This is a genomic window from Streptosporangium sp. NPDC002721, assembly GCF_042888905.1.
In the GTDB taxonomy this organism is placed as follows: domain Bacteria; phylum Actinomycetota; class Actinomycetes; order Streptosporangiales; family Streptosporangiaceae; genus Streptosporangium.
Genome location: NZ_JBIAQI010000004.1, coordinates 20104 through 135446, shown reverse-complemented (window position 1 = coordinate 135446; position 115343 = coordinate 20104). Strand labels below are relative to the sequence as shown.

The window sequence follows — 115343 nt, the reverse complement described above, 5'->3', positions numbered from 1 at the left end:
CCCAGCGCATGTCCTCGCGGGAGATGTTCCGGTAGTAGCGGGTGGCGTCGACCGCCATGTCCTCCAGCTCGGCGAGCGCCTCGACGCCCGCGAAGCCGCCGCCGATCACGACGAAGGTCAGGGCGCGCCTGCGCAGCGTCTCGTCCTCGTCGCTCTCGGCCCGGTCGAGGAGTTCGAGCACCCGGTTGCGCAGCGCGATCGCCTCGCCGACCGTCTTGAAACCGATCGCGGAGTCGGCCAGGCCGGGGATGGGGAGCGTACGGGAGATCGATCCGGCGGCCATGACCACGATGTCGTAGTCGATCTCGTGCGGCGTGCCGACGTTGGGGGCGAAGGTGACGGTCTTGGCCGCGTGGTTGACCTTGGAGACCTTGCCGTTGAGGATCGTCGCCTTCGAGAGCACGCGGCGGAGCGGGACGACCACGTGCCGGGGCGAGAGGTTCCCCGCGGCGGCCTCGGGGAGGAACGGCTGGTAGGTCATGTGGGATTCGGGGGTCAGGACGGTGATGCGCACGCTTCCTTCGCGGAGTTCCCTGCGGAGGGTGTGCTGCAGGCGCAGCACGGTGTAGAGGCCGACGTAGCCTCCACCGACGACCACGATGTGCTTGGAGTTGCGGTTCACTTCGACGCCATCCTTAAGTTTCATAGCTTGTGAAACCTTTCACAAGCATACGCTCCGGCCTCCGATCGCGCCAGCCGCCCATCTGGCAATCCGGCCATATTTTCCGCTATCGGTTAGAAACACCCGTTCTTCTCGGCAGAATTCCTGCCGATCTTCTCTTTGTGATCGAGTTCACAAGGCCCGGAGCGCGTTCGCCCTGGTGAAGAGGTCGTCGAGCATCGGGGCGGTCACCCGGCCGGTGAAGGTGTTCTGCTGGCTGGGGTGGTAGCAGCCCAGAAGATGCGCGGAACTTCCCCCGGGAGAGGTGATCTCCACCTCGGCGCCGTGCCCGAAGGTCGGCCGCGGCCGTGGCAGGGCGTATCCGGCGTCCCTCAGCGCGGGCCAGATCGCCTGCCAGGCGAAGCCTCCCAGCGCGACGACCACCCGTACGTCCGCCGAGACCAGCGCGACCTCGCGGGACAGCCAGGGGAAGCAGGCGGACCGCTCGGCGGGCTCGGGCTTGTTGGCGGGGGGAGCGCACCGGACCGCCGCCACCATCCGCGCGCCGACGAGCCGCTGGCCGTCCCCCGCGCGCAGGCTGGTCTCCTGTACGGCCAGGCCCGTCCGGTACAGCGAGGCGAAGAGCCAGTCGCCGCTGCGGTCGCCGGTGAAGATCCGCCCGGTCCTGTTGCCGCCGTGCGCCGCCGGTGCCAGCCCGACGATGAGGATCTCGGGCCGCTCGTCGCCCCACCCGGCGATGGGACGGCCCCAGTAGGTCTCCCCGGCGAACGCCCGCCTCTTGACCGTCGCCACCTCCTCACGCCACTCCACCAGGCGCGGGCAGGCCCGGCAGACCGACTGCGCGGCCGTGAGCTCCGCGAGGGTGTGGCTCTCCCCCGCGAGTTTCCGCACCTCGGCGGGGTCGTGGGCGACGGGGGTGTCGGGCCGGGCGGGGTCGTCGGGCCATCCGGATCCGGGAGGAACGTGGGTCATCCCTCGATGGTGCCCGACGCGGGAGACCGCGAGGTCCATGTCCCGCCGCCCGGCCCTTGGTCCGTACGGTCCGCGGAGGCGGGCTCTGGGAGATAGGCCTCGGAGGAGGCTCGGGACGCGGGCTCCGGGAGGCGGGCCGCGGAGGGGCGGGCCTCGGGACGCGCGGGCGCTGGGAGGCGGGCCGCGGACGCGCGGACGCTCCGGGCGCGGGAGCCGTCCGTGGGCGCGGGAGCCGTTCAGTGGGAGCCGTTCAGTGGGAGCCGTCCGTGGGCGCGGGAACGCGAAAGGCGGCGCCCGCTGGGTGCGGGCGCCGCCTTTCCCACTCGGGACGCGGCCCGGCGTCAGCCGCCGGGCGCGCTACCTCGACCTACCGGGTCATCAGACGCCGGAGGTGACGGTCGGGGTGGGAGTGGGAGGAGCCGGGGTCGGGGTCGGGGTCGAGTCGACCTTGCAGACGACCTTGGCCACCACGGTGCCGGTGGTCGGGCCACCCGCGATGTCGATCGCGCGCTTGGACTCACCGGAGACCGAGGTGGTCCAGCTGTCGATCACGACCTGACGCTCCGGGCCATGACCGCTGAAGTGGGCGTACTTCCAGTCGCCCGCCACACCGTCGCGGATCCAGCGGTACTTCACGGTGGTGCGACCACTCGCGCTGATCGTGCCGCTGAACGTACGGGTCGCCGGGCAGGTGCCCTCGTAGGCCGCGGGGCTGTCGACGGAGGCCCAGACCTTCGGCGACGTGTCCTCACACCGGATCTTGAAGTAGGCGCGGTTGGAGGAGGCCTCCACCGGGCCGACGATCTCCAGCGAGGCCCAGCCCCTGAAGTCGTCACGGGGCTTGATCACGTGGAAGACCCTGCGCGAGCCGTCGACGCGGACGGCGTCGCGGTCGACGACGCGGCCGTTGACGACCCACTGGTAGCGCACCCAGCGGACGCCGGAGGCGTGGATGCGGCCGACCAGGACAGCCTTGCAGTTGCCCTCGTCAACCCACACCTGAGCACCGACTCGGGGGGTGATGACCTCGTGCTTGTCCTCACCGGAGCCACAGGAGACCGAGAAGTAGCCCTTCGAGGACTTCACGCCGCGCGGGGCCAGGACCTGGACGGCCTGCCAGCCCTTGACGTTGCCCTTGAAGGTCGCCTTCTCCTTGACGGTGAAGCTCTTGACGCCCTTGCCGCGGAAGGTGAAGGACTTCACCTTGCTCTTGGAGCCGTCTCCACGCAGCCACCGGTAGGCGACCGTGGTCTTGCCCTTGACGGCCTTCACCTTGATCTTCGAGGAGAAGGTCACGTTGACGGGGCACTCACCCGCGTACTTCGCGGGGGATGCCTTGGGGGTTCCGGCAGAGACGGCCGGCCTCGGCTTGGCGGCGGCCGAGGCCACCTTGCCCGCCTGGGTCGACCCGCTGGCCGCCGCCGCGGGCGTGGCCAGCATGCCTACTGCCATGGTCGCCAGCATGGCCGCGCTGGCTCCTGCTGCGGCTAGCTTTCTGGCTAGTCCGGACTTCATGAGGGGATGCTCCGTTCGTATGGGAAGCAAAATCGCTCAGGAGACGGTTGCCGCCCCGACAACAGCTGTGCCGGGCCCCACGGCAAAGCCTCACTAAAGCTTCTTTACCTAACCATAAACGGGAAGCTTTCCTCAATACTCCCTAAACAGGCGAATTGTCTAGGTCTTGTTATGAGTCGGCGACGGACCACGCGATGCCGTCGAGGATGTCGTGCTCACTGGCGACCACGTCGCCGAAACCGTACCGGGTAACAATCCGGTCCAGGATGAGAGCGCCGGCCCCGATCACGTCGACCCTGCCGGGATGCATGAGAGGAATCGCCGCCCGCCGTTCAACGGTCATTCCAAGCAAGCGCTCGGCGATGTCATGCACCTGACCTGCGGTAATTCGCGAGTGGTGAATTTTCTTCGGGTCGTATTCCGGCAGCTCGAGCGCCATTCCGGCGACGGTGGTGACGGATCCGGCGAGCCCGACCATCGTCAGCGCCCGCTCCACGGGCACCTCGGCCGCGACCCGGTCGAGCGCGTCGTCGATGTCGGCGGTCATCGCCTCGATCGCCCCGGCCGACGGGGGGTCGCCCGCGCCGCGCAGGTGGCGCTCGGTCAGCCGGACGCACCCGATGTCGACCGACAGCGCGGCCTCCACGTGCGCCGAGCCCAGCACGAACTCGGTCGAACCGCCGCCGATGTCGACCACGAGGTAAGGGGGGCGGGTGCCGTCGGGGGCGGGCAGGCCCGTCTCGTGCGAGAACCGCACCAGATCCCGGGTGGCCCCGGCGAACGACAGCTCCGCCTCCTCCGCACCGGTGATCACTTCGGGCTCCACCCCGAAGATGTCGCGTACGCCGTCCACGAAGTCCTGCCGGTTGGCGGCGTCTCTCGTCGCGCTGGTGGCGACCACGCGGACCGAGGAGGCCCCGTGCTCCTCGATGAGCCCGGCGTAGCCGCGCATGGCGGCGAACGTGCGCTCCAGGGCCTCGGGCGCCAGCCTGCCGGTCTCGTCGACCCCCTGCCCCAACCGGACGATCTCCATCCGGCGCTCCAGGTCGATCAGCCTGTCCCTGCCGATGTCGGCGACGAGCAGGCGGACGGAGTTGGTGCCACAGTCGATCGCGGCGACGCGGATCACTCGGTCTCCTTCTTGGTCGATGCCGCGGTCGATGCCACGGGCGGGGCACACGGTGCTACGTCGTGGGCGGCGCACGGCCCGGCGGACCACCAGTCGCCGAGCGCGTCGAGGGCCTCGCGGCCGAAGGGGTTGCTCCCGGGGACGGCCAGCTCGTGCCCGACCAGGGCGTGCAGGCACTTCACCCGGGTGGGCATGCCCCCGGTGCTCTGCATGTCGCGGGGCAGCGGCTCCAGGCCGTCCTCGGCGGCGGCCCTGTCGCGACGCGCCACGTAGTCCTCGTGGGCGGCCAGGTACGCGTTGGCCAGCTCAGGATCGTCGGCGAGCCTGGCCTGCATGTCCCGCATTAGCCCCGAGGTCTCCAGCGTGCCGATGGCCGAGGCGGCCCTGGGGCAGGTGAGGTAGAACAGGGTCGGGAAGGGCGATCCGTCGGGCAGCCTCGGGGCGGTCTCGACGACGTCGGGAAGCCCGCACGGGCAGCGGTGCGCCACCGCCCGCAGTCCGCGCGGCGTCCGGCCGAGCTGTCGCTCCACCGCCGCCACGTCGCGATCGTCAACCATTCGTGACACCCCCTGAAAGACGACACCCAGGGTATCGGCGTCACCCGGTGGCCTTGCCCGCCTTCTGCCCCCTGCCGCTGTCGACGGCCTTGACCGAGTCCCAGAGCGTCTCGTACCACGGCGGCCTGGCGACGGCCTTGCGTTCACCGGCCGTGCCCTTGCCCGGCGAGGGGGAGCCTCCCATGACGACGTAGCACTTCTGCCCGGGGTCGCAGTAGAAGAGGCGCTCCCTGCCCTGCCGCTTGATGAAGCCGGGGTCGAGCTGCTGCTTGGCGCGGTCGTCCAGGGCCTTGATCGAGGCGATCATCCTGGCCTTCTCCTGCTCCAGCTGGGCGATCTGGCGGCGCTGGGCGACGTACTCCCTGATGGGGTAGGCGAGGCTCATGGCGATCGCGCACACCACGATCGCGAGCACCGCGGCCCGTCCCGTCAGCTGTGGCCGTGCCGCCATGCGCCCTCCTCCGTCTCCGTGCTCTCGTCGGCCCTCGTGACGTGGTCCACCGTGCCCGGCGCGGCGGACGCGACACCGGCGAGGGCCGATCTTCCCGCGTCGATCCGGGGTCGGTCCCGATCTCCGGGCCCGATCTCCGGTGCCGGTCTCCGCTGTCGCTCCCCGGTGCCGGCCTCCGCGCGCCGGTCCCCGTACGCCGGTCCCCTCGACGGGGATCGGGCCGGTGGGATCGGCGCTCGTCCGCGGTGCGGCCCGCGCCCGGAGCGGGCGCGGGCCGCCAGACGAAACTACCGCCGGAAGCGCGGGAAGGCGGCGCGACCCGCGTAACGGGCCGCGTCGTCCAGAAGCTCCTCGATGCGGAGCAACTGGTTGTACTTGGCCACCCGGTCGGAGCGGGCCGGGGCGCCGGTCTTGATCTGGCCGCAGTTGGTGGCCACGGCGAGGTCGGCGATCGTGGTGTCCTCGGTCTCGCCGGAACGGTGGCTCATCATGCAGCGGTACCCGCTGCGGTGGGCCAGGTCCACGGCGTCGAGGGTCTCGGTCAGGGTGCCGATCTGGTTGACCTTGACCAGCAGCGCGTTGGCGGTGCCCTCGGCGATGCCGCGGCCCAGGCGCTCGGGGTTCGTCACGAACAGGTCGTCGCCGACCAGCTGGACCTTGTCGCCCAGGGCGCGGGTGATGGCGTTCCAGCCCTCCCAGTCGCTCTCGTCCAGCGGGTCCTCGATGGAGACCAGCGGGTAGTTGGCGACCAGGTCCTCGTAGAAGGCGATCAGCTCGGCGGCGGACAGGCCCTTGCCGTCGATGGTGTAGACGCCGTCCGAGTGGAACTCGGAGGCGGCCACGTCGAGGGCGAGCCCGATGTCCTCTCCCGCGACGTATCCGGCCTTCTCGATGGCGACCAGGATCAGGTCGAGCGCGTCGCGGTTGGAGGGCAGGCTCGGCGCGAAGCCGCCCTCGTCGCCGAGGCCGGTGGCGTAGCCCTTCTCCTTCAGGACGGACTTGAGGGCGTGGTAGACCTCGGTGCCCATCCGCACGGCCTCGCGGAACGTCTCCGCCCCGATCGGGGCGATCATGAACTCCTGGATGTCGACGTTGCTGTCGGCGTGCGCGCCGCCGTTCAGGATGTTCATCATCGGCACCGGCAGCACGTGCGCGTTCGGCCCGCCGAGGTAGCGGAAGAGCGGCAGCTCGGCGCTCTCCGCGGCGGCCTTGGCCACGGCGAGCGAGACGCCCAGGATCGCGTTGGCGCCCAGGCGGGCCTTGTTGGGCGTGTTGTCCAGGTCGATCATGACCTGGTCGATGCTGCGCTGCTCGGCGGCGTCGAACCCGAGGATCTCGTCGGCGATCTCGTCGGTCACGCCGAGAACGGCCTTCTCGACACCCTTGCCGCCGTAGCGCTCGTCGCCGTCACGCAGCTCGACGGCCTCGAACTGGCCGGTGGACGCGCCGCTGGGGACCGCGGCACGCCCCTGGCTGCCGTCGTCCAGGAGGATGTCGACCTCAACCGTCGGGTTGCCCCGGGAGTCAAGGATCTCTCGGGCGGTAACGCCCTCGATGGAAGCCACGAAGCGCTCCTAAAGTCGCAGGACAGTTTGCCTCAGAAGCCTACCGAGACCTACTTACCGGTACGGCGGCAGGGACGCTTCCGGACGATGTTCTTGAAAGGGCCGGAAGGTGGCCGGGAGGTGGCCGTTGGATGGCCCGGACGCGCGTCGCTCCGGGCCGGGAGACCGACGGTCCCGGCACGGGGTCGCCGGGATCCCCGCGGCCCGGCTCGGAGCCCCCTGGAGCGGCCTCGGAGCCTCCCGGAGCGGCCTCAGGGCTGCTGGAGCGGCCTCAGGGCTGCTGGGCGCGGATCCGGTCGCGGTAGGCGCGGGCCACCGCGCGCAGCTCGGCCTCCGGGTCGAGCCCGGCCTCCCCCGCCTGCCGTACGAGCTCGAAGAGCCTCGCCCCCAGACCGTCGGCGGGGATCCCCTCGGGGAGGGTCGCGGGGGCTCCGGCGCGCTCGGCACGGCGCAGGAGCTGCGCGGCGAGCGAGAGAGCGGGCTGGCCCATCGGGACGCCGTCGACGGCCGAGCCCGGGTCGCCGCCGTTCTTGGCCGCCCGCTCGGCGGCCTTGATCGTCTCCCAGTTGGCGCTGACCTCGCCCGCGCCCTCCACCCGGGTGTCGGCGAAGACGTGCGGGTGGCGGCGGACGAGCTTGGCGACGATCCCCTCGGCCACGTCGTCGACGTCGAACCCGTCGGGCGCGTCGCCCGCGACCCGAGCGTGGAAGACCACCTGCAGGAGCAGGTCGCCCAGCTCCTCGCGCAACGCGGCGCGGTCGCCCTCCTCGATGGTCTCCAGCACCTCGTAGGCCTCCTCGATGAGGTACGGGGCGAGGGACTCGTGGGTCTGGCGGGCGTCCCAGGGGCACTCGACCCGGAGGCGGTCCATCACCGAGACCAGGTCGAGCAGCCGCGCGCCCGGCAGGTCGTACGAGCCCGGCACGACCTCGATCACCGGCGGGTCGTCGAGCGCCACGGCGGCGTGGCCGATGGAGCGCATCAGCGCCTCGTCGGCCTCCAGCCACACGACGGTCGCCGCCACGGCCTCACGGACCAGCGCGGCCGGGTCCGGGACGACCACCTGGACGTCGACCCCGGCCTCCGCCAGGTAGGGCAGGTGCGGGTGGTCGGCGGACCCGGTGCGTACCGGGCCCTCCTCCAGGACCCGCCACGCGTGGCGGGTGAGCAGCCCCGGGGCGACCCGGGGCGAGGTGGTGACGACGATCAGCGGCATGCCCGGAGGCTACTGCTGCGGCGGTGCGGGCGGCGCGTCGGCCGGGCCGGGAGCGGCGGGGGCGCCGAACCGGCCGGCGTCGACGAAGACGCTCGGCTGCTGCTCGCTCCGCTGCGTGTTCGGGGTGCCGTAGCGGGGGTTCCAGGTGATCGGCACGGCCTGCAGGTCCTTGATCGCCTGCTCCTGGCCGCGCTGGACGGCGGCCTCGTCCGTGCCGCCGCCGTACTTGGCGATGAGCTTGCTGAACAGCAGCTGTGCCCGGACGAAGGAACGCATCTGCGAGGGCGCCACGGCGTTCTGGAGCAGCTGCTGCTCCAGCTTCTGCTGGCCGCCCTGACCGGCGACCAGCTGGTCGATCTCGCCCTCGGTGATCGTGATGCCCTTGCTCTCCGCGACCTTCGCGAACTGCTTGGCGTTGGCCAGCTGGAAGAGCACCAGCTGCGGGACGCTGTCCTGGAACTTCAGGTCCGCGGGGGTGACATTGGCCTTGGCCAGCGCCGCCTCGTACTCGCGCACGTTCCTGTCCAGCTCACCGGAGCTGATGCGCTCCCCGCCCACGACGGCGGCGGCGCCGGCCTGGTTCGGAGTGCAGGCGGTCAGCGCGACACCGGCGGCGGCGACCGCCAGGATGACGCGGATTCGAGTCGACTTCACATGCGTTCCCTTCACGACAAACGCCGCTTACTCTACCCGCACCGTTTCGAGGAACATCGCCTCGACGAGATCACCGCACCACTTGAGCAGATCCAGGTCGCGCAGCGGCTGGCCGCCGAGGGGCCTGGTCTTGGGAACCGGCACCAGCAACGTACCGGCCGCCTGCTTCAGCAGCGCCTTCGGGTAAAGCCTTTGCAACCTGACCTGCTGGGAGTCCTTCAGGTCCACCGGCGCGAACTTGATGTTCTGCCCCTGCAGGGTGACGTCGGTGAGCCCGGCGCGGCGGGCGCGGATGCGGAAGCGCGCGACCTCCAGCAGGTTCTCCACCTGCTGGGGCGGCCGTCCGTAGCGGTCCACGAGCTCGTCGCGCACCGCGCCGATGTCGGAGTCGGAGCCGATCGCGGCGATCCGCTTGTACGCCTCCAGCCGCAGCCGCTCGGAGGTGACGTAGTCGTGCGGGATGTGGGCGTTGATCGGCAGCTCGACCTTGACGTCGGGCCGCTCGTCCTCCTGATAGGTGCCCGCCAGCTTGGCCTTCTGCTCCTGGACGGCCTCGGCCATCATCCGCACGTAGAGGTCGAAGCCGACGCCCGCGATGAAGCCCGACTGCTCTGCGCCCAGGATGTTGCCCGCGCCGCGGATCTCCAGGTCCTTCATCGCGACGTACATGCCCGCGCCCATCTCGGTGTGCTGGGAGATGGTGGCCAGGCGCTCGTGGGCGGTCTCGGTGAGCGGCTTCTCCGGCGGGTACAGGAAGTAGGCGTAGCCGCGCTCGCGGCCCCGGCCGACCCGGCCGCGCAGCTGGTGGAGCTGCGACAGGCCGTAGTTGTCGGCCCGGTCGACGATCAGGGTGTTGGCGTTGGGCACGTCCAGGCCGGACTCGACGATCGTGGTGCAGACGAGCACGTCGAAGTCGCGCTCCCAGAAGCCCACCATGATCTTCTCCAGCTGGTGCTCCTGCATCTGGCCGTGCGCGACGGCGATCCTGGCCTCGGGCACGAGCTCGCGCAGCATGGCCGAGACCTTGTTGATGCTCGCCACCCGGTTGTGGACGAAGAAGACCTGGCCGTCGCGCATCAGCTCGCGGCGGATCGCGGCGCCGATCTGCTTCTCGTCGTACGGGCCGACGAAGGTGAGGATCGGGTGCCGCTCCTCCGGCGGGGTGAGGATCGTGGACATCTCCCTGATGCCGGTGAGGCCCATCTCCAGGGTCCGGGGGATCGGGGTCGCCGACATGGCCAGCACGTCGACCTGGGTGCGCAGGTGCTTCATGGCCTCCTTGTGCTCGACGCCGAACCGCTGCTCCTCGTCGATGATGATCAGGCCGAGCTGCTTGAACCTGACCTCGGGCGAGAACAGCCGGTGCGTGCCGATCACGACGTCGACCGAGCCCTCCCGCAGGCCCTCCATGGTCGCCTTGACCTCGCCGTCGCTCTGGAACCGCGACAGCGGCCTCACGTTCAGCGGGAACCCGGAGAACCGCTCGGCGAAGGTCGACATGTGCTGCTGCACCAGCAGCGTGGTCGGCACCAGGACGGCCACCTGCTTGCCGTCCTGCACCGCCTTGAACGCCGCCCGCACCGCGATCTCCGTCTTGCCGTAGCCGACGTCGCCGCAGATCAGCCGGTCCATCGGGATCGGGCGCTCCATGTCGCGCTTGACCTCGTCGATGGCCTCCAGCTGGTCGCCCGTCTCGGCGTACGGGAAGGCGTCCTCCATCTCCCGCTGCCAGGGGCTGTCGGGGGCGAAGGCGTGTCCGGGCGAGGCCATCCTGGCGGAGTACAGGCGGATCAGCTCTCCGGCGATCTCCTTGACCGCCTTCTTGGCCTTGGTCTTGGCCTTGGCCCAGTCGGCGCCGCCCATCCGGTTGAGCGTGGGCGACTCGCCGCCGACGTAGCGGGTGACCTCGTCGAGCTGGTCGGTCGGCACGTAGAGCCGGTCGCCCTTGGCGTACTCGATCACCAGGTACTCGCGGGTGGCGCCCTGCACGGTCCGCTGCACCATCTCGACGTAGCGGCCCACGCCGTGCTGCTCGTGCACGACGTGGTCGCCGACCTTGAGCTGGAGCGGGTCGACCATGTTGCGGCGCCGGGAGGGCAGCCGCCGCATGTCCTTGGTCGAGGCCTTCTGGCCGACCAGGTCGAGGTGGGTGAGCACGGCCAGCGCCGGGGTCACGAACCCGTGCTCGACCAGGCCCGTGGTGACGTGGACGACCTTCCTGTCGGGCACGGTCTCCAGGCCCGGCTCCAGGCGCGCGGGCAGGTCGACGCCCTTGAGCAGCTCGACCATGCGCTCGGCGGGGCCGTGGCCCTCGCTCAGCAGGACGACGACCCGGTCGGAGTCGAGCCAGCCCTTGATGTCGGCCAGCGCCCGCTGGGTGTCGCCCCGGTAGGACTCCACCTCGCGCGCCCTCAGCGCCTGCCCGCCGCCCGGGGCGTGGCCCGGATCGGCGTCGTCGGTGTCGGCGCCGAAGGGCGCGAGCGACCACCAGGGCTGGCCGAGCCGCCGCGCGTGGTCGCGGACCTCCTCCAGGTCGCGGAACGCCGCCGCGCCCAGGTCGATCGGCGCGTCGCCGCCGGACGCCGCGTTGATCCAGGACGCCTCCAGGAACTCCTGGCTGGTGCGCACCAGCTCGTCGGCGCGCCCCCGGATGCGCTCCGGGTCGCACACGAAGATCGCCGACTGTCCCGGAAGGTGGTCGATGAGCAGGTCCATCTCCCCGGCGAGCACCGGCGCGAACGCCTCCATGCCCTCCATCGGCACGCCCTCTGCCAGCTGCTCCAGGATCTCGGCCAGCGAGGGGTGCGCCTCGGCGAGCTCCCTCGCCCGCTCCCTGACGTCGGCGGTCAGCAGCAGCTCCCGGCAGGGGGCGGCGAACAGGCCGTCCTCGGCGACCTCCAGCGAACGCTGGTCGGCGACCTTGAACCAGCGGATCTCCTCGACGGTGTCGCCCCAGAACTCCAGCCGGAGGGGGTGCTCCTCCGTGGGCGGGAAGACGTCCAGCAGGCCACCCCTGACCGCGACCTCTCCGCGCTTCTCCACCATGTCGACCCGGTGGTAGCCGTTCTCCACGAGGTTGTGGACGACGGCGTCGAGATCGGCGTCGTCCCCGGCGCGCAGCCGCACCGGCCGCAGGTCGCCCAGCCCCTGGACGATCGGCTGGAGCAGCGCCCTGATCGGCGCGACGACCACGTGCAGCGGCCCCGCCGAGTGGTCGCCCGCGACCGGGTGCGCCAGCCTGCGCAGCACCGCCAGCCGCTGCCCCACGGTGTCGCTGCGCGGCGACAGGCGCTCGTGCGGGAGCGTCTCCCAGGCGGGGAAGACCGCGACGGTGCTCTCGTCCAGGAGGCTGGTGAGGGCCGCGGCGAGATCCTCGGCCTCGCGCCCGGTGGCGGTCACCGCGAGAACGGTCCTGGCCGCCCCCTTGGCGCCCTCCCTGACCAGCGCGGCCACCGTGAAGGGGCGCAGCGCCGGCGGCGCGACCAGCGACACGTCGGAGGAGTCGCCCCCGCGCACGTCCTGAAGAAGGGAAGCCAGCTCAGGCTCCCCGGCGACAAGGTCCAGAAGTCCGGAAAGACTCATAAGATTCGCCCTCAGCCCCACGACGGCAACACGACAACCCCGGGCCGGGAAGACACGGGGGGTACCTGCTCAAGGCTACTTGCCCGGGCGCCCGCTCTCGCAAAGAGTGGTAAATGCACGGCGAATCGTGCTGAGTTAACTACTCTCGGTTACATGTCAGAGGTGAGGTCGGTCGTCGATCGAGACGACTTGTTGAGTCAGCGGATCAGGGAGCAGTGGAGCAGCCAGCTCGGCCGGCGGCTCGACATCCTGATCGCCGGGTGCGGATGGCCCGAGCCGCTCGATCTGGCGCAGACGGAGTCCAGGGTCATCGGGATCGACGAGGACCTGCCCGTGTTGCGCACGAGCACGTCCGCCCGCAAGGACCTGGACTCCTGGTCGCTGGGCGACCTGCGCTCGGTGCCGGTGCCCCCGCGGGCGTTCGACATCGTCTACGTGTCGTTCCTGCTGGAGCGGATCGAGCACGCCGAGCTGGTGCTCGACCGGCTGCTGACCGGCCTGCGCCCCGGCGGGCTGCTGCTGGTCAGGATGCGCGACCGGGCCTCGGCGTACGGGGCGTGCGACCGGCTGGCGCCCACGCGGCTGCGGCGGGCGATGTGGCGCAGGTTCGCGCCCGCGGGGACCGTGGGCCCGCTGCCCGCCGTCTACGAGCAGGTCGCCTCGCGCGAGGGGATGCACTCCTTCTGCCTGGTACGCGGGCTGATGGTGACCGAGGACGTCTCCGCCAGGAGCGGGCCCGCGCTCCGCGGACCTCTCGGTAAGCTTGCCCGCGCCGCCTGCTCGGTGGTGGAGGCCCTCTCCAGGGGAAGCCGGCCCGCGTCCCACGACGAGATAACCATGGTGATCCGCAAGCCCCAGAGCCACTTCGCCCGGTTGATCTGAGATCCACCGGACCGGGGCGCCCTGGGTTCACCGGACCGCCGGATCCCCGGCTCGGCGGATTCCCGGCTCGGTGGATCTCCGGGTCGGTGGATCTCCGGACCCGCGGATCCTCGGACGCGCGGATTCCCGGACCGGTGGATTCCCGGCTCGGCGGATTCCCGGACCGGTGGATTCCCGGCTCGGCGGACAGGGGCGCCCATCGTGAGCGGGCGGGACAGGAAAGTCCGACGATCACGATGGTGGAGCAGATGACGGCGCCTTTCGAGTGGACCCCCGACGCCCGCGAGCTGGCCGACCTCGAGCTGCTGCTCTCCGGCGCCTTCAGACCGCTGGCGGGCTTCCTGAGCTTGGCGGACGCGCACTCCGTGGACGAGCGCGGCACGCTCGCCGACGGCACGCCGTGGCCCGCGCCGGTCACCCTCACCCTGCCGGACGACCACCCGGCCTCCCCCGGCGACCGGATCACCCTGCGTGACCCCGAGGGCGCGGCGCTGGCCGTGCTGACCGTCACCGGGCGCGAGGACGGCTTCGTCGCCGGTCCCGTCGAGCCCCTGGACTCCCCCGAGCACGGGCCGTTCGCCCGGCTCCGCCTCACCCCGGCGCGGGTCCGCGAGGCGCTGGACGGGCGCGAGTCGGTCCTGGCCGTCACCATGCGCGGGCCGCTGGGCGACCTCGGTGAGATCGTGGCGACCGCCCAGGAGCTGGAGGCGTCGATCCTGCTGCTCCCCCTGGCGTACGGCGAGGGCGGGCCCGCGGTGGTCCGCGCCGCGCTCAAGGCCCGCGACGGGCTGCCCGAGGACACGCTCGTGGCGGTGGTGCCGCTGGCGCCCAGGGAGCCCGCCATCGACCTGGAGCTGCGCGAGCGCGTGGCCGAGGCCTACGGCGCGACCGAGCACCTGGCGGGTCCCGAGCCCGTGACGCTCCCGGGTCCCCCGCACCGGCGGGGGCTGGTGGTCTTCTTCACCGGCCTGTCCGGCTCCGGCAAGTCGACCGTCGCCCGGGGACTGCGCGACGCGCTGCTGGAGCGCGGCAGCCGCACGGTGACCTACCTCGACGGCGACGTGGTACGCCACCTGCTCTCGGCGGGGCTGACCTTCTCCAAGGAGGACCGCGACCTCAACATCCGCCGCATCGGCTTCGTCGCCGCCGAGGCCGCCAGGCACGGCGGGCTCGCGATCTGCGCGCCCATCGCGCCCTACGCCGCCACCCGCGAGGAGGTACGGGAGATGGTCGAGGCCGTCGGCGCCGACTTCCTGCTGGTCCACGTGTCCACCCCCCTGGAGGAGTGCGAGCGCCGCGACCGCAAGGGGCTCTACGCCAAGGCCCGCGCGGGGCTCATCCCCGGGTTCACCGGCATCTCCGACCCGTACGAGGAGCCGGACGACGCCGACCTGGAGATCGACACCACCGGCATCAGCGTGGACCGGGCGGTGCACCAGGTGCTCGACCCGTTGATCCAGGGCGGCTGGATCCGGTGACCCGAACCTGACGGCCTGGATGACCAGCGGGAGCCAGGCGGCGCGGACCGCGGCGTTCGGGTACGGGTCAGCCGGCGGGGACGGAGGCTCCGACGCGGAGATCGGCCGACTGACCCGCGATGTCGAAGCGGGGTTCAGCCGGCGGGGACGGTGGCGTCGAGGCGGGTGTCGCGGGCGAGCTCGCCGAAGGCCCTCCGGCCGCCGGGCGTGGTGTCGAACCGGGTGTCACCCCGTGGGGCGCGCGGCGAGTCGAAGTAGACCAGGGCCTTGATCTGCGGATACTCGCCGAGCTCCTGGCGTACCGAGGTGAAGAACGACTCCTTGAACCCGAGCCTGTCGTGACGCTCGAAGACGCCCCACTCGGCGAGCATGACGGGTTTGTCCGGGAAGCGTTCCCGCATCCACCGGTAGAACCCGGGCCACCGGGGGAACTCGGGACGGGTCTTGTTGACCAGCCCGTCGAAGCTGTGGACCCGGTGGTCGACGTAGGGGTCCATCGCCACCCAGTCGACCACGTCGTCACCGGGATAGAGCTTCTCGAACCAGGGTTCCGACGCCCAGTTGGGCGCGCCCATGTAGGTCATCACCGTGACCGCGTTGGTCACGCCCCCGTGCCGCAGGCGTGTCACCACGTGCCGGAACATGGCGGCGTAGTCGGCCGCCGTCATCCCCCTGCCGCGGGTCTCCCGCACGTCGTTCTCCGGCTCGTGGTGGACGGTGAGGAAGAACCTCTCGGGGAAGGTCCTCACGATGTGGGCGGCCAGCCGGTCGATCCGCGCGTCCAGCGCCCCGCGGGAGATCTGCTCCCAGGTGTGGTCGAAGGACGGCTTCCAGTTGACCAGCAGCAGCCTGCGGCCGTCCGGGTCGCGGGCGATGGCGCGCTCGGCGGGGGTCGGGAAGAGCTCGTCGCCCCGGTGGTAGACGTGCATGATGTCGGCCGTCCGGCCCATGCGCCTCTCCGCCCGTTCCAGGGCCCGTCCGGGGGGCCTCCCCGTGAAGATCTCCGGCGCGATGCCCCACCAGGCGCCACAGGAGGGGACGAGCTTGTCGCTGACCTCGCAGGCCGCCCCGGACGGCTCCGGCACCCTGGTGATTCCCGGCACTCCTGACACTTCCGGCATTCCCGGCGCGTCTGCGGCATCCGGGGCGTCCGGCGCCTTCTCCGCACCCGCGGCGTTCGAGGTCCGACCGCCCCCGCTCAGCCCCGCGACCCCCAGTACGAGGATGCCCAGCACCAGCGCCAGGACGAGGCAGGAACCGGCGATTCTTATTACGCGCGGAACTACGTCTAAAGCGGCATTTGTCCGATGCACCGGTTCCTCACAGATGTCGCATGTACACATTCACGGACGGCCCTCGACCGTCACGGGGAAACACCTTCCCATCGCCCGGACGTGCCTCGCCCCCGACTTTGCCTGCCCATGCCGTAGCCCCGGAGCGGACGACGGGAAATATCGGATAAATAGTCGTTATCTCCCCGTGATTTGCGGGAGCGGCCCGAAGAAAATCTTGTGTATCGGTTCGGGAAATGGAAACCCGACCTATAGTTCCAAGGGTTCCCAGCGTCTGTTCGCCGGAGAGGCACCCGCACCCATGAGCCCGTCACCGGACGCCCCCGTCCGCCGCGGAGGCGAGGACCTGGCGGACTACGTGTCGCTTCTCCGCCGGCGGTGGCCCATCGTCCTCTCCCTGTTCCTCGCCGGAACCGGTTGCGGCCTCACCCTGCTGTGGCTCACCCCGCCCTCCTACACCGCCTCCGGGCAGGTCCTGGTGACCGCGACCGGCTCCCAGGAGCAGACCAACCAGGTCACCAGCCGCCAGCGCGAACCGCTCAACCTCGACACCGAGGCCCAGGTGGCCCGCTCCGCCGTGGTCGCCGCGAAGGCCCGCCGGCTGTTCGGCGGTCTTCCCTGCGCCGCGGAGGTCTCGGTGCCGCCCAACACCTCGGTCCTGGAGATCTCCTGCGACGCCGCCGACCCGAGGGCCGCGGCCTCGGGCGCGAACGCCTACGCCCTCGCCTACCTGGCCCAGCGCCGCGAGTCCTCCACCGAGACGCTCACGGCCCAGCTCAAGATCGTGCTGCTCAAGCTGAGACAGGCCAACGCGGGTCTCACCAAGGTCGCCACCGAGCTCCCCGGCCTCGGCAGGGGGACCACCGAGCGGGCCCTCGCCCTCCAGCGGCAGAACGTCCTCTCCCGCCAGGTCCACAGCCTCACCGCCCGATACGACGCCCTCAAGACCGTCGCCGTCACCCCCGGCTCCGTGATCAGCCAGGCGACGGCACCGGCCGGCCCCACCACCCCCCGCCCGCCCCTCTACCTGGGCAGCGGCCTGATGGCGGGGCTGCTCTGCGGCGTCGGGGTCGCCTGGCTCCGCGACCGCCTCGACACCGCCCTGCGGACCCCCGCCGACGTCGGGCGCCTGACCGGCCTCGACACCGTCAACGGCGGGGAGGGGCACGACCTGGCGGGCGCGGTGCTCGTGGTCGCCATCCCCGGCACCTCCTCGCGCGAGGTGAGGGACGCCGTACGAGCCCTGAACGACCGTGGGGTCCCCGTGGTCGGCGCGTTCGTCGTCGGCGACGAGGCTCCTCCGCTTCCCGCGCCCTCCGTTCCTTCTGTTTCCTCCTCACGGGTTCCGAGCGCCGCGCAGGCGCCGCGACCTGCCCGTGCCTCGCAGGCCCCCGGCGTCCCGCAGGCTTCCCACGCCTCGCAGGTTCCGTACGGCTCGCGGGCGCCGCAGGTCTCGCCCGCGCCGCTGTCCGATGGGGCGCGAGACCGCGAGAGCCTTCCGAGGAGGGGCGGGCGGCCTCTCGCCGGCCTGGCGAACGGCACGGTGAGCAGCACGGCGAGCCGCATGACGGGCGACCCGGCGAGCGGCATGACCGGCGACCCGTCCGCCCCCGAGCCGCCCGGCGAGGGCCCGCAGGGGCCCGCCCGGCCGGGAACGCGCGGGACGATCGGACCGGCCGGAGCGACCGGAGCGACCGGAGCGAGCGGGACCGGCGGCGCCGGGTCACGCGGGGTGTACGCACCGGCCGGAGCGCCCGAGGCTCCGCTCTCCTCCCACGCGTACGGGAACGTTCCATCCAACCGGCAGGCGGCGGTCGGGCGGAGGGGGCGCAGGTCGTGAGAGGTCCGCGCCCGGCCGCCTGGCCGATCGCCGCGCTCCTGGTGGGATACCCGGTCTGGTGGGCGCTCGGCTTCGGGGGCCTGTCGGTGATCGTGCTGGCCCCGGCGATGGCGCTGGTCCTGTGGCGGAGGCGGCCGATCAGGGCGCCGCGCGGCTTCGGGCTCTGGCTGCTGCTCCTGGCGGGCTACGTGATCAGCGCGCTCATGCTCGGCGAGATGCCCCCCGGCACCTATGGCGAGTTCGGCGCCGGGCGCCTGGTCGGCTACCTGATGCGCCTGTGCCTCTACGTCTCACTGTTGATCATGGTGCTCTATCTGGGCAACCTGACCGAGGAGGAGCTGCCGCAGCTCACCCTGGTGCGCATGCTCGGCGCGCTGTTCGTCACGACCGTCGCGGGCGGCCTGCTGGGCGTGTTCGCCCCGCGCGCCGAGTTCACCTCGCCGGTCGAGATGGTCCTCCCCGGCTGGATCAGCGGCAACTCCTTCGTCCACAACCTGATCCACCCCACCGCCGCCCAGATGCAGAAGGTCCTCGGCCACGCCTCGCCGCGCCCCGAGGCGCCGTTCGAGTGGGCCAACGCCTGGGGTGGCAACCTCTCGGTGCTGCTCGTCTGGTTCGTGGTCGGCTGGTGGGTGTACGGCGGGCCGCGCAGGCGCCTGGCCGTGATCCCGCTGGTCGCGCTCGCCGCGATCCCCGTCGTCTACTCGCTCAACCGCGGCCTGTGGATCGGGCTCGGCGTCGCCGCCGCGTACGTCCTGCTCCGCCTGGGCACCCGGGCCCGCGTCGCGGCCTGCGCGGCCCTGGCGGCGGGGGCGCTGGCGTTCGCCCTCAGCCCGCTGCAGGCGATGGTGGCCCAGCGGCTCGACCGCCCGCACAGCAACGACATCCGCGCCTTCACCGTCTCCGCGACCATCGCCGCCGCGGGCACCGCGCCGCTCATCGGGTACGGCAACACCCGCAACGCCACGGGCAACCACCGGACGATCACCACCGGCAAGAGCGACTGGTGCCCCACCTGCGGCCACCCGCCGCTGGGCGGTGACGGCCAGCTCTGGCACCTGATGATCACGCAGGGGTTCACCGGGGCCGCGCTCTACGTGGCGTTCTTCGCCGGGGCCGTCCGCCGCCACTGGCGTGACCGGAGCCCGATCGGCCTGGCGGGGGTCCTCGTGATGATCCTCACCCTCCTCTACATGTTCGTCTACGACGGGCTGGTCACCCCGCTCAGCCTGTACCTCGTCTCGTTCGCGCTGCTCTGGAGGAACTCGATGCCGAGCACGGCCGCATGAACGACGCCCGCGCCCGCCTGCGCTACCTGGACCAGACCCTCGACCTGCTGTTCCCCGGCCCCGGCGACCCGAGCCCGTACACCCTGCTCCCGCACCGCCTGCTCCCCCGCAGGCTGGTCCCCCGCGCGTGGTGGCACCCCGGCGGGAGGGTCACCGTGCCGTCGGGCCGGGACGGCATCGAGAGCCACCTGAGCGAGGTGTTCGGCACCCCCGTCCGCGTCACGTTGCGCGTGCGGCCCGCCCGGCGGGCCAACCGCAAGCCGATCCTGGAGGCGCGCGCCGCCGACGGGCCGATCGCCTTCGTGAAGATCGGCGACACCGACCTGACCCGGGAGCTCGTCGCCCACGAGGCGCGGACGCTCGGCCTGCTCGCCGGTGTACCGCTGAAGACCGTCGTCCCGCCCGCCGTGCTGCACCACGGATCGTGGCGCGGCCTGTCCGTGCTGGCGCTGACCCCGCTTCCGGTACGGCGGGGGCGGATACCCGGCGACGTCCTCACCGACGCGATCGCCGAGATCGCCCGCATCCCCGGGGACCGCGTCCCGGGCCACGTCCCGGGCCACGTCCCGGAGCGCGCCCCGCTCGGCGAGCCCGCCGGGGGAGCCCCGGACCCGAGGGCCCCGCTCACCGGAGGCACGGCTCCGGCGGCCTCGATTCCCGGAGACACGGCTCCGGCAGGCCGGCTTTCCGGAGACACGGCTCCGGCGGGTTCGCCTCCCGGAGGCATGACTCCGGCGGGCCCGCCTTCCAGAAACACCGCTCCGGCCGGTTCGCCTTTCGGAGACACGAGGCCGGGCCCCGGGGAGCCGGAGCCGTCCTCCGGGCAGGGGTTCTCCTGGCCCGGGTTCTCCTGGCACGGTGATCTGACGCCGTGGAACATCTCGCGCGGCCCCGACGGGCGGCTGCTGGTCTGGGACTGGGAGCGGTTCGGCACCGGGGTGCCGCTGGGCTTCGACGCCGTCCACCACTTCTTCCAGCGGGCCCTGCGCCGCGACGCCCCGGCCGTCGCGGCCAGGGCCTGCGTGGCGCGGGCCCTGCGGATCCTCGCCCCGTTCGGGCTGTCGGCCGCCGAGGCCCGGCTGACCGCGCTCCGCTACCTGATCGCCCTCGCCGACCGCCACGCGGCCGACGGCCACGCGCCCCTCGGCCCGCCGGAGCTCTGGCTCACCCCCCTCGCCGACTCCCAGGAGGCCCTCCTGTGAAGCCCGCGCTGAAGCGTTCGGCCCACGCGGCGTCGGAGGTCGTAGGCCGCCTCACCTCGGGAAGCCGGGTGCTGCCCTCCTTCCTCATCATCGGGGCGCAGCGCTGCGGCACCACCTCCCTGTACCGCGTCCTGTCCCAGCACCCGCTCATCCTGAAACCCGTCCTGCGCAAGGGCGTGCACTACTTCGACACGGCGTACGACCGCGGCCTGTCCTGGTACCGGGCGCACTTCCCGCTGCGCGTGTCGGCCTCCCGGCCGGCCCGCAGGTACGGCTACCGCCCCCAGGCGTTCGAGTCGTCGCCCTACTACCTGTTCCACCCGCTGGCCGGTCCCAGGATCGCCCGCGACCTGCCAGGCGCAAAGCTGATCGTGCTGGTCCGAGACCCCGTCGAGCGTGCCTTCTCCGCGCACGCCCACGAGCTGGCGAGGGGCTTCGAGACGGAACGGTCCTTCGCCAAAGCCGTGAGGCTGGAGGAGGAGCGGCTGGCCGGGGCGGCGGAGGCCCTGCGCGCCTCGCCGCACGCGACGAGCCTGGCCCACCGCCACCACGCCTACCTCGCCAGGGGCCGTTACGCCGAGCAGCTCGCCCGGCTGGACCCGCTGGTCGGCCGCGACCGGCTGCTCGTCCTCGACAGCGGCAGGTTCTTCGCCGAGCCCGACCTCGCCTACGACCGCGTGCTGGCGTTCCTCGGGCTGCCGCACCTCGGCGACCCAGTGTTCGAGCGGCACAACACCCGGGCCAGGCCGGGCCCCATGTCCCGCAAGCTCCGTCGCGAGCTGACGGCCCACTTCGAGGAACAGGACACCCTGCTCACCTCGTGGCTGGGCACGGAGCCGTCGTGGCGCCGCTGATCCCGGCCCGCCTGGCGGGGCTGACCGGGGCCACGCGGGGCGGGGTGGCGGGGCTGGCGGGAGCGGGAGCGGGGGCCGCCGCGCAGTTCCTGACGGTCGTACTGGTCACCAGGGGGACGGGGCAGGAGACGGCCGGACTCTTCTTCTCGGGAACCGCCCTGTGCCTGACGGTCGCCGCGGTCCTGCGGCTGGACGCCGGGAACGGGCTGGTCCACTTCATCGCCAGGTCCCGGTCGTCCGGCTACCACCGCGCCTCCGGCTACGTCCGCGCCGCGCTCGTCCCGGTCGCGGCGCTCTCGCTCGCGACCGGCGCGGCGGTCGTCCTCACCACCTCCGACCCGGTGCTGCGGGTGCTGGCGGTGGCCCTGCCCGCGGTGGCGTGCTCGGGCGTCGTGGTGAGCGCGACGCGCGGGTTCGGCTCGATGCGGCCGACCGTGCTGCTGGACGGGGTGCTGCAGCCGACGGCCCAGCTGCTCCTGGTCGGGGCGGTGGTGCTCGCGGGCCGCGACTCCGTGCCGCTGCTCGCCACGGCCTGGGCGCTGCCGTACCTGCCGGTGCTGCTGCTGGCCTCGATCTGGCTGCGCCGCCGACTGACCCGGACCCCGCACCCGCCGGGCACCGTTCCTCCTCCGGGCACCGCTTGTTCACCGGGCGCCGCGCGCGACCTGTGGCGCCACACCTGGCCCCGGTCGCTGGCGTCCGGGATACAGGCGGTGTTCCAGCGGCTGGACGTCGTGATCGTGGCGCTGCTGGCCGGGCCGGCCGAGGCCGCCGTCTACACCGCCGCCACCCGTTTCAAGATCGTGGGTCAGCTGGCCGGTCAGGGGCTGGCGCAGGCCACGCAGCCGAGGCTGGTGCGGGCCCTGGCGGAAGGCGACCTGCCGCGCGCCCGGCGGCTGTACCGATCGGCCACCCTCTGTCTGGTCATGCTGACCTGGCCGATCTGGCTGGGGTACGCCGCGCTCGCGCCCTGGCTGCTCGGCGCCGTCTTCGGGGACGGCTACGCCGGCGGCGCGCCGGTGGCGTTCGTGCTGGCCGCGACGATGATGCTCGCCACGGCGTGCGGGATGGCCGACGTGGTGCTCACCTCCGCCGGGCACACCGGCTCCAGCCTGGCCAACCTGGTCGCCGCCGTCGCGACGGCGGTGGCGCTGGACCTGCTGCTCATCCCCTCGATGGGCTCGCTCGGCGCCGCCCTGGGCTGGGCGGGGGGTACGGCGGTCAAGAACCTGCTACCCCTCTGGCGCATCCACCGCCTGTACGGCCTGCACCCCTTCGACACGCACAGCCTGACCACCCCACACACGCGACAGGCACCACGAGCGCACGACCCGACCGTCCCGCACACCCGGCAGGCACCGTGACCAAGCGACCCGACCACCGGACACCGTCCCGGCGACCCCAGGATCTGAACACGAGGTGGGCACCGTGACCACGCGACCCGGCCGCCCCGGGCACCGTGCCCGGCGACCCGAGGACCTGGGAGCGGGGTGGGCGCCATGACACCCGTGCTGGTCACCGGGCTGCCCAGGACCGGGACGAGCTGGACGGGCAGGATGCTCGCGGCGAGCGGGGAACTGGTCTACGTCAACGAGCCGCTCAACCCCGAACACCCGCCGGGCCGCTCCCCGGGCGTCCTCGACGCCGTGGTCGGCCATCGCTTCCAGTACATCTGCCCCGACAACGAGCGGGCCTGGCTGCCCGCCTTCACCCGCACGGTCGCGCTGCGCTACGGGTTCCTGGCGGAGTTGCGCCGCAACCGGTCGCCGTACGACCTCGCGCGGATGGTCCGGTACGGCACCGCGTTCACGCTGGGGCGGCTGGGCGGGCGCCGGGCGCTGCTGGACGACCCGTTCGCGCTGTTCTCCGCCGGGTGGTTCACCGACCGGCTGGGCTGCCGGGTGATCGTCCTGACGCGCGACCCGGTGGCGTTCGTCGGCAGCTGGCAGCGGCTCGGCTGGACGGTCTACTTCCACGAGCTGCTCGAACAGCCGCTGCTGATGCGCGACCAGCCCCATCTGGAGGCGTTGCGCCCGCTGATCGGCTCCCAGGACCGCGTCGCCAAGGCCGTGGCCCTGTGGCGGGCGGCCGGGATCACCGCCGCCGGCCTGGCCGAGCGGCACCCGGGGATCATGCTGGCCCGCTACGAGGACCTGGCCCGTGACCCCCTGGCGGGCTTTCGCCGCCTGTACGAGTGGGCGGGCCTGAGCTGGTCGGCCCGCGCCGAGGAGCGCGTCCGCCGCGCGTGCACGGCAGCGCCGGAAACGGCCGTACCGGGCACGGCCGCGTCAGGCAGGGTCTCGTCGGACAGGGGCTCGTCGGGCAGGGGCTCGTCGGGCAGGGGCTCGTCAAGCACGACCGCATCGGAGAGGCCCGCCTCGGGCACGGGCTCCGGTGGCTTCGCCTGGAGCGGCCTGTCCCGCACGGCCTACCGGCCGATGGACTCGCGCCGTGCCCTCGCCGAGGCCGGTGCCCGGCTGAGCCCCGAGGAGGCCCTCCGGGTCAGGGAACTGGCCTCCGCGAAACGCTGACGACCGCTCAAGACGACCGGAAAACGACCGGCACTCCAGGGCTCCAGGACCTCAGGAGAAAAGACCTCGCACGAGGGAGACCGTGAGGAGCCTGAGCGCGTACGGCAGGTCGTCGACCAGATAGCGGCGGGCGAGCCTGCCCGGCTCCCGTGTCAGCCGGAAGAGCCACTCCAGGCCGCCACGGCGCATCCACGTCGGCGCCCGCCGGACGGTGCCCGCGGCGAAGGCGATCGCCGAGCCGCAGCCGAGGAACCAGGTGCCCGGCAGGTCCCTGCGGAGCGAGGCGATGAGCCGTTCCTGCCGGGGGAAGCCGAGCCCGACGAAGACCAGCCGGGGCGCGGCGGCGATCACGGCGTCACGCACCCGGGCGTACGTCTCCGGATCGTCCTCGAACCCGTACGGCGGGGTGCCGACCCCCGCGATCACCAGTTTCGGATGGCGGTTCACCAGCTCCCGGGCCGCCTGCGCGGCCGCGCCCCGGGGGCCGCCCAGCAGGTACACGGGATGGCGGTAGAAGGCGGCCGCCTCCGACAGGGACCAGATCAGGTCGGCGCCGGTGACCCTGCCGGGGAGGGGGGTGCCGAGCAGTCTCGCCGCCCATACCAGCGGCATGCCGTCCGCCACCGCGAGGTCGGCGCGCTCGACGAACCGGCGGGCCTGAGGGTCTCGGGCGACGGTCCGGCTGATGTCGACGTTCGGGGTGACGAGATGGCCGCCCTCACCGCGTTTCAGAGCGGCGACCACGTGGTCGACGACCTCGCTCTCGGTCATCGGGTCGACGGCGACCCCCGCCACGTGCACGCGCCTGCGCAACCGCCTGCGGGTGGCCCTGTCGGGCCTGGGCCTCCGGCGGGGGACGGCCGAGGTCGTCCCCCGCCTGGCGACCGGCGTTCCGGCCCGCCCTGCGACGGCGGGCAGGCCGGGCACCGGATCGTGACCGGTGGTCGCGGACCGGTGGTCGGCGGGCGACGGGACCGGCGGCACGGCGTCACGGTCGGCCGGGGCTCCGGCCCGCCCCACCACGGACGGCACGACCGGCGGCACGGCGTCACAGGCGGCCGGGGCTCCGGCCCGCCCCACCATGGAGGGCACAACCGGCGGGTCGTGGTGCGCGACCACCGACGGACGCTCGGCGGCCCACCCCGATACGGGCGGACCGGAGCGAACCATGGCACGTGAACGCTCGGCGACCTGTCCGGGTGCGGGCGGGACGTGGCGAACGGTCGCGCGCGGGCACTCGGCGGCCTGCCCGGCCGTGGAGGGAGCGAGCAGCGAACCGTGGCGGGGGAACACCGGCGGGCGCTTGACGGCCTGTCCTGCCGTCAGGAGCGAGGCGACCGGCGGGCCGTGAGGCGGACGGCCGGCGGCCCGGTCCGTCGCGGGCGGCACGATCCAGACACCGTGCCGGAGGGTCACCCTCGGCTGCTCGACGATGGGCGCCATCAGATGCCGTGCCCCCGGTGGTTCAGGACGCTGAGCATGGTCCTCGCGGGGACCAGGCCCGCCGCCACCGCGAGCGCGATGGGCGCGCGGGGCTCGCCGTGGCGGGCGGTGAACGCCCGCCAGGCCCAGCGGCCCGCCTCCCGCCGCTGGCCGAGGGCCGCGTGGTGGAAGGCGAGCTGGCCGTAGACCCGCGCCGCGCCGCGCGGATCCACGGCCAGATCAGGGTGCCGGGCCAGCATCCACTGCAGCCCGGCGATCCGGTCGGCCCAGCGGGCCACGTACGAGGAGCCACCCCAGCGCACCCGGACCAGGGGCCGGTCGACGTGCACGATGGGGTGCTGGGCGGCGGCGCGCAGCGCCAGGTCCCAGTCCTCGTTCTGGCCCTTGGGGGCGCTCTCGTCCGCCCAGAGCCCGCCACGCCGGAACAGGAACGTCGAGGAGTGCACCATCACCATCCGCGAGCGCACCAGGTGGCGGTAGGTGACGCGGTTCGTCCCGGCCAGCCTGGGGATGCGGCGCGATCCGTACTCGACCTCGATGGCGCAGCTGCAGAAGCGCGCGTCCGGCTCCGCCTCCAGGGCGGCGACCTGGGCCTCGACCTTGCCGGGCAACCACAGGTCGTCGTCGTCGCAGAAGGCGACCATGTCGGTGCCGAGCGCCGCGATGCCGGTGTTGCGGGCACCGGGCAGGCCCGGGGTGAGCCGGTTGGCCATCACCCGCACCCCGCGCGCGGGCGCCTCGCGCAGACCCGGCGCCAGTGCCCGGCTGGCCAGGAGATCGGCCACCTGGTCGGCGACCCATGCCGGATCGCCCCCGTCCACCACGACGACGACCTCGACGGGGCCCGGGTGGTCCTGGCCGAGCACGGCGAGCGTGGCCGCGCGCAGCTGGTCAGGCCGGTGCCCCCGGGTGGGGATGACGACACCCACCGATGCGTTCACACGAGTCTCCTGTGGTAGCCGTATTTGATCATGAGGGGCCAGGTCAGCGCGGCGACCAGGCGCGACTGCCGGGACGACGCGACGGCACGCCAGCTGTCGTCCCTGGTCAGCTCCGTGCGGCCGACCGTGAAGCGCACCGGGTTGCCCGACGCCGTGTGCGCCGTCGAGAACTCCGCCCAGCCGCCCGAGAGGAAGTCGAGGCGGCACGGGAGGCCGATCCTGGCGATCACGCGCCTGAGCGTGTCGGCCGGGGCGTCGAGCAGGTCCTCGTAGCGGATCCGGGTGACCGGGACACCTCTGCGGGCGAGGAGTTCGAGGCTGAGGTTCTCGCTCAGCCAGTGCAGCGAGGTGCGGGAGGGCGACCAGTGGGTCATCGGGCGCCCGTCCTCCGGACGCGCGACCCTCCTGCGCCAGGAGTGCGCGACCGCGCGGGGGTCGCGGACCACGTGGACGACCTGGACGTCGACCCCGGCCGCCGCGAGACAGAAGGCCAGCGAGGCGTGCTTGCTGGAGTCGATCACGACCGGGCAGTCGGCGACCTCGCCCGCCGCGTTGTACAGGTCGCGGTGGACCGCGGCGTACTCGTCCAGCTCGGCGGTGCCGGGGGTCGGCCACCTGCCGGTGCCCGCCTGCTCCTCGGCCAGCAGCCTGGCCAGGGTCGGGACGCGGCGGGTCCGGTCGACACGGGACCTGAGCGCGATCATCCGGCGGGCCAGGCCCTCGGACCAGCCGCCGAACGCGCGCTCGCCGACCTTCTCCCAGAAGGGGCACGACCCGAAGCGCTCGCCGCAACCGCAGGACTCGTCCGCGAGCACGCTCCTGGCCCAGAGGTGGACGACCTCGCCGAGCGGCGCGATGCCGGGGACCTCCCCGAGCAGGCGCTCCAGCAGCGTGGTCCCGCTGCGGCCCAGGCCGCCCAGGAATACCACCCGAGCAGGTGACGGACTATCAGACACAGGCACGAATCCTTACCCGACGGATACGGAACGTGCCGAGGCTAGCGCGGAGCGTAACGGAGGAGTCAGAGAACGGACAAAGGATCTACCCAGCGGGTGTAACGCCGCCCGTCTCCTGAACGGGGAGGCACCGAAGCCCCGCCCGGCGCGCCCCTCCCACCGCGCGAAAGACGCGCGGCCCGGCGTGGCTCTCCCGTCGCGTACGGGAGAGCCACGCCGGGCCGCGGGGGCCCGAGGGGGGCGACCCGGCGGCGCGGGACCAGCCCGCGCCCCCCCGGGTGTTTGTGGTGGGGGGCCCCCCCCTGACCGGCCCCCCATGCCGGGGGGCCCGGGGGGCGACCCCCGGCCCGAGGGGGTGCCCCCCCCCCGGGCCGCGGGCGACGAGTGGCGCCTACCGGGCGTCGACGATCATGCCGGCGCCGACCGTGTTGTTGGTGGACTCGTCCACCAGGATGAACCCGCCGGTGAGGCGGTTGCGGGCGTAGTCGTCCACGAACAGGGGCTGGGTGACGCGGAGCGAGACCCGCCCGATCTCGTTGAGCCCGAGCGACTGGGCCGTCTCGTCCCGGTGCAGGGTGTTGACGTCCAGCCGATAGTGCAGGTCCTTGACCAGGGCGCGGGCCGTGCGGGTGGTGTGCTTGACGGTCAGCTTGGTGCGCGGGGCCAGCTTGGTGGCGTCGCCCATCCAGCAGATCATCGCCTCCAGCTCCTGGGAGACCTGCGGCTGGTTGTTCGGGCGGCAGATCATGTCGCCGCGCGAGATGTCGATGTCGTCCTCCAGCCGGAGGGTGACCGACATCGGCGGGAACGCCTCGTCGACCGGCCCGTCGAAGGTGTCGATCGACGCGATGCGCGTGGCCAGGCCGGAGGGCAGGTGCATGACCTCGTCACCCGGCTTCAGCACCCCTCCGGCGACCTGGCCCGCGTAGCCTCGGTAGTCGTGCAGGGAGGGGTCGGTGGCCCGCTGCGGGCGGATGACGTACTGCACCGGGAAGCGCACGTCGACCAGGTTGCGGTCGGAGGCGATGTGCACGTGCTCCAGGTGGTGGAGCAGGGAGGACCCGTTGTACCAGGGCATGTTCTCCGAGCGGGACACCACGTTGTCGCCGTGCAGCGCCGAGATCGGGATGAACGTCAGGTCCGGCGCGTTCAGCTTGGAGGCGAACGCTGTGAACTCCTCGCGGATCTCCTCGAACCGCTCCTGGGAGTAGTCGACCAGGTCCATCTTGTTGACGGCCAGGACCAGGTGCGGCACCCGGAGCAGGGTGGTGAGGAAGGCGTGCCGCCGCGACTGCTCCAGCACGCCCTTGCGCGCGTCGATCAGGACGATCGCCAGGTCGGCGGTGGAGGCGCCGGTGACCATGTTCCGGGTGTACTGGATGTGCCCGGGGGTGTCGGCGATGATGAACTTGCGCTTGGGAGTGGCGAAGTAGCGGTAGGCCACGTCGATCGTGATGCCCTGCTCCCGCTCGGCCCGCAGGCCGTCGGTGAGGAGCGACAGGTCGGTGTACTCGGTGCCGCGGTCGCGGGAGGTGCGCTCGACGGCTTCCAGCTGGTCCTCGAAGATCGCCTTGGAGTCGAAGAGCAGCCGCCCGATGAGGGTCGACTTTCCGTCGTCGACACTTCCCGCCGTGGCGAAGCGAAGAATGTCCATCAGAGCTGCTCTCCAGGGGTCGTACGGCGTGCGCGGCGGGACCGCGCGGGAAGGGGCTCGCGGAAGACCGGACGGGCCGGGTGGCACGGGGAACCGGGGAGACGGACGCTCACTAGAAGTATCCCTCCCGCTTGCGGTCCTCCATGGAGGCCTCCGAGGCGCGGTCGTCGGCACGGGTGGCGCCGCGCTCGGTGATCCGGGTCACCGCGATCTCCTCGATGATCGCCTCGACCGTCGCGGCGCCCGACTGGACGGCTCCGGTGCAGGTGATGTCGCCGACCGTCCGGTAGCGGACCGTCATGTCCAGGAGCGACTCGTCGTCGTCGCGGGTGATGAACTCGCTGTCGGCCAGCAGCATGCCGTCGCGCTCGAACACCTTGCGGGTGTGGGCGAAGTAGATCGAGGGGATCTCGATCCCCTCGCGCCGGATGTAGTCCCAGATGTCGAGCTCGGTCCAGTTGGACAGCGGGAACACCCGGATGTGCTCGCCCTTGCGGATCCTGGCGTTGTAGAGGTTCCACAGCTCGGGGCGCTGGTTCTTCGGGTCCCACTGGCCGAAGTCGTCGCGGAAGGAGAACACGCGCTCCTTCGCGCGGGCCTTCTCCTCGTCGCGGCGGGCGCCGCCGAACACCGCGTCGTACTCGTTCTCCTCGATCGCGTCCAGCAGCGTGGTGGTCTGCAGCCGGTTGCGCGAGGCCCTGCGGCCGGTCTCCTCGACGACGCGTCCGGCGTCGATGGAGTCCTGGACGCTGGCGACGACGAGGCGGGCGCCCAGCTCCGCGGCGCGGCGGTCGCGGAACTCGATCACCTCGGTGAAGTTGTGCCCGGTGTCGACGTGCATCAGCGGGAAGGGAATCGGCGCCGGCCAGAAGGCCTTCTCCGCGATGCGGAGCATGACGATCGAGTCCTTGCCCCCCGAGAAGAGCAGACAGGGACGCTCGAACTCCGCCGCGACCTCGCGCATGATGTGAACAGCCTCTGCCTCGAGGACGTCGAGCTGCGACGTGGTGTAGTCGCGCTGAAGCATCAGACTCTCCTAGCGGGGATTAGCGGTGCAGATCCCGGATTCCAGCGAGCAACGTTGGCGCCAGTCCCGGTAGGGATACAAGAATATCCGGCAGCGAGGGGTCGGGCTGGTTGTAGATCAGCGGCGAGCCGTCGACGCGGCTCGCGTGGACCCCGGAGGCGAGGGCCACCGCGACGGGCGCGGCCGAGTCCCATTCGTACTGGCCCCCGGCGTGCACGTAGGCCTCGACCTGGCCGGTGAGCACGGCGGAGATCTTGGCGCCCGCCGAGCCGATCGGCACCAGGTCGGCCGCGGCGAGGCGGGCCAGCTCCCGCACGAACTCCGGCGGGCGGGTCCGGCTGACCGCGATCCGCGGCCTGGCGCCCGCCTCGGGGGCGGGCGGCACGGGAGGTTCGAGGGTGGAGAGCGTACGGCCCTGGGCGGGCAGCGCGACGGCCCCGGCCGTCAGCGTGCCGCGCTCCCAGAGCGCCACGTGGACCGCCCAGTCGGTGCGGCCCTCCTCGGCGAACTCGCGGGTGCCGTCGAGCGGGTCGACGATCCAGACCCGCTCGGCGCGCAGCCTGCGCGGGTCGAGGCGCTCCTCGCTGGTCGCCTCCTCGGACAGCACGCTGTCATCCGGGCGCAGCCGGGACAGGGCCTCCATCAGGAACACGTGGGAGGCGGCGTCGCCCTCCTTGCGAAGCTCGGACGGGTCGCCGAAGCCCCGCTCCGCGCGCAGGGCCGCCAGCTTCTCGCCGGCCGTCGTCGCCAGCTCCGCGGCGAGTGTGTGATCGTCGCGAACGGTCATCAATATGCTCCAGCTCCTCGCGCGACAGCCGACCAAGTCTTCCACAGGATCTGCAGGTCCAGCATGAGGGACCAGCTCTCCACGTAACGCAGGTCCAACCGTACGGATTCCTCCCAGGAGAGGTCGGAACGACCACTCACCTGCCAGAGGCCGGTCATCCCCGGTCTGACGAGTAATCGGCGGCGGACGTCGTCACCGTACCTGGCGACCTCCTCGGGCAGCGGCGGCCGGGGGCCGACCAGGGACATGTGCCCCAGGACCACGTTGATCAGCTGGGGCAGCTCGTCCAGCGAGTGGCGGCGCAGCCGGGCGCCCAGCGGGGTCACCCTCGGATCCTCGCGGATCTTGAAGAGCATGCCGGGCCCGTCACTGGAAAGGGTGATCTTCCGGTGCTCGGCGTCGGCGCGCATCGTCCGGAACTTGTAGATCGTGAACTCGGCGCCGTCGCGGCCCACCCTCGTCTGCCGGAAGAGGGCGGGCCCCGGCCCCGAGGCGCGTACGGCCAGCGCCACCCCCGCCAGCAACGGCAGCAGCGCCGCCAGCAGCAGCCCGGCCCCCACCCGGTCGAACAGGTTCTTGAGCGCCTGGCGCAGGCCGGAGATCTCGGGGTGGTCCACGTGCAGCAGCGGCAGCCCCGCCGCCGGGCGGATGGTGGTCCGCGGCCCGGCCACCTCCATCAGCGCGGGGGCCACGATCAGGTCCGTGTCGCTCTTCTCCAGCCGCCAGGCCAGCCGCCGCAGCGCCACCCCGTCCATCTCCGGGCAGGCGAGCACGGCCACGGTGTCGGCCGAGACCTGCCCGACCGCGAGCGCGACGTCGGAGAGGTCGCCCAGCACCGGCACGCCCTCCACGTCGCCCGTCCCGTCGTGCGGGGCACACGCCGCGACGACCTCCATGCCGTGGTAGCGCGCCCCGCGGAACCCGCGGACCAGCTCGGCGATCGCCGCCCGGTGGCCCACGGCCACCACCCGCCGCATGCACGCGCCCCGAGCCCGCCTGCGGTGCAGGCGGCGGCGCAGGGCGTAGCGCGCGAGGAGGGTGAGCAGCGTCGTCAGCGGCAGCGCCAGCACCACGTAGCCCCGGGCCACCTCGATCTTGGTGAGGTAGGCGCAGACGGCGAGGGCGGCGGTGAGCATGAAGCCGCACTGCAGGATCCGCTGGAACTCCTCCGAGCCCAGGCCGATCAGCCGGGGCTCGTAGACGCGGTTCAGCGCGACCACGCAGACCCAGACGGCGGGCAGGGCCGCGCTCAGCACGACGTACGGGAAGACGTAGGCGGTAACCTCGCCGAATCGAACGAACAGCGCGAGGGCCCCGGCTAGGGCGGCGCAGGCCGTGTCGGCGGCGACGGCCGTCGCACGGTACTCCCGCACCCAGCCCGGCACGCGCCGGCGCGCGGCCGGAACGGGCCCGGGCCCGGTCTCCTGTGCGGCCTGGACCTCGGTCACGTCGCGCACGCGCTCCCCCTGCGTAACCGTTCACGGACAGACAGTTATGGAATGGTAGCGGCGGCGAAAGAGGCCCGAAGGTTGAAGACCGAAACGTACATCTCTGTGGACGTCGAGGCCGATGGTCCCATTCCGGGACCGTATTCAATGGTCAGCCTCGGTATGACCGTGGCCGGACGGATGACCGGAAAGGTCTTCGAGCCGGTGGACCCGCAGGCTCACACGCACTACGTGGAGCTGCGGCCGATCAGCGACGACCACGTCCCCGAGGCGCTCGCCGTGAGCGGGCTGGACCGGGAGACGCTGCTCCGCGAGGGCCGCGACCCGTCCGAGGCGATGCGGGAGGCCGCCGCGTGGGTCCGCGAGGTGTGCGGGAACAGCTCGCCGGTGCTGGCGGCCTACCCGCTCTCGTACGACTGGATGTGGATCTACTGGTACTTCATGCGCTTCACCGGCGTCTCGCCGTTCGGGCACTCGCGCTGCGTCGACCTCAAGACGCTGTACGCGGCCAAGGCGGGCGTGCCGATCGGCTGGGCGACCAAGCGGCAGATGCCCGAGCACCTGAGGTCCCGGCGGCCGCACACCCACAACGCGCTGGACGACGCGATCGAGCAGGCCGAGCTGCTGCAGAACCTGATGGCGTTCGACCCGCCGCGCCCCTGAGCGGACCGGTTACCGGGGCGGGCCGGAGACGTTCAGGTCTCCGGTGTGGAAGGCGTTCTGGGTCGGCTCCAGGCCGGCCCTGATCAGCGACTCCACCACGTCGGCGGCCCGGTCGACCAGGAACGCGAGGTCCTTGCGCTCGGCGGTGGCGAAGTCGCGCAGGACGTAGGCCGCGGCGTCCATCCGGCCGGGCGGGCGGCCGATGCCGAACCGCACCCGCAGGTAGTCCTTGGTCGCCAGCGACTTGGTGATCGACTTCAGTCCGTTGTGGCCGTTGTCGCCGCCCCCGAGCTTCGCCCTCAGCGCGCCGTACGGGATGTCCAGCTCGTCGTGGACCACGACCACGCGGGCCGGGTCGACCTTGTAGAAGTCGGCCAGGGCCTTGGTCGGCCCGCCGGAGAGGTTCATGAAGGACAAAGGCTTGGCCAGCACGGCGGGGACGCCCGCCAGGCGGCCCTCCATCACCTCGGCCCGCGACCTGTGCGCCTTGAACCGTCCCCCGGCTCGCGCGGCGAGCTCGTCCAGGACCATGAACCCCGCGTTGTGCCGGTTCCCGGCGTACTCCGGCCCGGGGTTTCCCAGGCCCACGACCAACCAGCGGTCCACGATCGGTATCCCTTCACACGCGCGTCAGGGCGGCCCGGTGCCGGGCCGCCCTGACAGATCTAGCAGAGAAAACTACTCGGCGCTCTCGGAGCTCTCGCCCTCGGCGGCCGGGGCGGCCTCGGCCGTCTCGGCGGCCTCGCCCTCCGGCTCGGCGGTCGGGGCCGCGGAGACGATCAGGACCAGCGCCTCGGGGTCGGCGGCGAGGGTCGTGCCCTTGGGCAGCTTCAGGTCGGCGGCGGTGATCTGGGTGCCGACCTCCAGGCCCTCGACGTCGACCTCGACGCCCTCGGGGATGTGGGTGGCCTCGGTCTCGACGGAGACGGAGACGAGCTGCTGGTCGAGGATGCCGTCGGCGACCTCGCCCACCACGGTGACGGGGATGTCGACGGTGACCTTCTCGCCGCGACGGACGAGGATGAGGTCGACGTGCTCCAGGAAGCCCTTGATCGGGTCACGCTGGACACCCTTGGGCAGGGCCAGCTCGGCCACCGCGCCCTCAAGGCGGATCAGCACGTTCGGCGTACGCAGCGCGAGCAGCAGCTCGTGACCCGGAAGGGACAGGTGCTGGGGGTCGGTGCCGTGCCCGTAGAGGACGACGGGGACCTTGTTCTCGCGACGGATCTTGCGGGCGGCGCCCTTGCCGAACTTGTCACGGAGCTCGGTGGTGATGACCACTTCGGACATGGCTGATCTCCTAGGGATCTCGGGAATCGGAAAGGTGCGTTCCCCCTCACCCGCCCTAGCGGAAGGCGTTACGAACGCACGCAATCCCACAACCCTACCGTGTCAACGGTGACGCGGGACGCACCGCGGCCCCGACCGCCCTCGGAAGAGCCCTGGTCGCCCTCCCCGAAAGGGCCCGGCCGCCCCCTGGAAGAGCCCTGGTCCGCCCTCCCGGAAGGCCCCGGTCGTTTCCCGGAAGACCTTCGCGGAAAGCCCCGGCCGTTTCCCGGAAAGGCCGGAGCGGCGGTCCGGGCGGCGGAAGGCCCCGCCCCGGGAAGCACGTGGACGACGGGTCCGGCGAGTTCGCGGGAGACGGGGCCGGGGTGTCAGCTGTCGCCCTCGAAGAGGCTGGTCACCGAGCCGTCGTTGAAGACCTCGTTGATCGCGCGGGCGATCAGGGGGGCGATCGACAGCACGGTCAGCTTGTCGAACCTCTTCTCCTCCGGGAGCGGCACCGTGTTGGTGACGATGACCTCGGAGATCCCGGAGTTCTTCAGCCGGTCGACCGCGGGGTCGGAGAACACCGCGTGGGTGGCGGCCACGACCACGTTGGTGGCGCCCTGCTCGTACAGCGCGTCGGCCGCCTTGCAGATCGTCCCCGCGGTGTCGATCATGTCGTCGATGAGCACGCAGGTCCGGCCCTTGACCCGGCCGACGACTTCGCTCACCTTCACCTGGTTGGCGACGTCGAGGTCGCGGCGCTTGTGGATGAAGGCCAGCGGGGTGCCCAGCGTGTCGGCCCAGCGCTCGGACAGGCGCACCCGGCCGGTGTCGGGCGAGACGACCGTGGTCGTGGCCAGGTCGAGCTTGTCCTTGAGGTAGTTGACCAGGACGGGCATGGCGAACAGATGGTCCACCGGGCCGTCGAAGAAGCCCTGGATCTGGGAGGTGTGCAGGTCGATCGACATCAGCCGGTCGGCCCCGGCCGTCTTGAACATGTCGGCCATCAGGCGGGCGGTGATGGGCTCGCGGCCCCGGCCCTTCTTGTCCTGGCGGGCGTAGCCGTAGAACGGCATGATCACGGTGATCCTCTTGGCGGAGGCGCGCTTGAGGGCGTCCACCATGATCAGCTGTTCCATGATCCACTTGTTGATCGGCCAGGTGTGGCTCTGCATGACGAAGGCGTCACAGCCGCGGACCGACTCCTGGTACCGGGCGTAGATCTCCCCGTTGGCGAAGTCGCGCAGCGTCGTCGGCGCCGCGTCGACCCCGAGGTGGCTCGCCACCTCGTCCGCCAGTTCCGGGTGGGCGCGCCCGGAGAAGAACATCAGGTTCTTCTCGCCCGTCTGCTTGATGCCGCTCATGCCGTTCCCCTCGTCTGACGGCACGTCGACACCGGTGCGACGCTGCCGTGCCCGTCGGGCCGCTCGCTTCGCTCACTCACGTCTGGCTCCCCTGCTGTTTCCCGGCTTCGGCGGCTCTTAACGCCGCCGCGGCCGATCTGGTGCCCGCGCGCCTTCGCACGACCCACCCTTCGATGTTGCGCTGTCGCGCGCGGGCCACCCCGATGGCCCCGGGGGGGACATCGGCGTCGATGACCGAGCCCGCGGCCGTGTACGCGCCGTCACCGACGGTGACCGGCGCGACAAGCATGGTGTCGCACCCGACGAAGGCGCCCTCGCCCACCGTCGTGTGGTGCTTGTCGACCCCGTCGTAGTTGACGAAGATCGCCGAAGCGCCGATGTTGGCGCCCGCGCCGATCGTGGCGTCGCCCACGTAGCTCAGGTGGGGCACCTTGGCTCCCTCTCCGACCTGGGCGTTCTTCATCTCGACGTACGTCCCCGCCTTGGCCTTGCGCGCCAGGACCGTGCCGGGGCGCAGGTAGGCGTACGGCCCGACCAGGGCCTCGGGGCCGATCACGGCGTCGACGCAGACGGCGTTGCGCACCAGCGCGCCCTCGCCGACGATCGTGTCGGTCAGGGTGCTGGCGGGGCCGACCTCGGCGCCCTCGGCGACCGTCGTGCAGCCGTGCAGCTGGGTTCCCGGGTGGATCACCACGTCCGGTTCGAGGATGACGTCGACGTCGACCCAGGTGGTGGCCGGGTCGATCACGGTCACCCCGGCCCGCATGTGGCCCTCCAGCAGGCGCGTGTTGAGCACCTTGCGGGCGAAGGCCAGCTGCACGCGGTCGTTGACGCCCTCCACCTCCACGTAGTCGGCCGCGACGTGCGCGCCGACCCGGTGGCCGTCCTCCCGCAGGATCGCGAGGACATCGGTGAGGTACTCCTCGCCCTGGGCGTTGGAGGCGGACACCCGCTTGACCGCGTCGGCGAGCAGGAGGCCGTCGAAGGCGTAGACGCCGGAGTTCATCTCCTTGATGGCCCGCTGCGCGGGGTCGGCGTCCTTCTCCTCGACGATCTCCAGGACGGCGCCCGAGTCGTCGCGGACGATCCGGCCGTAGCCGTACGGATCGGGGACCTCGGCCGTGAGCACGGTGACGGCGTTGCCGTCCTCTCCGTGCCGTCCGAGCAGGGCGGCGAGGGTCTCGGTACGCAGCAGCGGCGTGTCGCCGTAGGTCACCAGGACGGTGCCGCCGATGGTGCCGGACGCCTCCAGCGCGGTCCTGACCGCGTGGCCGGTGCCCTTCTGCTCGGCCTGGACGACGGTCCGCGCGTCGGGGTCGGTCCCGGCGAGATGCGCCTGGACCCGTTCCCGCTCGTGGCCGATGACGACAATGAGCCGCTCGGGTTCGAGGCCCCGGGCGGCGACGAGCACGTGGTCGACCAGGGTCCGGCCGCACAGCTCATGGAGGATCTTCGGTGTTCTCGACTTCATCCGGGTGCCCTCGCCTGCGGCGAGGACGATGACGGCTGCCGGGCGCGGCACACTCACGGACGAGGCTCCCTCGGCGTCGCGGCTGAGACATGGCGAAGCGCGATGACAGATGTCCACCCCAGGGGGGTGACGTCGTCACCTGCTCGACAACGTGAGGATACCTTCCCCCTCGGGAAGCCACTCAGCCGACCAGCCGAGTGAATAAAACAGACACACAGGGATGGCTCCGGCACCAGGACTCGAACCTGGACAACAAGGACCAAAACCTTGCGGGCTGCCAATTACCCAATGCCGGATCGGCCAGGCGATCAGGACGGTGCCCGAGCACCCGGCACCCCTACGATACAGAGCCCGCGCCGCCGAACGCGCCTCGTTTCCGGACCCTCTTCGACGGCCTCCTCCGGGCCCGTGCGCCCGCCATCCGCGCCCGCACGGCCGGGCGCGCGCGAGGGGCCTCGTTTAGCAGGTCAGCCGGGGGTAGAACAAGTGATGGACCCGCTACGGCGTTAATCCCGAAGAGTCATGTTCCAGACATTCGGTTCTTAGGTGTTCCTAACTTACGATGGCGTAGGTTACGGTGGCGTAGCCGCATATGAGTCCTTGGCCTTTTCCGAGCCACCGCGAGGTAGCGCATGACCCTCATCGAAGAACGGCCTGCTTCGGGCCCCAAACCTGACTTCGACCCCGAGCGAAAGACCCTGCCCGAGATCATCACCTTCGGGGTGGTGGTCGGCGCCCCGCTGATCGCCCTGGTGGCGGCCGTGCCGTTCGCCTGGGGCTGGGGACTCGGCTGGTCCGACATCGTCATCGCGGGCGTCTTCTACGTGGTCACCGGCCTGGGCGTCACCGTCGGCCTGCACCGCCACTTCACCCACGGTTCCTTCAAGGCCAAGCGCCCGCTGAAGATCGCGCTGGGCATCGCCGGCAGTCTCTCGATGGAGATGTCGGTGCTCGACTGGGTCGCCACCCACCGCAAGCACCACAAGTTCTCCGACAAGGAGGGCGACCCGCACTCGCCGTGGCGCTTCGGCACCGGCTTCGTCGCGGTGTCCAAGGGCCTGCTCTGGGCCCACATGGGCTGGCTGTTCGAGGCCGACCGGGCCAACCGGGAGAAGTACGCGCCCGACCTGGTCAAGGACCCCGACATCATCAAGCTGCACAAGCTCTTCCCGGTGCTGGCGATCACCACGATGGTCGCCCCCGCGCTGCTGGGCGGCCTGCTGACCTGGTCGTGGTGGGGCATGGTGACCGGCTTCTTCTGGGGCACGCTGGTCCGGATCGGCCTGCTGCACCACGTGACCTGGTCGATCAACTCCATCTGCCACGTCTTCGGCGAGGAGGCCTTCGAGTCGCGCGACAAGTCGCGCAACGTGTGGTGGCTCGCCATCCCCTCCTTCGGCGAGTCCTGGCACAACCTGCACCACTCCGACCCCACCTGCGCCCGGCACGGCGCGCTGAAGGGGCAGATCGACCTCAGCGCGGGTGTCATCCGCTGGTTCGAGAAGGCCGGATGGGCGTACGACGTCCGCTGGCCGACTCCCGAGCGCCTGGCCGCCAAGCGCATCGCCGCCTGACGCGGGGTTGGGGTGCCGTCCGGGAGCGGGGAAACGCCATTATGAGAACCGTGAGCGAACCCCGACGGCGCATGTCAGGTAAGGAACGCAGGGAACAGCTGATCCAGATCAGCAGGACCCTCTTCGCGGAGAAAGGGTTCGACGGCACCTCGGTGGAGGAGATCGCGGCGACCGCCAACGTCTCCAAACCGGTGGTCTACGAGCACTTCGGCGGCAAGGAGGGCGTCTACGCGGTCGTCATCGACCGGGAAATGCAGAAACTGCTGAGTCTGGTGACCGAGGCGCTCTCCGCCTCGCACTCGCTGATCAAACTGGAGCGGGCGGCCCTGGCCCTGCTGGCGTACGTGGAGGAGAACAGCGAGGGTTTCCGCATCCTCGTCCGCGACTCGCACGCCGCCTCGGGGACCGGCACGTTCGCCAGCCTGATCAACGACATCGCCAGCCAGGTCGAGGACGTCATGGTCGACGAGTTCGTCGAGCGCGGCTACGACCCCAAGCTGGCTCCCATGTACGCCCAGATGCTGGTCGGCATGGTGGCGCTGACCGGCCAGTGGTGGCTGGACGTGCGCAGGCCGCCGCGCGAGGAGGTCGCCGCCCACCTGGTCAACCTGGCCTGGAACGGCCTGACCGGGCTGGATCCCACCCCCCGGCTGACCGCCGCCTCGCGCGGCCTGGAGCACCGGCTGGCCAACCCTCCGCAGCGGCCGGCCGAACAGCAACCCCACCCGTCCGGCCCGCAGCCGCACGTCGAGGGAACGGAGGGGGAGTTACGCGCCGCGGGGACCCCCGGCGCACAAGGGGAGCCGCAGCCGCCCCCGGCCGGGGAGAGCCAGGCCCCGCGCTCCGAGTTACCGCCGCCCCCGACGGAGAAGGAGCTCCGGGAGCTGGAGAAGGCGCGCGAGCGCGAGCTGAGGAACCAGGAGAAGCTGCGCGAGCGCGAGCTCAAGGAGCGGGAGAAGCTGCGGCAGCGCGAGCAGCGCGAGGCCGAGAAGCTGGCCAGGGAACTGGAGAAGACACGGCTCCGCGAGCAGCGGGAGCTGGAGAAGGCCCGCGAGCGGGAGTATCGGGAGCAGCAGCGATTACTGAGGGAGCAGGAGAAGGCGCGTCTCAAGGAGGCCAAAGCCGCCGAGCGCGACGCCCTCAAGCAGGCGAAGCTGATCGACCAAGAGCGGGAAAAGCTTGAACCAAGTGAGTAAGCAACAGCGCTCGTTGAGACTAAATTAACGTTCCGTTCAATCAAAGCGGGCATTCTGGTCATATGTCCGCTGAACTCGTTCGTCCCACTTCCGACGGGCTTCCTCTACCCCAGGAGCGCTTCCTCAACCGAGAGGAGAGCTGGCTCCAGTTCAACCAGCGAGTCCTGGAGATGGCGGAGGATCCGTCCCTGCCTCTGCTGGAGCGGGTGCGGTTCCTGGCCATCTTCGCCAGCAACCTCGACGAGTTCTTCCGCGTCCGGGTGGCCGGACTGAAAAGAAGGATGGCCACCGGACTGTTACTCCGTACGAAGAGCGGGCTGAAACCCCGCGAGGAGCTGGCCAGGATCGCGGCGATCGCCAACGACCTCGCCCAGCGGCAGTCGACCTGCTTCTACGAGCGGATCTGCCCGCAGCTGGGCGCCGAGGGCATCGAGATCGTGCGGTGGGACGACCTGGGCCGCGACGAGCGCGGCGAGATGCGCAAGCTCTTCAGGGAGCGGATCAGGCCGGTGCTGACGCCGCTGGCCGTCGACCCCGCCCACCCTTTTCCCTACATCTCGGGCCTGTCCCTGAACCTGGCCGTCACCGTCCGCAACCCCACGACCGGCAACACGGTGTTCGCCAGGGTGAAGGTGCCCAGCCAGCTCCCCCGCTTCGTCACGGCGTCCGTGAACCGCTTCGTCCCGCTGGAGGACGTGATCGCCGCCCACCTCGGGCAGCTGTTCAAGGGCATGGAGATCGTCGAGCACCACGTCTTCCGGGTGACCCGCAACGAGGACCTCGACGTCGACGAGGACGTCACCGAGAACCTCATGCAGGCGCTGGAGCGCGAGCTGCTCAAGCGCCGCTTCGGCCCCCCGGTCCGGCTGGAGGTCGAGGACACCATCACCCCCGAGGTGCTGGACCTGCTGGTGGACGAGCTGGGGGTGGCCGAGCACGAGATCTACCGGTTGCCGGGGCCGCTGGACCTGACCGGGCTGCACGCGATCGCCGACCTGGACCGGGGTGAGCTGAGCTTCCGCCCGTTCGTGCCCGCGGAGGTCGTGCACGTCGAGGACGACATCTTCGCGGTGCTGCGCGAGCGGGACGTGCTGCTGCACCACCCATACGACTCGTTCTCCACGAGCGTGCAGCGCTTCATCGAGCAGGCCGCGGCCGACCCCGCCGTGCTGGCCATCAAGCAGACGCTCTACCGCACCAGCGGCGACTCGCCCATCGTGGACGCGCTGATCGACGCCGCCGAGGCGGGCAAGCAGGTCGTCGTGGTGGTGGAGATCAAGGCCAGGTTCGACGAGCACGCCAACATCACCTGGGCCCGCAAGCTGGAACGGGCCGGATGCCACGTCGTCTACGGCGTCGTGGGGCTGAAGACCCACTGCAAGCTCGCCCTGGTCGTGCGCCAGGAGTCCTCCGGCGAGCTGCGCAGCTACTGCCACATCGGCACCGGGAACTACAACCCCAAGACCGCCAGGCTGTACGAGGACCTCGGCCTGCTCACCGCCGACCGGCTCGTCGGCGAGGACGTCACGGACCTGTTCATCCACCTGACGGGCTACTCCAACCACTCGGCCTACCGGCGGCTGCTGGTCGCCCCGCACTCCCTGCGCGGCGGGCTGCTGGCCAGGATCGAGCGGGAGATCTCCCACCAGGAGGCGGGCCGCCCGGCCAGGATCAGGATGAAGACGAACTCCCTGGTCGACGAGCCCATCATCGACGCCCTCTACCGGGCGTCACGGGCCGGCGTACCGGTGGACCTGTGGGTACGGGGGGTCTGCACGCTCCGTCCCGGCATCCCCGAGATGTCGGAGAACATCAGGGTCAGGAGCGTGCTGGGCCGGTTCCTCGAACACTCGCGGATCTACGAGTTCGGCCACGGCCGGCGCCCGGAGATCTGGATCGGCAGCGGCGACATGATGCGCCGCAACATCGAGCGCCGGGTGGAGGCGCTGGTCAAGGTCTCCAGCCAGCAGCAGCGCAACTACCTCAGCGACCTGCTGGACCGGGCCATGTCCGACGACACCGCGACCTGGTGGCTCAACTCCGACGGGACCTGGACCCGCCACCCCGGCGACGACCTGCAGACCTACCTGATCGGCACCCGCCGGTGGAGAACGATCGATGACTGAGCACGACACCCGCGGGGACGACATGATCCACGCGGCCGGGGCCGTCGTCTGGCGCGGCTCCCCGGACGCGCCGGAGGTCGCCCTCGTCCACCGGCCCAAGTACGACGACTGGTCCTTCCCCAAGGGGAAGCTGAAACGCGGCGAGCACCCCCTCGCGGGCGCGCTGCGCGAGCTGGCCGAGGAGACGGGCGTCACCGCGGAGTTCGGCCGGTCGCTGCCGTCGAGCCACTACCTGAAGGGCGGGCGGCCCAAGCGCGTCGACTACTGGCTGGCCAGGATGGTCGCCGAGGGTCCCCGTACCGACACGCGCGAGGTCGACGACGTGGTCTGGCTGCCGGTCGGCGAGGCCGAGCGGCGCCTGAGCTACGAGTGGGACGCCGGGCTGCTCCGCGCGCTCGGCGAGGTCTCTCCGGCGACCACCCCGCTCGTCCTGGTACGGCACGGCCTGGCGGGCAACCGGCAGGACTGGGAGGGCGACGACGACGAGCGGCCGCTCGACCGGCGCGGGCGCGCCCAGGCGGAGGTGCTGGCGGGCGTGCTGGGCGCCTTCCGCCTCACGGAACTGGTCAGCTCCCCCAGCAGGCGCTGCGTGCAGACTTTGGAGCCGTACGCCGGGCGGGCCGGTCTGCCGATCCGGCTCGAACCCGTGCTGTCGGAGAACGGCTACGACTCCCGGGCCACCCTGCGCCTGGCCGCGGAGGCGATGGCCTCGAACCGGCCCGTGGCGCTCTGCAGCCACGGCAAGGTCCTGCCCGATCTGATCGCCGGGCTCGACGAGCGGGCGGGCGGCACCCGGCTGTCCAAGGGCGCGTTCATGGTCCTGCACCACGCGGGCGGCGACGTCGTGGCCGCGGACGCCTACGACGTCTGACCTCCACCGGGTTCGCGGCCCCGGCCCTCTCCGGACCGGGGTCGCGCACCGCCGGGTCCCGCCGATCGCGACCCCGGAGGGCGCCCCCTCCGGCGAGATCCGCGGGTCTGTCGTGCGGGAGCCTCCACGGGACCGCGGGAGGGGTCAAAGGAGTTTCGCGACGGCGGCCGTGGTCTCGGCCCAGACCCGGGGGAACTCCTCCCACGCGCGTGCGGCCCCGGCCCGCTCCACCCCGGTCAGCACGCCGTAGGTGAACGTGTCCTCCCCGGCCAGGCGGGCGTTCGCGGCCTCGGCCGCCAGCCGCTCCTGCGCGACGACCCCGTCCATGTGGGTGCCCAGCACCTCCTGCACGGCCTCCGCCCGCTTGGCCAGCTGCTTCATGCCGAGCACCTCGGCGGTGTAGCGGGCCCGCTTGGCCGCCTTGCGCACGTCGTGCATGGCGACCTCGCGTTCGGTCTCGTCCTCGATGGCCTGGGCGGTGTCGTAGGCCCGGGTGACCCGGCGCCAGCTCTTGGCGGCGACGGCGTCCAGGGTGTCGGCGGGCTTCTTCGCGGCCTTGGTGAGCACCGGGGTGCCGGTCAGGTCGTCGAGGGCGTCGAGCAGTGCGAAGTAGCGCTCCCCGCCGAGGGTGTCCCTGATCCGGTCGAGGGCCTCGTGCTCGTCGTCCAGCAGGTCGGAGCTGAGGCGCGCCCTGACCGGTCCCACGATCAGCGCGTCGTCCAGGCTGTCGAGCCGGTGCGCGAACCGCTCGCGGACGACCTCCAGGTCACGGGCCTCACCGAGGACCGTGCCGAGCCACTTGAGCTCCTCCTGGAGGTTCTCGGTGCCCTCGACGACCGTCCTGAACGACTTCAGCGCGCTGCGGAGCCTCCGGGCGGCGACGCGCATCTGGTGGACGGCGTCCTCCTCGGCCTTCCTGACCCTGGGGTCCTGCGCGAGCAGCGCGCCGGCCTGGGCGGTGAGGTAGTCGACGACGACCTCGCCCGCCGACCCCGGGGCGGTCTCGGCACGCGGGTGCTCCGAGACCGCTCCGGCGCCGCCGAGCAGGCGGGCGAGCTTGCTGGCCGAGTCGGCGGGTACGGCCCCGGCCTTGCCCAGCCGCTTCCCGACCTTCCCCAGCAGCTTCTCGTCGCCCTCCAGCAGCTCCGCCTCGACCTCGCGCCAGCGCTCGACGTGCGGCTCGTCGCCGAAGACGGTGCCCTTGACCCGGTCGTCGGCGATCTCGACCAGCCTCACCCCGGCGCCGTTGACCACGGTGGTGACGGCGCGGCGGGTGTCCAGCTCGGCGATGGGCACGAGCGGGGCGCCCCGGGTGTGGGCGAGCACCAGGTCCGCCAGCTCGGCGGGTACGACCTTGGCGCTCCGGGTGAGCGGGTGGGTGATCTCCTGCCGGATGCCCTTGGCCTTGGGAAGTTTGAGGTGCCAGCCCGGATCGGTGCCACCCCTGCGCCTGCGCAGTGTGATCCCCCTCGCGGCGAGCCTCAGGTCGGGCGTGTCGAAGTAGAGGGCGACCAGCTGGTGGGTCTTCGGACCCACGACCTCCGCCGAGCCCGGCAGGCCCGTGAGATCCGGCAGCTGGTAGTCCGCCGGCACGTCGAACTTGTCCTCAATCTCTATTCCCACAGGTCATCCCCAGATTTGCCCAGATATCTACCATGTCTTCGCAGTATTTATTGATGCCCTGTTATCCGTCCGGGAACCCCAACCACCCCCGCGACCAGGACCCCACCGGCCGGACGGCGAGCGTGTCCTTCGAGCTTTCGCCTGTCACGCCTCGCCTGCGCGTCGCGTAGCACCGGAAAGGCGAAACGCCCCGGCCTGTGAGGACGGGGCGCCGAGAACCAGAGCGCTTCTGTGGTGCGAGGATCACCTACGCGCAAATATTGATCTTGTTGACGGCCATCGGCCTGACGATCTCAAGATCCTGGATGATGTCGGTGAGTTTCGTCTCCAGGGTGTAGGACTTGGCGCCGAGACTCACCATGCCGTCGGGGGCGACCGCCTCACCGTAGGCGAAGGGCAGCGTGACGACCATGAGATCGGCCACGGAGACGGCCACGTTGACGACATCACCCCGCGGGTCGAGCTGATTCATGATCCAGCCCACGGTGTCGGACATCACCGCGCAGATGTAGACCACTTCTCCGACGGCGTTGGCCGGGGCGGAGACCAGCCCTTCCGCCTGCTCCGAGTTCGCCGCGACAGCCCGGCCGAGCACCTCGCACGTGGCCTGCCGGACGTCCGCGCACTCGTCCATGGCCGTACGGATGACCAGCTCGCCGCCAGCGACGTCGTAGTGACGTTCATGGTGCTCCCGCACCGTGAAGGGACCCGGCTTCTCGAAGTGGAACTCCAGAACTTCCCGGAGGTCGTCACGAAGTTCCCTCAAGGTCGGGCGTCCGTACAGCAGGCCCGGCGCCTGGGGGGATGTGGCGTAAAGATCGCGGTCGTTCGAGCCCGCTCTAACGATCAGATGAATGATCTCACTGCTCACCACGCACCACCTTCAACGCCTCGTCCACGTCCAGACCTACCTGCTTGACCAGTATGTCTCTCACCACCCCGGGGGCGATACTTCCCCGGTGAAAGGCGAAGGTCAGCCTCCCCCTCCCTTCACAGACAAGCTTCCGGTGTGATCCTTTACATGCCACCTCCTCATACCCAAGGGCCAACAGCACGCGAAGCAGCTCTTGCGGTTTGAGCGAGGGGAACGGGTTGGGCACTTGTTGACGCCTCTCCGGTAAACCAGACGCGCCCACCTTAACCGTCACCCTCGGGTGATGCCTTGAAACTTTCTGTAACCGGGCACGTATCGTGCCGCACGATCGCCTTCCCCGCACCGGGAACCGCTGACCCAGCCGGTGGCATGGAAGCTGTCGGCAGGCGAGCCGAGAGTGCCCCGCCGAACCTCCGGGAGACCCGCCCAGCCTCCTCCGATGCCACGGCCCCACGAAATCTCACGTCTTCACGGACGGTCACCTCCGGGCGACCGCGAAGATCCTGCGGAAGGGGAAGACCGTGCCGTGCGGCCCGCGTGGGTAGGCCTCGCGGAGCGGGGCGGCGCAGTCGGCGAGGAAGGCGGTGGCCTCGGCGGGGTCCAGGCGGTCGAGCACGGGACGCAGGGCGGTGCCGGTGATCCAGGTGAGCACGGCGTCGTCGCCGGGAAGGACGTGCAGGTAGGTGGTCTCCCAGGCGTCCACCCGGCAGCCCAGGCCGACGAGGAGCTCCAGGTAGGCGGCCGGGTCGTCGACCGGGGAGGGGCGGACGAGATCGCCCAGCCGGTCGCGCCACGTCGTCCGGCACAGCTCGCGGACCAGGGCGTGGCTGGGGGCGTCGAAGTTGCCGGGGACCTGGAAGGCGAGCCAGCCGCCGGGAGCCAGGGCCTCCACCCAGCGCGGCAGCAGCTCGCGGTGCTCGGGCACCCACTGCAGGACGGCGTTGGACACGATCACGTCGACCGGGCGCTCGGGGCGCCACCGGGTGACGTCGTCGACGGAGAAGCTCAGCGAGCCGCCCGCGGGGGCCTTCTCGATCATGGCGGGCGAGGAGTCGAACCCGTGGACGCGGGCGCCGGGCCACCGCCGGGCGAGCGCGGCGGTCAGCTCGCCGGTGCCGCAGCCCGCGTCGACCACGTGACCGGGGCGCTCCACGGCTATCCTGGAAACAAGATCGAAAAACGGTCGCGAGCGCTCGTCGGCATAGTGACCGTAGATCGCGGGATCCCACATATCTCTTGACATCAAGACAATTGATATCCGGCAAGATATCTCGATGTCAAGACAGATAGACTCGCGCCATGACCCTGCACCACGCGGACCACGACCCCGGGCGTCCGTCCGCCGCTCCGTCCACCACCCCGTCGGCCGCTTCGTCGGTCGCTTCGTCGGCCGCGAAGGACGAGACGGTCGCGGCCGGTGCGCTCGACAAGGAACTCGGCAGGGACCTCGGCAAGGGCATCGGCAGGGGGCTCGACGGGGGCGTCGGCAGCGACGAGGTCGACCTGCTGGTCGCCGCCTGGCGCCAGGAACGCCCCGACCTCGACGTGGAACCGCTCCAGGTGCTCAGCCGGGTCTCCCGGCTGGCCCGCCACCTCGACCGCGCCCGCCGGGCCTCCTTCGCCGAACACGGCCTGGAGACCTGGGAGTTCGACGTGCTCACCGCGCTGCGCCGGGCCGGGGAGCCGTACGAGATGAGCCCGGGGGCCCTGCTCCGCGCGACGCTGGTGACCTCGGGGACGATGACCAACCGGATCGACCGGCTCGCCGCGGCCGGGCTGGTCAGGCGGCGTCCCGACCCCGAGGACCGGCGCGGTGTCCTGGTCTCCCTGACCGACGCCGGGCGGGCGCGCGTGGACGACGCCTTCGCCGACCTGCTGCGCCGCGAGCGCGAGCTTCTGTCGAGCCTGGGAAAACGCGAACAGCAGGCCCTTTCGGACCTGCTGCGCACGCTACTCGTCCCTTTTGACGCCACCGACACCGGAGTGCGTTGATCTTTCGTACCCTCCGTGGAAGATCCAAACGTGGGCCTTCCACGCTTCGGGGCTACTCACCCAGGCGGTCGGCCAGCTCCAGCCACTCGCCCTCGATCGACTCCTTCTCCGCGAGGATCTCCTTCAGCTGCGCGTCGAGCGAGGCCAGCCGCTCGTAGTCGGCGGCGGCGTCGGCCATCGACGCGTGCAGCTTCGCCTCCCGGCCGCTCAGCTTGTCGAGCTGGCGCTCCATCCGGGAGAGCTCCTTGCGGAGGTCGCGCTCGTCCTTCGCGGACAGGCCGGGGGCCGTCTCCTTCGCGCCGGTGGACGAGGTCGCCGAGGCCGTGCCTGACACCTGGCCGGACGCGGCCCGCGCCGAGAGGGCCGCTCCCGAGGCGCGCCGGGCGAGGTATTCGTCCACGCCGCCGGGGAGCATCGACAGCTTGCGGTCGCCGAGCAGGGCGACGGTCCTGTCGGTGACCCGCTCCAGGAAGTAGCGGTCGTGGCTGACCAGGATCAGCGTGCCCGGCCAGCCGTCGAGCAGGTCCTCCAGCTCGTTGAGCGTCTCGATGTCGAGGTCGTTGGTCGGCTCGTCGAGCAGCAGCACGTTGGGGTCGTCCATGAGGAGGCGGAGCAGCTGCAGGCGGCGCCGCTCGCCGCCGGACAGGTCGCCGACGACCTTCCACTGCGCCTCGCCCTTGAAGCCGAGGCGTTCCAGCAGCTGGGAGGCGGTCCACTCCTTCTTGCCGACCTGGATGAACTTGCGGACCTCCTCGACGGTCTCCAGCACCCGGCGCTCGGGGTCGAGCTCGCCCAGCTCCTGCGACAGGTGCGCCAGGCGGACCGTCTTGCCGCGTACGAGCCTGCCCGAGTCGGGGTGCACGGTCCCGGCGAGCAGGCGGAGCAGCGAGGACTTGCCCGACCCGTTCACGCCGATCAGGCCGATCCGGTCACCGGGGCCGAACTGCCAGGTCGTGCGGTCGAGGACCATCGGGCCCTGGCCGGGGCCCCCGGCGTGCAGGGTGAGGTCCTCCAGGTCGTAGACCGTGCGGCCCAGCCGGGCGGCGGCGAACTTGACCAGCTCGACGCTCTCCCTCGCGGGCGGCTCGTCGGCGATCAGCGCCTGGGCGGCGTCGATGCGGAACTTGGGCTTGGACGTGCGCGCGGGCGGGCCCCGGCGCAGCCAGGCGATCTCCTTGCGCATCAGGTTCTGGCGGCGGGCCTCGGCGGAGGCCGCGACCCGGGCGCGCTCGGCCTTGGCCAGCACGTACGCGGCGTAACCGCCCTCGTAGCGCTCGACCGCGCCGTCCACGACCTCCCAGGTCCTGGTGGAGACCGCGTCGAGGAACCACCGGTCGTGGGTCACGACCACCAGCGCGGTCCTGCGGCCCGCCAGGTGCCTGGCGAGCCAGTCGATGGCCTCGATGTCGAGGTGGTTGGTGGGCTCGTCCAGGATGATCAGGTCGTGCTCGTCGATGAGCAGCTTGGCCAGGGCCGTACGGCGCCGCTCACCGCCCGACAGGCTCCCGGCGAGCGCCGTGAGGTCGATGTCGCCGAGCAGGCTGGCGAGGATCTCGCGGATGCCCGCGTCGCCCGCCCACTCGTGCTCGGACCTGTCACCGAGGACGATCTCGCTCACCGAGCGCGCCGGGTCGAGGTCGTCGCCCTGGGAGAGCGAGCCCACCTGGAGCCCCCGGTTGTGGGTGACCCGTCCGGCGTTCGGCTTGAGATCGCCGGCGAGCACCGAGATGAGGGTGGTCTTGCCGCCGCCGTTGCGGCCGACCACGCCGATGCGGTCGCCCACCTCGATGCCGAGGGAGACGTCGCGGAGCAGGGGCTTGGGACCGTAGGAGTGGGAGACCGACTCAAGATTGACCAGATTCATCGCCACACAAGCGTATCCGCTCCCGACCGGGACGCTCCCCCTCGACTACACGATCACCGGGCCGGGGACGGGGCCGTGCGCGGTGATGACGTCGCGCGCCACCCCGGCGTCCTTCAGGGAGGCGGCCAGCTCGCCCGCGTGGGACTCGGAGCGGGCGAGGAAGGCACAGGTGGGCCCGGAGCCGGAGACCAGCGAGCCGAGGGCCCCGTGCTCGCGACCGGCGTCCAGGGTGCGGGCCAGGGAGCCGCGCAGCATCACGGCGGCGGGCTGCAGGTCGTTGCGGAGCTCGCCGCCGAGGGTCTCCGCGTCCCCCTCGCGGAGCGCGGCCAGCAGCGGCTCGGCGGCCCGGGGCCAGGCGACCCGCTCGCCGGTCGCCTGGCGCAGGCGGTCGCACTCGGCGTAGACCGTGGCCGTGGACAGGCCGCCGTCGGCGAGCGCGAACACCCAGTGGAAGGTGCCCGCGATGTCCAGCGGGGTGAGCCGCTCGCCCCTGCCGGTGCCGACGGCCGTACCGCCGAGCAGCGCGAACGGGACGTCGCTGCCGAGGTCGGCGGCGATCTCCATCAGGTCCTCCAGCGGCAGGCCGAGGCCCCACAGCTCGTTGCAGGCGACCAGGGCCGCGGCGGCGTCGGCGCTGCCGCCCGCCATCCCGCCCGCGACCGGGATCGACTTGCGGATGAGCAGGTTCACGCCGTACGAGCGGCCCGCGTGCCCGGCCAGCGCGAGGGCGGCCTTGATCGCGAGGTTCTCGTGGTCCTCCGGCACCTGGTCGGCGGACTCGCCCTCCACCCGGACGCTCATCCCGGTCATCGCGGTGGCCGTGACCTCGTCGAAGATCGAGACGGCGTGGAAGACGTTGACGAGGTCGTGGTAGCCGTCGTCCCGCAGCGGCCCGACGGCGAGCTGCAGGTTGACCTTCGCGGGCACGCGGACGGTCACGGAGTTCATGCGTCCCTCATCGGGGCTCGCTCACTTGTCACGACGTCAGATCGTAACGGGATCCCTCCGCCGCGCACACAAACCGAACTGCGAATCACGCCACACCACTCTCCGCCGCGCCCCGCGTCGTACGGTGCTCGGCGATCCGCGCGAAGTCCTCGACGGTGAGCTGCTCGCCGCGCTCGGAGGGATCGACGCCCGCGGCCCGCAGTGCCCGCTCGGCCGCGGGGGCCGTACCCGCCCAGGAGGCGAGGGCGGCTCGCAGCGTCTTGCGACGCTGGGCGAAGGCGGCGTCCACCACCGCGAAGACCTCCTCGCGGGTGGCCACGGTCGTGGGCGGCTCCCGCCGGACCATCGCGACCAGGCCGGAGTCGACGTTGGGAACCGGCCAGAAGACCGTACGGCCGACGGGACCGGCCCGGCGGACGTCGGCGTACCAGGCTGCCTTGACCGAGGGGATGCCGTACACCTTGGAGCCCGGGGCCGCGGCCAGCCGGTCGGCGACCTCGGCCTGCACCATGATCAGGACCTTGTCCAGCGACGGCTGCGTCTCCAGCAGGTGCAGCACCACCGGCACGGACACGTTGTAGGGGAGGTTGGCGACCAGCGCGGTCGGCCTCTCCTCGGGCAGGTCCGCGGGCAGCACGCGCATGGCGTCGGCGAGCACGACGGTGAGGCGCTCGGCGAACTCGGGGGCGTGCTCACCGACGGTCAGCGGGAGCTGGGCGGCGAGGACGGGGTCGATCTCCACGGCGATCACACCGCGGACCTCGGGGAGCAGCGCGAGCGTGAGCGACCCCAGCCCGGGACCGACCTCGATCACGACGTCGTCGGGGTCGAGCCCGGCCACCCGCACGATCTTGCGGACCGTGCCCGCGTCGATCACGAAGTTCTGGCCGAGCTTCTTCGTGGGACGAATGTTGAGCTTGTTCGCCAAAATACGTATTTCTGCTGGACCAAGAAGGTTCATGCTGGTTCTCCGCACGGCGGCTCGAATCCGGCATCCGCCGGTCCGCCGTGGTCTTCGACTTGTTTGTCTCGATCACCCAAGGTTGCTCTCCCATGCCATCCGACCAGTTTCCCGCACCGAAGACGATGCAAAGACGCTCGATGAAGCGCGAGGGGTTCCGTTGTGGATAACGTTGCCGTACGGGGGCCCAACGGTGAGAAAGGGAATCTTCCCGGTGAAGAGGACGTGAACCAGCCCGGTGTCGAGGGGCTGCGACCCGCCGACCCCGAGCAGATCGGGAGCTACCGCCTGCTCGGACGTCTCGGCGAGGGCGGGATGGGAACCGTATACCTGGCGCTGGCGCCGACGGGGCGGCCGGTCGCGCTCAAGGTGGTGAAGGCGGAGTTCGCGGTCGAGGAGGGCTTCGCGGCGAGGTTCCACACCGAGGTCGAGAACGCCCGGCGGGTGGCCTCGTTCTGTACCGCACAGGTGCTGGACAACGGCAACGACGACAACGGCCGGCCGTACATGGTCACCGAGTACATCGCGGGCACGCCGCTGTCTCGCCAGATCATCGAGCACGGCGCCCTGGAGCAGGGCACCCTGCACGGCGTGGCCCTGGGGGTGGCGGCGGCGCTGGCCGCGATCCACGTCGCGGGGCTGGTCCACCGGGACCTCAAGCCCGCCAACGTGATCCTGTCCATGTCGGGGCCCCGCGTGATCGACTTCGGCATCGCCAGGGCCCTCGACTCCACGCACAGCTTCACCCGCTCGGGCGAGGTGCTCGGCAGCCCCGGCTGGTGGGCCCCCGAGCAGGTACGCGGCCTGGAGATCACCCCCGCCGCCGACGTCTTCGCCTGGGGCTGCATGGTCGCGTACGCGGGCAACGGCCGCCACCCCTACGGGCGGGGCGACATGATGACCATGGCCACCCGGCTGCTCACCACCCCGCCCGACCTGGGCGCGCTTCCCGCCCCGCTGAACGACCTGGTCCGCCGCGCGACCGAGATGGACCCCTACCAGCGGCCCAGCGCCCAGGACCTGCTGATCGCCCTGGTCGGCGGCGGGATCGCGGCACCGGCCGCCCCGGCTCCCGTCCGGGCCGACCCGCCCACGCTGATCGCCACCGACCTGCTGAACGAGTCGTGGGAGCCGCCCGCCAACGTGGAGCCCGACTCCACCCAGACCCTCAGCGCGCTGAACCTGGAGACGGGGTTCAGCGACCCGGCCACGGCGCCGACGCCCATCCCCGGACCGCTTCCCGGCACGTTCCCCGGGTCGGCCTCCGGCACGCTTCCGGGCTCGTCCTCCGGTTCGGCCTCCGGCGCGGTTCCCGTCCGGGGTACGGCGGGCTCGTCCTCCGGACCGGCCCTGTCCCTCCCCGGCGTGGCCTTCACGTCCGCGCTTCCGGAGACCTCGTCACCGTCGGCACCTTCGGCGTCCTCGGCGTCCTCTGCGTCCTCAGCGCCCTCGGTGCCCTCGGTGTCGGATCCGTCCACCACATCGGCACCTGCCTCGGCGCCGGAGTCGCCGGGGCGGTCGGGGTCGTCAGGGCCGTCGGGCTCCCTGACGGCACCGGAGCGGACCCCGCCGCCGAACCCGCTCCCGTACCCCATGCGGGCCGAGCCCGCGACCTCACCGTCGCGCCCGTTCACGACCCCCTTCAACGCCCCGCCGTCCGGCCAGGCCCCGGACCGGGCCCCGGCTCAGGGGCAGGTGCCCACCCTGCCCCCGTCGCCCCCGTCGCCCCCGTCGCTCCCACCGTCCCTGTCGTCCCCGTCCGGCTTCCAGGTCCCGCCGGGACCGGACGCGCCGGACAGCGGGGGCTCGGGGCCCCGGCGGCGCTGGCTGTTCGCCGGGCTGGCCGTGCTCGCGGCACTGGCCGTCACGGTCGTCGTCCTGGTGAACATCTCCGGCGGGAACCCGAACAACGGGGGACAGGCGCGGCCGGGCGCCACCGACGTCGCCGGGGACCGCGGCGACCTCGCCGGTACCGGCGCCACCGACGTGGGCCGCAAGCTCACGACAGGTTCCTTCATCGAGGACCCGCAGCTGATCATTCCACGTACCCCGGCCTGCGGGCTCACCTCCTACGGGAACACCACCCCGGCGAAGGGCCGCTTCTGCACGATCCCGTTGACGATGATCAACGCCGGCGGGGAGCAGGTCCCGCTCGGCGACAGCACCGCGATCACCCTGGTCGACGACCGCGGCGTGGCGCACTCCCCCGAGAGGGTGTCGACGTTCCTGCCCCCCGCCCTGCCCCCCGGGACGAAGGCGGAGGCCGTCCTGGTCTTCGACCTGCCCCTGCCCCGCAAACCCGCCAGGCTGACCGGTGTCATGATCCAGGGAGGCAGGAACATCGAGATGAGGTTGTCTTGAGGCTGCTGCTCTCGCTCGCGGCGACGACCGCGATCGCGCTCTCCTCCACCGGGGCCGCCGAGGCGCTCACCGCGCCCACCGCACCCGCCGGCTCCCCCGCGGCCACCACCGGCGCCGCTTCCGCCGCCCCGCCCACCGACTGCACCGGGGCGGGCGCGAGCGACTTCGACGGCGACGGCCTGGAGGACTCCGCGGTCGGCGACCCCTTCGCCAACCCCGGCGGGCTGACCGGGGCGGGTGCCGTCCACGTGCTGTTCGGCCGGGGAGACAGCGGGAAGGCCGTGACCGTCCCCGAGACGAAGGCGGGGGACGCCTTCGGGTGGTCGGTACGGCTGACCAAGGTCGACGGCGACGGCTGCGCGGACCTGCTCGTCGGCGCCCCGTACGCGGACGTGTCGGGCCGTACGGACGCGGGCGCCGTCTACGTGGTCTACGGCGGCCCCCGGGGCAGGACGGTCCGCCTGGTCTCCCCCGAGCCGGAGGCCGACGCCCACTTCGGCTGGTCCCTGGCCTCCGGCGGGACGCTGGTCGCGGCCGGGGCCCCGCACGAGAACGCCGGGGGCACGGCCGACTCCGGCGCGGTCTACCTGTTCGGCGGCGAGACGCTCGGCGAGGGCCGTCGGATCTCCCAGGAGACCGAGGGCGTCTCCGGCAACGGCGAGGTCGGCGACATGTTCGGCTGGTCCCTGGCGATCGGCAGGCTCGGCGGCGCCCTGGACGAGCCGGATCTCGCGGTCGGGGTGCCGTACGAGAACGACGACGGGGCGGGGCGCCAGGTCGGCGCGGGCAAGCTCGACTCGGGGTCGATCGCGGTGATCTACGACGTGCGCGAGCCCAAGGACGAGTACGGAAGCAGGAAGTGGGACCTTCGTGAGGTGGCCAGGTCCGAGGAGGGCGACCGGTTCGGCTACGCGATGGCCTACGCCGAGCAGGGGGACGTCGGCTACCTCGCGGTGAGCGCCCCGCTCGGCGACGGCGGGGAGGTGAAGGACTCCGGCCTCGTCCAGCTGTTCCAGTCCTCCGGTGCCCAGGAGATCAACCCGATCGCCACACTTCATCAGGGGCGGGAAGGGGCCGAGGGCGAGGGCTACGGATTCTCGCTGGCCTTCACCGGCGAGGGCTCCGGAGAGATCAGGCTCGCCGTGGGCGTGCCCTTCGACGGCACCGGCGGGCAGGGCGGCGTACGACTGATCACGATGGGGCGGCCGGAGGCGGGCACGCTGGTCACCCAGAGCGAGGCGGGCGACCACTTCGGCTGGTCGGTCGGGTTCAGCGGCAACCGGCTGGTCGTCGGGGCCCCCGACAGGGGAGGCGCCGGAGCGGCCGTCCTGCTGGGCCGCAACGACACCCAGGGCACCCCGCTCTCACCGGGCACCGGGAAGGTCCCCGCCCTCGAAGGAGCCGCCTCCGCCGACTTCGGCGCCGCCGTGGGCTGAGCCCTCCGAAGAGCCCACGGCGTCCGGCCGTGCCGGGCGTGGGTCCGGGGGCTTGGCCGTCGGCGGGACCGTTCGAAGGGCCACCGGGAACGGCGGGGCCGCTCGAAGGGCCGCCCGGAAGGTCACCAGGAGCCGAAGACGGTCTCCCCGTTGGCGCTGACGGCGCCGGCGAGCTCGGCGAGGTCGGTCTCCTTGACCTCGGCGAGGCAGCGCAGCGTGAGCGGTATGAGGTAGGGGGCGTTGGGCTTGCCCCTGTGGGGGGTGGGCGGCAGGTAGGGCGCGTCGGTCTCGACGAGCATCAGCTCCCTCGGCGCGACCCGCGCGGCCTCCCGGAGGTAGGCGGCGTTCTTGTAGGTGACCGGACCGGAGAACGACATGAAGTATCCGGCGGTGACACACCGCTTCGCCATCTCGGCGTCACCGGAGAAGCTGTGGAACACCACGACGTCGGGGGCGCCCTCCTCGGCCAGCACGCGCAGCACGTCGTCGTGGGCCTCGCGGTCGTGGATCACCAGGGCCTTGCCGGTCCGCTTGGCGATCTCGATGTGCGCGCGGAAGCTGGCGTGCTGGTCTTCCTTCGACGCCCAGTCGCGGTAGTAGTCGAGCCCGGTCTCCCCCACCGCCCTGACGTGCGGCAGGCGGGCCAGCCGCTCGATCTCGGCGAGGGTCTCCGGCGTCGAGGCGTGCGCCTCGTTGGGGTGGATGGCCACCCCGGCGTAGACGTCCGCGTGCAGGGCGGCCGTCTCGGCGTTCCAGCGCGAGGACGGCAGGTCGTAGCCGATCGTGACGAGCCGTGTCACGCCGACGGCGCGGGCCTCGTCGAGGATGCCCTCGACGCTCGTCCGGGCCGCCTGCGCGGCCTGGGCGACCGGGTCCCCCGAGGACGCCTGGCGGTTGCCCACCATGATGTCCAGGTGGCAGTGGCTGTCGAACACCTCTGCGGGCAGGGGCTTGGGTGCGTCGGGAAGCTTCGGCGTGCTCACGGCGTCCAACCTACCGAGAAGCCGGTACGGCCCGCGCCCGCCCACCCTTGGAAGCCGGTGCGGCCCAGGCCCGCCCGCTGAGAAGCCCTGCAGCACGTGCCTGGAAACCCTGTGGAGCCCCGCAGGCCCAGACCTGTCCGCCACGAAACGGCGCGGCCCGCGCCCGCTGCCGGGTGCGGGCCGTCGGAGCCGGTCCTACTCGCCCAGGCGGGCCAGCTCCTCCTCGACGATCTTCGGGTCGAGCTTCACGAACAGCGGGGTCGGCGGGGCGAGCGGGAAGCCCACCCGGATCGGGGACGACTCCCAGCGCGCGGCGCCCTCGTAGGAGCCGGTGATGATCGGGTAGGTCCGGCCGTCGTCGTCGGTGACCTCCTGGATCTCCGGCATGCCCGACCAGACGCCGGTGCCGCCGAGCATCGCGTAGATCTTGTTGGAGGAGTTGGGCAGAACCGGGGTGAGCAGCGTCTTGGCGTCGTCGACGACCTGGAGGGCGACGTGCAGGATGGTCTTCACCCGCGCGGGGTCGTCCTTGATCTTCCAGGGCTCCTGCTCGGCCAGGTAGCGGTTGGCCTCGCGGATGACCTCGAACGCCTCGTTCGTCGCGTTCTTGAACCGGCAGTGCTCGAACTCGGCGGCGACCTTGGGGAAGGCCGCGCGGCTGCGCTCCAGCATGGCGCGGTCGGCGTCGGTGAGCTCGCCCGCCTCGGGGATGACCCCGAAGTTCTTGGCGGCCATCGAGATCGAGCGGTTCACCAGGTTGCCCCAGGCCGCCACCAGCTCGCCGTTGTTGCGGTTGAGGAACTCCGACCAGGTGAAGTCGGTGTCCTGGTTCTCCGGGCCCGCCACGGCGATGTAGTAGCGCAGCGCGTCGGCGTCGTAGCGCTCCAGGAAGTCGCGCACGTAGATGACCACCGAGCGGGAGGAGGAGAACTTGCGCCCCTCCATGGTCAGGAACTCGCTGGAGACGACCTCGGAGGGCAGGTTCAGCGCGCCGAGCGAGCCCGGCTCGCCGTCACGGGCGCCCTGGCCGTTGTAGCCGAGAAGCATCGCCGGCCAGATCTCCGCGTGGAAGACGATGTTGTCCTTGCCCATGAAGTAGTAGCCGAGGGCCTCGGGGTCCTGCCACCACTGACGCCAGGCCTCGGGGTCGCCGGAGCGGCGGGCCCACTCGATGGAGGCGCTGAGGTAGCCGACGACCGCGTCGAACCAGACGTAGAGCCGCTTGTTGGCCTGGTCGTCCCAGCCCTCCAGCGGGATCGGCACGCCCCAGTCGAGGTCGCGGCTGATCGCGCGGGGGTGCATGTCGCCCAGCATGTTGAGGGCGAACTTCAGCACGTTGGGCCGCCAGTCGCCCTCCTTGGAGGTGAGCCACGACGACAGGACCTCGGCGAACGCGGGCAGGTCGAGCATGAAGTGCTCGGTCTCCACGAAGACCGGGGTCTCGCCGTTGACCTTGCTCACCGGGTCGATCAGCTGGATCGGGTCGAGCTGGTTGCCGCAGTTGTCGCACTGGTCGCCGCGGGCGCTCTCGTAGCCGCAGATCGGGCAGGTGCCCTCGATGTAGCGGTCGGGCAGGGTGCGCCCGGTGGAGGGCGAGATGGCGCCCATCGTGGTCTGGGGGAAGATATAGCCGTTGGCGTGGAGTCCCTTGAAGATCTCCTGCGTGACCGCGTAGTGGTTTTCCGTGGTGGTCCGGGTGAACAGGTCGTAGGAGAGCCCCAGCGCCTGGAGGTCCTCGACGATCACCCTGTTGTAGCGGTCGGCGAGCTCGCGGGCGGTGAGGCCCTCCTTGTCGGCCTGGACCTGGATCGGGGTGCCGTGCTCGTCGGTCCCGCTGACCATGAGGACCTTGTTGCCCGCCATCCGCTGGTAGCGGCTGAAGACGTCGGACGGCACGCCGAATCCGGAGACGTGCCCGATGTGGCGGGGGCCGTTGGCATATGGCCAGGCGACCGCGGTCAGGATGTGCTGGGACATGGTGCAAGCCTAAGGGACGCGGCCTCGGGCCTTGGTGCGGTCACGCTTCTCCGCGGCCCTCGACTTTCCCGGAGCCCACCCCGGGGCCGCCGCGACACTCACGGCGACCGCGAGACGACGACCGCGAAGCCACCGCGACGCGCACGGCGACCGCGCAACGACGACCGTGAAGCAACGACTGCAAAGCGACGACCGCGAGGCCGCCGCGGCGTTCACGGCAGGCGCGGGGCCGCCGGTGTGGCGTCGGCGGCGGGGGTGGCCGCCGGGTCTCCCGCGGTGGCGCGGCTGACGGCCTCGGCGGCCTCCTCCGCGGCGGAGGCGGCCACGTCGATGGGCGTCTCCTTGGTACGGCGGATGCCGAGGATGCTGATGAACAGCGACGCGAAGATCGTCTGGAAGCTGACGATCAGCGCGGTGGCCGAGGGCACGACGATGCGCAGCGACTCCGAGGGGATGAGCGGGCCGAAGCTGCGCGTCTGCCAGTGGACCAGCGAGGCGACCAGGCCGCCCAGACCGCCCAGGGCGAGCAGACCGCCGACGATCAGGCCCTTCTCCAGGCTCACGATGTCGACGAGCTTGCGCACCCTCCTGTCTTCCGGCAGGAAGCCCTCCTCGGCGGCGTACACCTTGGTGAACAGGGCGAACAGCGACGCCTGGAAGCCGATCACCACCATGGCCGAGGCGCCGACCAGGGTGTCGACGTCGAAGGCGAGCTTGCCGATGTAGACCGGGCCGAAGGTGAGGGCGGCGCCCGCGACCAGGCCGAGGGTCATCAGGACCAGGCCGGGGATAAAGAACAGCCAGCGCGGGCTGTAGAGCATCAGGAAGCGCAGGTGGCGCCAGCCGTCGCGCCAGGAGCGCAGGTGCGGCGGGCGGGAGCGGCCGTCGGGCGACAGCGTGGTGGGCACCTCGCGCACGTCCAGCCCGGACAGGGTCGAGCGGACCACCATCTCGCTGGCGAACTCCATGCCGCCGGTCTGCAGGCCGAGCCTGAGGATGGAGTCACGGCGGAAGCCGCGCAGGCCGCAGTGGAAGTCGCCGATCGCGCTGGGGAAGAACAGGCGGCCGATGAAGGAGAGCACCGGGTTGCCCAGGTAGCGGTGCAGCGGGGGCATGGCGCCCGGCGCGATGCCGCCCTTGAACCGGTTGCCCATCACCAGGTCGGCGCCGTCGCGGAGCTGCTCGACGAACGGCAGCAACGCCGTGAAGTCGTAGGAGTCGTCCGCGTCGCCCATGATCACGTAGCGGCCGCGCGCCGCGCGGATGCCGCCCATCAGGGCGTTGCCGTAGCCCTTGGCGTCGACGTGCACGACCCGGGCCCCGGCCTCACGCGCGAGTTGCTGCGAGCCGTCCGTGCTGCCGTTGTCGGCGATCAGGACTTCCCCGTCGATCCCGTGCTCCCGCATGCAGGCGAGCGCCTTGCGTACGCAGGTCTCCACGGTCTCCGCCTCGTTCAAGCAAGGCATGACCACGGTCAGTTCCACGTCTCAACCCTTCACTCACTGCACAAGCCAATCTCACCATGATGCCCTCTAGACTCCCCTGCCCGGGTCAACTCCCCGAAACGGCTGGCATCCTGTAATGCATGGTGACCGTCGCCGACCGCCCTTACCTGGACGCGCCTCCGCCCGACCGGGTCACTCGCCTGCGGGCGTTCCTCCACCGGCACCGCCTGTTCGTGGCCGCCCTCGCGCTGGCCTTCCTGCTGCGTGTGGTCACCATGCTCGGGTACGGCCCGGCCCTGTGGTTCAACGATTCCTACGAGTACGTCTCGGGGGCGGTGAACCCCGACCGGCCCAGTGCCCTGAGGCCGAACGGTTATTCCTTTCTGCTCCTGCTGCTGAGGCCGCTGCACAGTTTCGGCCTGGTGGCCTTCGTCCAGCACCTGATGGGCCTGGGCGTCGCGGTGCTGGTCTACTCCCTGCTGCGCGTCAGGTTCCGGCTGCCCGGCTGGGGGGCGACCCTGGCCGCGCTGCCGGTGCTGTTCGACGCGTACCAGATCCAGCTCGAACACCTGGTCATGTCCGACGCGATGTTCATGCTGCTGGTCGTGGGCGTGATCACGCTGGTGCTCTGGCACCGGCGGATGTCCTGGCGGCTCGGCGCGGTGATCGGGCTGCTGCTCGCCCTCACCGCGCTCACCCGGTCGATCGGCCTGCCGATCCTCCTGCTGGTCGTGATGTACCTGCTGGTCAAGCGCACGGCCTGGAAGACGATCGTGGCGATGATCACCGCGTGCGCGCTCCCGGTGGTCGGCTACATGGCCTGGTTCGCCTCGGCGCACGGCAACTTCGCGATGACCAACAGCGACGGCGCGATCCTCTACATGCGGACGTCGCTCTTCGCCGACTGCACGAAGATGAAGGTCGATCCGCGCGAGGAGCTGGAGCTGGCGCTGCTGTGCATCAGCGCGCCGCCGAGCGAGCGCCACTTCTCCGGGCAGAAGTACCTCTGGTGGGCGCAGAACGGCCAGCGCTTCCACGCCTTCGGGGTGGGCAGCACGTTCACCCCGGAGATGAGCAAGACCGCGAGCGCGTTCGCCCAGCGGGCCATCCTGTCCCAGCCGCTCGACTATCTCGGCTTCGTGGCCGGCGACTTCTTCCGCGCCTTCCACTGGGGCAGGCCGCGCTTCCCCGACGCCCAGACCTACCTGCAGTACGAGTTCCCGCCGACGACGAAGGTCCTGCCCGCCTGGTCGTCGTACCGGGGCAGCACCGACACCGACGCGCGCAAGTACGATCCCGGCCTGCGGACCGCGCCGATCCAGGGCAAGGTCCGTGTGATCGGCACCGACGTCAACGACCCGTGGGCCGGTTTCCTGCAGGGCTACCAGCGGGTCGTCCGGTTGCCGGGCATCGTGCTCGGCGCGCTGCTGCTGATCGGGCTGGCCGGGGTGGCGACGCGCTGGCGCAAGCTGGGCGGGCCGGTGCTGCTGCCGTGGCTGGCCGCGTTCGGGCTCATCCTGGCCCCGGCGGCGACGGCGGAGTTCGACTACCGCTACCTGCTGCCCGCGGTGCCGCTGGCGTGCCTGGCGGCGGCGATCTCGCTGCGCCACGGGTTCTCCGGGCCCAGGCCCGTCACCGCCGCGCCCGTCGCCGCCGCGCCCGGCGACCTCGTCTCTGGCGACCTCGTCCCCGGCGACCTCGTCTCCGGCGGCGTCGTGCCCACCGGCGTCACGGGCGGCCCGGCCGGGAGCGACCCCGCCACGACCGGTCCCGGCGCCACCGGTCCTGACACCACCGGTCCCGGCACCCCGGAACCCGGCACCGTCACGCCAGGCACCGTCACACCCGAGACCGTCACACCCGAGACCGTCACACCCAGCTCCGGAACAGCATCCGCGCCCACCACTCGGAGTGCGGGATGAGCTCGGCGACCAGCACCGGATAGAGCCAGCCGAGGTTGATCAGCGCGAGGAGCGTGAAGGCCCCGACGACCGCCGCCCCCACCGCCCTGCGGTTGGGCGCGGCGTCCGCCCGTCCGATGATCAGCCCGGCGGCCAGGGTGAGCGCGAGGATCATGAAGGGGAGCATCGTGATCGCGTAGAACAGGTACATGGTCCGGTTGTCGGCGAGGGCGTAGTAGAACCAGGGCAGCCAACCGGCGGCGTAGCCGACGAGCACGGTCCCGGCGCGCCAGTCGCGGGTGGCGACGTACCAGGCGATCATGGCGATGAGGGCGGCGAGGCCCCCGTACCAGATGACCGGGGTGCCGACCCCGAGCACCGCCTCGGCGCAGCTGTCGACGCCGCACCCGGTCTTGTTCGCCGGGTAGTGGAACGCCACCGGGCGCAGCAGCAGCGGCCAGGTCCACGGGTCGGACTCGTAGTTGTGCGGGGTCGCCAGCCCGGTGTGATAGCCCAGCACCTGGAAGTGGTAGCTCAGCCACGACCGGAGCGAGTCGAAGACGAAGAACCCGGGGCCCTGCGAGGTCGCCTGTACCCAGTTGCGGCCCCAGCCCAGCGGCGAGGCGAACCAGCCGGCCCAGGAGGCGACGTAGGTGACCGCGGGCAGCAGGCCCATCGCCAGCACGACGCCGGTCAGGTCCCTGTTCAGCGCCCCCATGTACGGCCTGTGCAGGCCGATCGCCCGGCGGGCCCCGGCGTCCCAGACCAGGGACATCACCGCGAAGGCGACCAGGAAGAAGACCCCCGACCACTTCACCGCGCAGGCCGCGCCCAGGCACAGGCCCGCCGCGATCCGCCACGGCCGGAGCCCCAGCCCCGGCCCGTGGTCGCTCAGCGGCGAGGTCTCGTACCAGGTCACCAGCCGCTCCCGCGCCCGGTCACGGTCGACCACGAGGCAGGCGAAGCCGGCCAGCACCCAGAACATCAGGAAGATGTCCAGCAGCGCGGTGCGCGACAGCACGAGGTGCAGGCCGTCGAGGGCGAGCAGCAGCCCGGCGAGGCAGCCGAGCATGGTCGAGCGGGTCATCCGGCGGGCCACCCGGGCCAGGATCAGGATGGACAGCACCCCGACCACGGCCCCGGCGAAGCGCCAGCCGAAGGGGGTCATGCCGAAGAACTGCTCGCCCAGGCCGATCATCCACTTGCCCAGCGGCGGGTGGGCCACGTAGAGCGGGCAGGGATCGGCCTCCGGCGGCGCGCACTTGACCAGGAAGTCGGTGTTCCCCGAGATGATCATCCGGTCGGCGACCGGGTCCTCGACGGTGCCGAGCGAGGCCCGCTCCACGCCGTAGTTGATCAGCGTGTACGCGTCCTTGGCGTAGTACGTCTCGTCGAACACGACCGCGTGCGGCCGCCCGAGATCGACGAACCGCAGGACCCCTCCGAACGCCGCGACCAGCAGCGGTCCCAGCCAACCCCAGGCCACGCTTCCCCGCATGGGCGGCAAGAGGCGATCCCGTATTAATCCCATTCGGGCAATTATGGTGATAAGTCAGCCGCGATGGACAGCGTCATAAAGATCGCGTTTGGGAATGCCCGCGGCCTTCGCCACGTCCATGATCGCCTGCTTCCTCGGCACTCCCGTCTCCTCCCGGCGCGCCACCTCCTTGACCAGGTCCCCGATCACCGGCGGCAGGACCTGTCCGGCGTACCCCGCGACGACGACCGTGATCTCCCCCTTGACGCCCCCGGCCGCCCACTCGGCCAGCTCCCCGAGACCGCCGCGCCGCACCTCCTCGTACGTCTTGGTGAGCTCGCGGCAGACCGCGGCCCGGCGGTCGGCGCCGAACGCCTCCGCCATCGCCGCCAGCGCGACCTGCAGCCGGTGCGGCGCCTCGAAGAAGACCATCGTGCGCTCCTCCTCCGCGAGGGCGGAGAGCCTGCGGGAGCGCTCACCGGACTTGCGCGGCGGGAAACCCTCGAAGCAGAAGCGGTCGCTGGGCAGCCCCGAGACGGCCAGCGCCGTGGTCACCGCGGACGGCCCCGGCAGCGAGGTGACCGTGATGCCCGCCTCGACCGCCAGGTGGGTGAGGCGGTAGCCGGGGTCGGAGACGCCCGGCATGCCCGCGTCGGTGATGACCAGCACGGTCTTGCCGTCCTGGAGCGCCTGGAGGAGCTCGGCGGCCCGCCCGGCCTCGTTGGCGTCGTAGTAGGAGACGACCCGGCCGCCGATCTCCGCGCCCAGCTCGCCCGCCAGGCGGCGCAGCCTCCGGGTGTCCTCCGCCGCGACCACGTCGGCACTCTCCAGCGCCTGCCGCAGCCGGGGCGAGGCGTCGCCCACCTGCCCGATCGGAGCCCCTGCCAGCACAAGCCTGCCGTTGTCCGTCACCGTTCCATCCTCCCGCATTTCGGATGGCCCCCCAGCCTGGGGAGAAGTTCCCGAATTGCACTATTAAGGGGTTTTCTCTGGGCTGGGGGTGGTGGGGGGACCGTACGATGTCCGGGTGGCCGTGACCGACTTCACCAACCAGGCACCGAAGCAGCCGGAGCCCCAGCCGCCCGGCGGGGCGAAGGGCTCGGCGCGCGACCGGCTGGTGCCGCCGATGCCCGGCGGCGCCCTGTGGGGCTGGCTGGGCCCGCTGCTGGTCACGGTGTTCGGGGCGATCCTGCGCTTCACGAACCTCGGCCACCCCCGCGCGGTCATGTTCGACGAGACGTACTACGCCAAGGACGCCTGGGCGCTGATCACCTTCGGCGCCGAGCACAACGTCGTCAAGGACGCCGACAAGATCCTGATGAACGGCGGCACCGGCATCTGGCAGCAGTGCGCGCCCGCCGAGATCGACAAGTGCGCCTCCTACGTGGTCCACCCGCCGCTGGGCAAGTGGATGATCGGCCTGGGCGAGCAGTTCTTCGGCATGACCCCCTTCGGCTGGAGGTTCGCCGGGGCCGTGGTCGGGGTGCTGTCCATCCTGATCCTGGCCCGGGTGGCCCGCCGGATGACCCGCTCGACCATGCTCGGCTGCCTCGCCGGGTTCCTGCTCGCGCTGGACGGGCTCCACTTCGTGCTGTCGCGCACCGCGCTGCTGGACATCTTCCTGATGTTCTGGGTGCTGGCCGGCTTCGCCTGCCTCGTGGTCGACCGTGACCGGGCGCGGGAGCGGCTGGTGACCTGGTACGAGACCTCGCCGCTGAGCGACCACGGGCCGGGGCTGGGAGTGCGGCCGTGGCGGATCGCGGCCGGGTTGTGCCTGGGCGCGGCCTGCGCGGTGAAGTGGTCGGGAGTGTTCTTCCTCGTCGCCTTCATGGTGATGTCCCTGGCCTGGGACGCCGGGGCCCGCCGGGCGATCGGCCTGCGCAGACCGTACGCCGGGGTCCTCGGCAAGGACCTGACCGGCGCGCTGGGCGCGATGGCCCTGCTGCCCGCGGTCACCTACGTCGCCTCCTGGGCCGGCTGGTTCGCCTCCGCGGGCGGCTGGGGCCGCAACTGGGCGCAGGCGACCTCGCAGGGCCCCGGGTTCTTCGTCTTCGACTCGCTCCGGTCGTGGCTGAGCTACCACTTCCAGGTGCTGGGCTTCCACACCGGGCTGGCGACGCCGCACAACTACGAGTCCGACCCCTGGACCTGGCCGCTGCTGCTGCGCCCGGTGGCGTTCTTCTACGAGAGCCCCAAGGGCGCCTGCGGCGCCGACAGCTGCTCCCAGGCCGTCCTCGGGGTCGGCACCCCGGTCATCTGGTACGGGGGCCTCGCCGCCCTCATCGCCATGATCGCCTGGTACGTCGCCACCCGCGACTGGCGCGCCGGCGCCGTGCTCCTCGCCTACGCGGCGGGCTGGCTGCCCTGGTTCTACTGGGCGATCGCCGACAACCGGACCATGTTCCTGTTCTACGCGATCCCCATGGTCCCCTTCATGATCCTGGCGATCGTGCTCGCGTCCGGGCTGATCATCGGCCCGGCGAGCGCCCCGCAGGTCCGCCGGACCGTCGGCGCCGCCGTCGTGGGAGCCTTCGCGCTGCTGGCGCTCGTCAACTTCTGGTGGCTCCACCCGGTGCTCACCGCCGAGATCGTCCCGTACGCCGAGTGGAGTTCACGAATGCTTTTCAAGAAGGGCTGGATCTGAGCGCCCGCATATGAGCCACTTAGAAGACATTTCCTAGGGTAGGCACCGTGCAGGATCCATTACGTCACGTCCATCGTCAGAGCAGGCCCGCATACGGCAGACTTCGAAGCATGCCTGCACCGGACGTGGCCGCACTCCTGTCGGAGCTGGAGCGTTCCGAGCCCGCCTCCGCCGAGCACGCCCGCAGCGCGATCGACTGGCTGACCGGCGGCGAGCCACTGGAGACGATCACCGAGCTCAACGTCTGCGAGTTCCTCTGGTACACCCTGCCCTCCAAGGTCACCGGAGACCGCCCGGCGATCGCCCGCGCGCTGGGCCGGTTGCTGCGGCTGGGCGGTCTTGAGCGCTACGCGGCCCTGTGCTCGTCGGCCACGACGACCCAGATCCTGCGCACCTACGCCCGCCTGGGCGAGGACGCCGGGATGGCCGCGTACCAGACCGCCCTGGACGCGACGGGCGTGCTCCCGCCCGACGTCCCGGAGCTGCGGTGGAGCTCGATCATGGGCCCCGAGGAGCTGGGCGCGCACGGCGCCTGCTCGGCCGCGCTGGAGCTGGCCATCGTCTCCGGCGAGCTCGTCCCCGGCCCCGAGGAGCGGCAGAAGCTCACCAGCCACTGGCTCACCACGCCCCGCCCCGAGCTGGGCGGCGACAACTGGCTGCACCGGGTCCAGGGCGAGCGGCTCAACCGCTGGGTCCTCGGCCGGGGCACCGCCTGGCGCGAGCTCGCCCAGCCCTTCGAGGTACGGCTGCACGCGCCCATCCCCGCGCCGGACGAGGCCCACCTGGGGGCGCTGCGCTGGCTGCTGACCGTGGGCCTGCGTCCCGAGGGCATCCCGCTGACCCAGCGGCACAACCTCGCCCGTTCCGTGCTCGCCGAGAGCACCTGGAGCGGCGCGGAGCTGGCGACCGTCCGCGAGGTGGCCCAGGACCACATGGGCGCGCTGCGCCGGGCCGGCAGGCGCCTGGTGACCACCCCGGCCGGTGAGCGCCTGCTCGGCGACGCCGACCTGCTCTGGGAGACCGCGGCCGCCGCCCTGCTCGCCCCCGCGTCGGGCGAGAACGCCTTCCGCGCCTCGGCCAGGGAGGTGGCGCTGATGCTGCTCGCCGACGGCGCCCCCGCCGACCGCGACCACGTCACCGCCGTGATCGACTGCGCGGAGTGGCAGACCGTGGAGGTCGACGCCTCGCTCACCGAGCTGGGCAGGCGGCTGGACGCCTTCGGGCTCCGCGTCGACGGCCGGCTCACCCCCGCGGGCCGCTCCGCCGCCCTGGCCGCCCTGCGCGGCCACGCCCTGCGCCCCCGGCAGTACGTCAGCATGCCCTGACCACGCCTCTCCGCCCCCTCACGTCCCTCCAGCTCCTTATGCTGCGAACCATGCGGTGACCAGGGGAAAGTATGGTTGGCGGAAGCCGACTATCTCTCTCCGGAAAGGGCAGTGGCTGCTGGTGCCCGAGCCCATCTCCGCTGACCGCGCCACGGCGGCGGCAGCGTCCCCGCCCGCCACCGGCGCGCCGTCCACGGAGACGGTCGCCCCATCCACGTCCGCCGAGGCGACGGCCGAGCCGATCCTGACCTCCGCGGGCCCCCTGGTCCTGCCGGACCCCCTGCCCGCGGGTCCCGGCGGTCCCGCGACCGTGCCCGCGGGCGCGGCCACCGCGCCCGTGCCCTCGGAGGCCGCGTCCTCGGGGGGTGAGCCCCCTGCTCCGGGTGCCTCGTCCTCGGGGGGCGCGTCCTCGGGGGGCGCGTCCTCAGGGGTGGTGCCGAACAGCCTGCCGTTCGGCCGTCCCGGGCGCTCGATGAGCAACAACCCGTTCGTGTTCGGCTTCACCGCCGCCCTGGGCGTGCTCACCGCCTGGTGGCTGGTGCAGGCCGTCGCGAGCGCGAGCTCGGTGCTGATCCTCATCATCGTCTCGATCTTCCTGGCCATCGGCCTGAACCCGGCCGTCGAGGTGCTCCAGCGGCGCAACGTCCCGCGCGTGGCGGCCATCACCGCCGTCTTCCTGTGCGTCATCCTCGTCTTCGTCGTCTTCGGCCTGGCCGTGGTGCCCCCGCTGACCACGCAGTCCGCCCAGTTCGTCGACCAGCTCCCGCAGTACGTCCAGGAGCTGCAGAACAACCCGCTCATCCGTGACCTGGACCAGCGCTTCCAGTTGCTGGAGAAGCTCCAGACGTACGTGACGAGCGGCGACTTCGGCACCCAGATGTTCGGCGGCGTGCTCGGCATCGGGACGGTCCTCATCGGGGCGGTCTTCAACTCGCTGACGGTGCTGGTGCTGACGCTCTACTTCCTGGGCTCGCTGAAGTCGCTCAAGCGGATGGCCTACCGCCTCGTCCCCCGGTCCCGCCGGACCCGCGCGACCCTGCTGGGTGACCAGATCATCGACAGCATCGGCGGCTACGTCGCCGGGAACCTGATCATCTCGCTCATCGCCGGTGTGACGACCTTCTTCTTCCTGAGCATCATGCAGGTCCCGTACGCCCTGGCGCTCTCGCTGATCGTGGCGCTCACCGACCTCATCCCCCTGGTCGGCGCCTTCATCGGCGCGGGCGTCGCTTCCCTGGTGGGGTTCTTTGTCTCCCCGACCGTCGGCATCGTCTGCCTCGTCTTCTTCACGATCTACCAGCAGATCGAGAACTACTGGATCGCCCCGACCGTGATGAAGAGCTCGGTCGACGTGCCGCCGCTCGCCACGATCGTCGGCGCCCTGCTGGGCGGCGCGCTGCTCGGCGTGGTGGGCGCGCTGCTGGGCATCCCGATGGTCGCGGCCATCCTGCTCATCCTGCGGGAGGTGGTCCTGCCCCGGCAGGAACGCGCCTGATCTTCACCCATCCGTACATAACGTCACAAAAAGATTTTTTCGCCTCTTCGCCGCAAAAGTACAGAGATCACGACATTATGCGGTAAAAGATCACTTGTACTTACTGCCTCCCCTTGGGGTACACGTGAAGAAGCACCTTCGACTCCTTTCGGCCCAGCTGCTCGCCGGGGCCCTCGTCCTTACCGCCCTCTCCGGCCCGGCCCGCGCGGAGACCTCCGACAGTGACCCCCAGCTCGCCGCCGAGTGGCAGACCGCCTGGGACACCTACAAGTTCTACAAGGACGTCCCGCCCGCCGCGGGGTCGGGACGGAGCCGGGCGAAGGACAGCATCTCCATCACGATCGACGCCCCCCTCAAGACGGTGTTCTCGGCGTACTCGAACGTCAACAACCACCTGGGCATGCACTCGTTCCTGAAGCGGGTCGTCACCCACAAGACCTGGACCAAGTACGGCAAGCGCAACGTCAACTTCACCGCGGTCGAGGAGATCCCGTACGAGGGCTCGACCGTCGTCAGCAACACGCACGCGCAGCAGCGCATCGACCTCGACGGCTTCTACTACGAGACGGACACCTGGTCGGTACCCAACGTCGTCACGCACCAGAAGATCGTCTTCAAGAAGCTGACCACCGGGAAGACCCAGGTCACCGAGTACCTCACCTTCGACGCGGACACCGCGCTGATCGACTTCGTGGTGGCGGGCGGCGTCTCCTCCCACGAGGCGACCCAGGCGGGCCTGAAGAAGGCCATCGAGGACGGCGACATCTGACCGACCCCGGCCGGGGCACGCTCTCGCGGGCGGTTGTCCCCTCTGGGAGAACGTGACGGGAACACCGTGGCGACCGGCGACTCCTCGCCCGAGGCGTCGCGGTCGCCCCTCGCCCCGCCGCGGCCCCTGGTCGCGCACCACCGCCTGCGGGGGGTTTGTGAGCGCGACGGCGTGGGAGACCGGTCGCCGTGCCGTCGCGCGGTTCATGAAGCCGTGGTCGGCTCGGTGTAGTGCTCGCCGAGCCGTTCGGCGATCCGGCGCGCGACCTGAGGCAGGTCGTCGGCCGGGGCGTGGTCGGCGGGTTCCTCCAGGTGGACGGTTCCCCAGCAGAAGAACATGCCCTCGCGATCAGCCCAGACGGTCAGCGCGTCAGCGCCGATCACGAGGCGGGGCTGACCTTCGTCGTAGGCGATGGCGGGATAGATCCGGTGGGTGTGCAGCTCTGCCCGCAGGTGCTGGAGGGCGGTGATGGCACCGGGACGCCGGGTGGCCGCTCTGGCCGCGATTCCCGAACCGGAACGAGTTGTCCAGATCGCGTCGGTCACTGCGTCGATCATTGACGGCACCGGATCGGCGAGGCTGCGTCAAGAACTCAAAGCCGTTCCGCAGCGAGCGACCGCCTGGGCAGGCACCAGGCACGGCCGCGAATTGGCTGAGATCATCTCTCAGTTCGCCTAACCCATTGGAGATGCCGATGACCCCTCAGCCACTGTCCGAAGAGGAGATCACCGTTCATCTGGCCGGGCTGCCGGGATGGGAGCGCGAGGATCACATCATCGCCCGCACCTTCAAGCACACGTATCACGAGTGCGTACACCTGGCCGTGTACGTCGCGGCCAAGGCCCGCGAGGTCGGTCACCACCCTGACATCCACATCACCTGGCAGCGGATCCGGTTCGCGATCACCACTCACGACGCCGGGAAGCGTCTCACGGCCAAGGACTTCGAGCTTGCCCGTCACATCGACACGATCGCCGCCGGCCACGGCGCCGAGGGAATCTGATCGCACCGTGGGGCGTACACCGTCGATCGTGGCAGCAGACAGCCACGAGTTCCGGTACGAGGTGAGGGTGCGGTGACGACACTCACCATCGGCGCCTGCCTGTCACTCTCCGGCAAGCATGCCCGCTTCGGCAGGCAGGCCCGTCTCGGTTTGGAGATCTGGCACGCCTCGAACAGCAACGGGCTGAACCTGGTGATCGAGGACGACCGGAGTGATCCCGCGGTCCTGCGGACATCACTCCGCGGGCTGTCGGATCGCTGCGACATCCTGCTCGGCCCGTACTCGACCCAGCTGATGCGCGGAGCCGGCGACATCGCCGCCGAGCTCGGCCGCCTGATTTGGAACCACGGCGGGTCAGGTGACGACGTCGAGGCGGCCCACCCCGGACATGTCGTCTCGATCCTGACGCCTACCAGCCGGTACGCGGAGCCGTTCCTGCGGCGTCTGGCCGGAACCGAGGCGCTCCCCGTACGGATCGTCTGCGGCAAGGGCGGTTTCGGCCGACAGGTGGCCGCCGGTGCCGAGACGATCGCGCGATCCCTCGGCATCGACACGGTCCGGATCGGCCCCGGGGACGACCTGCCGCAGACATCCGAAGGCGCCTGGGCTCTCCTCTGCGCCGGTGCCTTCGAGGAGGACGTCGAGACGATCAGACGGGCCAGATCACTGCCCACGCCACCACGGGTGGTGTGCGCGGTGGCGGCGGGCGTCCGCGAGTTCGGCCAGGCGCTCGACGACCCCCACGGCGTCTACGGGGTCGGACAGTGGTTCCCCGGCACCGGAGCCTCGGCCGAAACGGGTATCGGCGAATCCGACTTCCTCGCCGTCTACCAGGAACATGCCGGGGTGCTCCCCGACTATCCAGCCGTCCAGGCGGTGGCCGCCGCGATCATCGCGACCCGCTGCGCGGCGGTGGCGGGCGGCACGGGACGCGACGCCCTGTGGTCGGCTGCCGCGTCGTTGGAGACGACCACGCTGTTCGGCGCCTTCAGGATCGACCCCCGCACCGGTACGCAAGTCGGCCATCGACCGGTGCTGATCAGATGGGAAGCCGGCGGGCCCGTGGTGGTCTGAAGATCGACGGTGGGCGGGGTTTGACCTTGTCGTAGCGTCAACGTTTCTAATGAGGGCATGCGGATCGGCGAGCTCGCCGCGCTGGTCGGGGTGTCCACCCGGACCGTGCGCCACTATCACCACCTGGACCTTCTTCCCGAGCCCGTGCGCCTGGCCAACGGCTACCGGGAGTACGGGCTGCGCGACGCGGTCATGCTGGCCCGGGTGCGGCGGCTGGCCGAACTCGGGCTGTCGCTGGACGAGATCCGCGACGTGCTCGCCGACGACCGGGGCAAGGAGCTGCGCGAGGTCCTCCTGGAACTGGACGCGGACCTGGCCGGGCAGCAGGAGGCGATCGGGGCCAGGCGGGACCGGCTCGCCGCGCTGCTGGCGGAGGCGGACCCGCATCCCGACTCGATGGTCTCCCCCGACATGGCGGCGGTGCTGCGCGACCTGCACACCACGGGGTCGAGGTTCGCCGAGATCGACCGCGAGCTGCTGGCACTGCTGGACACCGTGGCCGGCCCGTCGGGCCGGGAGCAGGTGCTCGGCCTGATGCGCCCGCTCACCGAGCCCGACGCGCTCGCGCGGGGACACGACCTGTACCGGCGACTGGACGAGCTCGCGGACGCGGACCCCGGAGATCCCCGCGTCGCCGCGCTCGCCGCCGACCTCGTCGCCCACATCCCCGAGGAGATGGCCGCGGTGATGGTCGCGAACCTGGATCCGGACCCCGGCCACGGCCCCGCGGAGGACGCGGACGGCGGGCGGTGGCTGGAGACGATGTACGCCGAGGTCTCCCCCGCCCAGGCCGAGGTGTTCCAGCTGGTCATGAAGACACTGAAGGAGAGAACCTGATGCTCTGGGCCGCCCGTGCCGCGCTGTTCGCCGTCATCCCCATGGAGATGCTGCTCGTGGTCCTGCTGGTGTCGGGGGTGCCGTTGCCCGGCCCGGTGATCGTCGCGGCGGAGCTGGTCGTCGCGTCGGTGCTCGTCCTGGAGGCGGTGACCGCGTACCGGCTGTTCAGGGCCGAGCGCAGGGGCGGCGCCGACCGGCGGGCGGCGCTCGGGGCGACCTTCCGCCTCCTGGTGCCCGTGCAGGTGCGCAGGCTCGTGGGATTCGAGCTGAGGGGCCTGGCGAGCATCGGGATGTGGATCGCGCGCCGCCGCCACGGCGTGCCGCCCGGCGCCACCGCCGCGCCGTACGCGCGGGAGCAGTCGTCGATCCTGCTGGTGTTCCTGTTCGTGATGGTCGTGGAGACGGTGGGGATCGAGCTGCTGCTGAGGGCGATCGACGTGCCGCACGGGCTGCGCGTCGCGGTGCTGGTGGCCGACCTCTACGGGATCCTGTACGTGCTGATGCTCGCCGCGGCGAGCGCCACCCGGCCCCACGTCGTGACGTCCGAGGAGTTGCGCGTCCGCTCCGGGGTCTACTTCGACCTGCGCGTCCCCCGCGAGCTGATCTCCTCGGTGCGGCTGTCGCGCAACTACAACGAGAGCGGCATGATCACCGTGACGGGCTCGCGACTCGGCGTGGTGGTGTCCTCCCAGACCAACGTGGTCGTCGAGCTGACCGAGCCGGTCACCGTGGTCCGCCCCCTCGGCGTCCGCGCCGAGGCCACCACGATCCGTTTCTTCACCGACACCCCGGACGCCCTGCTGAACGCCCTGCGCCCCTCCCCGCACCACAGCGCCCCCTGAGACGGGCCCGCGTCCGCCGGTTCCCCCGGGGGCGGAACCGGCGGACGGCCGGGTGTCAGGACCACGCGCCGGTGGCGGCGATCCGGGTCGCGTAGGCCTCGAACGAGACGGGAGGGCGGCCGAGCACCCGCTGGACCCCGTCGGCGGGCTCGGCCGTGTGACCGGCGCGGTGCAGGGCGAACAGGGCGTCCAGCGCGTCGGCCGCGGCCACCGGGTATCCCTGGGCGAGCAGCTCGGCCCGGTAGGCCTCCGGGGTCAGCTCGGCGTACTCGATCGACCGGCCCGCGGCCCGTGCGATGATCTCGACGGCCGCGCCGAAGGTCACCCCGCGCGGCCCCGACAGCTCGTACGTCCGCCCCGCGTGCCCGTCCCCCGTCAGCACGGCCGCGGCGACCTCGGCGACGTCCTCGACGTCGACGAACGGTTCGGGCACGTCGCCGATCGGCAGCGCCAGCCGCCCCGCGCGCAGCGGCGCGTGCCACAGGTCCTCGTCGAAGTTCTGGTCGAAGTTGTTCGCCCGCAGGATCGTCCACTCCGCCCCCGAGTCGCGCACGGCCCGCTCCGCGGCGGCCATGCCCTGCCCGAAGTCCTCGCCGACCAGGTCCAGGCCCCGGCCGGACAGCACCACGAAACGCCTGGTGTCCGTGGCCCGCTTGACGAAGTCGTGGACCGGGGCGGGGTCGTCGGGCGCCACCAGGTACACCGCCTCGGCGCCCCGCAGCGCGTCCTCCCAGGTGGCGGGCTCCGACCAGTCGAAACGCACCTCGCTGGAACGGGACGCGGGCCGCACCCGCTCCCCCGCCGCGCGCAGCAGCCGCACCACCCTGCGGCCGGTCTTGCCCGTCGCGCCCAGAATCAGGATCTCTCTCATGGCGTCGAGCCAACCGCGCGGGGAGCCCTCCGCCCATGGCCGCGCGTACGCCGCGCCTGTCCGATCGTCCCGTTGTCGTGGCATCCCGGACGGTACGCCGCGCCTGTCCGATCGCCCCGTTATGGTGACGCCATGGACCCGTACGACGACCTGTTGCGGGGGGTGCGCGGCGAGGGCTCGGTCTTCGGCGCGTCGGTGCTGTCGCCGCCGTGGGCGCTCAAGTTCACCGACGGTCCCTCCCTGACGCTCTGCGTCCCCCTGCGCGGCGAGGGGTGGATCGTCCAGGGGGACGAGGCCCGCCGGGTGCGGATGGGCGAGGCGGCGATCGTACGGGGGCCGGAGCCCTTCGTGTTCGCCGACACCGACACACCGCGTCCGGCGCCGGACGTCCCCCGTGACGGCGCCGCCACCGGGGACCTGACCGGCCGGACCATCCTGCTGGCCGGGTCCTACCGGGTGAACGGCGAGGTCGCCCGCCGCCTGGTCCGGGTGCTGCCCCCCGTGCTCGTCGTGCCGGACGACCACGACTGCAGCACCATGGGCGCCTACCTCGAGGCGCAGCTCCTCTCCGGCCGTCCGGGGCACCAGATCGTGCTCGACCGGCTGCTCGACTGGCTGCTGGTGTGCACGCTGCGCGACTGGTTCGACCGGCCGGAGGCGGTCAGTCCCGGCTGGTACGCCGCCCTGGGCGACGACGTGGCCGGACCGGCCCTGCGCGCCATCCACGACGACCCGTCCGGGCCGTGGACGCTCGCCTCCCTCGCGGCCGCCGCGAGCGTCTCGCGCACCACCCTGGCCAGGCGGTTCACCGAGCTCGTGGGCGAGCCGCCGATGACGTACCTGACGGAGTGGCGGATGGCGCTCGCCGCCGACATGCTGGCCGAACCCGCCGCGACGGTCGCCACGGTGGCACGCAGGGTGGGCTACTCCGACGCGTTCGGCTTCAGCTCGGCCTTCAAGCGCGTCCTGGGCGTGAGCCCGAGCGCCTACCGCGACGGCGCCGGGAAGGGCGACGGCGCCGTCGCGCTGGGCGTGAGCCCGAGCGCTTACCGCGACGGCGCCGGGAAGGGTGACGGCGCCTGAGCCCGTCCGCCTTCGTGGGGCGCCTGTCCGAGGAGACATCCGGTCGTGTGTCCGTCTGACGGTGCGAGCCGGAAAGCGCCCCCCGGGGATGACGCGGGAGGGGCTTCGCCGTCCTATGGTCGCGCTATGTCGGTACGAGCCCTCCGGGCGCTCCTGCGAGGTGTCCCGCCCAGCCTGCTCGACGGGGCGCTCGCCGTCCTCGTCGCCGTCGCCGCGACGACGATGATCGCGGTGTCCGCCGAGCCGGGCGCCAGGCCGCCGGACGCTCCGGCCTACGCCATCGGCGCGGGGATGGGCCTGGTCCTGCTCGCCCGCCGTACCCGGCCGATGCCGGTGCTGGTGGCCAGTTGCGCGCTGGTGCTGGTGTACCACTCCCTCGCCTACCCGAGCCTGTCCGTCGCGATCGTGCTGGGCGTGGCCACGTACACGGCCGCGGAGCGCGGGCACTTCGGCCGGGCGGCGGTGATCGTGGGCGCGCTCAGTCTCTACAGCCTCGGCTACCGCGCGATCGTCGCCCAGGACCCGGTGCTCAGCCTCCTCGTCGAGAAGGCGGCGCTCCAGGCGGCGCTGCTGGCGGCCGTGCTCTTCCTCGGCGAGGCGGCGCGGAGCAGGCAGGCGCTCGCGGAGGAGGTACGCGAGCGGCTGCGGATCGCCCAGGAGGCCAGGGAGGCCGAGGCCGAGCGCCGCGTCGAGGCCGAGCGGCTGCGGATCGCCCGGGAGCTCCACGACGTGATCGCCCACACCGTCACGGTGATCCAGGTGCACGCCCAGGTCGCCCACGAGCTGTTCGAGGAGAGGCCCGAGCGGAGCAGGCAGGCGGTGGCGGTGATCCGCGAGGCGAGCGTCGAGGCCATGAGGGAGCTGCGGTCGACGATCGGCCTGCTGCGCCACCTCGATCCGGACGGGGAGCCCCGCTCCCCCGTACCCCGCCTGTCGAGCGTGCGGGACCTGACCACGATGGCGGAACGGGCGGGGCTCCGCGTAGGCTGGAGCACCCGAGGGGAGCCGTACGATCTTCCCGTGGCGGTCGACGCGAGTGCCTACCGCATCATCCAGGAGTCGGTGACGAACGTGATCCGGCACTCGGGGGCGGGCGCGGTCGAGATCAGCGTCTCCTACGAGCCGTCGGGCGTCTCCGTCGAGGTCGTCGACGACGGCGGAGGACCGGGAGAGGCCGGGGGCGGAGGACCGGGAGAGGCCGGGGGCGGATCGCCCGGTCACGGCCTGACCGGGATGCGCGAGCGCGTCGCCGCGCTCGGCGGCCACCTCAGCGCGGGCCCCGCCACCGGCGGGGGGTTCCGCGTCCACGCCTGGCTGCCCGCGAAGGAGGGGTACCGGTGAGTACGCGCGTCGTCCTGGTGGACGACCAGACGCTGGTACGCGCCGGGTTCCGCGCGCTGCTCGAACGCGACCCCGCCATCGTCGTCGTCGGGGAGGCGGCCGACGGGGCCGGGGCCGTCGAGCTGGCACGCGCGGAGCGGCCCGACGTCGTGCTGATGGACATCCGCATGCCGGTCCTGGACGGCATCGAGGCGACCCGGATCATCGCGGGCGACGCCTCGCTGCGGGACGTGCGGGTCGTCGTGCTCACCACCTTCGAGGCCGACGAGTACGTCTTCGACGCGTTGCGGGCCGGGGCCAGCGGTTTCCTCCTCAAGGACACCGACCCCGACGAGCTGCGCAGGGCCGTCCACGTGGTGGCCAGGGGAGAGGGGCTGCTCTCCCCCGGCGTCACGCGCCGCCTCATCGAGGGGTTCGTCGCCACCGGGCGTACCCACCGGCTCGACGACACGCCTCTGGGCGTATTGACAGAACGCGAGAGGGAGATCGTGGCACTCGTCGGCGGCGGGCTGTCCAACGAGGAGATCTCCCGCCGCGTCTTCATCAGCCCGGCGACGGTGAAGACCCACGTGGGCCGCGCGCTGTTCAAGCTGGGGGCCCGGGACCGCGCGCAGCTCGTGGTGATCGCCTACGAGACGGGGTTGGTCGTCCCCGGCACGCGGTGAAAGCCGCGCTTCCCCGGAGGCGCTGCCCCGGCGCACGATGAGGACCGCGCGGCCCCGGAGGGCGCTTCCCCACGCACGATGAGGACCGTGCGGCCCCGGAGGGCGCTTCCCGGCGCACGGCGAGCGGGCCGCGCACGGTCGGTAGTGCTTCCCCGCCCGGTGAGCGGGCCGTACACCCGACAGCGCTTCCCCGCGCACGGTGAGCGGGCCGCGTACACCCGGCGGCGCTTTCCCGCGCTCCTTCAGGGTGACGACCGGTAGGTGGGCACGCCTCTAGCGTGCGAGAGCATGGAGCCCCTCAACCTCGCCAGGCTTGAGTTCGCGCTGACGACGAGCCTGCACTTCCTCTTCGTCGCGCTGACCCTCGGTCTCACGCCCCTGATCCTCTACATGCATGCCAGGTGGGTGTTCGGCGGTGCGCCGGTGTACGAGCGGATGACCCGGTTCTGGGGGCAGATCTACCTCGTCAACTACGCGCTCGGCATCGTCACGGGGATCGTGATGGAGTTCCAGTTCGGGCTCAACTGGAGCGGTCTGGCGAAGCTGACGGGGGACGTCTTCGGCGCGTCCATCGCGCTGGAGACCCTAGTGGCGTTCTTCCTGGAGTCCACCTTCCTCGGGCTGTGGATCTTCGGCTGGCACCGGCTGCCCCGGATCGCGCACCTCGCCGTCTTCGCCGTCGTCACGCTGACGGCCTACGCCTCGGCGTTCTTCATCATGGTGTCGAACTCCTTCATGCAGCACCCCGTCGGGTACGAGCGGCACGGGGCGGGCATCCGCCTGACCGACTTCGGCGCGCTGGTGGGCAATCCCGCCCTGACGGTGACCCTGGCGCATCTGCTGCCGGCGGCGCTGAGCGTCGGGGCGTTCTTCGTGGCGGGCGTCAGCGCCTACCACTTCCTCCGGCGTACGCGGGACGTCGACTTCTTCCGCCGCTCGATGCGCCTGGGCCTGGTGGTGGCGGCCGTGACCACGCCCCTGGTCATGTTCAGCGGCATCGCGCAGTTCCCGGTGATCGGCGGCTTCCAGCCCGCCAAGACGGCGCTGACCAGCGGTAGCGACGAGGAACTCGCCAGGGCGCGGACCCTGCTCGCCGCCCGGTTCGGGCCGGGCGACCTCACCCCGCCCACGTGGATCCACGAGGCCAGTCAGGTCATGATCTACATCGGCCAGATACTGGCGCTGTTCGCCCTGCTCCTCCTCCCGCTGATGGTCTGGCGCTGGAGCGTCCGGCTGCGACCGCTGCTGTACGTGATGGTGTTCCTGATCCCGCTCCCGTTCGTCGCCGTCGTCTGCGGGTGGGTGGTCAGGGAGGTCGGCCGTCAGCCCTGGGCCGTCTACGGCCTGCTGCGGACCGAGGAGGCGCTCAGCGACATCGGCACGGTGGCCATCACCGGGTCGCTGGTCGCGTTCACGGCCGTCCTGCTTCTCCTGGCCGCCGTCGACTACTCGCTCATCGCCCACCTCGTCCGGCGCGGCCCGGAGGAGGACGCGCTCACACTCGGCGCCAGGACCCTCCCGGAGCCGGAGACCGGCACCGCCACCACCCACCTGTCGCCGGAAAGGGAGGAGACGCCGTGGACGTCGTCTGGTCACTGATCCTGGGATTCGTCCTGGTCGGCTACTTCGTCCTGGAGGGGTTCGTCCTCGGCGCGGGCCTGCTGCTGGGAAGGTACGGCACGCGGGACGACACGGATGTCTCCCTCGCCGCGGTCGCGCCGTTCGTACTGGCCAACGAGGTATGGCTGGTCGCCGTGGCGGGCGTGCTGATGGGCGCGTTCCCCCTGGTGGAAGGAGAGATCATCTCGGGGCTCTACCCGTTCGTCGTCACCGGCCTCGTCGGATGGGTCGTCCGGGACGCGGGGCTGTGGTTCAGGCTCCGCCGCACGGGACGCGCCTGGCGGCGCCTGTGGGCGAGGGCGATCGTCGGCGGCAGCGGGCTGCTGGCCGTCTCGTGGGGGTTCGTCGTCGGCAACCTGCTGCTCGGCCCGCCCGGACCACCGCTGTCGGCCGGGACGCTGTTCGCCCCCTACGCGGCGCTGTGGGCGGTGACCCTGCCCGTACTGCTCGCGGTGCACGGCGCGGTCTTCCTGGCCCGTCGCCTGCCCGGCCGTCTCCTTCCCGGCCTCCTGCGGCTCGGGGCCGGGGCGACGCGGCTCGCCCTCGTGCTGACCTCCGTCGCGACGGGCGGCGGCCTGGCGGTGGCCGTCGTCACCGGCGGTCCCGGCCGCGTCCTGGCGACGCTCCCCCTCCTCTGCGCCGTGGCGGCGCTGTGGCGGATCAGCTCCCGGCCGTTCGACGGGGGCGGCCGGACCTTCGCGCTCAGCGCCGTGGCGGTGAGCGCCCCGGCCGTCGTGGCCGGGCTGGTCACCGCGCCCGGCCTGGTGGCCCACGCGGCGAGCGGGCGGGCCCTCGCGGTGCTGACCGCCTACGGGCTCGGCGCGCTCGTCCTCGTCGTCGTCGTGCAGGTGCTGGCCTGGCGGCTGTTCGACAGGCGCGTCAGGCCGGACGCGCCGTCCTTCTTCTGACGCCACCCGCGCCGGGGTGGAGGAGTTCGCCGAGCTCAGGGCCGTCCGGCGTCGGTGAGCGGGCGGGACTGCGATGCCGAGGCGATTGCTCACCTACCGGGCATCGGAGGACCACTCCACTGTCAACTCGATGTCATGAAGGCGGGTCAGATTCGGGTCGTAGGACGTTCTCCGACCTTGAGGAGACCCATGTTCCGACGACTCGGCCTCGCCGTCATGACCACGCTGGCGGTGCTGGCGGCGGTCGTTCCCCCGGCCGCCGCCCGGCCGCCCGCACCCACCACGGTCGCCCACCGCGGGGCGTCGGCGTACGCGCCGGAGAACACCATCGCGGCCTTCGAGCTGGCGGACGCGCAGGGCGCCGACATGTTCGAACTCGACGTCCAGGAGACCAGGGACCACGAACTGGTCCTGATGCACGACACGACACTGGCCCGTACCACCGACGCCGAGAGGGTGTTCCCCGGCCGGGCGCCCTGGAGGGTCGGCGACCTCACCCTCGCGCAGATCCGCAGGCTGGACGCGGGCTCGTGGTTCGGCGCGAAGTACGCGGGCGAGCCGGTGCCCACGCTCGGAGAGGCCCTGCGCGCGATGGGCGCGAGCCGGCTCGGCCTGCTGCTGGAGATCAAGGCGCCGGGGCTCTACCGGGGCATCGAGACCCGTGTCGCCGACGAGCTGCGGCGTCATCCCTCGTGGCTGGGGCCCGGACGGCTCGTCGTGCAGTCGTTCGACTGGAACTCGATGCGCAGGTTCCACCGGGTCATGCCGGAGGTCCCGATCGGGCTGATCGGCACACCCGCGATCTCCGACCTCCCGGGACTCGCGAGGTTCGCCGACCAGATCAACCCGCCCTACGACAGGCTCACCCCCGAGTACGTCAGGCGCGTCCACCGCCACCGCATGGAGGTCTTCACCTGGACCGTGGACGATCCCGCGATGATGCGGCGCGTGACCTCCTACCGGGTGGACGGCGTCATCACCAACAAACCCGACCTGATGCCGTGAAGGGGTGGACCACCCGCCCGGCCCCCGAGGTCGTCGGCTCCTCGTGACGGCGATCCCTCCGGCCAGGGTGAGAGCCGGGGTGAGGGCCGGGGAGATGTCTCCCGGTGTTCACCCCGGCCGGGTGACGGCGGTGGCCTCCCTGTCGGAAGCATGAGTGTGCGGAACACGAGACCACGACCCTGGAGCACGCACGGTGACACCGACCAGCCCCGCCGCCGGCGTCTCCGGCGACACCTCCCTGCTTCGCGAGTTCCTCCGGTCCCCGCTGCTGACCGCCACGGTCGCTCCGAGCTCGCGACGGCTCGCCGAGCGGATGGTCGTGCCGATCCCCGAACGCGGGGAGCCGACGGTCGTCGAGCTGGGACCGGGGACCGGCGCCTTCACCCGGGTCATCCAGGATCGCCTGGGCGGCAGGGGTCACCATCTGGCCGTCGAGCTCAACCCGCGCCTGGCCGGGCTCCTCGACCGCCGCTTCCCCGGGGTGGAGGTCGTGCACGCCCACGCGGCGGAGCTGCCCGGGTTGATGGCCGAGCGCGGCCTGTCCGCCGACGTCGTGGTCAGCGGCCTGCCCTGGGTCGCGTTCCGGCCGGTGGCGGGCGCGCGGCTGCTGCCGCTGGTGGCCGGCTCGCTGGCCCGGGACGGGGTGTTCACCCAGTTCGCCTACCGCTGGACGCGATGGGCACCGCCCGCGCGAGAACACCTTCGTGATCTTCGTACGACCTTCGAGGAGGTCGTGCTCAGCCGGACGGTGTGGCGCAACCTGCCCCCCGCCCTGGTGTACCTCGCCCGCCGCCCCCGGCAGGCCGGTCAGGGAGCCGCCTCCCGCGTGTGACCCGGGGACGGCGCGGGCAGCGGCCGGACGTGGTGGCGGCCGATGGGGAGCATCAGGGGTCGGCCGGAGACGGGGTCCTCGATGATGCGGCTGTCGAGGCCGAAGACGACGCGGACGCTGTCCTCGGTGAGGACCTCGGCCGGGTGGCCGGAGACGTGGACGCGTCCGCCGACGAGCGCGATGAGGTGGTCGGCGTAGCGGGCCGCGAGGTTGAGGTCGTGCAGGACCATCACGACGGTGGTCCCGCGGGTGCGGTTCAGGTCGGTCAGCAGGTCGAGGACCTCGATCTGGTGGCTGGCGTCAAGGAAGGTGGTGGGCTCGTCCAGGAGGAGCAGGTCGGTCTGCTGGGCCAGTGCCATCGCGATCCAGACGCGCTGGCGCTGGCCTCCGGACAGCTCGTCCACGGCGCGGTCGGCGAGCTCCGTCGTCCGGGTGGCCTCCAGGGCGGCCGCCACCGCGGCGTCGTCCCCGTCGTTCCACCGGGAGAAGATCCCCTGGTGGGGGTGGCGGCCACGGCCGACGAGGTCGAGCACGGTGATGCCCTCCGGCGCGACCGGCGACTGGGGCAGCAGCCCGAGCGTGCGGGCCAGTTCCTTGGCGGGCATGCGGTGCACCTCCCTGCCGTCCAGGACGACACGGCCCCCACGGGGCCTGAGCAGCCGTGACAGGGAGCGCAGGAGCGTCGACTTCCCGCAGGCGTTCGCGCCGACGATGACCGTGACCCCGCCGGACGGCACGATCAGGTCGAGGGACTCGACGACGACGCGGTCGCCGTAGCCGAGCGTGAGGCCCTCGGCCGCGAGGGAGTGGGACGTGGTCACAGCGAGCCTCCGGCCCGATGGGTGCGGACGATCAGATAGACGAGGTACGGCGCGCCGAGGACACCGGTGACGACGCCGACCGGGTAGCGCAGGTCGAACGCGAACTGGCCGGTGAAGTCGGCGACGAGGACCAGCAGGGCCCCGACGAGCCCGGCGGGCACGAGCATGGAGCCGTCCGTGCCGACGAGCCGGGCCGCGATGGGCCCGGACAGGAACGCCACGAACGCGATCGGCCCGGCCGCCGACGTGGCGAAGGCGATCAGGCCGACGGCGGCGACGATCACCGTGATGCGGGTGCGCTCGACGCGGACCCCGAGGGCGGCGGCGGTGTCGTCGCCGAACCGCATCGCCGACAGGTCGCGCGCCTGCGACAGCAGGACGGGGGTGAAGACGGCCAGCGCGACGAGGACCGGCACGACCTGTTCCCACGTCGTGCCGTTGAGGCTGCCGGTCAGCCAGCGCAGGGCCTCCTGGAGGTCCCATTCGGCGGCCCGGGACAGGACGTAGGAGGTGATGCTCTCCAGGATCGCGGCGATCCCGATGCCGATCAGGATGAGCCGCGTGCCGACGACACCGTCCCGGAAGGCCAGGGTGTACACCAGCAGGGCGACGGCGAGGGTGGAGACGACGGCGAGGGCCGACACCTGGAGCCCGCCGAGCGACAGCGACACGATCGCGATAGCCGCCGCGGCGCTCGCCGCCCAGCTGATGCCGATGATGTCGGGGCTGGCCAGCGGGTTGCGGAGCATCGTCTGGAAGGTGACCCCGGACAGGCCGAAGCTGAATCCCGCGATCACGGCGAGGACGGCCCTGGGCAGCCGGAGCCGCCCGACCGTGAAGGACGCCCCCGGGACGTGCTCGCCGAGGACGACGCGGACCACGTCGCGGAGCGGGTAGAACGTCTGCCCGGCCATCAGGGTCACGACGAACCCGGCGACGACGAGCACCGCCAGCGTCAGGATGACGGCGCGGCGGCGGGAGTCGCGCCGGCGACGGCCTCGGGCGACGGCCCGGACGACGTCCGGCCGGGCGACGGCGGGGGCGGTCACGGCCCCTCCTTCGCAGGGACCGCGAGTATGACGCCGCCGCGTCCGTTGGCCGGCTCGTTCACAGGTCACGTACCTTCTGGCTGCGGACGATGTGGATGAAGAACGGGGCGCCGATCAGTGCCGTCACGATGCCCACCTCGATGTCCTCGGGGCGCGCCACCACGCGGCCGATGACGTCGGCCGCCGTGAGCAGCGACGCGCCGGCCAGGGTGGAGAACGGCAGCAGCCAGCGGTGGTCCACGCCGACGAGCAGGCGGCACGCGTGCGGGACGACGAGCCCGACGAAGCCGATCGGCCCGGCGACGGCCGTCGAGGCCCCGCACAGCACGACGGCGCCCAGGGCGGCCGTGGCCCGGATGACGGCCACGCGCTCCCCGAGCCCGGCCGCGAGCTCGTCGCCCAGGGCGAGCGAGTTCAGCGCCCGCGCGGACAGCAGGCACACGGCGAAGCCGACGACGAGGAACGGCAGGACCTGCCCGATGCGCTCGTACGACGCGCCGCCCACCCCGCCGATCTGCCAGAGCCGGAAGCTCCCGGCGATGTCGTTGCGGGGCAGGATGACGGCGCTGACCAGGGACGCGAAGGCCGCCGACGTGGCGACGCCGGCGAGCGCGAGCTTGAGGGGCGTGGCCCCGCCGCGCCCGAGGGACCCGACGGCGTAGACGAATCCGGCCGAGACGGCGGCCCCCGCCATCGCGGCCCAGATGTACCCGGTCGGCGACGTGAGCCCGAAGAACGCGACGGCGGTGACGACGGAGAGCGACGCGCCCATGTTGACGCCCAGGATGCCCGGGTCGGCCAGCGGGTTGCGGGTCACGCCCTGCATGACGCCCCCGGCGAGGCCGAGCGCGGCGCCGATGAGCATCGCGAGCAGGGTACGCGGTATCCGCTTGGCGACCGCCGCCTGTTCGAGGGAGTCGTCCGCGCCGCCGAGGGCCGCCCAGACGTCGGACCAGGCGACGTCACGCGAGCCGAGCGCGACGGAGACCACCGTGAGCGCGACCATGACCAGGACCGCGACGAGCAGCCACAGGACCCGGACGCGCGCCGGACGCCGTACGAGGACGGCGTCCGGCGGGCGGGCGGTGTCGACCGACGTCACTTGACCTTGTCCGCGGCGCCGGCGAGCGCCTTGACGTAGTCCTCCAGCACCCACGAGATCGACAGGGGGGTCGGGTTCGCGGCGGTGCCCAGGGGCGTGCTGCCGGGCAGGAGGTACACCGAGCCGCGCTTGACCGCGGGGATCTTCGACAGCAGCGGGTCCTTGCGGAGCTTGTCGAGCAGCTCGCCCTTGTCGTCCCCGTACCCGGTGATGATGTCGACGTCGTCGAACAGGTCGACCTGCTCCGCGCTCCGCGTCAGGGCGAACTTGTCCGTGCCCTCGGAGGCCTTGGCGATGCTGCCCGGGATCGTGAGCCCGAGGTCCTCGAAGAACAGCGTGCGGGTGTCGTGCGTCGTGTAGAAGCCGACCTCGCTCACGTCGTTGGGGTCGACGTGCGTCATGAACATCGTCGACTTCCCCTTGAGCTGCGGGTACTTCGCGACGACCTCGTCGATGTCGCCCTCGATGTCGGCGATCAGCCTGTCACCCTCGGCGGCGAGCCCGATGGCCTTGCTGTTCAGCTGGATGATCTCGCGCCACGGGGTCGCCCACGCGGCCTTCGGGTAGGCCACCACGGGGGCGATGTCGCTCAGGGTGTCGTAGTCCTGCTTGGTCAGGCCGGAGTAGGCGGCCAGGATCACGTCCGGCTTCGTGTCGGCGACGGCCTCGAAGTCGATGCCGTCGGTCTCGTCGAACAGCACGGGCGTCTTGGCCTGGAGCTCCTCCAGGCGCTTCTTCACCCAGGGCAGGAGCCCGTCGGTGTCGTCGTCGCCGAAGTTCGCGGCGGCCATGCCGACCGGGACGACGCCGAGGGCCAGCGGCGCCTCGTGGTTGGCCCAGTTGACCGTGGCGACCCGCTCCGGCTTCGCCGGGATGGTGATCGTGCCCAGCGCGTGCTCGATCGTCATGGGGAAGGCGCTCGCGCTCGCGTCGGCGCTCGTGCTCGGGCCGCCGCTCGCGCTCGCGCTCTCGGTCCTGGTCTCCGACGGGCCGCCGCAGCCCGCGAGGCCCAGCAGGACAGCCGTCACGGTGAGGATGCGAAGGCTACGTGGACGCTTCATCCGTACTCCACTTTCAGAATTTCGCCGGTGCCGGCCCTCGCACGTCCGGATCGCGATGCGCGTCCGTGGGGCGGTGCACCGCAAGTGCGGCAGATTTTGATCTAGTTAGGTAAGCCTTACCTTTTCTTTTACCTTAGAAGGAATGACCGAGTTGTCGCAATCAAGCTTTTGAGACACCCGTTATCGGGATCGGGACACGAGGGCCGGAGGAGGACCCGCGGAACGGCCGTGGTCACCGCGCCCGGAACGCTCCCGGGGTCAGCCCGGTCGTCCGCCGGAAGGCCGCGCCGAACGCGCTCGCCGAGCGGTAGCCGACCTCCTCGGCCACGACGTCGACCTCCCACCCCCGGGCGAGCAGCGCGACCGCGTGCTGGGCGCGCACCGCGGCGACCCAGCGCGCGAAGCTGGTGCCCGTCTCCGCGTTGAAGGCACGGGTGATCGTACGGGCGCTCACGCCGAGGTGGGACGCCCAGCCCGCCAGCGTCCGCGAGTCGCCGGGATCCTTCCGCACCGCCTCGACGATCGGGCGCAGCAGGTCGGAGGTGGGCACCTGCAGGAGCAGCTCGCGCGAGGAGGGGGTGAGCACGTCGAGCACCATCGCCTCGGTCACCGTCCGCGAGCCGGGGGGCAGCTCCGTGTCGGCGAGCCGCTCCAGCAGCAGCCGGAGCAGCGGAGTGATCTCGACGCCGACGGGCGTGGGGGAGATCGAGGTCATGGTGCCGAAGCCGAAGAAGCTGGCGCGGCAGCGGGTGCCGACGATCGCCGAGCCGGAGTGCAGCGTGCCCGCGGGCATCCACAGGCCCAGGGAGGGGGTCACCGTCCAGACCCGCTCCCCCACCACGGCCGTGGACGTGCCCCGCTCGTTCCAGAGCAGCTCGTGGAAGGGGTGGGAGTGCTCGCTCCAGGTGGTGTCGCGGGCGATGGTCTCGCTCCAGCCCAGGATCACGAACGGCATCTCGACCGCCCCCGCGGCGAGGACGGGCAGCGTGCGGGTCTCCCGGGTCACGACAGGACGCGGCGGGACATAAGCGGCATTCCCCAACCCTAGTACTGACCGCTCGCGACGCCCCCGCCGCCGGGCGTCTCACGCGAGGGGCCGCGACATGGCCCCGCGACGGGGTCCCGCGACGGGGTCCCGCGACGGGGTCCCGCGACGGGGTCCCGCGACGGGGTCCCGCGACCAGGACCGTTCAGGATCGCCCGGGTCCGGCTCCCCGGATGACGGCCCGGTCGACGGTCCAGGCGCGGGCCTGGTCGCTGAGGGTCACGCCGAGGCCGGGCCGTGCCGACAGGTGGATGCGGCCATCGTCGATCTCCAGCCGCTCGTCGAACAGCGGGTGCAGCCAGTCGAAGTGCTCCACCCAGGGTTCGTGCGGGTACGCGGCGGCCAGGTGGACGTGGATCTCCATGGCGAAGTGCGGGGCGAGCGTCAGGTTGCGGTGTTCGGCGAGGGTCGCCAGGCGGAGGAACTGCGTGATGCCCCCGATGCGCGGGGCGTCCGGCTGCAGGATGTCGACCGCGCCGTGGCGGATCAGCTCGTAGTGCTCGGCGACGCTGGTGAGCATCTCGCCGGACGCGATCGCGGTGTCCAGCGAGCGGGCCAGCGCGGCGTGGCCCTCGGCGTCGTAGGCGTCGAGGGGCTCCTCGATCCAGGCGAGGCCGAACTCCTCCAGCGCCCGGCCGACCCGCTGGGCGGTGGGGCGGTCCCACTGCTGGTTGGCGTCGACCATGAGCGGGAAGTCGTCGCCGAGGTGCTCGCGGACGGCGCGGACCCGGCCGAGGTCCACCGAGGGGGACGGGTGGCCGACCTTGATCTTGATGCCGCCGATCCCGGCCGCGCGCGAGGCGGTGGCGTTCTCCAGTATCCGTTCGATCGGCTCGTGCAGGAACCCGCCCGAGGTGTCGTAGCAGCGGACGGAGTCGCGGTGCGCGCCGAGCAACTTGGCCAGGGGCAGGCCGGCGCGCCTGGCCTTGAGGTCCCACAGCGCCACGTCGATGGCGGCGACGGCCTGCGTGGAGGCGCCGCTGCGGCCCACCGACGCGCCGGCCCACACGAGCTTGGTCCACAGCCGCCCGATGTCGCTGGGATCCTCGCCGAGGAGGTCGGGGGCGACCTGGCGGGCGTGCGCGAACTGGGCCGGGCCGCCCGCCCTCTTGCTGTAGCTGAATCCAACGCCGTCGAGGCCGTTCTCGGTGCGGATCTCCGCGAACAGGAACGCCACCTCGGTCATCGGGCGCTGCCGTCCGGTGAGGACCTTCGCGTCGCTGATCGCGGCCTTGAGCGGCAGCGTCACGGAGGAAAGCGTGATCTCGGCGATCCGGTCGCCCTGTACTTCACTCATGTCCGGTCCTTCCTCGCTTCGGTCAGCGCACCAGGCAGGGGCGTTTGGGGTCGAACCGCCATCCGGGGAGCAGATACTGCATGGCCGTGCTGTCGTCACGGGCGCCGAGGCCGTGTTCGAGATAGAGCTCGTGGGCCGCCGCCACCGCGTCCCGGTCGAGCTCTACGCCGAGGCCCGGAGCGGTCGGCACGGCGATGTGGCCGTCGCGGACGCGGAGCGGGTCGCGGGTGAGGTGCTGCCCGTCCTGCCAGATCCAGTGGGTGTCGAGGGCGGTGATCCGTCCGGGCGCCGCGGCGCCGACGTGGGTGAACATCGCCAGCGAGACGTCGAAGTGGTTGTTGGAGTGCGAGCCCCAGGTGAGCCCGAAGTCGTGGCAGATCTGCGCGACGCGGACCGAGCCGCGCATGGTCCAGAAGTGCGGGTCGGCGAGGGGGATGTCGACGGCGTCGGCGCGCACCGCGTGGGCGAGCTGCCGCCAGTCGGTGGCGATCATGTTGGTGGCGGTACGCAGGCCGGTCGCGCGCCTGAACTCGGCCATGGTCTCGCGCCCGGACATGTCGCCCTCCGCGCCGACGGGGTCCTCGACGTAGGCGAGCACGCCGCCGAGGTCCCGGCACAGCTCGACGGCGTCGGCGAGGAGCCAGCCCCCGTTGGGGTCGACGGTGATACGCGCGTCCGGGAACCGCGCCGCGAGCGCCCGTACGGCGGCGATCTCCTCCTCCGCGGCGAGCACCCCGCCCTTGAGCTTGAAGTCCGCGAAGCCGTACCGCGCCCGGGCCGCCTCGGCGAGGCCGACGATCGCGTCCGGGGTGAGCGCCGTCTCGCGGCGCAGGCGCTCCCAGTCGTCGGCCGGGTCCTTCTCGGCGACGTACGGCAGATCCGTCCGCGTACGGTCGCCGACGTAGAACAGGTACCCCAGCACGGGCACCCTGTCGCGCTGACGGCCCTCGCCCAGGAGTTCCGCGACGGGTACGCCGAGGTGCTGCCCGAGCAGGTCCAGCAGCGCGCACTCGAGCCCGGTGACGGCGTGGACGGTGGTCCGCTGGTCGAAGGTCTGCCGGCCCCGTCCCCCCGCGTCGAGCCCGGCGTACCTGGCCCCGATCTCGCGCAGCAGGCTCGCGTACCCGGCGACCGGACGGCCGACGAGCGTCTCCCCCGCGGCCTCGACGACGCGGCGGATCGCCTCGCCGCCGGGGACCTCGCCGACGCCGACGTTCCCGGCGCTGTCGGTGACGATCGTGATCGTGCGGGTGAAGAACGGGCCGTGGGCGCCGCTGAGGTTGAGCAACATGCTGTCGTGCCCGGCGACGGGGATCGCCTCGACCCGGGCGACCGTGGGGGTTCGCGCGCTCATGTGCCTTGTCCAACCTTCTCGATCAGGGCGGCGAGGTCGGCCCGCTCGTCGTCCGCCAGATCGGTCAGCGGCGGCCGCACCCGCCCGCCGTCGCGTCCCACCGCCGTGAGACCGGCCTTGATGATGGAGACCGCGTAGCCCCGGGAACGGTCGCGGATGTCGAGGTAGGGGATGACGAAGTCGTTGAGCATCCCGTAGACGGCGGTCCTGTCCTGGGCGCGGACGGCGTCGAAGAACCGCAGCGCGAACTCGGGCACGAAGTTGTACAGGGCCGAGGAGTAGGTGCTGACCCCGAGCTGGAGCAGCGGCAGCGCGAAGGTCTCGGCGGTCGGCAGGCCGCCGATGTAGATGAGCCGGTCGCCGACCCTGGCGTAGGTGCGCGTCATCCGCTCGATGTCTCCGACCCCGTCCTTCAGCCCGATGAGGTTGGGGTTGCGGTCGGCGAGCTCGGCGACGGTGACGTCCTCCAGCACGGCGTTGGCCCGGCTGTACACGATGACGCCGAGGTCGGTCGCCCGGCAGACGGCGCCGACGTGCGCGATCAGCCCGGCCTGGCTGGCCTCGGTGAGGTACGGGGGCATGAGGAGCAGGCCGGCGGCCCCGGCGCGCTGCGCGGCGGCGGCCTGGGCGATCGCCTGGGACGTGCCCCCGGTGGCGGGGGCGACGACCGGCACCAGGGAGCCGACCTCGCCGACCGCGGCGCGGACCACGGCGTCGATCTCCGCCGAGGTGAGCGAGAAGCCCTCGCCGGTGCCGCCACCGGCGAACAGCCCGGCGACCCCGAAACCGGCCTGCCACGCGAGGTGCTCGCGGTACCGGGGCTCGTCGAAGTCGAGCCGGTCGTCGAAGTGCGTGACCGGGAACGAGAGGAGGCCGGTGGTCAGGCGGTCGGCGAGTTCAGCGGGGGGAGTCGGCGTCACCTGGCCAAGGTAGGAAGCGAGGACGATGCTTGTCCAAGAGTGTTTCCGTATCGCGTAATACCCCAGGAGCATCGACGGCGAAAATCCTCAGGCGGGCACCTCGGTGTCGAGGACGGCCAGCACCCGGCCGAGCGCCGGGTTGTGCGAGTGCCGCGACCACAGCAGATGGAGCTCCACCGGTTCGGGGACATGCGTGGCGATCGGCACGTACGCCACGTCCGGGATGTGAAGGAGGGCGGCGGAGGCAGGGACGAAGGCGACGCCACGACCGGCCGACACCAGCCAGAGCATGGTGAGCACCTGGCTCACGCTGTGGATCACCCGCTCCTGCGTCAGCGGCACCATGCTGACCACGAGGTCGTAGAAGTATCGGGCCTTCTGCTGCGAGTGGAAGATCAACGGCTCACCGGCGAGGTCGCCCGCCACCACGGGCCGGTCGAGGCCGGTCAGCGCGTGTCCCGCCGGGACCGCGAGCAGCAGCGCCTCGCGGTGCAGCAGCCGGGAGTCGAACAGCTCGGAGTCGAACGGCGGGCGGGCGAGGCCGAGGTCGAGATCCCCGCCGGCCAGGGCCGCGACCTGCTCGCGGGTCACCATCTCCGACAGCTCGACGCGGACCTCCGGCAGCTTCCGTTCCAGCTGGTCGAGCAGGCCGCCGAGCATCCCGAAGGTGGACGCGGCGGTGAACCCGAGGCGGATCAGCCCGCGGGAGCCGGAGTGGACCCGCTGCGCCAGGTCGGGCGCCGCCTCGGCGATCGCCAGGATGCGCCGGGCCTCGCCGAGGAAGGCCTCACCGGCCGGGGTGAGCGCCACCCGCCGGTTGTCCCGTTCGAGCAGTTGCACGCCGACGGACGCCTCGAGCTTCTGGATCTGCCGGCTCAGCGGCGGCTGGGTCATCCGCAGGCGCATGGCCGCCCGGCCGAAGTGCAACTCCTCCGCGACCGCGACCAGACCGCGGAGCTGCTCTAAGGTGTACGCCATGCACGAAAGGTATCACTCCATGCATTAAGAGAGTTGGACAGGCATGAAGGGCGGTCATAGGCTGCGCGGAATCGCGGACTGTGACCCGTCTCACATACATCCCCCCGGTTCGAGGAGACTCCCATGCAAAGCAGGCACCGGACACCGCGCCGCGTGGCGGCGGTCGCCACGCTCGCCGCTGCCCTCTCGCTGGCCGGCTGCGGCGGCAACCTCGGGGAGCAGGGGTCCGAGGCCGCCGCCTCCTACCCGCAGCGAGCGATCAGCCTGCTCGTCGGACAGGACGCCGGCGGTAGCACCGACCTCATCGCCCGCGCGGTCGCCGACCCGGCGAGCGCCGACCTCAAGCAGCCGATCACCGTGCTGAACAAGCCCGGCGCCAACGGTGCCGTCGCCGCCAAGGAGCTGGCGGGCGCGAAGCCCGACGGTTACACGATCATGCTCTTCGTGGGCTCCCTGGCGTACATCACCCCGCTGGCCGTCGAGGCCGGCGAGGTCGTCGACATCAACGACTACGAGGTCGTCACCGGCCTGTCCCAGGACGACTACGTCCTCGTGGCCAGTCCCCAGTCGAAGTTCACGACGGTCAAGGACGTCGTCGACGCCAAGCGTGAGATCAAGTACGCCACCACCGGCGTGGGCACGGGCAGCCAGCTCAGCCAGGAGCTGCTGTTCTCCCAGACCGAGATCGAGGCCACCGCGGTTCCCTTCAACGGCGGCGCGCCCGCGCTGACCGCCGTGATGGGCGGCCAGGTCGACGTCGCCTCGGTGCAGCTCGGCGAGGCCCAGCCGCAGATCAAGGCCGGAAAGGTCGTCCCCCTCGTCACCTTCGCGGAGAAGCGGCCCTCGTACATGCCGGACACCCCGACGGCGGTCGAGGCCGGCTACAACGTCCCGGTGCAGCAGTCGCGCGCCGTCGTGGCCCCCAAGGGCACGCCCAAGGACGTCGTCGACCGGCTGCGGGCGGCGTTCCAGAAGTCCTTCGCGGCGCAGGCGTACAAGGACTTCAACGCCCAGCGGCTGCTCACCCCGAACGAGGTCGACGGGGCCACCCTGCTGGGGCAGTGGACCGGGTCCCTGCGGACGTACCGCGGGCTCGTCGAGCAGTACAAGATCGATCTGAGCGGCGCGTCGTGAGCACGCCCACCGAGGACCACGCCGCCGCCGGCGAGCCGCCCGACGAGACCAGGCCACCGGCGGCCGGTCCGCCGGCCAACCTCGTCACGGCCGCCGTCGTCACGTGCCTCGGTGGGGCGGCGTTCGCGGGGTCGCTGGGCCTGGGGGTGGGGAGTCCGGCCGCCCCCGGGCCCGGCACCTGGCCCGCCGTCGTGAGCGCGACGCTCGTCGTGCTCGGTGTCGTCCTCGCCGTCCGCGGGCGGCGGGCCACCGACGCGGAACGGTTCACCCGCACCGCGCTCCTCGTGCTCGCGGCCGTCGGCGGCATGGTCCTCTTCGTCGCGGTCATCGGCGTCATCGGCTTCGAGATCCCGACGGCGCTGCTCGCCCTCTTCTGGCTGCGCTTCCTCGGACGCGAGAGCTGGCGGACCTCCGTCGTCACGAGCCTCGCCGTCACGGTCGTGTTCTACCTGTTGTTCGTCGGCGCGCTCCAGGTCACCATCCCCCACCTGTTCTGACCGCGGGCCGTTTCCAAGCAACCATCCCCCGTCTGTCCCAACCGCAGGAGACCCGTTGGACGTGTCCCCGGTGCTCGACGGCTTCGCCGTCGTCCTCGAACCGGCGAACCTGTTGTACTGCCTCGTCGGCGTGGTCATCGGCATGCTGATCGGCGTCCTGCCCGGCCTGGGACCGGCCGCGACCATCGCCATCCTGCTCCCGATCACCCTGGGCCTGGAGCCCGTCACCGCGATCATCATGCTGGCCGGCATCTTCTACGGCGCGCAGTACGGCGGCACCATCACCTCCGTGCTGCTCCGCCTGCCGGGCGAGGCGTCCTCGGTCGTCACCGTCTTCGACGGCCACGCGCTCGCCCGCCAGGGCAGGGCGGGCACGGCGCTGGGCATCGCCGCGATCGGCTCGTTCGTCGGGGGTACGGTCTCCGTCGTCGCGCTGAGCCTGGTCGCGCCGGTCGTCGCCGGGTTCGCGCTGGACTTCGGCCCGCCGGAGTACACGGCGCTGGCACTGCTCGGCATCCTGCTCGTGGCGACCGTCTCCAACGGCGGGATGCTCAAGGCCCTCATCGCCGCCGCCGTCGGCCTGTTGCTGGCGACCGTCGGGCGGGACGACTTCATCAGCGCCGAGCGGTTCACGTTCGACAGCCTGTCGCTCGCCGACGGGCTGGACTTCGTGCCGATCGCGATGGGCCTCTTCGGCCTCGGGGAGATCCTCTACAACCTCGAGGAGCGCCACCGCGCGGTCAAGGCACCGGCCACTGTCGCCAACGTGTGGCCGAGCCGCGCCGACCTGCGCCGGTCCTCCGGCGCGATCGGCCGGGGAGGCGTGCTCGGCTTCGTCCTCGGTATCCTGCCCGGCGGCGGGGCGGTGCTCGCCTCGCTCGCCGCCTACGCCCTGGAGAAGCGGCGCTCCCGCACCCCCGAGCGCTTCGGCCACGGCGCGGTCGAGGGCGTGGCCGCGCCCGAGACCGCGAACAACGCCGCCGCCACCTCGTCGTTCATCCCGCTGCTCTCCCTGGGCATCCCCGCCAACGCCACCATGGCGGTCATCTTCGGCGCCCTGCTGATCCAGGGCGTCACCCCCGGGCCCCAGCTCGTCACCGAGAACCCGGAGCTGTTCTGGGGCGTCGTCAACTCGATGTACGTCGGGAACGTCCTGCTGCTGATCATGAGCATCCCGCTCGTCGGATTGTTCGTGCGCATCCTGCGGATCCGCCCGGCGATCCTCGCGCCGATCACCGCGCTCATCACGCTCATCGGGGCCTACACGGTCAACAACAGCGTCTTCGACATCGGCCTGGTGATCTTCTTCGGCGTCGTCGGCTACCTGATGAAGAAGCTCGGCTTCGACCCCGGCCCGCTCGTGCTCGCGTTCGTGCTGGGATCGCTGCTGGAGACCTCGCTCCGCCGCTCGCTCCTGCTCTTCGACGGCAACCCGGCGGGCTTCTTCTCTCGCCCGATCTCCGGCACGCTGCTCGCGCTGTTCCTCCTCGTGGCCCTGGCGCCCGCGGCGCGCAAGCTCTGGCTCGGCCGCCGGGCCGCCCGCGACCGTACCGAGGAGTCCGCGTGACCGTACCCCGGCACCCCGACCGAGGCCGGCGGCGGGTCTCGCGGGTTAGGCTCGCCTTACATATATTCGGACGGTGAACCCTTCTGAGATCCGTACGGTGACGACCGAGGCCGAGCTCCGAGAGATCGCGAAGGAGCCGCCGCGGACCCTCTGGGACAAGGACATCGCCCGGATCGACGAGCACGCGCGCACGATCATCGCGCACTCGCCCTTCGTGCTGCTGGCGACCTCGAACTCCGAGGGCACCTGCGACGTCTCCCCCCGGGGAGACCCCGCCGGGTCGGTGCTGGTCCTCGACGACCACCGGCTGGTGCTCGCCGACCGGCCCGGCAACCACCGGCTCGACAGCCTCCGCAACGTGCTGCACAACCCCCACGTCGGGCTGCTCTTCATCGTGCCGGGGATGAACGAGACGCTACGGGTGAACGGGCGCGCGACACTCGTGTCGGACGCTCCGTTCTTCGACGACCTGACGGTCCAGGGCAAGCGGCCACGGCTCGCGGTCCTCGTCGAGGTCGAGGAGCTGTACATGCACTGCGCGAAGGCGTTCCTGCGCTCGTCGCTGTGGGAGCCCGAGACCTGGCCCGACCGCAAGAGCCTGCCCACGCTCGGACGGATCACCAAGGACCAGATGGGCCTCAAGGTCCCCGCCAAGGCCATCGACGCGGGCCTCGCCCTGGACGCCAAGACGAACCGGTACTGACCTCGTCCCCGAAGAAGCTCACCGGCGGCCGCGCCGGCCGGGAAGACGAAGAGATCCCGCCCGACCGAGATGATCGGGTGGGATCCCGGGCTAGTGAAGGCCACGGTGAAGGTCGCGGTGAAGACGCACGTCGGCCGGCTGCTCGGGGAACGAGCCGTCGCCGAACAGGATCCGTGCCGCCAGGGCACGACCGGGGCGACCGCGCAGCAGGGTCACCGCCGCCTCCGCCGCGGCGGGGGACCGGATCCCGGCGAACGCCCGGCGCAGCAGCAGCCGGCCCCGGAACCGGGCCCGCAGCGCGTTCCCGTCGTACCGGCCCAGCGCGCGCCGGTCACCGGTGCGCAGGTATTCGGCGGTGACCGCCGCGGCCAGTTCGGACATGCGCAGGCAGGGGTCCAGCCCACCGGCCGTCAGCGGCGAGACCGCGCCCGCCGCGTCCCCGACGAGCAGACCGGCGGGGCAGGCCAGCCGGCGCAGCACGCCGCCGACCGGGATCGGACCGCCCCGGCGCTCGACCGGCCCGGACGGCCGCGTGCCGCCGGGCGCGTCCGCGGCGAAGGCGTCCAGCAGGTGGCGGACGCCGGCGCGCATCGCGTCCGGGTATCCCGCGACGCCGACATGCGCGTGCCGGCCGTCGTCGATGACCCAGCCCAAGTAGCCCGGGGCGATCCGGGGGTCCAGCACGCAGTGGAACGCCGGGGTGGCCGTACCCGGCGCGACGGGGTGGAGGATCTCGGCACCGACGAGGAAGCGCCGGTTGACGTCGAGGCCGAGATGGCGGGCCACCCGGGAGCGGGCGCCGTCCGCGCCGACGACGAACCGGGCCCTCACCGGCCCCGCGCCCGCGAACCGCACGACCCCCGTCGACGCGTCGACGTACCGTACGCCCAGCAGGACCCGTGCCCCGGCCGACTCCGCCGCGCGGCGCGCGTGCTCGTAGACGGCCGCCATGTCGGCCACCCGGTACTCGTCCCGGTCGCTGGTGAGCCGGATCGGCGCCCGCCGCGAGGGCGGGTACAGCAGCACGTCCCGGACACCCGGCCCGAGCAGGTGGTCCGGGACGTCGAAGTCGTCGAGGGTGCGGCGCACGAAGATCCCTGTCGTGCGGATGCCCGCCGACAGCGACCTGCGACGGTCGACCACCATCACGTTCAGTTCCCGTAGCGCGAGCAGGCGGGCCGTGCGCAGTCCGGCCAGGCCCGCCCCCACGACCAGTACGTCCACTGTCTGCATATCTCGCGACGCTAAGGGCGATATCTCATCCGTACGACGGTCTGCACGCTACCTGTCGCATACCTCCACACCGTCGCCACACCCGGCGCCTCCGCCGGGAGCCCGCGCCGGTCGTTCTCGGCCGGCGACCCGCACGTAGCCGCCGGGTGCGACCATTCCGTGGCCTTCCCCGCGCAGGACCGCGTCGACCACCGCCTCGGCCGCGGCCGAGAGGTCGGTGTCGTGCCCGACCCGGGCGACGAGCTCGTCGCCGACGGCCTCGACCCGTGCGACGCCGGAGCCGAGGGCGAGGTCCACCGCGGTCTGGACGCCCGCGAGGTCGACCCAGCACGAGCGGGCACGTACCCAGCCCGGCCCCCGTTCCGCCGGAGGGACGCCGAAGCCCGCCGGATCGACGTCACCGCCGGCGGCGGCGACGATGAGCCGCTCGACCCCGCCGAGGATGCCGGCGGTCTCCTCGGCGCTGGCCAGGCGGGCGTCGAGGCCGAGCCCGCAGCCGAGCTTGCCGTCCAGCCGGTAGATGTCGAACTCCACGGGAGCGCCGAACACCCGGTCGCCCAGGCCGGGTTCCACACCGGCCTCCGGCAGGATCACGTGCGAGTGGCCGCTCGTGTTGTTGACGACCACGTCCCGGTGGCAGCGCGTGCCGCGGGCCCGTTCCGCCTCGCTCTGCGCCTCGAACACCCGGGCCGGGTCGTACCGGCCGTACTTGTAGGCCGCCATGGCCGCGGCGTCCGTCCGGGAGACCGCTTCCAGGAACGAGGGCGACGCGGTGAAGGGGATGGTCGTCTCCTGGGCCACCGTGCCGACGTAGTCGCGCAGCTCCGGGGAGAAGCGGTTGTTGCACAGGCAGTTCAGCCGGCACCCCGGGACTCCGGTCCAGCCCGTCAGCAGCGCCGCGAACGCGGCCATCACGACCGCCGGCGGCCGCGCGCCCGTGTCCGCCACGACGCGGGCCAGCGCCTCCGCGGCGGGCCGGGAGCCCAGCAGGACGTGATGGTGGCCGCGGGCGCCGGGGAAACGGAAGGGCAGGCCGAGCGCGCACAGTGGCTCCTCGGCCACCTGGCGGGCCCAGTACCTGAGCGAGCCCTCCAGCCGGCGCCGCCCGGCCGGGGTGAGCTCGTAGGTGGCCTGGTCGGCGGGATGGTGCGTGGCGGGAGGGAGCGGCCGGCCCGCCAGCAGGGCGGCGAGCTCGGCGCGCAGGACGGTCATCGCCGACAGGTCCGCCGCCACGTGCGACACGTGCAGGACGACCAGGAACGGGGATCCCGACCGGGTCACCACGCGCGCCCTGACCGGAAGGTCGGCGGCGGGATCGAAGGCCCGGCCGGGCGGGAACCATTCCCGGCCGGTGCCGGTGGCCTCGACCACCTCGGCGACGAGCGTTCCCGAGGCGCGCACGACCTGCTCGCCGTCCCGGATGAGGGTCCGCAGCGCCTCCTGGCGGCCGATCAGCGCGCCCAGGGCCGCGCCGACCGCCTCCATGGTGCCTCCCCGGGGCACGCGCACCATCGTCGACAGGATGTCGGCCGGTCCCGGCAGGTCCGGGCTGATCCACTCCAGCACGTTCTTCTGGCCGACCGTGATGGGCCACCGCCCCGATCGGGAGCCCGAGAAGCGGACCTTCAGGTCATTCACCTCCGACCGCTACCGGCCATCGCGATCCGTCACGTCGCCGTCGAGACGCACGCCGATAGGGCGCCCGATCTGAATCCCCGGTTCGAACGCCATATCGGGAGCCGTTACCGATCGCCCCTCTCCCGATATCGGTGGGAGAATGCTAAGGAGAGCCATTGGTAGCGTCAAGACATCATTTTTCAACCTTCAGCCGACATTTCCCCACTTCGGTCTCGCGAGAGCGAAAGCACTGGTCAGAGCGGGTTAAGACCACTCCGAAAATCGACTCCGGGGCCGTTGGAATTCACCGCCTGGACGGCTTGCGGTACGTGACCGACCTGTCCCCTTTCCCGGGAAACGCCATGATCAGCAGACGTTGGCCGTTCCCGTGCGGCCCCTTCCACTCGAACCAGTCGTAGTGCACGCGGATCCGGTAGTGCCCCGCACGGCCGTTCAGTGACAGGTCGGGGAACTCGGCGCCGCCCAGATCGTCCCTGAGCACGATCTGGCCGGTGGGACTCTCGTAGCCGACCTCGACGACGTGGTCCCAGCCCCTGGTCTCCACCGGCGGGCGGCGGGCGTAGGTCTCCAGCGTGACGCAGAGGTCGTAGTCGGAGTGCGTGTCGATCATCAGGTGGCCGGGGAGGGCGGCCACCAGGCCGTTCTCCTGGACCCGTTCGAGCAGGCCGTCCTGGAACGGGTCCGCGCCGTCCTCGGTCGGCTCGTACGCCTCCACGATCCCGTAGTCCGTCCACTGGGGTTCCTTCATGCGGGTCACCCTGGCCGGTTCGATGAGCGGGCGGTGGCGCGGGCGCGAGTCGCACATCCGCCGCGCGTCGTCCTCCCACTCCCGCTCCTCCCGGTCCTGTTCGGCGGTGGCGGCCTTCGCCACGACGCCGGCGCCGGGGCAGATCTCCGCGAGCGGGTAGGTGAGGGCGTCGCGCTCCAGCCCCTCCGTCGCCCGGAGGCGGGCGACCTCCCGGGGGTCGTTGCGGGTGTAGACGCCGCACAGCCAGCGGGCGCGGGCGAGGACCACGACGTCGGGCGTGGTGGCGGCGAACTTGATCACATCTCCTCGCCGGACGGAGCACACGAGTCGCTGGTCCCGGCTGAGCTCGGGTTTCTCGGACTCACCCGTCCGCGTGTCGTACGGGTCGCAGTCCTCGGCCGCGGTGACCAGGCTGGGGGCTTGATCGGCCACGGGCACGAACCCGAGCGCGACCAGCGTGGCGAGCCCGGCGAGCAGCACGCGGTGGCGGGCACGCCGGGCGGGCGCGAGCGGGTACAGGAACAGCAGGATCACGGCCGAGCCGAGCAGGGCCACGCCGTACCACAGCGGTGAGATACCGAAGAAGATCTCCCCGTCCTTGTCCGGTGTGAACAGCCCCTCCGGGTAGAGCTGCACGCCCTCGTGGGGGAAGTCGCCGAAGTCCCCCGACACCTGTGTCGCCGTGAGCGCGCTGACGAGACCCACGGCCGCGGCGACGGTCAGCGCCGTCCTCGTGAACCGCAGGACGCGGCGGGTCCGGCGCAGGACGGCGGCCAGGATCAGCAGCGCGGGGCCGCCGACGCCGACGAAGACGTCCAGGACGAACCATGCCATGGCCTGCCCGCTGCCTCCGTCCTCGCGGGCGAACCGCTCGATCGCGCCCCTGGGTCCGATCCAGAGGTACCTGCCGTACGCGAGGTTGACGGCGGCGGGGATCAGCGGAAGCACGACCGCCACGGCGGCCGGTGGCCACCACCCGGCCGCCGACCGCGCCGGGGCCCGCCTCGGGACCGGCCGCGAAAGGGGGTTCGCCAGCTCGTGGGCGGTCCTGGCCTCCCACACCAGCCCGAAGACGCTGACGGCGCCGAAGAGTGTGTAGGCCGTGAGGACGTAGGAGAACCCGGCACCGCTGAAGGTGATCATCCCGCTGGGCTGCAGGACGGACAGCACCTGCGCGACGACGCCTATCCGGACGGTCGCCGCGCTCCAGCGGGGATCCCTGGCCTGGGCGACCAGGATCGACACGGCCCACGCCGACCAGACGTAGCCGTACCCTCCGGCGAGGGCGAGGATCTGCGTGGCGAAGCCCGGCTCGAAGGCGTCCGCGACGTTCTGGCCGACGCCGCTCACGCAGGCGACGGTCCCGGTGACGACCGAGAACAGCCGCAGCCCGCGGGAGACGACGTCCCGGAGCACCAGGAAGAACAGCCAGACGACGGCCAGCTGCACGAGGCCGGAGACGATCCCCGTCACCGACCAGAACCAGTAGATCTCCAGCGCGAGAACCAGCGGGACGCTGACGATGCTGACCAGGCCGTGGCCGACGCCGACGTACAGGGCGAGCCGCAGCAGGCCGACCTTCCCACCCCGTCGTGCCGGCTCGCCGCGGGCGCGCCCGCGCAGCACCTGCCACAGCGCCCACGCCTGGATCGCCCCGATGAGGACCAGGACGGGCACCAGCCCCCACGGGAGGGGGAGCGTGTCCTCGCCGGGGCCGAGGAACCAGCCCATGCCGGGGTCACGGGTGACGACCTTCCAGAGGAGGTCGCCCCGGCCGGCGGTGAGCGCGAGGACGCCCAGCACGGCGACCGAGACGAGGTACCCGAGCGCGATCAAGGCGGCGATCCCGCCGAAACGGTAACGACGCATGGCCGTCTCCCGGGAGGGTGGAGCGGTCAAAGTGCCCAGCCTTGGTGAGTCACCGGAAAGTTGATCAATTCGGTGCGAGTACAGAGCTTCAACCCGCTCGCCACGCTCGACCACATCTCCCGGGTCGGGGAAGACGACGCCGGCGCTGTCCGGCGGCACGGCCGGGCAGCGCCGCCGGTCACCTGTTCGGCTCGTGAACCGTGACGACCTTGTCGGCCTGCGCCGGTCCGGTCCGGGTGTCGCCGTCCCACCGCACGGTGTAGGTGTACTCACCCACGTCCGGCGTGTCGGTGAATGTGTACGACCCGTTGCGTTCGATCCACGTCGACCACGTGACGGTGTCGCCGCCATCGACATTGAGGGTACGCCGAACGGTGACCCAGGCGTTGCGCGGCAGAGTGGTGCCCTGGGCCCGCAACGCGCCGTTGAACACCAGCGTCTCGCCGACGACCTCGCTCGTCGGCCCTGTCAGCGTCAGCGCGGTTCCGTACCTGATCGCGGTGGTGACCGAGGCGTTGCTCCACCGGTGTCCCCCGTCACCCTTCCAGCGCACGGTGTAGGTGGTCTGCCCTCCGGCCGGTGGCGTGTCCGTGATGGTGAAGTCCCCGTCCGCCGCGGTCGTCACACCGGGCAGTTCCGCACTGGTTCCGTCGGGCAGGGTGCGGGTCACGACGAGCGGCTGCGCGCCCGGAGTTGCCCCGTCGGTGAACGCCAGCCGTCCCGTCAAGGTGAGCGGTTGGTGCGCCGTCCCGCCGGGCGCGGACGTCAGCGTCAGCGTGGACTCCGGCAGGGTCACGTCGTGGAGCCGCCACAGGTGGAGCTGGTCCGTGGACGTCTTCAGAAGGCTGAAGACGTCCCGGCCGGAGAAGGCGACACTCCCGCCGACCACCTCACCCACAGGGGTGTCCGCGGTGTAGACCTTCGCCCCTGAGGCCGCGTCGTAGAGCGTCATCTCCAGGCCGCTATGACGAGCGCCCGCGATGTGGGCACCGTCCGAGCTGACGGCGACGGCCGTGGGCCACCCGTCGAACCCGGTTCCCTGGTAACCGCGCACCCTCGTCAAGGTGGTGGCGTCCCAGACTTCGAACGAGTACGGCACGGAGAACGCGGAGATCACGTGTGAGCCGTCCGGGGTGACGGTGACGTCCTGCAGGTGGTGGTTGTCCTGGGCGTGCCCGTCGATCTCGCCGCGCAGGACGGGAGCGGCGCCGCTCACGTCGTAGACGAACAGGTCGGCCGGACTGCTCACTTCGCCGACCACCAGCGTGTTCCCGGCCGCCGCGAGGAGCGGGCCCGTCTTGAGCGGCACCTCGAACGGCGACGGCTCCGGCGCCGCCGCCGACAGGTCGAGGCCGAGGACGCCGGTCCCATCGCCGCAACCTTCGTAGCCGACCCACAGCCGCTCGCCGGTGAGCGCCAAGGTCGACGGGCACGGGTGGGTGGCGAGGTCGAAGCGCCGGATGATCTCCCGTGCGGCGGTGTCGATCTCGGCAACCTCGTTCGAGCCTCGCAACGCCGCGTACAGGCGCGTGCCGTCGGGTGTCATGGCCAGGCCGGTCGCACCGGACAGGCCGGTGACAGCGCCTTCGAGCTCACCGGTGGTGTCGGCGATGACGACGCGGTCGTCGATGGAGACGGCGACCTTGTCGCCTCCGACGACCAGGTCAGCGCCGTGGGCGAAGGCTCCGAGGTCGGTCATGGAGTCCTCGGCCGAGGCCGTGGGCGTCAGGGCGATGAGGAGACCGGCGGTCATGGCCAGGACGCCGCCGAGTGCGGCCGGCCGTGATGCGGAGGATCTGCGATGTTCCGCAGACAAAAGACGCACGTGAAGCTCCGCTCATTAATAAATAAAAGGAATAAAACTCCATGATCAAGCCAGAGAAATGTATTTCCGGTCAATATCGACAATCAGTAATAATCAATGATCATTGATCGAGAGCCGGTCACCTACGGTGATCGCCGCAGGTCGGACGCTCGGCAATCGACATCAAACCGTGACGCCCCGTGGGCTCCCGGCCGGCCCCCCGGCCGGCCGGGAGCCCACGATCACGAGGACACTCTCAAGAACCGGTCCCAGCCCCCGGTCGCGAGCACGCTCCCCGGAACCGCCCTCAGCCCCCGATCGCGAGCGCGGGCTCGGGAGCGGCCTCCGCCGCCGCCGTGTCCGGCGCCGGGGTCGCGAGAAGCCCCGCCAGGTGGTCCGCGATCGCGGAGATGGTGGGCTGCTGCCACAGCAGGGTCGCCGGGAGACGGCGGCCGAAGCGCTTCTCCAGGCGCCGCCGGACCATCACGGTCATCACCGAGTCCAGCCCCTGCTCGACGAGGGGACGCCGGGGCGCCAGGTCCTCGGGGGCGAGCCTCATCACGACCGCGATCTCCGCGCGGACCTCGGGCAGGACGCGCTCGCGCAGGTCCTCGGGCGCCAGGCCGGCGAACGACTCCGCGGGCCCCCGCAGGTCCTCCTCGGCCAGGGCGGGCGCGTCGATCACCGGGTAGCGGAGCCCGGTCAGGTGCCCCACCACCCGGCCGTCCACGTCGGCCAGGATCGCCCGGACGGTGTCCTCGGCGGACGGGTCCACGGCCGCGTCGATGATCACCGTCTCGGGTGGCGTACCGGTCAGCACGACCTCGTCGATGTGCACGACCATGCGCAGCACCGGGTCGCCGGGGAACACGCAGGGCGCCACGGACATCACCGCGTCCAGCGCCGGCGCCCAGCCCTCCGGTTCCCCGGTGCGGGCGGTGCGGGGGGTGTGGACGGTGGCCCGCAGCGCGCCGTCGGCGCCCAGCAGCGTCTCGATCGTCCAGTCGAAGCCCGTCGAGGGCACCCCGACGGCGGCGAGCCGCTTGTGCACGAACCCGGGATCGATCGGGGCCAGGGCGCTCGCGTCCGGCAGCACGTCGGGTTTCACCTGGCCGGGAGCGGCCACGTTCGCGGTGACGTGCACCAGCCAGGCGGGTTCGGGCTCGTCGGGACCGGCCGGGGTGCGGGCCGCGAGCCGTACCGCCGGGGGCTCGTGCACGACCTGGACCTGCCTGCGCTCCGCGGTCATCAGCGGGTGCGTCATCTCCACGTCGGTGAGCGTGACGTCCTCGTCCTCGGCCGCGTGCAGGAACGTGTTCACCAGCACGGCGGCGGGCACGATCTCGATCCCGTTGAGGGTGTGGCTGCCCGGGTAGGGCCGGTTGGCGTCCTCCACGCTGGTCCGCCACACCCGGGTCCGGCTGCCCGCGAGGCCGCTCCCGGCTCCGAGCAGGGTGTGGGAGCGCACGTCGTGCCCCGGGTTGCCGTCCTCGGCGTACGACTCGCGCCAGTGGCGGCGGTGCTGCCAGGCGTACGGCGGCAGGTCGGCCAGGCCCCCGGACGGCTGCAGCCGGCTCCAGTCGACCTCGACGCCGTGGCAGTGCGCGGTGCCCAGCGCGACGAGGAAGGTGAGCGGCTCCGGCTGGTTCCGGCGCAACGACGTGCCGACGAACACGTCCTCGAAGCCGTTCTCCGAGAGCGTCTCGGTCACCGAGTGCGCGACCACCGGGTGGGGGGAGATCTCCAGGAACACCCGGTGGCCGTCCTGCGCCGCGGCCGTCGTCGCCGCGACCAGCCGCACGGGGTCGCGGAGGTTCGCCGCCCAGTACGCGCCGTCCAGGACGGGCGTCGAGCGCGGGTCGGCCAGCGCGGTCGTGTACATGGGGATGCGCGGCGTCCCGAACGAGAGGTCGGCGACGGCGGCGGCCAGCTCGACGGCGAGCGGGTCCATGTGCGGGCTGTGGAAGGCGACGTCCGACGCCACCCGCCGCACCACGATGCCCTCGCCCGGCCAGTCGTTCACCACCTCCTCGACCGCGGCGACGTCGCCGGACAGCACGGTGGAGCCGGGTGCCGACGCGATCGCGGCCACCAGGTCGCCGCGGCCGGCCAGCCGCTCCGCCGCCTCCTCGAAGGACAGGTCGACCATCACCATGGCCCCCTTGCCCTCGGCCTGGCGCAGCAGCCGGGAGCGGCGGCAGATCAGGCGGGCGCCGTCGGCGACGCTCATCGCGCCGGCCGTCACCGCCGCCGCGAGCTCGCCGACGGAGTGGCCGATGACGGCCTTCGGGACGACCCCGTACGCGTTCCAGAGCCTGGCCAGGCCCAGCTGCATCACGAAGATCATGGTCTGCACGCGGTCGATGGTGTCGAGGTCGCCGTCGGCCAGGACCTGCCGGGGCGAGAAGCCGATCTCCTCGACGAAGATCGGCTCCACCTCGTCCACCAGGGACGCGAACTCCGGCACGGCGAGCAGCTCCCGCCCCATCCCGCGCCACTGGCAGCCCTGCCCGGAGAAGACCCAGACCGGTCCGGGGCCGAGGTCGGGCAGCACGTCACCGGTGATGACGGCCTCGCCCGGCACGTCGTCCGCGAGCCTGCGCAGGCCGGCCGCCAGCTCGTCCCCGTCCGCCCCGACCACGACGGCGCGGCGGGCCAGGTGGGTGCGCCGCAGCGCCAGCGTGTGTCCCGCCGACGCCGGGTCGAGCCCCCTGCCGAGGTGGTCGGCGAGCCTGCCCGCGTACTGCCGAAGGGCCTGCTCCGAGGAGGCCGACAGCGGGAACAGCCGCTCCCCCGTCACCTCGTCCCGGGGCGCCTCCTCGGCCGGAGGAGGCGCCTGCTCCAGCACGATGTGCGCGACCGTGCCGCCGTACCCGAAGCTGGAGACGCCCGCCCGGCGGGGGTGGTCGCGCTCGGGCCAGGCCGACTGCCCGGTCACCACGCGAAGGCCCGAGGTCTCCCACTCGATGGCCGGGTTCAGGCTGGTCAGCACGCTCGGGGGGATCTCGCCGCGGTGGAGGGCGAGTACCGCCTTGATGACGCCGGCGATGCCGGCGGCGCCTTCGAGGTGACCGATGTTGGACTTGACCGAGCCGATGAGGCACGGGTCGCCGGGGGGCCGTCCCGTGCCGTACACCGAGGAGAGCGCCCCCGCCTCGAGGGGGTCGCCGAGCCGGGTGCCGGTGCCGTGCGCCTCGATGTAGTCGACGGTGGACGGCTCGACGCCCGCCTGCCGGCAGGCCCGGGCCATCACGTGCGCCTGGGCCTCCCCGCACGGCGCCATGATGCCGTTGGTGTGCCCGTCCTGGTTCACGGCGCTGCCGATGACGAGCGCGAGGATCCGGTCGCCGTCGCGCCGCGCGTCCGACAGCCGCTTGAGCACGACCACGCCGCAGCCCTCGCCGCGCCCGTAGCCGTCGGCCGACGCGTCGAACGACTTGGAGCGCCCGTCGGGGGCGAGGGCCCCGGCCGTGCCGAGCGTGAGGGTCTGGCCGGGGGTGACGAGCAGGTTGACGCCGCCGGCGAGGGCGACGTCGTTCTCGCCGAGCCGCAGGCTCTGCGCGGCCAGGTGCAGCGCGACCAGCGACGCCGAGCAGGCGGTGTCGATCGCCATGCTGGGCCCGCGCAGGTCCAGGGAGTAGGAGATGCGGTTGGCGACGGCGCAGGTCGCGGCGCCGATCCCGGTCCACGCCTCGATCTGGGGCAGGTCCTCCAGGAGGCGGCCCCCGTAGTCGGCGGTGCAGACGCCCATGAACACCCCGGCGTCGGTGCCGGCCAGCTCGTGCGGCGGCAGGCCGGCGTGCTCCAGGGCCTCCCACGCGGTCTCCATCAGGATCCGCTGCTGCGGGTCCATCAGCTCGGCCTCGCGGGGCGACAGGCCGAAGAACTCCGCGTCGAAGCCCTCGATGTCGCCCAGGAAGCTGCCGTGGCGTACGGCGTCACGCAGCGCGGCGGCGTACTCGGGGCTGCGGTTCTCGTACCGGCGCCAGCGTTCGGCGGGCAGCGGCCGGGTCGTGTTCCGGCCTGCGCGCAGCAGGTCCCAGAACTCGTCCGGTGAGCCGGCGTCGCCGGGCAGGCGGCATCCGATCCCGATCACCGCCACCGGTTCCACCCGGACTCCGCGCGGGCTGTCGACCATCTGCGTTCGTTTCCCTTCGGTTCGGGCCCGCCGTTCGGTTCGGGCCCGCTGTTCGGTTCGGGCCCACTGTTCGGTTCAGGTCCGCTGTTCGGTTCAGGTCCACTGAGGCTTGTCGATGACCTTGATCACGGCGCTGGAGACGGTCACTCCCGGCCCGGTGCCGAGCATCAGCATGTGGTCGCCGGGGCCCAGCCGCCCGGTCAGGAGCAGGTGGTCGAGGGAAAGGACCTGGTCGCTGGCCCCGCAGTGGCCGATGGTGCGGCCGTAATCCCAGGTCGAGCGGGACATGGGCAGGTCGAGCATGGCCATGCACCGCTGCTCGACGATCTCCTCCGAGTAGTTCATGAACGCCACCCGGGCGAGGTCGCCCGCCTCGATCCCGCTCTCGGTCAGCGCGCGCTCGACGACCTCCATCAGCGCCCGCTGGATCTTGAACAGCGCCGCGGTGGCCTCGCCCTTGGACACGACCTGCTGCCGGAACTGCTCGTTCCTCGCCGCGAAGCTCATCTTGCGCCCGAGCGTGACGCCCGGCGGGAACAGGGGCTCGCTGCCCCGGTGCAGCTCCTCGGCCTCGGTCACCGTCGTCGTGCAGACCGACGTCAGTCGCGCGAAGCCCGTGTCGCGGGTGAGCACGAGCGCGCTCGCGGCGTCCCCGCCGACGTAGCCGGGGCCCATCCGCCACCGGTCCATCAGCGGGGTGCCGTAGTTGTCGGCGGCGACCAGCAGGGCGGCCTGCCTGCCGGGGGCGGCGTCCAGGTGGCCGGCCGCGAGTTCCAGGCCGATGAACATCCCGTTGCAGCCCTGCCGGATCTCGGTGGCGAGGACGTCCCCGCCGACGAGGTGACGCTGCAGGTAGGAGTGCGGGGGCCAGCCGTCCGGTCCCTGGTGCCACGTCGAGGCGTACAGGAGGAGGTCCAGGTCGGCCGGCGCCCGCCCGCTGCGCTTGACCGCGCTGCGCGCCGCGTGCAGGGCCATCTCCGGAGCCGGTACGTCACCGGCCACCACCGCCCCGGCCAGGTTGTGCAGCTCGGCCTCCTCGGGTGGGTACCAGCCCTTGGCGACGGCCTTCTCGACGCTGACGACGGTCCGGGGGAGGAACGCTCCCACTCCGCTGATGTACGTGTTCGCCAACCGCATGACTCTGCCCTCCTCGCCCCGGCTAGACGGATTCGAGTTCTTCGACCATCGCCACGATGGTCACGACGTCCCGGAAGTTCTCGGGGTCGAGTTTCGCGGCGGGGACCGGGACGCCGACGTCCTTGCGGAGGAAGTTCAGCAGCCGCGCCGTCCGCAGGGAGTCGAGGAGACCCGACACCAGGAGCGGGGTCGTCTCGTCGACCTTGATGTCGTCGCCGTCCTGGACGAGGTTGTCCTGGATGAAGTCGACCAGCCTTCGCGAGAGCCCGGCCGTGCGCGTGTGCGTGAGCTCGGTCATGCGCGTGCCCCTTGCGTTTCCGTGACGGGAGAGGTGGAGAGGATCCTGAACACCGCCGCGGCGACGGACGTCCCCGAGCCGAACCCGACCATGAGCAGGTGGTCGCCGGCCACGAGCCCGCCGGTCGCGAGCAGGTGCTCGAAGGCGATGAACTGGTCCACCGCGCCGCAGTGGCCCACGCGCCTGCCGTAGTCCCAGGTCGTCTGGTCCTCGTCGATGCCCAGCCAGGACATCTGCCCGTCGAGGTCCTCGCGGCGGCCGTGCGGCAACGCCACCTTCGTGATGTCGGAGAGCTCGATCCCGGCCTCGTCCAGGGTCTGCTCGACCTGCTGCATCATCGTCTTCTGGATCGTCAGGTGGATCCCGGTGCCCTGCGCCTTGAGCAGCCGCTGGCGGAACTCCTCGTGCCGGTCCCCGAAGCTCAGCCCGACGCCGACGGTGGCGTCCGGGGGGAAGAGGGGGTAGGCGCCGTCGTTGACCGCGTCGGCCTCCGGGATCACCGTCGCGTTCACCGACAGGAGCTCGGCCATGCCGTACCCCTTGCCGAGGAGGAGCGCGGCCGCGGCGTCGCCGATCAGCGCGCCGGGGGTCATCCGCCAGCGGTCCACCAGCGGGGTGCCGTGGTTGTCCGAGGAGACGACCATGGCCGTCTCGCGGTTCGCGTCGGCCTGCAGGTAGCTCGCCGCCAGTTCGAGGGAGCTGATCATCCCCACGCAGCCGCTGCGGATCTCGAACGCCGGAACCTTCCCGCCGAGGAGGTGCATCTGCAGGTAGTGCTGGGGCTGCCAGCCGTTCGGGCCCTGGTGCCAGACCGACGGGTAGAGCAGGAGGTCGAGGTCGCGCGGGGAGGACCGGCCCCAGCGGTCGTACGCGTCCAGGACCGCGAGCCGCGCCATCTCCGGCGCGGGCATGTCGCCGGCCACCGCGGCGCCGATCTGCCGGAACCTCTCGGCCTCCTCCCGCGGGTACCAGCCCTCGCGAACCGCCTGCTCGACGCTCACGCTGTCAGGCACGTGAACGCCCAGACTCCTGACGAACATATTGGATGTACGCACACGTCCCCTAACTCATCGACGATTCGGGACAACGGCCTTCAGGCAGCGGAAGGCCGCTTATCCGATTTGTTTCGGGTTTGTTTCGTGACCCGGGATATCGAGTGGTCCCGGCCGGTCAATGAAAACAACTGAAAATGGGCCGACGAGCCGTCCGGGGCAAGAATAGGGGCGGCCCGTCGGGGAAAGCAATATGAACGCGGTCAATCCGGTCGGCGACAATCCGTGACCAGGATCAAACGGAACGTGTCGGGTTCTGGAAATGCGCCTTTCCGCTCCAGGTCACAGTTCTCCGAATGAAACTTTCGGAATCCGGACGGCGGGAGACGGTACCGGGCCGTCGCCATTCGGCTCGGGATCCGGGCGGCGGGAGAACGGCGCCGGGCCGTCGCCATTCGGCTCGGCCCGGCGCGTCCTCTCAGGCGGGCACTCTCGTGCAGACGATGTTGTTGAGCTTGAACTGGGCCGGAATGGCGTTCGTCCCGGTGGCGGTCGCCGAGAAGCCGAGGCTCTGGCTGGAGCCGGGGCCGATGTAGGAGTTGTGGCCGGCGTCCCGGGCGGTCACCTGGTTGCCGACCTGGGTCACCGCGGCGTTCCAGGCGCTCGTGATCTGCTGGTTGCCCGACCAGGCCCAGGTGAGGGTCCAGTCGTCGATGGGGGTCGTGCCGGTGTTCTTGATGGTCGCGCTGCCGTTGAAGGCGCCGTTCCAGGTGCCGGTGGCGTAGGTGACCTCGCAGGAGTTGCCCATCTTGAGCCCGCTGCGCAGGAAGGTCGCGAAGTTGGCCCAGGTGGGGTTCAACGTGCCGGTGCCGACGGTCTCGCCGCAGTTGGCGGTGGTGCGGACGGTCTGCAGGCCGTACTGGGCGGGGTCCATGACCTGGACCATCATGTGGTCCGCGGCCGGCACCGAGACGAACGTGGCGTTGCCGCACTGGGCCTTGATCCTGTTGTAGAGCAGGACGCTCTGGCCGTGCGGCACCAGGAAGTCGGCCTGGCCGTGCAGGAACATCAGCGGCGGGTCGTTGGCGTCGACGTAGGTCATCGGGTTGGCCTGGGCCACCGTCGCCGGGCAGGTCTGGATCGGGCAGCCGACCAGCAGCGACTCCGGGGAGGCCGGGGAGTTGTGGTCGAGCCCGCCGGTCGGCAGGTTCTGCGCGTTCATCTGCAGGAAGTCGGTCGGGCTGTAGAAGGCGATCCCCACCTGCACGGCGCTGGAGACGCCGGTCGTACCGACGGTGCCCTCCATCGCCGCCACGCCTCCGGACAGGGTGGCCATCTCCGTCAGCCAGCCGCCCGAGGAGTCACCCATGATCGCGAAGCGGTTGGGGTCGAGGTTGTAGGTGGCGGCGTTCGCGCGCAGCCAGCGGATGGCGGCCTTGATGTCGTGCACCTGGGCCGGGAAGATCGCCTGGGCGCTGGACCGGACGCTGACGCCGGCCACGGCGAAGCCCAGCGGGTTGAAGATGGCCGCGACCGCGTCCGCGCCGGTCTTGCCGTCGTCGCTCGTCCACGCCGAGCCGCTGTGCCAGATCAGCAGCGGCCGGGGGGTGATGCCGGTCGACGGCTGGTAGATGTCCAGCAGGTGTCCCCTGCTACCGGCCGGTTGTGCGGGCGCGTACGCGATGTCGGTGATCACCTGGTTGGCGTGAGCAGGCGGCGCGAAGGCCGTTGTCACGCCGACGGCGGCCAGCACGGTCATCGCCATGCCGACAATCATGGCCGTGCGGATTCGAGCTTGCATGGTGCAACTCCGGTCGGGTCGGATGATCGCCGCTTCCCCGGTGACCGTCCGTGTCTCCTCCCGTGCCGGGGCAGCCTCGATCGGCACGGCGATCGTGGAGCCTGCGAGAACAACGTACTGCTCGAGTGTCGCGACTTACATCGATATGGGCGGGGCGACGATATGACAGGTAAGTGACGATGGTCAAAGTTTTCTCCATCTCGTTTCAATCGAGCCGAAAAAGAGGTATAAATCGTACTTTGGAGATCATGTGATACGAAGGCCCTACAGATGATCCATGGCATGCACAGGCGGTCGGATACGCGCCTGGGAGGCCTTTCAAGGCCGCCACGTCTGGAATTGGGCGGCGGCCGGACCCCTCCGGGAAGAGGTGACCAGAGAAGCGACATCGGTTTTACCGACGGGTAACACAGTGAAACACGCACTTCCGGACGGCAACGCCACCGGGAGTTTCGGCTCCTTCACCCGACTGATTCGGACATGACAATTCTCCTGACGCGTGGCGAGTGATAATGTCCACCGTCATGATCTCCACCGTCATAGGAGGACGAATGCGAAAAGTACGCTCTGTTCTCGTCTCGGCCGTCATGGTCCTCGGAGTGTCACTGACGATCGGCGCCACCCCGGCGCAAGCCGACTCCGCGAGGCTGGCCGGCGTCTTCAGGGACTACTCGGAGTGCCAGCGAATCGGAAACCAAGGCATCGCCCAAGGCTGGTGGGACGACTACTCCTGCGTGTGGGAGAGCCGCTACCGCTACTACTTCCTCTACGCGTGACCCCGTGAAACGCGCGCACCCCCGGCCCTGAGGAGTCGAACCGGGGGCGCGTGCTCATGATTCGCGGGTCGTGGACTCTAGTCCCGCCCGCCCCGCCATGCCGCCCGTGGACGCGTCGCGCCCCCGCCGGCTGTTCGTACCCCAGGAGTTTCGAACACGCATTGCAGAAACACGCATTGTAGAATCGACGACCACCGTCCTGGACGGGGTGACACGCGGACGCTTCACGTTAACTGGAGCCTGGAATGCGCGTTCTCATCGTTACGGATTCATTCTCGCCGAGGATGGACGGGGTGGCGGTCTCCGTCGACTCGCTGATTCACGGCCTCGTCTCCGCCGGCCATGACGTGGGAGTGGTCTTTCCGGGACGGCGCTCGGGATACGAGGTGGACGCGACGGGCACCCGGCGGTGGCGCGTGCCGTCGCTCAGGACGCCGCTGGACGGATACCCGGCCTCCATCGCCTCCACGAGGAGCATCACCCGGATCGTCCGTGCCTTCGAACCGGATCTCGTCTCCGTCCAGACCATCGGCTCCCTCGGGGTGGCGTCCCTGCGCGCGCTGCGCCGGGCGCGACCGCCCGTCGCGCTCTCCTGGCACACGGACTTCGAGTCCTACCTCGGCAAGTACCGGCTGGCGTGGCTGTTCATACTCCCCGCGTACGTCGTCCTGAGGGGAGGTGTCCCGTCGCGCCGCGACCTGACGAGGAGGGCGGCCGGCGCCGGCGGGTCCGGGGTCATCCGGGAGATCCTCGCGTACGTGGCCGACGCCGCCGACCTGCTGGTCGCCCCGTCCGCCAAGACCGCCTCCTACCTGAGGGGCCTGGAAACCGGGCGGCCGGTCTTCGTGTTGCCCACCGGCGTCGAGGAGTCGGACCTGCGGGGAGGGACGCCGCCGGAGGGCCTGGTCGAGTCCGTCGAAGCCACCCCGAGGGGAAGCCGCGTCGTCTATGTCGGCCGCCTGAGCCGGGAGAAGGGAATCGACTTCCTCCTGGAGTCCTTCGGGCACGTCGTGGAGCGCCGGCCGCGGGCGACTCTCATCCTCGTGGGCCCGTGCGAGGACCCGAGAACGCGGCTCCGGCTGCGTACGGCACAGGCGCGCCTGGGAGCGAACCTTCTCGTGCTGGGCCCCGTGGAGCGCCGGACCCTGTCGGACCTCTACCGCCGGGTCGACGTCTTCGCCACCGCCTCCGTCACGGAAACGCAGGGAATCACGGTGTGGGAGGCCGCTCTCACGGGACTGCCCGTCATCGCCAGGGACGACTTTCCCGACGAGGAGGTCCGCGCAGAGGTCCTGGGCGGCCTGCGGACCCCGGAGGAGTTCGGCGACGCGGTCGTGAGCCGCATCGACCGGGAGACCCGGGCCGAAGACGCCGGCAGGACCCGAGTGGGGCCCACCGGCACCGACAGGGCGCGGCTGCTCGTGGCGGCGGCCGGCCACGTGCTGTCCGGCGAAACCGGCGAGACCGGGGAGCCCGGCGGATCAGCCCGTCCCGGACCGTGGTTCCCGCGAGACGGGGCCTGGCGCGAGGGATGACGACGTGCGCGGTTCCGGCCTTGGCGCCCACCGCCGGGCGGCTTTCCGCCGCCCCGGCACGCCCTCCCCGGAGAACGCGACCGCTACCCGGAGCCTCCCGGAAACCCGGTCGTCACCGGCGTTCCAGGAGGACCACGGGGATCTCACGGGTGGTCCGCTCCTGGTAGGCCGCGTACTCCGGCCTCGCCGACACCATCAGGCGCCACAGGGGCGGGCGCTCCGCGGCCGTGGCGGGACGCGCTCGGGCGGCGAAGGTCTCCGTACCGGCCTGCACGGTGACACACGGGTCGGCGAGCAGGTTCAGGTACCAGGCCGGATGGCGGTCCGCGCCACGGTTGGAAGCCACCAGGACGTGGCGGTCGCCGTCGAGCCCGTAGACCAGCGCGGTGCGGCGCAGCTCGCCGGTTCTCCGGCCCCGGGTCGTGAGCAGCAGGTCGTTCACACCCGGCCGTGGCCGGCCGCCCGTCTCCCGGAAACGACGGATGTGCTCGGCGATCCAGGGGTCCGGGCTGTCGTGGATCTCGGCCATCACGCCTTCCGGACGCTGAAGGCGACGCGGTGGTGGCGAGGGGCCTCGATCTCGTCGAGCAGCGCCACCGCGAAGTCCGCGTACGTGATCCTGTCGGCCGGGTCCGCGTGATCGGCGATCCGGTACCGGCCGGTGCGCGTGCCGGCATGGTCGAAGTCACCGGCCGGCGCGACGTACGTCCAGTCGAGGTCACACTCCCGGAGCACGGCGAGTCCCGCCGCGTGGCCGAGGTAGAAGTCGCGGTACTCGCCGGGATAACCGGGCTCGTCCATCAGGGGAGCACCCGACGCCCCGGGCATGATCGACGCGAGGCCGACCACCGCCAGCCGGCGTACGCCCGCCTCCGCCAGCCCGGTGGTCAGGGCACGGGCCGACGCGGTGAAGAACTCGTGGGGCGGCACCGACAGGTCCGCGGCGGCGCTGACGGCCGCGTCGTGCCCCGCGGCCGCACGCGCGACGCCCGTCCCGTCCGTGACGTCGCCCGCCACCACCCGCGCGTCGGCCAGGTCGCCGTGGCCCGCGGGGTCGCGCACCACGGCGGTGACCCGGTGCCCGCGCCGGTGCGCCTCGGCGACGACCCGCCCACCTGCTCTGCCGCCCGCGCCGAAGACCACGATGTTCATGGCGAACCACCTCTCACCGGGGCCGGATCCCGTCCGTCCGGCCGCTTCGCGGACGCTATCGGGGGCCGTGGTTACCTCCGGGATACCGGCTATCGTGAGGCCATGAGGGAACCCCTGCCCGCCGACATGTTCGACGAGCTGTGCCCGTCCTCGCTCAATCCGATCCGCTTCGGCGACAAGTGGGCGGCGCTCGTCATCCGCTGCCTCGAACACGGGCCGCGCCGGTTCTCCGAGCTGCGCGTGCCGCTGAGCCGCGTCACTCCCAAGGTCCTCACCGGGTCACTGCGTTCCCTCGAACGGGACGGGCTGGTCAGGCGCACCGTCCACCCCGGCGCGTCCTCGCGTGTCGAGTACGAGCTGACCCCACTCGGCCGCAGCATGCTCGGGCCGATGGCGATCGCCTGCGACTGGACGCGGGAGCACTGGGACGAGTTGCTCGACGCCCGCGAGTCGTACGACGACGGCGCCCGCCTCGACCGCACCGGCTGACACGGCGAGCCACGCCCCGCACGCATCCGCCGCCCCGGCCAGCTAACACGCCGTCGACCCGCACGCGTCCGCCGCCCCGGCCACCTGACGCGCCACCGATCCATACGCGTCCGCCTGACGCGCCGTCGACCCGCACGCGCGCATCCGCCGCGATCAGACCCGGCGTGGTGAGGCGACCGGGAGCATGAGTGACGATCTCCCGGCCGATGCTCGGTGGCGTTCGGGAAATCGCGGTTCGGGGCTGGTGCGCGAGAATGATCTCGATATAGTGTTCGAATCAGTAGTTGATCACATCCTCGGCTCTGTCCGCTCCGTACCCGATCGGGAATGTGCGCTCGTTCCCCCGTCGGCCTCGGCATCCGCACCGGCACCTCCTTCGCGCGAGGGCTCTCGGCCGCATGTCCATGACCGGGCCACCCCTCCGCGAAGGCAAGAACGATCAAGCTCGCGGAACGTTTCGCCTGTTCGCTGTGGAGATCACGAGAAAGGAACACCTGTGGGTTCAACGACTTCGGCAGGACGTCGCCTCCGGGGGCTGCTGGCCGTCCTGGCCCTGGCTCTCGGCGTCCTCGCCACGGGGGCGCAGGCCGCCTCGGCCACCGCCACGAACCTGGTGGGCAAGCTGGACATCGCCTTCGAGCGCACCACCGCCTCGAAGTGCCCGGTCACCTTCGACGTCCACGGCTACTTCGAGGGACTGCCCGCGGGCGAGCAGACGATCGAGTACCGCCTCGTCGGCGCCCAGGAGTGGAAGACGCTCGCCGTGCCCGCCAAACGCGGCGACGTCCACCGGGCCGTGCTGGAGACCGTCACGTGGGAATGGACGCCGGACTCGCCTGACTACGCGGTCCAGATCGAGATCAACCAGCCCGACGGCCTGCGGTCCGACGTCCTCCACTACTTCAAGTGCAACACTCCGCCGTCCGACGAGACGTTCGGCGTCGCCGCCGAGGACATCGTCCGCACGGCGAGCGGCGGCCCGCTGGCCGAGCTGGCGGCCGACGCGCAGCTCGCGTCGGTGCGGGCCCGGTCCGGCGCGCAGGTCGCGCTCGTCAACAGGTACGACGTCAAGGCGGACCTGCCCGCCGGACCGGTCGACTTCGAGCGGCTGTGGAGCGCGCAACCCGCCGGGCTGGCCGTCAACGTGCAGACGATGACCGGTGGCCAGCTCAAGAAGCTGCTGGCCACCCCCAACCCGGCGGGCTGGGTGCTCACCCCGTCGGCCGGGCTGCGTTACACCCTCGGCGGCGGGAAGGTCCTGTCGATGAGGCTCGACGGGGTCCCGGTGACCGCCACGCAGGAGATCAGGGTCGCGGGCGCCTGGAGCCTCATCGCCGGTTTCGACGGCTGGCCGCGCTGGGAGGGGACGACCACGTACACGAGCGGTCCCGACGACACCGGGGCGCTCGCGACCTACCTGGTCGCCAACTCGCCGGTGCCCGCTCCGGCAGGCGACCGCGTCACCGTCCGCTAGCCGTCCGCCGGCCGTCCGCCGGCCAGGGGCCCGGGCCGGGGGGCCCCCCCCCCCCCGCCGGCCCCCCCCCCCCCGCCGCCCGGGGGGGGGGGGGGGGGCCCCGGGGCGCCCCCCCCCCCGCCCCCCCCGCGGCCCCCCCCCCCCCCCCACCCAA

Annotated in this window: 96 protein-coding genes and 1 tRNA gene (1 of these 97 running past the window's edge); 40 read left to right on the top strand and 57 right to left on the bottom strand. The window is 71.7% G+C overall.

All coding sequences use genetic code 11. The annotated features are described in order from the left end of the window. The 10 genes from ACFYWM_RS06745 to mfd form a co-directional block, all read right to left on the bottom strand. Positions 1–646, bottom strand: partial view of an NAD(P)/FAD-dependent oxidoreductase gene (locus tag ACFYWM_RS06745; protein WP_389909672.1) — the beginning only. Its footprint begins 695 nt before the window's first position; 646 of the gene's 1341 nt are visible here — the first part of the coding sequence; its start codon is at positions 644–646; the stop codon falls past the left edge of the window. A 147-nt stretch (positions 647–793) separates the two neighbouring features. After that, positions 794–1594 (bottom strand): uracil-DNA glycosylase, encoded by an 801-nt coding sequence (locus ACFYWM_RS06740; RefSeq protein ID WP_389909669.1) that lies wholly within the window; start codon positions 1592–1594, stop codon positions 794–796. Between the two features lie 378 nt (positions 1595–1972). Further along, positions 1973–3046: a hypothetical protein gene (locus ACFYWM_RS06735; RefSeq protein ID WP_389909666.1), complete on the bottom strand. Its 1074-nt coding sequence runs from the start codon at positions 3044–3046 to the stop codon at positions 1973–1975. 232 nt (positions 3047–3278) lie between these two features. After that, positions 3279–4238, bottom strand: a complete 960-nt coding sequence (locus ACFYWM_RS06730; protein WP_389909663.1) for an exopolyphosphatase — start codon at positions 4236–4238, stop codon at positions 3279–3281. After that, on the bottom strand, positions 4235–4795 hold the full coding sequence (locus tag ACFYWM_RS06725; protein ID WP_389909660.1) for a DUF501 domain-containing protein: 561 nt from the start codon (positions 4793–4795) through the stop codon (positions 4235–4237). Before ACFYWM_RS06725 ends, ACFYWM_RS06730 begins: the two co-directional genes overlap by 4 nt. Positions 4796–4835: 40 nt before the next feature. Continuing rightward, positions 4836–5246: a septum formation initiator family protein gene (locus ACFYWM_RS06720; RefSeq protein ID WP_389909657.1), complete on the bottom strand. Its 411-nt coding sequence runs from the start codon at positions 5244–5246 to the stop codon at positions 4836–4838. A gap of 287 nt (positions 5247–5533) precedes the next feature. Next, positions 5534–6811: a phosphopyruvate hydratase gene (gene eno / locus ACFYWM_RS06715; protein WP_389909654.1), complete on the bottom strand. Its 1278-nt coding sequence runs from the start codon at positions 6809–6811 to the stop codon at positions 5534–5536. A gap of 271 nt (positions 6812–7082) precedes the next feature. Further along, positions 7083–8027: a MazG family protein gene (locus ACFYWM_RS06710; RefSeq protein WP_389909651.1), complete on the bottom strand. Its 945-nt coding sequence runs from the start codon at positions 8025–8027 to the stop codon at positions 7083–7085. A gap of 9 nt (positions 8028–8036) precedes the next feature. Next, positions 8037–8681, bottom strand: coding sequence for a SurA N-terminal domain-containing protein (locus ACFYWM_RS06705; protein ID WP_389909648.1), 645 nt, complete (start codon positions 8679–8681; stop codon positions 8037–8039). A gap of 27 nt (positions 8682–8708) precedes the next feature. Then, the gene (gene mfd, locus ACFYWM_RS06700; protein WP_389909645.1) at positions 8709–12263 is read right to left on the bottom strand and encodes a transcription-repair coupling factor; all 3555 of its coding nucleotides are present in this window, start codon (positions 12261–12263) and stop codon (positions 8709–8711) included. Positions 12264–12416: 153 nt separating this feature from the next. Here mfd and ACFYWM_RS06695 point away from each other — a divergent pair, with 153 nt between their 5' ends. Then, positions 12417–13145 carry a class I SAM-dependent methyltransferase gene (locus tag ACFYWM_RS06695; RefSeq protein WP_389909642.1) on the top strand — a complete coding sequence of 243 codons (729 nt, stop codon included), beginning with the start codon at positions 12417–12419 and terminating at the stop codon, positions 13143–13145. Positions 13146–13393: 248 nt separating this feature from the next. Further along, positions 13394–14623 carry an adenylyl-sulfate kinase gene (gene cysC / locus ACFYWM_RS06690; RefSeq protein WP_389909639.1) on the top strand — a complete coding sequence of 410 codons (1230 nt, stop codon included), beginning with the start codon at positions 13394–13396 and terminating at the stop codon, positions 14621–14623. Between the two features lie 134 nt (positions 14624–14757). On the opposite strand, the gene ACFYWM_RS06685 is transcribed toward cysC, so the two are convergent. Then, entirely contained in the window at positions 14758–15726 is a 969-nt protein-coding gene (locus tag ACFYWM_RS06685) for a glycoside hydrolase family 26 protein (RefSeq protein WP_389909636.1), read from the bottom strand. A 490-nt stretch (positions 15727–16216) separates the two neighbouring features. On the opposite strand from ACFYWM_RS06685, the gene ACFYWM_RS06680 reads away from it, so the two are divergent. From ACFYWM_RS06680 to ACFYWM_RS06655, 6 genes are all read left to right on the top strand, one after another. Then, entirely contained in the window at positions 16217–17755 is a 1539-nt protein-coding gene (locus tag ACFYWM_RS06680) for a YveK family protein (protein WP_389909633.1), read from the top strand. Then, positions 17752–19044 carry a hypothetical protein gene (locus ACFYWM_RS06675; protein ID WP_389909630.1) on the top strand — a complete coding sequence of 431 codons (1293 nt, stop codon included), beginning with the start codon at positions 17752–17754 and terminating at the stop codon, positions 19042–19044. The genes ACFYWM_RS06680 and ACFYWM_RS06675 overlap by 4 nt, the downstream gene beginning before the upstream one ends. Beyond that, positions 19041–20246, top strand: coding sequence for a hypothetical protein (locus ACFYWM_RS06670; RefSeq protein WP_389909628.1), 1206 nt, complete (start codon positions 19041–19043; stop codon positions 20244–20246). Before ACFYWM_RS06675 ends, ACFYWM_RS06670 begins: the two co-directional genes overlap by 4 nt. Further along, positions 20243–21100: a sulfotransferase family protein gene (locus ACFYWM_RS06665; protein ID WP_389909625.1), complete on the top strand. Its 858-nt coding sequence runs from the start codon at positions 20243–20245 to the stop codon at positions 21098–21100. Before ACFYWM_RS06670 ends, ACFYWM_RS06665 begins: the two co-directional genes overlap by 4 nt. Further along, positions 21088–22464, top strand: a complete 1377-nt coding sequence (locus ACFYWM_RS06660) for a lipopolysaccharide biosynthesis protein (RefSeq protein WP_389909622.1) — start codon at positions 21088–21090, stop codon at positions 22462–22464. Before ACFYWM_RS06665 ends, ACFYWM_RS06660 begins: the two co-directional genes overlap by 13 nt. A gap of 135 nt (positions 22465–22599) precedes the next feature. Then, positions 22600–23631, top strand: a complete 1032-nt coding sequence (locus ACFYWM_RS06655) for a sulfotransferase (protein ID WP_389909619.1) — start codon at positions 22600–22602, stop codon at positions 23629–23631. 51 nt (positions 23632–23682) lie between these two features. Here ACFYWM_RS06655 and ACFYWM_RS06650 read toward each other — a convergent pair whose 3' ends face one another. The 7 genes from ACFYWM_RS06650 to ACFYWM_RS06620 form a co-directional block, all read right to left on the bottom strand. Continuing rightward, the gene (locus ACFYWM_RS06650; RefSeq protein WP_389909616.1) at positions 23683–25074 is read right to left on the bottom strand and encodes a WecB/TagA/CpsF family glycosyltransferase; all 1392 of its coding nucleotides are present in this window, start codon (positions 25072–25074) and stop codon (positions 23683–23685) included. Beyond that, a complete protein-coding gene (locus ACFYWM_RS06645; protein WP_389909614.1) occupies positions 25074–26015 on the bottom strand; it encodes a glycosyltransferase family 2 protein in 942 nt (313 codons plus the stop codon). Before ACFYWM_RS06645 ends, ACFYWM_RS06650 begins: the two co-directional genes overlap by 1 nt. Beyond that, a complete protein-coding gene (locus ACFYWM_RS06640; RefSeq protein ID WP_389909611.1) occupies positions 26012–26971 on the bottom strand; it encodes a sulfotransferase in 960 nt (319 codons plus the stop codon). The genes ACFYWM_RS06645 and ACFYWM_RS06640 overlap by 4 nt, the downstream gene beginning before the upstream one ends. Positions 26972–27362: 391 nt before the next feature. Beyond that, a complete protein-coding gene (gene cysN, locus ACFYWM_RS06635; protein ID WP_389909608.1) occupies positions 27363–28625 on the bottom strand; it encodes a sulfate adenylyltransferase subunit CysN in 1263 nt (420 codons plus the stop codon). Positions 28626–28737: 112 nt separating this feature from the next. After that, on the bottom strand, positions 28738–29652 hold the full coding sequence (cysD, locus tag ACFYWM_RS06630; RefSeq protein ID WP_389909605.1) for a sulfate adenylyltransferase subunit CysD: 915 nt from the start codon (positions 29650–29652) through the stop codon (positions 28738–28740). A 19-nt stretch (positions 29653–29671) separates the two neighbouring features. After that, entirely contained in the window at positions 29672–30439 is a 768-nt protein-coding gene (locus ACFYWM_RS06625; RefSeq protein WP_389909602.1) for a 3'(2'),5'-bisphosphate nucleotidase CysQ, read from the bottom strand. Next, positions 30439–31887: a sugar transferase gene (locus tag ACFYWM_RS06620; RefSeq protein ID WP_389910263.1), complete on the bottom strand. Its 1449-nt coding sequence runs from the start codon at positions 31885–31887 to the stop codon at positions 30439–30441. The genes ACFYWM_RS06625 and ACFYWM_RS06620 overlap by 1 nt, the downstream gene beginning before the upstream one ends. Positions 31888–32067: 180 nt before the next feature. Between ACFYWM_RS06620 and ACFYWM_RS06615 the strand changes: the two genes are divergently transcribed. After that, complete coding sequence (locus ACFYWM_RS06615; RefSeq protein WP_389909599.1) at positions 32068–32550, top strand: exonuclease; 483 nt, start codon at positions 32068–32070, stop codon at positions 32548–32550. Between the two features lie 9 nt (positions 32551–32559). Here the strand turns inward: ACFYWM_RS06615 and pth are convergent, their stop codons facing one another. From pth to ACFYWM_RS06590, 5 genes are all read right to left on the bottom strand, one after another. Next, complete coding sequence (gene pth, locus ACFYWM_RS06610) at positions 32560–33165, bottom strand: aminoacyl-tRNA hydrolase (RefSeq protein ID WP_389910259.1); 606 nt, start codon at positions 33163–33165, stop codon at positions 32560–32562. A gap of 63 nt (positions 33166–33228) precedes the next feature. Next, the gene (locus ACFYWM_RS06605) at positions 33229–33840 is read right to left on the bottom strand and encodes a 50S ribosomal protein L25/general stress protein Ctc (RefSeq protein ID WP_389909596.1); all 612 of its coding nucleotides are present in this window, start codon (positions 33838–33840) and stop codon (positions 33229–33231) included. Between the two features lie 365 nt (positions 33841–34205). Further along, positions 34206–35183 (bottom strand): ribose-phosphate diphosphokinase, encoded by a 978-nt coding sequence (locus tag ACFYWM_RS06600; protein ID WP_389909593.1) that lies wholly within the window; start codon positions 35181–35183, stop codon positions 34206–34208. A gap of 76 nt (positions 35184–35259) precedes the next feature. Beyond that, on the bottom strand, positions 35260–36711 hold the full coding sequence (glmU, locus tag ACFYWM_RS06595; protein WP_389909590.1) for a bifunctional UDP-N-acetylglucosamine diphosphorylase/glucosamine-1-phosphate N-acetyltransferase GlmU: 1452 nt from the start codon (positions 36709–36711) through the stop codon (positions 35260–35262). A gap of 164 nt (positions 36712–36875) precedes the next feature. After that, a tRNA-Gln gene (locus ACFYWM_RS06590) sits at positions 36876–36950 on the bottom strand. A gap of 336 nt (positions 36951–37286) precedes the next feature. Here ACFYWM_RS06590 and ACFYWM_RS06585 point away from each other — a divergent pair. The 4 genes from ACFYWM_RS06585 (at position 37287) to ACFYWM_RS06570 (ending at position 42421) form a co-directional block, all read left to right on the top strand. Further along, the gene (locus ACFYWM_RS06585) at positions 37287–38228 is read left to right on the top strand and encodes an acyl-CoA desaturase (protein WP_389909588.1); all 942 of its coding nucleotides are present in this window, start codon (positions 37287–37289) and stop codon (positions 38226–38228) included. Positions 38229–38269: 41 nt separating this feature from the next. Continuing rightward, the gene (locus ACFYWM_RS06580) at positions 38270–39424 is read left to right on the top strand and encodes a TetR family transcriptional regulator (protein WP_389909584.1); all 1155 of its coding nucleotides are present in this window, start codon (positions 38270–38272) and stop codon (positions 39422–39424) included. Positions 39425–39486: 62 nt separating this feature from the next. Continuing rightward, a complete protein-coding gene (locus ACFYWM_RS06575) occupies positions 39487–41550 on the top strand; it encodes an RNA degradosome polyphosphate kinase (protein ID WP_389909581.1) in 2064 nt (687 codons plus the stop codon). Continuing rightward, on the top strand, positions 41543–42421 hold the full coding sequence (locus ACFYWM_RS06570) for an NUDIX domain-containing protein (RefSeq protein WP_389909578.1): 879 nt from the start codon (positions 41543–41545) through the stop codon (positions 42419–42421). The genes ACFYWM_RS06575 and ACFYWM_RS06570 overlap by 8 nt, the downstream gene beginning before the upstream one ends. Positions 42422–42565: 144 nt before the next feature. On the opposite strand, the gene ACFYWM_RS06565 is transcribed toward ACFYWM_RS06570, so the two are convergent. From ACFYWM_RS06565 to ACFYWM_RS06550, 4 genes are all read right to left on the bottom strand, one after another. After that, on the bottom strand, positions 42566–44044 hold the full coding sequence (locus tag ACFYWM_RS06565; protein ID WP_389909575.1) for a CHAD domain-containing protein: 1479 nt from the start codon (positions 44042–44044) through the stop codon (positions 42566–42568). 247 nt (positions 44045–44291) lie between these two features. Further along, the gene (locus ACFYWM_RS06560; protein WP_389909573.1) at positions 44292–44915 is read right to left on the bottom strand and encodes a hypothetical protein; all 624 of its coding nucleotides are present in this window, start codon (positions 44913–44915) and stop codon (positions 44292–44294) included. Continuing rightward, positions 44905–45144: a type II toxin-antitoxin system HicA family toxin gene (locus ACFYWM_RS06555; protein WP_389909571.1), complete on the bottom strand. Its 240-nt coding sequence runs from the start codon at positions 45142–45144 to the stop codon at positions 44905–44907. The genes ACFYWM_RS06560 and ACFYWM_RS06555 overlap by 11 nt, the downstream gene beginning before the upstream one ends. A gap of 252 nt (positions 45145–45396) precedes the next feature. After that, on the bottom strand, positions 45397–46149 hold the full coding sequence (locus tag ACFYWM_RS06550) for a trans-aconitate 2-methyltransferase (RefSeq protein ID WP_389910257.1): 753 nt from the start codon (positions 46147–46149) through the stop codon (positions 45397–45399). A 227-nt stretch (positions 46150–46376) separates the two neighbouring features. On the opposite strand from ACFYWM_RS06550, the gene ACFYWM_RS06545 reads away from it, so the two are divergent. After that, positions 46377–46910: a MarR family winged helix-turn-helix transcriptional regulator gene (locus ACFYWM_RS06545; protein WP_389910254.1), complete on the top strand. Its 534-nt coding sequence runs from the start codon at positions 46377–46379 to the stop codon at positions 46908–46910. 52 nt (positions 46911–46962) lie between these two features. Here the strand turns inward: ACFYWM_RS06545 and ACFYWM_RS06540 are convergent, their stop codons facing one another. The 3 genes from ACFYWM_RS06540 to rsmA form a co-directional block, all read right to left on the bottom strand. Then, complete coding sequence (locus ACFYWM_RS06540) at positions 46963–48774, bottom strand: ABC-F family ATP-binding cassette domain-containing protein (RefSeq protein WP_389909569.1); 1812 nt, start codon at positions 48772–48774, stop codon at positions 46963–46965. A gap of 45 nt (positions 48775–48819) precedes the next feature. Next, positions 48820–49722 (bottom strand): 4-(cytidine 5'-diphospho)-2-C-methyl-D-erythritol kinase, encoded by a 903-nt coding sequence (locus tag ACFYWM_RS06535; RefSeq protein WP_389909567.1) that lies wholly within the window; start codon positions 49720–49722, stop codon positions 48820–48822. An 85-nt stretch (positions 49723–49807) separates the two neighbouring features. Further along, positions 49808–50683 (bottom strand): 16S rRNA (adenine(1518)-N(6)/adenine(1519)-N(6))-dimethyltransferase RsmA, encoded by an 876-nt coding sequence (rsmA, locus tag ACFYWM_RS06530; protein WP_389909563.1) that lies wholly within the window; start codon positions 50681–50683, stop codon positions 49808–49810. A 225-nt stretch (positions 50684–50908) separates the two neighbouring features. On the opposite strand from rsmA, the gene ACFYWM_RS06525 reads away from it, so the two are divergent. Beyond that, a complete protein-coding gene (locus ACFYWM_RS06525; RefSeq protein WP_389909561.1) occupies positions 50909–53044 on the top strand; it encodes a serine/threonine-protein kinase in 2136 nt (711 codons plus the stop codon). Continuing rightward, positions 53041–54480 carry a hypothetical protein gene (locus ACFYWM_RS06520; RefSeq protein WP_389909558.1) on the top strand — a complete coding sequence of 480 codons (1440 nt, stop codon included), beginning with the start codon at positions 53041–53043 and terminating at the stop codon, positions 54478–54480. Before ACFYWM_RS06525 ends, ACFYWM_RS06520 begins: the two co-directional genes overlap by 4 nt. A 122-nt stretch (positions 54481–54602) precedes the next feature. Here ACFYWM_RS06520 and ACFYWM_RS06515 read toward each other — a convergent pair whose 3' ends face one another. From ACFYWM_RS06515 to ACFYWM_RS06505, 3 genes are all read right to left on the bottom strand, one after another. Next, positions 54603–55463 (bottom strand): TatD family hydrolase, encoded by an 861-nt coding sequence (locus ACFYWM_RS06515; RefSeq protein WP_389909555.1) that lies wholly within the window; start codon positions 55461–55463, stop codon positions 54603–54605. A 195-nt stretch (positions 55464–55658) separates the two neighbouring features. Further along, the gene (gene metG / locus ACFYWM_RS06510; protein WP_389909553.1) at positions 55659–57440 is read right to left on the bottom strand and encodes a methionine--tRNA ligase; all 1782 of its coding nucleotides are present in this window, start codon (positions 57438–57440) and stop codon (positions 55659–55661) included. Positions 57441–57652: 212 nt separating this feature from the next. Then, the gene (locus ACFYWM_RS06505; RefSeq protein ID WP_389909550.1) at positions 57653–58924 is read right to left on the bottom strand and encodes a glycosyltransferase; all 1272 of its coding nucleotides are present in this window, start codon (positions 58922–58924) and stop codon (positions 57653–57655) included. Positions 58925–59025: 101 nt separating this feature from the next. Here ACFYWM_RS06505 and ACFYWM_RS06500 point away from each other — a divergent pair, with 101 nt between their 5' ends. After that, complete coding sequence (locus tag ACFYWM_RS06500) at positions 59026–60807, top strand: hypothetical protein (protein WP_389909547.1); 1782 nt, start codon at positions 59026–59028, stop codon at positions 60805–60807. Here ACFYWM_RS06500 and ACFYWM_RS06495 read toward each other — a convergent pair. Both ACFYWM_RS06495 and rsmI read right to left on the bottom strand, forming a co-directional pair. Further along, complete coding sequence (locus tag ACFYWM_RS06495) at positions 60755–62284, bottom strand: dolichyl-phosphate-mannose--protein mannosyltransferase (protein ID WP_389909544.1); 1530 nt, start codon at positions 62282–62284, stop codon at positions 60755–60757. The two genes, ACFYWM_RS06500 and ACFYWM_RS06495, sit on opposite strands and share 53 nt — an antisense overlap. A 54-nt stretch (positions 62285–62338) precedes the next feature. Continuing rightward, the gene (rsmI, locus tag ACFYWM_RS06490) at positions 62339–63193 is read right to left on the bottom strand and encodes a 16S rRNA (cytidine(1402)-2'-O)-methyltransferase (RefSeq protein ID WP_389909542.1); all 855 of its coding nucleotides are present in this window, start codon (positions 63191–63193) and stop codon (positions 62339–62341) included. A gap of 97 nt (positions 63194–63290) precedes the next feature. Between rsmI and ACFYWM_RS06485 the strand changes: the two genes are divergently transcribed. The 4 genes from ACFYWM_RS06485 to ACFYWM_RS06470 all read left to right on the top strand — a co-directional run bounded on the left by ACFYWM_RS06485 (position 63291) and on the right by ACFYWM_RS06470 (position 68496). Beyond that, entirely contained in the window at positions 63291–64907 is a 1617-nt protein-coding gene (locus ACFYWM_RS06485) for a dolichyl-phosphate-mannose--protein mannosyltransferase (protein ID WP_389909539.1), read from the top strand. Between the two features lie 110 nt (positions 64908–65017). Further along, positions 65018–66232 (top strand): hypothetical protein, encoded by a 1215-nt coding sequence (locus tag ACFYWM_RS06480; protein ID WP_389909537.1) that lies wholly within the window; start codon positions 65018–65020, stop codon positions 66230–66232. Between the two features lie 121 nt (positions 66233–66353). Further along, entirely contained in the window at positions 66354–67727 is a 1374-nt protein-coding gene (locus tag ACFYWM_RS06475; protein WP_389909534.1) for an AI-2E family transporter, read from the top strand. Between the two features lie 124 nt (positions 67728–67851). Next, a complete protein-coding gene (locus ACFYWM_RS06470) occupies positions 67852–68496 on the top strand; it encodes a hypothetical protein (protein ID WP_389909532.1) in 645 nt (214 codons plus the stop codon). Between the two features lie 203 nt (positions 68497–68699). Here ACFYWM_RS06470 and ACFYWM_RS06465 read toward each other — a convergent pair whose 3' ends face one another. Beyond that, the gene (locus tag ACFYWM_RS06465; protein ID WP_389909530.1) at positions 68700–69053 is read right to left on the bottom strand and encodes a hypothetical protein; all 354 of its coding nucleotides are present in this window, start codon (positions 69051–69053) and stop codon (positions 68700–68702) included. A 137-nt stretch (positions 69054–69190) separates the two neighbouring features. Between ACFYWM_RS06465 and ACFYWM_RS06460 the strand changes: the two genes are divergently transcribed. The 4 genes from ACFYWM_RS06460 (at position 69191) to ACFYWM_RS06445 (ending at position 72252) form a co-directional block, all read left to right on the top strand. Continuing rightward, entirely contained in the window at positions 69191–69499 is a 309-nt protein-coding gene (locus tag ACFYWM_RS06460) for a 4a-hydroxytetrahydrobiopterin dehydratase (protein ID WP_389909527.1), read from the top strand. 72 nt (positions 69500–69571) lie between these two features. Further along, complete coding sequence (locus ACFYWM_RS06455) at positions 69572–70573, top strand: ABC transporter substrate-binding protein (protein WP_389909524.1); 1002 nt, start codon at positions 69572–69574, stop codon at positions 70571–70573. Between the two features lie 57 nt (positions 70574–70630). Continuing rightward, the gene (locus tag ACFYWM_RS06450) at positions 70631–71410 is read left to right on the top strand and encodes a MerR family transcriptional regulator (RefSeq protein WP_389909521.1); all 780 of its coding nucleotides are present in this window, start codon (positions 70631–70633) and stop codon (positions 71408–71410) included. After that, positions 71410–72252, top strand: coding sequence for a hypothetical protein (locus tag ACFYWM_RS06445; RefSeq protein WP_389909518.1), 843 nt, complete (start codon positions 71410–71412; stop codon positions 72250–72252). Before ACFYWM_RS06450 ends, ACFYWM_RS06445 begins: the two co-directional genes overlap by 1 nt. A gap of 55 nt (positions 72253–72307) precedes the next feature. On the opposite strand, the gene ACFYWM_RS06440 is transcribed toward ACFYWM_RS06445, so the two are convergent. Next, positions 72308–73123 (bottom strand): NAD(P)H-binding protein, encoded by an 816-nt coding sequence (locus tag ACFYWM_RS06440; RefSeq protein WP_389909515.1) that lies wholly within the window; start codon positions 73121–73123, stop codon positions 72308–72310. Positions 73124–73255: 132 nt separating this feature from the next. Between ACFYWM_RS06440 and ACFYWM_RS06435 the strand changes: the two genes are divergently transcribed. The 7 genes from ACFYWM_RS06435 to ACFYWM_RS06405 all read left to right on the top strand — a co-directional run bounded on the left by ACFYWM_RS06435 (position 73256) and on the right by ACFYWM_RS06405 (position 80577). Then, on the top strand, positions 73256–74206 hold the full coding sequence (locus ACFYWM_RS06435; protein ID WP_389909513.1) for an AraC family transcriptional regulator: 951 nt from the start codon (positions 73256–73258) through the stop codon (positions 74204–74206). Between the two features lie 126 nt (positions 74207–74332). Further along, positions 74333–75547: a sensor histidine kinase gene (locus tag ACFYWM_RS06430; RefSeq protein ID WP_389909510.1), complete on the top strand. Its 1215-nt coding sequence runs from the start codon at positions 74333–74335 to the stop codon at positions 75545–75547. Next, positions 75544–76212, top strand: coding sequence for a response regulator (locus ACFYWM_RS06425; RefSeq protein ID WP_389909507.1), 669 nt, complete (start codon positions 75544–75546; stop codon positions 76210–76212). Before ACFYWM_RS06430 ends, ACFYWM_RS06425 begins: the two co-directional genes overlap by 4 nt. 288 nt (positions 76213–76500) lie before the next feature. Next, complete coding sequence (locus ACFYWM_RS06420; RefSeq protein WP_389909504.1) at positions 76501–77811, top strand: cytochrome ubiquinol oxidase subunit I; 1311 nt, start codon at positions 76501–76503, stop codon at positions 77809–77811. Continuing rightward, the gene (locus tag ACFYWM_RS06415) at positions 77790–78740 is read left to right on the top strand and encodes a cytochrome d ubiquinol oxidase subunit II (protein ID WP_389909501.1); all 951 of its coding nucleotides are present in this window, start codon (positions 77790–77792) and stop codon (positions 78738–78740) included. Before ACFYWM_RS06420 ends, ACFYWM_RS06415 begins: the two co-directional genes overlap by 22 nt. Positions 78741–78929: 189 nt before the next feature. Then, a complete protein-coding gene (locus ACFYWM_RS06410) occupies positions 78930–79745 on the top strand; it encodes a glycerophosphodiester phosphodiesterase (RefSeq protein ID WP_389909498.1) in 816 nt (271 codons plus the stop codon). 193 nt (positions 79746–79938) lie between these two features. Then, the gene (locus tag ACFYWM_RS06405; RefSeq protein WP_389909495.1) at positions 79939–80577 is read left to right on the top strand and encodes a class I SAM-dependent methyltransferase; all 639 of its coding nucleotides are present in this window, start codon (positions 79939–79941) and stop codon (positions 80575–80577) included. Here ACFYWM_RS06405 and ACFYWM_RS06400 read toward each other — a convergent pair. The 9 genes from ACFYWM_RS06400 to ACFYWM_RS06360 all read right to left on the bottom strand — a co-directional run bounded on the left by ACFYWM_RS06400 (position 80553) and on the right by ACFYWM_RS06360 (position 90204). After that, positions 80553–81398 carry an ABC transporter ATP-binding protein gene (locus ACFYWM_RS06400; RefSeq protein WP_389909492.1) on the bottom strand — a complete coding sequence of 282 codons (846 nt, stop codon included), beginning with the start codon at positions 81396–81398 and terminating at the stop codon, positions 80553–80555. The genes ACFYWM_RS06405 and ACFYWM_RS06400 overlap by 25 nt on opposite strands. Next, on the bottom strand, positions 81395–82447 hold the full coding sequence (locus ACFYWM_RS06395) for a FecCD family ABC transporter permease (RefSeq protein WP_389909489.1): 1053 nt from the start codon (positions 82445–82447) through the stop codon (positions 81395–81397). The genes ACFYWM_RS06400 and ACFYWM_RS06395 overlap by 4 nt, the downstream gene beginning before the upstream one ends. Positions 82448–82505: 58 nt before the next feature. Further along, on the bottom strand, positions 82506–83549 hold the full coding sequence (locus ACFYWM_RS06390; RefSeq protein WP_389909486.1) for a FecCD family ABC transporter permease: 1044 nt from the start codon (positions 83547–83549) through the stop codon (positions 82506–82508). Further along, complete coding sequence (locus ACFYWM_RS06385) at positions 83546–84610, bottom strand: iron-siderophore ABC transporter substrate-binding protein (RefSeq protein ID WP_389909483.1); 1065 nt, start codon at positions 84608–84610, stop codon at positions 83546–83548. Before ACFYWM_RS06385 ends, ACFYWM_RS06390 begins: the two co-directional genes overlap by 4 nt. A gap of 232 nt (positions 84611–84842) precedes the next feature. After that, on the bottom strand, positions 84843–85616 hold the full coding sequence (locus tag ACFYWM_RS06380) for an AraC family transcriptional regulator (RefSeq protein ID WP_389909479.1): 774 nt from the start codon (positions 85614–85616) through the stop codon (positions 84843–84845). Positions 85617–85800: 184 nt separating this feature from the next. Continuing rightward, on the bottom strand, positions 85801–86952 hold the full coding sequence (locus tag ACFYWM_RS06375; protein ID WP_389909476.1) for a mandelate racemase/muconate lactonizing enzyme family protein: 1152 nt from the start codon (positions 86950–86952) through the stop codon (positions 85801–85803). Positions 86953–86974: 22 nt separating this feature from the next. Further along, on the bottom strand, positions 86975–88306 hold the full coding sequence (locus ACFYWM_RS06370) for an enolase C-terminal domain-like protein (protein ID WP_389909472.1): 1332 nt from the start codon (positions 88304–88306) through the stop codon (positions 86975–86977). Continuing rightward, on the bottom strand, positions 88303–89226 hold the full coding sequence (gene kdgD / locus ACFYWM_RS06365; protein ID WP_389909468.1) for a 5-dehydro-4-deoxyglucarate dehydratase: 924 nt from the start codon (positions 89224–89226) through the stop codon (positions 88303–88305). Before kdgD ends, ACFYWM_RS06370 begins: the two co-directional genes overlap by 4 nt. 87 nt (positions 89227–89313) lie before the next feature. Beyond that, on the bottom strand, positions 89314–90204 hold the full coding sequence (locus ACFYWM_RS06360) for a LysR family transcriptional regulator (RefSeq protein ID WP_389909466.1): 891 nt from the start codon (positions 90202–90204) through the stop codon (positions 89314–89316). 123 nt (positions 90205–90327) lie between these two features. Here ACFYWM_RS06360 and ACFYWM_RS06355 point away from each other — a divergent pair, with 123 nt between their 5' ends. The 4 genes from ACFYWM_RS06355 to ACFYWM_RS06340 all read left to right on the top strand — a co-directional run bounded on the left by ACFYWM_RS06355 (position 90328) and on the right by ACFYWM_RS06340 (position 94105). After that, a complete protein-coding gene (locus tag ACFYWM_RS06355) occupies positions 90328–91338 on the top strand; it encodes a tripartite tricarboxylate transporter substrate binding protein (protein ID WP_389909463.1) in 1011 nt (336 codons plus the stop codon). After that, positions 91335–91835, top strand: coding sequence for a tripartite tricarboxylate transporter TctB family protein (locus ACFYWM_RS06350; RefSeq protein WP_389909460.1), 501 nt, complete (start codon positions 91335–91337; stop codon positions 91833–91835). Before ACFYWM_RS06355 ends, ACFYWM_RS06350 begins: the two co-directional genes overlap by 4 nt. 55 nt (positions 91836–91890) lie before the next feature. Next, the gene (locus ACFYWM_RS06345) at positions 91891–93402 is read left to right on the top strand and encodes a tripartite tricarboxylate transporter permease (protein WP_389909457.1); all 1512 of its coding nucleotides are present in this window, start codon (positions 91891–91893) and stop codon (positions 93400–93402) included. Positions 93403–93475: 73 nt separating this feature from the next. Continuing rightward, a complete protein-coding gene (locus tag ACFYWM_RS06340; protein ID WP_389909453.1) occupies positions 93476–94105 on the top strand; it encodes a pyridoxamine 5'-phosphate oxidase family protein in 630 nt (209 codons plus the stop codon). A 90-nt stretch (positions 94106–94195) separates the two neighbouring features. Here ACFYWM_RS06340 and ACFYWM_RS06335 read toward each other — a convergent pair whose 3' ends face one another. The 9 genes from ACFYWM_RS06335 to ACFYWM_RS06295 form a co-directional block, all read right to left on the bottom strand. After that, on the bottom strand, positions 94196–95338 hold the full coding sequence (locus ACFYWM_RS06335; protein ID WP_389909450.1) for an NAD(P)/FAD-dependent oxidoreductase: 1143 nt from the start codon (positions 95336–95338) through the stop codon (positions 94196–94198). A 48-nt stretch (positions 95339–95386) separates the two neighbouring features. Then, entirely contained in the window at positions 95387–96976 is a 1590-nt protein-coding gene (locus tag ACFYWM_RS06330) for a condensation domain-containing protein (RefSeq protein ID WP_389909448.1), read from the bottom strand. Positions 96977–97259: 283 nt separating this feature from the next. Continuing rightward, a complete protein-coding gene (locus ACFYWM_RS06325; protein WP_389909446.1) occupies positions 97260–99593 on the bottom strand; it encodes a hypothetical protein in 2334 nt (777 codons plus the stop codon). A gap of 178 nt (positions 99594–99771) precedes the next feature. Next, entirely contained in the window at positions 99772–101346 is a 1575-nt protein-coding gene (locus ACFYWM_RS06320; protein WP_389909443.1) for a YncE family protein, read from the bottom strand. A 358-nt stretch (positions 101347–101704) separates the two neighbouring features. Then, positions 101705–105535 (bottom strand): type I polyketide synthase, encoded by a 3831-nt coding sequence (locus ACFYWM_RS06315; RefSeq protein ID WP_389909440.1) that lies wholly within the window; start codon positions 105533–105535, stop codon positions 101705–101707. Positions 105536–105628: 93 nt separating this feature from the next. Next, positions 105629–106672 (bottom strand): ketoacyl-ACP synthase III family protein, encoded by a 1044-nt coding sequence (locus ACFYWM_RS06310; RefSeq protein WP_389909437.1) that lies wholly within the window; start codon positions 106670–106672, stop codon positions 105629–105631. A 22-nt stretch (positions 106673–106694) separates the two neighbouring features. Next, positions 106695–106970 carry a hypothetical protein gene (locus tag ACFYWM_RS06305; protein WP_389909434.1) on the bottom strand — a complete coding sequence of 92 codons (276 nt, stop codon included), beginning with the start codon at positions 106968–106970 and terminating at the stop codon, positions 106695–106697. Then, complete coding sequence (locus ACFYWM_RS06300) at positions 106967–107983, bottom strand: ketoacyl-ACP synthase III family protein (RefSeq protein ID WP_389909432.1); 1017 nt, start codon at positions 107981–107983, stop codon at positions 106967–106969. Before ACFYWM_RS06300 ends, ACFYWM_RS06305 begins: the two co-directional genes overlap by 4 nt. Positions 107984–108440: 457 nt before the next feature. Then, a complete protein-coding gene (locus tag ACFYWM_RS06295; protein WP_389909428.1) occupies positions 108441–109727 on the bottom strand; it encodes a cellulose binding domain-containing protein in 1287 nt (428 codons plus the stop codon). A gap of 587 nt (positions 109728–110314) precedes the next feature. On the opposite strand from ACFYWM_RS06295, the gene ACFYWM_RS06290 reads away from it, so the two are divergent. After that, on the top strand, positions 110315–110539 hold the full coding sequence (locus ACFYWM_RS06290; protein ID WP_389909425.1) for a hypothetical protein: 225 nt from the start codon (positions 110315–110317) through the stop codon (positions 110537–110539). 284 nt (positions 110540–110823) lie between these two features. Continuing rightward, complete coding sequence (locus tag ACFYWM_RS06285; protein ID WP_389909422.1) at positions 110824–112074, top strand: glycosyltransferase; 1251 nt, start codon at positions 110824–110826, stop codon at positions 112072–112074. Positions 112075–112186: 112 nt separating this feature from the next. On the opposite strand, the gene ACFYWM_RS06280 is transcribed toward ACFYWM_RS06285, so the two are convergent. Together ACFYWM_RS06280 and ACFYWM_RS06275 are read right to left on the bottom strand one after the other, a co-directional pair. After that, positions 112187–112603 carry a nitroreductase family deazaflavin-dependent oxidoreductase gene (locus tag ACFYWM_RS06280; protein WP_389909419.1) on the bottom strand — a complete coding sequence of 139 codons (417 nt, stop codon included), beginning with the start codon at positions 112601–112603 and terminating at the stop codon, positions 112187–112189. Next, entirely contained in the window at positions 112603–113226 is a 624-nt protein-coding gene (locus ACFYWM_RS06275) for an NAD(P)-dependent oxidoreductase (protein WP_389909416.1), read from the bottom strand. The genes ACFYWM_RS06280 and ACFYWM_RS06275 overlap by 1 nt, the downstream gene beginning before the upstream one ends. A gap of 102 nt (positions 113227–113328) precedes the next feature. Between ACFYWM_RS06275 and ACFYWM_RS06270 the strand changes: the two genes are divergently transcribed. After that, positions 113329–113715 (top strand): winged helix-turn-helix transcriptional regulator, encoded by a 387-nt coding sequence (locus ACFYWM_RS06270; RefSeq protein WP_389909413.1) that lies wholly within the window; start codon positions 113329–113331, stop codon positions 113713–113715. Positions 113716–114211: 496 nt separating this feature from the next. Beyond that, positions 114212–115189, top strand: a complete 978-nt coding sequence (locus tag ACFYWM_RS06265) for a 5'-nucleotidase C-terminal domain-containing protein (protein WP_389909410.1) — start codon at positions 114212–114214, stop codon at positions 115187–115189. Positions 115190–115343: the final 154 nt, after the last annotated feature.

Bases quoted from the DNA above. Each gene is read 5' to 3' on its own strand.
- ACFYWM_RS06740 (WP_389909669.1), bottom strand. From the start codon at position 1,594: ATGACCCACGTTCCTCCCGGATCCGGATGGCCCGACGACCCCGCCCGG.
- ACFYWM_RS06735 (WP_389909666.1), bottom strand. From the start codon at position 3,046: ATGGCAGTAGGCATGCTGGCCACGCCCGCGGCGGCGGCCAGCGGGTCG.
- ACFYWM_RS06725 (WP_389909660.1), bottom strand. From the start codon at position 4,795: ATGGTTGACGATCGCGACGTGGCGGCGGTGGAGCGACAGCTCGGCCGG.
- ACFYWM_RS06720 (WP_389909657.1), bottom strand. From the start codon at position 5,246: ATGGCGGCACGGCCACAGCTGACGGGACGGGCCGCGGTGCTCGCGATC.
- ACFYWM_RS06710 (WP_389909651.1), bottom strand. From the start codon at position 8,027: ATGCCGCTGATCGTCGTCACCACCTCGCCCCGGGTCGCCCCGGGGCTG.
- mfd (WP_389909645.1), bottom strand. From the start codon at position 12,263: ATGAGTCTTTCCGGACTTCTGGACCTTGTCGCCGGGGAGCCTGAGCTG.
- ACFYWM_RS06695 (WP_389909642.1), top strand. From the start codon at position 12,417: ATGTCAGAGGTGAGGTCGGTCGTCGATCGAGACGACTTGTTGAGTCAG.
- cysC (WP_389909639.1), top strand. From the start codon at position 13,394: ATGACGGCGCCTTTCGAGTGGACCCCCGACGCCCGCGAGCTGGCCGAC.
- ACFYWM_RS06680 (WP_389909633.1), top strand. From the start codon at position 16,217: ATGAGCCCGTCACCGGACGCCCCCGTCCGCCGCGGAGGCGAGGACCTG.
- ACFYWM_RS06670 (WP_389909628.1), top strand. From the start codon at position 19,041: ATGAACGACGCCCGCGCCCGCCTGCGCTACCTGGACCAGACCCTCGAC.
- ACFYWM_RS06655 (WP_389909619.1), top strand. From the start codon at position 22,600: ATGACACCCGTGCTGGTCACCGGGCTGCCCAGGACCGGGACGAGCTGG.
- ACFYWM_RS06650 (WP_389909616.1), bottom strand. From the start codon at position 25,074: ATGGCGCCCATCGTCGAGCAGCCGAGGGTGACCCTCCGGCACGGTGTC.
- cysN (WP_389909608.1), bottom strand. From the start codon at position 28,625: ATGGACATTCTTCGCTTCGCCACGGCGGGAAGTGTCGACGACGGAAAG.
- cysD (WP_389909605.1), bottom strand. From the start codon at position 29,652: ATGCTTCAGCGCGACTACACCACGTCGCAGCTCGACGTCCTCGAGGCA.
- ACFYWM_RS06625 (WP_389909602.1), bottom strand. From the start codon at position 30,439: ATGACCGTTCGCGACGATCACACACTCGCCGCGGAGCTGGCGACGACG.
- ACFYWM_RS06615 (WP_389909599.1), top strand. From the start codon at position 32,068: ATGACCGGAAAGGTCTTCGAGCCGGTGGACCCGCAGGCTCACACGCAC.
- ACFYWM_RS06605 (WP_389909596.1), bottom strand. From the start codon at position 33,840: ATGTCCGAAGTGGTCATCACCACCGAGCTCCGTGACAAGTTCGGCAAG.
- ACFYWM_RS06600 (WP_389909593.1), bottom strand. From the start codon at position 35,183: ATGAGCGGCATCAAGCAGACGGGCGAGAAGAACCTGATGTTCTTCTCC.
- ACFYWM_RS06585 (WP_389909588.1), top strand. From the start codon at position 37,287: ATGACCCTCATCGAAGAACGGCCTGCTTCGGGCCCCAAACCTGACTTC.
- ACFYWM_RS06580 (WP_389909584.1), top strand. From the start codon at position 38,270: ATGAGAACCGTGAGCGAACCCCGACGGCGCATGTCAGGTAAGGAACGC.
- ACFYWM_RS06575 (WP_389909581.1), top strand. From the start codon at position 39,487: ATGTCCGCTGAACTCGTTCGTCCCACTTCCGACGGGCTTCCTCTACCC.
- ACFYWM_RS06570 (WP_389909578.1), top strand. From the start codon at position 41,543: ATGACTGAGCACGACACCCGCGGGGACGACATGATCCACGCGGCCGGG.
- ACFYWM_RS06550 (WP_389910257.1), bottom strand. From the start codon at position 46,149: ATGTGGGATCCCGCGATCTACGGTCACTATGCCGACGAGCGCTCGCGA.
- ACFYWM_RS06540 (WP_389909569.1), bottom strand. From the start codon at position 48,774: ATGAATCTGGTCAATCTTGAGTCGGTCTCCCACTCCTACGGTCCCAAG.
- ACFYWM_RS06535 (WP_389909567.1), bottom strand. From the start codon at position 49,722: ATGAACTCCGTGACCGTCCGCGTGCCCGCGAAGGTCAACCTGCAGCTC.
- rsmA (WP_389909563.1), bottom strand. From the start codon at position 50,683: ATGAACCTTCTTGGTCCAGCAGAAATACGTATTTTGGCGAACAAGCTC.
- metG (WP_389909553.1), bottom strand. From the start codon at position 57,440: ATGTCCCAGCACATCCTGACCGCGGTCGCCTGGCCATATGCCAACGGC.
- ACFYWM_RS06500 (WP_389909547.1), top strand. From the start codon at position 59,026: ATGGTGACCGTCGCCGACCGCCCTTACCTGGACGCGCCTCCGCCCGAC.
- ACFYWM_RS06495 (WP_389909544.1), bottom strand. From the start codon at position 62,284: ATGCGGGGAAGCGTGGCCTGGGGTTGGCTGGGACCGCTGCTGGTCGCG.
- rsmI (WP_389909542.1), bottom strand. From the start codon at position 63,193: ATGCGGGAGGATGGAACGGTGACGGACAACGGCAGGCTTGTGCTGGCA.
- ACFYWM_RS06480 (WP_389909537.1), top strand. From the start codon at position 65,018: ATGCCTGCACCGGACGTGGCCGCACTCCTGTCGGAGCTGGAGCGTTCC.
- ACFYWM_RS06465 (WP_389909530.1), bottom strand. From the start codon at position 69,053: ATGATCGACGCAGTGACCGACGCGATCTGGACAACTCGTTCCGGTTCG.
- ACFYWM_RS06460 (WP_389909527.1), top strand. From the start codon at position 69,191: ATGACCCCTCAGCCACTGTCCGAAGAGGAGATCACCGTTCATCTGGCC.
- ACFYWM_RS06450 (WP_389909521.1), top strand. From the start codon at position 70,631: ATGCGGATCGGCGAGCTCGCCGCGCTGGTCGGGGTGTCCACCCGGACC.
- ACFYWM_RS06445 (WP_389909518.1), top strand. From the start codon at position 71,410: ATGCTCTGGGCCGCCCGTGCCGCGCTGTTCGCCGTCATCCCCATGGAG.
- ACFYWM_RS06440 (WP_389909515.1), bottom strand. From the start codon at position 73,123: ATGAGAGAGATCCTGATTCTGGGCGCGACGGGCAAGACCGGCCGCAGG.
- ACFYWM_RS06435 (WP_389909513.1), top strand. From the start codon at position 73,256: ATGGACCCGTACGACGACCTGTTGCGGGGGGTGCGCGGCGAGGGCTCG.
- ACFYWM_RS06430 (WP_389909510.1), top strand. From the start codon at position 74,333: ATGTCGGTACGAGCCCTCCGGGCGCTCCTGCGAGGTGTCCCGCCCAGC.
- ACFYWM_RS06420 (WP_389909504.1), top strand. From the start codon at position 76,501: ATGGAGCCCCTCAACCTCGCCAGGCTTGAGTTCGCGCTGACGACGAGC.
- ACFYWM_RS06410 (WP_389909498.1), top strand. From the start codon at position 78,930: ATGTTCCGACGACTCGGCCTCGCCGTCATGACCACGCTGGCGGTGCTG.
- ACFYWM_RS06385 (WP_389909483.1), bottom strand. From the start codon at position 84,610: ATGAAGCGTCCACGTAGCCTTCGCATCCTCACCGTGACGGCTGTCCTG.
- ACFYWM_RS06375 (WP_389909476.1), bottom strand. From the start codon at position 86,952: ATGAGTGAAGTACAGGGCGACCGGATCGCCGAGATCACGCTTTCCTCC.
- ACFYWM_RS06370 (WP_389909472.1), bottom strand. From the start codon at position 88,306: ATGAGCGCGCGAACCCCCACGGTCGCCCGGGTCGAGGCGATCCCCGTC.
- ACFYWM_RS06360 (WP_389909466.1), bottom strand. From the start codon at position 90,204: ATGGCGTACACCTTAGAGCAGCTCCGCGGTCTGGTCGCGGTCGCGGAG.
- ACFYWM_RS06355 (WP_389909463.1), top strand. From the start codon at position 90,328: ATGCAAAGCAGGCACCGGACACCGCGCCGCGTGGCGGCGGTCGCCACG.
- ACFYWM_RS06335 (WP_389909450.1), bottom strand. From the start codon at position 95,338: ATGCAGACAGTGGACGTACTGGTCGTGGGGGCGGGCCTGGCCGGACTG.
- ACFYWM_RS06325 (WP_389909446.1), bottom strand. From the start codon at position 99,593: ATGCGTCGTTACCGTTTCGGCGGGATCGCCGCCTTGATCGCGCTCGGG.
- ACFYWM_RS06320 (WP_389909443.1), bottom strand. From the start codon at position 101,346: ATGACCGCCGGTCTCCTCATCGCCCTGACGCCCACGGCCTCGGCCGAG.
- ACFYWM_RS06315 (WP_389909440.1), bottom strand. From the start codon at position 105,535: ATGGTCGACAGCCCGCGCGGAGTCCGGGTGGAACCGGTGGCGGTGATC.
- ACFYWM_RS06310 (WP_389909437.1), bottom strand. From the start codon at position 106,672: ATGCGGTTGGCGAACACGTACATCAGCGGAGTGGGAGCGTTCCTCCCC.
- ACFYWM_RS06305 (WP_389909434.1), bottom strand. From the start codon at position 106,970: ATGACCGAGCTCACGCACACGCGCACGGCCGGGCTCTCGCGAAGGCTG.
- ACFYWM_RS06295 (WP_389909428.1), bottom strand. From the start codon at position 109,727: ATGGCGATGACCGTGCTGGCCGCCGTCGGCGTGACAACGGCCTTCGCG.
- ACFYWM_RS06290 (WP_389909425.1), top strand. From the start codon at position 110,315: ATGCGAAAAGTACGCTCTGTTCTCGTCTCGGCCGTCATGGTCCTCGGA.
- ACFYWM_RS06285 (WP_389909422.1), top strand. From the start codon at position 110,824: ATGGACGGGGTGGCGGTCTCCGTCGACTCGCTGATTCACGGCCTCGTC.
- ACFYWM_RS06280 (WP_389909419.1), bottom strand. From the start codon at position 112,603: ATGGCCGAGATCCACGACAGCCCGGACCCCTGGATCGCCGAGCACATC.
- ACFYWM_RS06275 (WP_389909416.1), bottom strand. From the start codon at position 113,226: ATGAACATCGTGGTCTTCGGCGCGGGCGGCAGAGCAGGTGGGCGGGTC.
- ACFYWM_RS06270 (WP_389909413.1), top strand. From the start codon at position 113,329: ATGAGGGAACCCCTGCCCGCCGACATGTTCGACGAGCTGTGCCCGTCC.